This window comes from Streptomyces sp. NPDC026538, from assembly GCF_055567535.1.
This window is the reverse complement of sequence record NZ_JBVHQG010000006.1, coordinates 452,401-567,143: the sequence shown is the minus strand read 5'-3', so window position 1 is coordinate 567,143 and position 114,743 is coordinate 452,401. Positions and strand designations below refer to the sequence as shown.

Below are 114,743 nucleotides of genomic sequence, written 5' to 3'. Positions count from 1 at the left end.
GGCCTGTCGGACCGTTCCTGTCTGCCTCGCGACGCCATGCACGCTCCCCCCACTGCCTTAAAGGGCGCGGGAGGTGCCCCCACTCGCCGCACCGGGCGCAGACCCGAGTACGTCCGGTACGAGGGCCTACGCCCGGCACTCCCCCAGCCTCCGGCCGGGGGGGACCCCCAGAGCACGCACCTGACGCCGTGAGGCCGCCCTCCGGGCGACGACGGAAATGGTCAGACAGGCCCCCCTAGGGACGGACGTACGGCCGGGTCATGATCTCCATGTTGTGGCCGTCCGGGTCCTCGAAGTAGGCGCCCCGGCCGCCGAACAGGCCGTTCACGCCTCCGGGCCGGGTGTGGTGGGGGTCGGCGTAGTAGGTGACGCCGTCCGCCTCCAGCCGGGCGATCATGCCGTCGAACCGCTCCTCGGGCACGAGGAAGGCGTAGTGCTGGGACTGGATCGGCTCGTCCCGCTTCTCGTAGTAGTCGAGCGTCACGCCGTTGCCGAGGTCGACGGGCAGGAACGGCCCCAGCGGGGCGCCGACCCGCAGTCCCAGGACGGTGGCGAGGAACTCGGCGGACCGGTGGCGGTCGCTTGCGTATACGGCGGTGTGGTTCAGCTGGACGGCGCCCGCCGGCGGTTCGGGTGCGTGAGGGTGCGTCTGGTCGTGCGGGCGCGGCTGTTCAGAGGTCAAGGAAGTCTCCGGTCTCGGGATCTGCTCGGACTGGGCGCCGCATACGGGGGGTACGGGCGCCGGGAGCGAAGACGCGGAGAGGACGGGCGGGCCCCTGGCCCGCCTCGGGCTCACGCCGAGGCCGGGAACCTCACTCGTGCATGGCCCAAGGCCGACCCGGCAGTCACCCGGCCGACCCTAGCGACCGTGACCGGCCGCGGCAACGGAGATGTACGGTTTCGGACAGCCCCGGCCGCACGGTCAGGCCGTACCCGCTCCGCCGTCGGCGCCGCGCGCTCCGCGTCGCCGGTCAGCGAAACGCCTTGTGGAGGAAGCATGCCCACCGCGGACGAGCTGATCAGTCCCGACAGCATCCGTCGCCTGGCTGTCATCCTCCAGGAGACCGCCCCCCCTACGTCAGGCTGGAAAGCCGTCGCGGACAGCCCGGCACTGCTCGGACCGCTCGGCCTCAGTGAGCGGGCCCGGACGGTGGCCGACGCGCTCCTGGCCGACTGCGGCCGTGACTACGAGGAGCTGGCCCGGGCGGTGCGAGGGACCCTCGCCCGTGCCGATCTGACGGGCTGGATGATCTGGCCGGTCACCGAAGCCGTGGCCGCCGCGGCCACCACCTCCGGCGCCGACCGGCACTTCGACGACGGGCTGGACCTGCTGGCGCGGCTCACGCCCCGCCTGACCAGCGAGTTCGCACTCCGCACCTTCCTCAACGCGGACCTGGAGCGTACTCTCGCCACGGCCCTGACCTGGACCGACTCCCCGGACCCGGCCGTGCGCCGGCTGGCGAGCGAGGGCAGCCGCCCCAAACTCCCCTGGGCCCGGCAGGTGCCGGCCCTCAACCGCGACCCCGGAGTCACGGTGCCCCTGCTGGACAGGCTGTACGCCGACGCCTCGCAGGACGTGCGCCGTTCGGTGGCGAACCACCTCAACGACATCTCCCGACTCGACCCCGGACTGGCCGCCGAGGCCGCCGCCCGCTGGCTGCGGAAGCCGGAGCCCACTACTTCCGCCCTGGTCCGGCACGCGATGCGCACCCTCGTCAAGAAGGGCGACCCGGCCGCCCTGGAGCTGGTCGGGTTCCACGGCGGCGGCGAGGACCTGAAGGTGGTGGGTCCGCTGCTGGACGAGACCGAGGTCCCCCTGGGCGGAAATCTGGTCTTCACCGCGCGCATCACCAATGTCTCGGGCAAGGCGGTGTCCCTCGCCGTCGACTATGTCGTCCACCACCTGAAGGCGAACGGGAAGCCGGCGCCGAAGGTGTTCAAGCTCGCCAAGCGCGAGCTGGCCCCCGGGGAGTCGGCCGACGTGACGCGAAGCCACTCGTTCCGCCCCATCACCACGCGCGTCTACTATCCGGGCGCCCACGCAGTGCAGCTCCAGGTCAACGGGCACCGCTTCGACCTGGCGGAATTCCGGCTCCTGAAGGCCGATGGGCCGGTGTCACAGGGCTCCGAGGAATGATCTCGGGCCCGCCGGTGGTTTCGATGGCGGTCGTACTATGACGTGACCGTCCCGAAGCCATCCCGAGGAGCCACCGTGGCCCGCCCCCGTACCGCCGCACGCACAGTGGAGCACCCCGAGCTGTCGGAGGTCTCGCTCCAGCAGGTGCTGGAGGCGCTGGTGGATCCGGTACGGCGCCTGGTGGTGGCGCAGCTCGCCCGCGCCGGCGAGGACCTGAGCTGCGGGACGTTCGAGGCGCCGGTGTCGCTCTCGACGCTGACCCACCACTTCAACGTGCTGCGCGAGGCCGGCGTGATCCGGCAGTACTACGTCGGGACGGCGAAGTTGAACACGCTCCGCGCCGACGAGATGGAGCGGCGTTTTCCCGGCCTGCTGACGGCCGTGCTGGCCGCCGCTGCCGCGGAGGACGGGGCGAGCGCGGCCTGAGGCGGGCGGTGGACACGGTTTTCGACGGAGGCGCCTCGCAGCCGCGCCCGCCGGCGGGGATCAGCGGTGCCCCACCTGCGACTCCATGGCCTCCACCAGCCGGTGCAGTGCCCTGGTCACCTGCTCGCGGTCCTCTCCCAGACCCGCCAACAGGCCGATCTCGATGGCTAGTTGCCGGGGAAAGAGGTCGTCGACGGCCTTGGCGCCGGCCTCGGTGATGGTGACCAGGGCGGCACGCCGGTCGGCGGGGTTGGGGGTACGGGCGATGAAGCCGCGCTTCTCCAGTTTGCCGAGGGTCTTGCTGACGCCCGCCCGGGACAGCCCCAGCCGCTCGGCCAGGCTGCGGGCGATGAACGGCGCGGTCGCGTGCCGGAGGGGGATCAGCATGTCGACCTCGGGTGCGGTGAGGGCGGCGCCCGCGTAGAGGGGTTCCACGGCGCGGTTGAGCACGCCGGTGGCGTGTTTGAGCAGGCCGACCAGTTCCATGGGGGAGGTGTCCAGGTCGGGGTTGTGGGCGGACCACTGGGCACCGACGTCGGCGGCGGAAGGGCTGGACGAGGGCGCGGTCGAGGGGGCGGGGGAGGCGGGATCGGGCATGCGGTTCGTCTTCTCACTCTGGATATTTGTTAGCTAGTGAACTATCGGTTACCTTTATTTCCATGGTAGCTCCGTCATCCTCGCGCAACGGCTCCGACGCCGTCCCCGACACCACCGGACCTGCGCCTTCGACTCGTACGGCCACCGCCCTGATCGCCGTGCTGGGCGCGCTGACCGCCGTCGCCCCGCTCGCGACCGACATGTACGTCCCCGGCTTTCCCGCGCTGGGGGAGGCGCTCGGGGCGAGCAGCTCTGCCGTGCAGCTCACGATGACCGCGTTCCTCGCCGGACTCGTCGTCGGCCAGCTGGTCATCGGCCCGCTCAGCGACGGGCTCGGCCGGCGCCGGCTGCTGACGGCCGGGACGGCCGGGTTCGTCCTGTTCTCCGTCGCCTGCGCCGTCGCCCCGGACATCGCCCTCCTGACCGGCGCCCGCTTCCTCCAGGGCGTGGCCGGCGCCGCGGGCATGGTGCTGGCCAGGGCCGTCCTCACCGACCGCTTCCACGGACCTGAACTGCCGCGCTACTTCGCGGTGTTGTCGCAGGTGATCGGCGTGGCACCGGTCACCGCGCCGGTACTCGGCGGGGCCGTCCTGGCCGTCTCCACCTGGCGGACCGTCTTCGCCGTGCTGGCCGTCCTCGGGGTGCTGCTCCTGCTCGCCGTGGTGCGGGCGGTGCCCGAGTCGCTGCCGCCCGAACGACGCCACAACGGCGGACTCGCCGGCACCTTCCGGGCCATGGGCGCGCTGCTCGCCGGCCGGACGTTCATGGGCTACGTCCTGGTCGTCGCCCTCGTCTCGGCAGCGCTGTTCAGCTATGTCAGCGGCTCCAGCTTCGTCTTCGAGGACCTGCACGGGGTCTCCTCGACGACGTACTCCCTCATCTTCGCCACCAACGCCGTCGCCATGCTGGCCGGCGGGGCGGCCTTCGCTCGCCTGGCCGGGCATGGCATACGCCTGAACACCATGCTTTCGGCGGGGGTCGGCATCGCCCTGCTGGGCGCACTCGCCCAGGTCCTGCTCCTGGTGACCGCGGGCGAGACCCTCGCGGGTACCTGGGTCACGCTCTTCGTGACCGCGGGCGGCATCGGCCTGGTCTTCCCGAGCGGCATGAGCATCGGCCAGGCGGTCGGCCGTACGGCACCCGGTGCCGCATCCGCACTCCTCGGCGGCCTCCAGTTCCTCTTCGGAGCCCTGGCCGCACCGCTGGTGGGGATCTTCGGGGAGGACGGTTCCCGGCCGATGGCCCTCATCATGCTGACCTCACTCACTGTGGCAGCGCTGGCACTGCTGGTCCTGGCCAGGCCGTGGGAGGGGCGGGGGGAGCCGGTACGGGTGAACTAGGAACCGGGGGAAGACCTCCTGACGGACGCCGACCGGGCCGCGAACAGGCGGACCGCCGCGTACCGGGATGGCACGGGCCGCTACCGGAACCTCGGCCCGAACAGCCGTCACGTCCTCTTGGCCGTCGCGTGGTCACATTCCGATGAAGTTCACTGTTTCTGTCATGTCCGCCCGTCCGGTGCGCAGTTGTGGTGCGCCTTCCTCCTCGAAGCCCACCGAGACACCGCAGAACAGTACGAGTCCGTCATCGGCCCCGACTGCCTGGGCGACGGTCCTGCGATACATCGTCCACATCACCTGAGGGCAGCTGTGCAGTCCTTCCGCTCTCAGCAGGAGCATGACCGTCTGCAGGTACATCCCCGCATCCCCCCACTGGCCGGGCCCCATCGTCCGGTCGAGGTAGCAGAACAGGACGACCGGAGCCCCGAACGCCGCCGAGTTGAGGGCGGCGATCTTCATGGGCCTGCCGGGGTCCGCGCGCTCGATTCCCAGTGCCTCGTACCGCTGGGCGGCCGCGGCGGAGAAACGGTCCAGGTACGGCGAGACCAGTTCGGCCGGGTACATCGGGTACTCCCGCTCGTCACCCGGGTCCCCCGCCAGCGCCCTTGACGTCGCACGTCTCTTCAGTTCGGCCAAGGGGGCGCCGGTCACGACGTATACGTGCCACGGCTGCAGGTTCCCGCTCGACGGAGCTCGGGTCGCCGTGGTCAGAACCCGTTCCAGTACCTCTTTGGGTACCGGCTCAGGGCTGAACGCCCGTACGGCCCGGCGGCTGTTCACGGCCTCGTACACGTCCACGTCGTCGCGTCCTCTCGTCCAACGGCAGCCACTTTCCTATCGCATTGCTCCGTACTGGAATCGCCTGGGCTCCGGAGCGAAGGTGCCGCGTCCGTACGGTCGCCCAGGGGGAAGCCGGCGCGGAGCGCGGAACCCGGTTCCAGCAGCCGCCGTTGGACCTGTGGCCCTCTGCTGGGGGAGGAGGCCACGATGGTGAGGTGGCCCTCGGGCAGCCCCGCCACGGCATAGGTGCCCTGGTCGTTCGTCGCGGTGCGCACCAACTGCCGGCCTCTGCCGTCCATGACGGTCACCGCCGCGTGGGGGAGCGGCTGCCGCGCGCTGTCGCCGACGGTACCCGTCAGCGTCGGCAGCGGCTCGCCGAAGTGATGGTGGGCCGGCATCGCCGTGGGGATCAAGGTCTCCACGGACGGGTCGTCCACCGGTGGCTCCGCGTCCTTGTCCCGCCGGTCCCTGCCGCTGTGCCGGGCGACCGCGCCGCGGTGGCGCCAGGCGTCCGAGCCCATGAGCCCGGCACCCGCGGCGATCCGGGGGATGAAGCGGGGGGACCTTCCGTCCGACCTCGACACCGAACTGGTGCAGGACCTGTGGGCCGGCGCCATCCTCTACCGCCGACTCATGATCGGGTCGTCACTCGACGACGGCCGGTTCGTGCGTGACGGTCCGTCAGGGGTTTCCGCGGGTTCGCCGCCGTCGGCTGCGACCTCGTTGTCCGCACTCGGCGGACAGCAGCCCCCTCTGCGTGCGCCGACCGGCCCCGCGGTCTGGACCAGCGTTTCCGGCCGTGTCGGGTGGGGACTCGGCCGGGGTGAAGGGCACGGGGGAGATGACGGAGAGTGGCTACCGACCGGACCGGAACGGGCCGGGGCAGAGAGAAGATGAGAAGCCGTGACCATGGAAGCCATGAAGACGGGCAGCGAGCGCGTGTCCGAAACGGGTTGGGCGAAGGCGCGTCGCCTGCGCGGGAAGGGCATACGCACCTGGGTGCGTGCCACGATCGACGGCGACTCGGGTCGGCCTCGGCGGGGGGACGACTGGAACGTCGTACGGGGTGAGGACTGAGCCGCTGTCACCGCCGCGCGGGAAGGGATGCGCGCGGGTTCCATCCGTCGCATCCCGTCGCCCGCCCCGCGCGGCCCTGTCATCCGGACGGGCTGCCCTCCCCGGCGCGGAGCGCGCTGACGGCGGCGGCCAGGTGGGTCTGCAGGCCGTCGGACAGTGAGTCGCCCTGCAGGGCTGCCAGGACCTCCTCGGCGATGTGGTGCAGCTTGGTGTTCGTGTTCTGGGAGACCGTGACCAGCACGGCCCACGCGTCCTCGGCGTTGAGGGAGAACGTCGCCATCAGAACGCCTCTGGCCTGGTCGATGGCCGGCCGCGTACGCATGGCCCGTCGTAGCTGAGCAACCTCGGCCAGAAGGTCGTCCTCACCCAGGGCGTCCTTGATCTCGTCGTCGCTCAGGGCGTCCTCCGTCTCCCCGCTCCGGGCGTCCTTCGCCGCCCGGGGACCCGTAAACAACGGCCACGTTCCTGTCTTGATCAACAGATCCTTCACAACCGGGTCCACCGCCCGCACGCTGAGGGTCTTGCCCTGCCCGGCGGCCTGTCGCCGCGCGGCCAGCAGCACATTCAGCCCGGAGCAGTCACAGAACTCGACTCCGCCCAGGTCCAGTTCCACGTGGTCGCGGCACCGGCTCACGGCGTCCTCGAGCGCACACTTCAGCACCTGCTCGCCGGCGATATCCAGCTCGCCGCGGATCACGACGGTCACGGTGCCGTCGTACGACCACGTGCGCACCTCGGGTTCGTACGGCATCGCGACCGCCAGGGTTCCGGCTGCCTTCACATCCACGGCGCCGGCAGGGTGCGGGATTCGCCGCTGCTGCATGGCTGCCTCCACACGACGGCACAAGCTCTCCACAAGACTCACCCACCGGCCGATTGCACGTCAAGAGATACCGGAAAAGAGTTTCAGTCTTTTGAATGCGTGAACAAAACGTCTAGCCTGGAGGCATGCGGCAAGTAGCTGAGGTCCCAGAGCCACACCCCGGTTGGACGTTTCTCACCAATCACGCCCGCGTGTTGGTCGCCATCGCGGAGGACCATTCCACCCGCATCCGCGACATCGCGGCGCGCTGCCGGCTCACCGAGCGGGCGGTCCAGAAGATCATCACCGATCTGGAGTCCGAGGGGTACCTGACCCACACCCGCGAGGGCCGGAGCAACAACTACCGCATCCAGCCGGACACCAGTCTCCGTCACCCGGCGGAAGGCGGCCTCCCCGTCGCCGAACTGCTCGCCTTCCTCCTCCAGCACGACCACGAGCGCGACGAGCGCCGAGCCTGAACCCACCCCGCGGCGCCCCGGTCGAGCGTTTCCGCCGTGCCGGCGGCACCACCGAGTCGGCTGAGGCGCGGACAGCGCGCTCGGCGGCGGGATGTCGCACGACCATGATCTCCTCGGCTCCCGGGACAGGGAGCGGGCCGGCCACCGGGTGCTCCGGCAGCGCACGAAGGAGCGGGATCCCGGAAACGGGATCCCGCTCGGCGTCGGACTTGTCAGTGCTTGAAGATGTCCTTCGTCTTCTCCTTGGCCTGACGCGCCGCACCCTTCGATTTCTTGGCCTGGCCTTCGGCCGCCATCCGCTCGTTGCCCACGGCCCGGCCGACCGTCTCCTTGGCCTTTCCGCCGGCCTCTTCCATCTTGCCCTTGGCCTTCTGCTCTCCGGACATCATCGTTCACCGTCCTAGTCCCCATGGGAAACCGTGCACCATCCCGAGTACCCCCTCTCGGGCGGTGAAACGGAATGGCATCCACCGGAAGCAGCCGATCACGTCCGCGGCTCACTCGATGAGGCCTCGATGAGGCTCCGCGCCTGGTCGTGAGCGATGCGTCCGGTGCTGCCGGCGGTGTGGCGTGCGGGAGCCTCGGTCTGGCTCCATGCTGGAGACGAGGGGCGGGCACGAGGGGGGTGCGGTAACGGAGGAAGTGGTGGGATGCAGACCGTTGTGGACCTCACACGCTGCCAGGGCTATGCGCAGTGCGTCTTCCTCGCACCGCGGGTGTTCGAGCTGCACGGGGACGAGGGGCTGCTGTATGCCACGGCCGTCCCCGACGACCAGGTGGAGCGGGTGCGCCAGGCCGCGGCCGCGTGCCCGGTGCAGGCGATCCTCCTCGGGGAAGAGGTGAGCGGCGGTGCCCGGTGACCTCAAGGACGGCCGTGCAGTCATCGTCGGCGCGTCACTGGCGGGGCTGAGAGCCGCGGAGGGGTTGCGCGACGAGGGCTTCACCGGCTCGGTGACCGTGGTCGGCGACGAACCCCACCCGCCCTACGACCGGCCGCCGCTGTCCAAACAGGTACTGCTCGGGCAGGCGACGGCGGACACCACCGGCCTGCCGATGCGCCGCGATCCGGACGCCGACTGGCGGCTCGGGGTACGCGCGTCCGGCGTGGACCTGCTCACGAAACAGGTGCGGCTGGAGGACGGCGAGTCGCTCCCGTACGACCGGCTGCTGATCGCCACCGGCACCCGCGCACGCCCGTGGCCCAACGCCGAGGAAGCCGCCCTGGACGGGGTGTTCACCCTGCGCACCCGCGAGGACGGCGAGGGACTGGCCGAGCGGCTGGCCGCCGGGCCGGAACGGGTGCTGGTCATCGGCGCCGGTTTCACCGGCTCGGAGATCGCCTCCGCCTGCCGGGAACGCGGACTGGAGGTCACCGTCGCCGAACGCGGCCCCGCGCCGCTGGTGGGCGCCCTCGGCGGCACCCTGTCGAAGCTCGCGGCCGTCATGCACCGCAACCACGGCGTCGACCTGCGCACCGGGGTGACGGTCACCGCCCTGCACGGGGACGGCAACGGCGCGTTCACCGGCGCGCAGTTGTCCGACGGCAGCCGCGTCGACGCCGACGTCTGCGTCGTGGCGCTGGGCGCGGTCCGCAACGTCGAGTGGCTGGCCGATTCCGGGCTGGCGGCGGGCCCGCGCGGGATCGCCTGCGACGCCGGCTGCCGCGCCTTCACCATGTACGGGATCGTCACCGACGACGTCTTCGTGGCCGGGGACGTCTCCCGCTTCCCCCACCCGCTGTTCGGCTACCAGATGCTCTCCCTGGAACACTGGGGCAACGCGGTCGAACAGGCCGCGGTGGCGGCCCACAACATGGTCAACCCGGGGCCGCTGCAACGCCCCCACCTGGCCATCCCGGCGTTCTGGTCGAACCAGTTCGGGCTGAACATCAAGTCGGTGGGCGTGCCGACCTACTCCGACCACGTGGTCATCGCCCAGGGTTCGCTGGAGGCGCGCCGCCTGGCCATGGTCTACGGCTACAAGGGGCGGGTCACCGCCGCGGTCACCGTCGACATGGCCAAGTCGCTCGACTACTACCGGCACATGATCGAGACGGCCGCCCCGTTCCCGCCCCCGCCCGGCGCGGCGGACCGGGCGCTCGCGGCCGACGTTCCGGTCCCGTCCGACGTACCGGATCCCTCCGTGCTCTCCCACGGCCCCACCGTGGCGCTCACCGGATATCTGCCCGACCGCCGACTGACCGTGGTGCAGCCGACGCGCTGACCCGTGTCCGTCCACGACTCCCACCACGAGGAGCCACCATGGACTCCGAGACCCTGCTGACACGGATCACCGACTACGCCAGCCGTCCCGACCCCTACCCGCTGTACGCGGAGCTCCGGGAGTCCGGTCCCGCGGTGCGGCAGACGGACGGCGGCTTCCTGGTCGGCGGCTACCGCGACATCGCCGCCCTGCTCCACGACCCGCGGATGAGCGTCGATCCCCGCACCCGCGGCCAAGTGACGCACAAGCCGCCGTTCCTGCGGCTCGACGACCCGGAACACCACAGGCTGCGCACGCTGGCCATGCGGCCCTTCGGACCACCCCACAGCCCGGGCCACGTCGACGCCATGCGCGACGAGATCGACCGGATCACCCGGGAACTGCTGGAGCCCTTCGAGGCGGGCCGGCAGATCGACCTCGTCGACGACTTCGCCTACCCGCTGCCCGTCACGGTGATCTGCCGCCTGCTCGGCGTGCCGCGCGAGGACGAGCCGCTCTTCCGGGCCTGGTCCGACGTGCTGGTGGAGGCGGCCGACCTCAAGCCGGAGGAGGACGGCTCCGCGGGGAAGCGCGAGGCGGGCGACCAGGCGCGGATCGAGCTGGGCGGGTATCTCGTGAACCTCGCCGAACGGCGCCGCGGCGCCCCGGGCGACGACCTGCTCTCCGCCTTCGTCAACGAGCCGGACCCGGCGTTGCGGCTCACCCAGGAGGAACTCGCGGAAACCGCCGTGCTGTTGCTCATCGCCGGACACGAGACGACGGTCAACCTCATCGCCAACGGGGTGCTCACCTTCCTGCGCCGGCCCGAGCACCTGGACCACCTGCGCCGCGACCCCGGCCTGCTGCCGCGAGCGGTCGAGGAACTCCTGCGCTACGAACCCCCGGTCCACATGCGCGAGCGCGTCCCGCTCACCGACATCACCCTCGGCGACACCACGCTCGCCCGGGGCACCTCCGTCATCCTGGTGCTGGCCTCGGGCAACCGCGACCCCCGGCGATTCGACGATCCCGACCGGTTCGACCCCACCCGGCCGGACAACGAGCACCTCGGCTTCGGCAACGGCATCCACCTGTGTTACGGCGCACCGCTCGCCCGCATCGAAGCCCAGACCGCGCTCGGCGCGCTGCTCCCCCTGCTGGGCACGGCAAGCCTGGTCCAAGACCCACCTCCCTACCGCCAGAACGCCATGCTGCGCGGCCCCCGCCATCTGCCGATCCAACTGTGACTACCCGCTCGGGATCCGCAGGTCCGTCTCCCGGCCGCCGCCGGTCGTGGCGAAGCGGCTGCGGTAGTGGGTCGGGGTGGTGCCCAGATGGCGGGCGAAGGCGCGGCGGAGGGTCTCGTCGGTGCCCAGGCCGCTGTGGAGCGCGGCCGAGGTGACGCTGTGGCCTTCCAGGAGCAGTTGCTGGGCACGGTCCAGACGGACCCGCTCGACCCAGCGCGCGGGTGTGGTGCCCAGCTCGGCGCGGAACAGCCGGGTGAGATGGCGGGCGCTGACGGCGGCCGACGCGGCCAGGGCGGGCAGGCTGTGGTCGGCGGTCGGGTCGGCGAGCACGGACGCGACCAGCGTGCGCAGGAGGTCGCCGCGGGCCGGCGGGGTGGTGATGGCCGTGGAGAACTGGGACTGCCCGCCCGGGCGTTGCATGAAGACGACCAGTTCGCGGGCGATGTCCCGGGCCACGCCGGCGCCGTGGTCTTCCTCCACCAGGGCGAGGGCGAGGTCGATGCCCGCGCTGATGCCCGCCGACGTGACGTACCGTCCGTCGCGGACGTGGATGGCGTCCGGCTCGACCCGCACCCGAGGGTATCGGCGGGCGAACGTGGCCGCGTGCCGCCAGTGGGTCGTCGCACGGCGGCCGTCGAGCAGGCCCAGCTCGCCCAGCACGAACGCGCCGGTGCACACCGAGGCGACCCGGTGCGCCCGCCCGATCAGTTCGCGGGCCGTGGCCAGCAGTTCCTCCTCGATCGGCCGCTCGGCCAGCCGGTCGCCGCCCGCGACCAGGAGCGTGTCGAGGGGGCCGGCGTCGGCCGCCGGGACCGTGCCGGTGAGCGCCGGCCCGGCGGACGTGGTGACCGTCCCGCCCTCCGGTGAGACCAGCACCAGCTCATAGGGGTCGGCGAGGCGGCCCGCCTGGTGGAGCACCTCCGACGGACCGCTGACGTCGAGCATGGTCACCCCGTCGAAGACCACAAAGCCCACCCGATGCGTCATGTCCGAATCCGTGGTTTTCCTGGCAGCAGAGACATGGCCCAGGGTACGCCGCCCGGAGAACCCTGGAGGCACACCACCGATCCGACACGGAGGCTGAGAACGATGAGCGAAGAGATCGCAGGCGTACGTATCCCGGACACCGCCCTGGTGCGGGAGGCCACCGAGATGGTGCGCGACGTCGCCACACCGCTGGTGTTCGACCACTCCCGGCGGGTCTTCCTGTGGGGCTCGCTGCGCGGCCGGGCCCTGGGACTCTCCTTCGACCCCGAGTTGCTGTACGTGGGGGCGATGTTCCACGACCTCGGGCTGACCAAGAGCCTGCGCCGCACCGACCAGCGGTTCGAGATCGACGGCGCCGACGAGGCCCGCACGTTCCTGCACGCCCACGGCATCACCGGCGAGCCCGCCGACCGGGTCTGGACGAGCATCGCCCTGCACACCACCCCGGAGATCCCGCTGCACATGGCACCTGAGATCGCCCTGGTCACCCGCGGAGTCGAGCTGGACGTCCTGGGGATCGGCTATCACGAGGTAAGCGACGAGCAGCGGGCGGCGGTCGTCGCGGCGCACCCGCGCCCGGACTTCAAGAACCAGATCCTCGCCGCCTTCACCGAGGGCATCCAGGACCGCCCCGACACCACCTTCGGCAACGTCAAGGCCGACGTACTGGCCCACTACGTCCCCGGCTTCCGGCGCGGCGACTTCGTCGAGGTCATCAAGGGCTCCGCCTGGCCCGAGTGACCGGGCCGCGGCGGGAGGTCAGTTCGGCGGGTTGCCGAACAGGGCTGCCACGATGTCGCGGAGCGGGCCCACGAGGTCGTCGGGGGTCGCTTCGGCCAGTGGCCGCAGGCCGACGGCCGAGCGTACGACCGCGACGCCCACCCCCAGTGCGACCAGCAGCTCCGCCCGCAGCAGGGCGTCGGGTGCCGATGCGGCACCCGACGCTTCGAGCACCTGCCGGCCGAACTCCTCCAGCGCCCGCCGGCGCAGCTCCGCCACCTGCTCGTCACCGGAGTCCCGCAACAGCATCAGCACCGGATGTTCGCCGAACTCCGCCCACGCCCCGGCCGCCAGCTGACGGCTGAGCGCCTCGGCCAGGGCGTCCCGGCCGTGCGGGAACTCCTCCTGGCCGCCCAGGAACCGGGGCGTCGACGCCAGCGCCGCCTTGAACAGGCCCTCCTTGGAGCCGAAGTACCGCTTGACGAGCGCCAGGTTGACCCCCGCGTCCGCCGCGACGTCCCGCAGCGTCGTACGGTCGTACCCGAGCCGGGTGAACCGGGCGCGGGCGGCCAGGAGGAGCGCCCGGCGCGTCGCCGCCGCGTCCCTGCGCCGCCGTCCGCCGGCCGGATCGGCCGGATCGGGCTGCGAGGGTGCCTCGTCCGCTGACACGTCGGCTCCTCTCATGGACGTCCCGTGGCCCAGGAGGGGCCCACCGGTAAGTAATCGTGCGTTGACTTGGTCCTGGGGTGGGGCTAGGTTACCAAGTAATCGCTTGATGACTAACGGGGCCGTGGGAAAGGAACATCGACGGTGCCTAAGCAAGCTCTGCTCGTCATGGACGTCCAGCAGGTCGTCACCGACCGGTTCGACGCCGAGGACTACCTGCCGCGTCTCGCCGAGGCGATCGACGCCGCCCGCGCCGGCGGGGTCCCGGTGATCTACGTGGTCGTCGGCTTCCGCCCCGGATACCCGGAGATCAGCTCCCGCAACAAGACGTTCGGCGCCCTGGCGAGCCGCGCGGCCGGCCTGGCCGGTGACGGCCCGGCCACCCAGGTGCACCCCGACGTGGCGCCCGCACCCGGCGAGACCGTCGTCACCAAGCGACGCGTCAGCGCCTTCGCCGGCAGCGACCTCGACCTGGTGCTGCGGGCCGGCGAGATCGATCACCTCGTCCTCACCGGCATCGCCACCAGCGGTGTCGTGCTGTCCACCCTTCGCCAGGCCGCCGACCTCGACTTCGAACTCACCGTCCTGTCCGACGGCTGCCTCGACTCCGACCCGGAGGTGCACCGGGTGCTCACCGAGAAGGTGTTCCCCAAGCAGGCGGACGTCACGACCGTGGACGGCTGGGCGGCGACGCTCTGACGCCTGCCGGGCCAGGGGCCGGCGCCGTCAGTGTGCGGCCGGATGGGGCAGGTCGTGGGCTTCCAGGCTGATCAGCTCCTCCGAGGTCGGTGCGGTCAGCTCGGCCACCCGCTGGGCCTGGCGTTCGGTCATCTCCTGGAAGATCTGCCGGGCCGAGCGGCCGTTGCCGAAGCCCTCGCCCCGGGGCATGGCCTCGAAGAGGGCGCGGAGTTCGGTGCGGGCCGTGGGCGTCAGCTCGTAGCGGTGCTGTCCGGCCTGGAACTCGACGATCGAGACCAGTTCGGCCGATTCGTAGTCCTCGAAGAGCAGAGTGCGGCCGAAACGGGAGGCGAGGCCCGGGTTGGAGCCGATGAAGCGGTGCATGTCACCGGGGTAGCCGGCGGCGATGACCACGACGTCGTCGCGGTGGTCCTCCATCAGCTTCACCAGGGTCGCCACGGCCTCGGTGCCGAAGTCGTTGCCGGCCAGCGCCGGGGCCAGCGAGTAGGCCTCGTCGATGAAGAGCACCCCGCCCAGCGCCCGGTTGAAGGCGGCGGTGGTCTTCGGACCGGTGTGGCCGACGTACTCGCCCACCAGCGCCGTACGGTCGACCTCGATCAGATGACCCCGGCGCAGCAGCCCGAGCGCCTTGAGGAGCCGGCCGTAGAGGCGGGCGACGGTGGTCTTGCCGGTGCCGGGGTTGCCGGCGAACACCAGGTGGCGGCTGAGCGGCGGGGCCGGCAGCCCGGCCTCCTCGCGGCGGCGGACCGTCTGCATGAGCTTGACCAGGGAGCCGACGTCCTGCTTGACGCGGTCCAGGCCGACCAGTTCGTGGAGTTCGCCGAGCAGGTCCTCCAGGTTCTCCTCCGCCGGCTCCTCCGTGTCGTCGGCGGCGGACTTCGCGGTCCTGGGGGAAGGCGCCGTCCCGGGAGTGCCGTGCGCCGGGGCCGCGGCCGGGGTGCCGAAGGTCAGCGGGGTGCCGTCGGCCGTGCAGTCCTCCAGGACCGGCTTGGCGCCCTCGTCGGTGCCCAGCGCCTCGGCGCAGTCACGGACCCGGCAGTGCCGGAACACCGGATCGGCCCCCGCGGCGACATGCAGCGCGGGGAAGCCGGCGCGGGTGACGTCGAGCCCGGTGAAGGTGCCGCCCGCGCCCTCCGCGAGGAACACCCCGTTCTTGCCCGGCCGGTCGATGTGCAGCCCGGTCATCTCCGGCCTGGCGCCGGTCCAGATGACGGCACCGGAGCCCGCGCAGTCCTCGACCCAGCCGCCGTTCACCGTCGCCTCGGCACCCTCGTCGACCACCAGCCCGGCCGCCCCGGCGCCGCTGATCCGGATCCCGGCGAGGGAGGCGGCGGCACCCTTGGCGACCTGGACGCCGATCTCCTTGGTGCCGGTCACCGTGGAGTCGGCGACCGTGCTGCCGGTGGGCGAGCCGATGCCGATGCCGGCGGCGGACCCGGCGACCCGGCAGCCGGTGAGCGTGGCCACCGCCCGCTCCAGGACGCTCACCCCGGTCATCGCGACGTCGATGATCCCGCAGTCGGTGAGCTCGATCCGGGCCTCACCCGTGGCGTGCACACCGTGCTCGGAGCCGCCGCGCACCCGGCAGTCGGCGAGCCGCCCCACGGCCGTACCGGCCAGGTGGACCGCGCTGAAGGCGCTGCGATCGATCCGGCAGTCCGCCAGGTCCGCCTCGCCCGCTCCCGTCACCAGCAGCCCGTTGGCGCCCGCGTCGGCCACCGAGCAGCCGGACGCGCTGAGCCGCGCGGTCTCCTGCACCACCAGCCCGCTGGCGGCCGCGCCGCGGATCTTGCAGTCGGTCAGCTCGGCACGCGCCGAACCGGTCAGATGCACCCCCGCCGCCCCGGGCGTCTCGATGCGTGACTCCCCGGCGGTGGCCTCGGTGGCGTCCTCGAGAAGCAGTCCGGCCCGGCCGCTGCCCGCCAGTACCGAGTCGGTCAGCCGCAGCCGGGACCGGCCGCGCAGCCGCACCCCGGACCCGGTCGTGCGCTCCAGCCGCAGCCGCACGGCGTCCAGGCTCGCGGTGCCGGACAGCACCACGCCGGTGCCGTCGACGCCGGTGACCGCCGTGTCCTCCACCCGCGCACGGACGCCCCCCGCCAGATGCAGGCCGGCCAGCCGGGCGCCCTCCAGACGGCAGCGGCGCAGCACGACCGCCGTGGTACCGCCCTCCTCGTCGTCCGGGCCCTTCGCCTGCACCCGGCCGCCCTCCACCGAGCACTCCTCCAGGACCAGCCCGGCCCCGGGTGACACGCTCACGGCGGGCCGGCCCGCGTCGGAGCCCCACACGGTGATGTTGTGCAGGGCGCAGTCCGGGCCGTCCACGGTCACCGCGGGCGCATCCCCGGGCGGCGCCGCGATCACGACGCTGCCCCGGCCGTGCTCCGCGGTGAGCACCACCGCGCGGTCCAGGACCAGGTTCTCGGTCCAGGTGCCGGGGGCGATCACCACCAGGTCGCCGGGCGAGGCGGCGCGTATCGCCTCGCCGATGGTCCGGTACGCGCCCCGGCCGCCCTGACCCTTGGGCGCCACGGTGTGACGGGTGGTCATCTACGTTCCTCAAGTCTCGGTGATCGCCGCTGTCCCGATCAGGGTGCCTGGTAATAGGTGGGATTGATGCTCGCACGATAGGCACTGGTCAGATAAAGCGACTGGATCGACTTCTCGAAGATCTTGAAGGGTAGCTGGATCCAGAAGTCGGCGAAGCCCTGGCGGTGGAAGAGCCGGCTGCCCGCGCTCATCACGAACACGTTCTTGACCAGTCCGGTGGTGGCGGCCGTGGTGACCGAGGCGGCCGCGTTGATCCCGCCCTCCCAGACCGCGTCCCCGCCATGCAGCTTCACGGTCTGGCCGTCGGCGTCGGTCACGCCCCACACGGCCGCGTTCATACTGCCGTTGACCCAGCCGGACAGCGCGCTGCTGAGAACGCCGAACGAGAAGTCGTAGGCACCGCCCCGCCAGCGGGTCGGCGTCTCGTTGCCCGCCCACTCGTTGACCCAGGTCTTGTCGTGGTTCAGCGGGCGCCGGGTCCACGGCTTGCCGCCGTCCACGTTGGCGACACCGGCCTTGAACTTGCCGAGATTCTCGAACCCGAGAGCCCGGTTCTCGTGCACCGCGGTGCTCAGACCGGTCTTGACGGTCGCTCCGACCGCCGCGTTGGCGAACGACTTGAGCGCGTCCTTGCCGGTGAACGGCTTGTTCTGGACGGCGGCCACGATCCCGTTGACGGCGAGGTTCGCACCGAACTCCAGGATGAACTCCTGGCCGAACTCCAGCGCCGCCTTCTTGGCCACGCTCTGCCAGTACGGCTCGTAACGCGCCTCGCGCAGCGCCGCGTTGCCGTCCGGCAGGACGGTGCCGGACCAGGGCATGCGCTGGGCCTCACGGGTGGTACGGCCCCAGCCGCGGATCTCGGTGAGCGGGCCGCGGAAGTCGTACTCGTTGCCGGTCAGCCGCCAGCGGTTGAAGGTGTCCCGCTCGAACACCAGGCCGTTGTCGGTGCGCTGGGCGACCAGATCGCCGTTCCGGTCGTAACGGTTCCACTGGCCGCGCCAGGCGTCGGTCTCCAGGAACCCGCCGTTCTCCGCCTTGCGCTCCCGGACCACGCCACCGTGGTCGAACTCCTTCCAGACCGAACCGGCCGGGGTGTTCTGGGTGACGGTGGTGCTGTACGCCCGCACCCGCAGCGGACCGCCGTTGTGCAGCGGGGTCTCGCGCAGGACGGTGGGTTCGCCCTGACCGGTGCCGGGCAGCGAGTCACGGAAGTGGCGGGCGCCGGGCGCCCACTGCTCCTGCCAGGTGCCGTCGTGCCACCAGCGGCGGACCTGGTTGGCCAGGGCCGGGTCGAGGGCCGTGCCGTCGCGCTTGAAGACGTTCGCGGTCCACCAGCCGTTGGTGTCGCGCCAGGCGTCCACGTGGTTGCCCGAGTCGAGCATCCGGCGCTCGCGGACCAGCTGCCCGTGGGCGTCGAAGTCCCGGTAGGAGTCGTCCCAGGGCAGCCGGGAGTCGGTGGAGCCGCGGAAGAACTCCCGCTCGCCGGTGCCGACCTGGGCGCCGTTCGCGTCCAGCTCGCGCCAGGTCCAGCGGCCGGAGTCGGCACGGCCGGAGCCCTGGATCACATGGTCCGGCTGGTTCGGCTTGGCGTGACTCTGGCCGACGAGGTTGCCGTGCGGGTCCCGCTCGACCCACAAGCGGTTCCCCGGCAGCCCGGTGTACTCCCGGACGACCCCGCCGGGCAGCCCCTCGCGGGCGATCCGGGTGGTGCCGTCGGCGTCCTGGTACACGTCCTGCCAGAGCCTGCCCGCCGGGTCGTTCGCGAGCGGTTCGCGGAAGCCCCTGACGTTGCCGGCCTGCCAGGGCTGGTCGGTGGGGTTCGTCGGGGCATGGCCGGGACGCCCGGCGTGGTCGCCGACCTTCAGGGAGGTGCCGTCGTGCAGTTTGCCGCTGAACCGGGCGAAACTCCCGTCGGCGGCCAGGTCCAGGGCACTGCCGTCCATGCCGACGTAGCGCACACCGGAGGCGGTGACGGTGCCGTCGTTCGCCTCCCTGCTCCAGGTGAACAGCTGGTAGGTGTTGTCGCCCCGGACATGGGCGTACGGCGGCCGGGTGTGCTCGGCGCCGGCCAGCCAGCGGGTGCGGACCCAGGTCGGCGGGCGCTGCTCGCGCCAGCGGTCGGTGGTCAGGAAGCCGTCGCCGAACGCCTCGTGCCTGCCGACCTCCTTGCCGTGCGGGGAGTGCCGCTCCCAGGTACCGCGCAGGGTGCCGTCCGGGTTCATGGCGTGCTCCTGGTACTGGCCGGCCCGCTCGGGCCACTCGGCCATGCCCCACTGCCGCTGCGCGATGTCACCGCCGGCGGTGCGGTCGGTCCAGCCGCCGCCGAGGTGCTCACGGGTCCGCGGGCCGGAGGCGATCTCCTTGCCCGCGCCGTCGTAACGGTGCCAGGTCCAGCCGCCGTCGCCGTCGTCGACGCCCAGGGTGTGCCCGGGCCGCCCGTCGAACTTCTGCAGCCCGTCCCGGTACTCGCGCACCGTGCGGCCCCGGCCGTCGGTGTCGCGCCAGCCGGTGCCCGCCGTGTCGTGGTGCCGGCTGCCGGTACCGGCCGGGGTGCCGCTCTCGTCCCAGCGCACCCAGTGGGTACGGGGGTTGGTGCGGGCGAAGGAGATCGTGTCGGTACGGCGGAAGGCGTCCACCACGTCGCCGGCGGCACCGGGCAGCACCCGCCGCTCGAAGACCGGCACCCGGGTCCTGGTCGAGCTGAGCAGCCGGATGTGGCCGCTCGCCGCGCCGGAGAGGTCGGCGGTGCCGTGGTGGAAGGAGCCTGCGGAGGTCGGTGCCCCGCTCCGGGTGGTCCGCTCCCAGGTGCCGTCGGTGTGGTCGACGACGTAGCGGAACTCCGTGCGCCGCCCGTTGTCGAGCACGTTGAAGCCCTGCCGGACCGGGGTCCCGTCGGCGGCCAGATGCAGGAACTCGCCGTGCCGCGGGCTGGTCCGGTCGTTGAACCCGACCCGGGTGGTGCCGTCGGGCCGCCGGACGGCGTCCCAGTGCGCGAGCCTGCCGCCCGCGCCGTCCTCCAGCCAGGCCCCGGGGTGGGCGGCGGTCGGCGGCTGCACGACGAGGAAACGCCCGCCGTGGCCCGCGGGCAGCGGGGTGCCCGTTGCCGTGACGGCGCCCTGGCCGTCGTACCGGGTGAACGAGGTGTCGGCCCGGGTGGTCTGGTGGCCGCCGCCGGGCAGCGGGACGGTCTCCTGGACGAACCGGCCGGTGGCCCGGTCGAAGACCTGGCGGCCGCCGCCCGGAAGGGTGATCTCGATGCGGCCGGCCGGATCGGCGGTGACCGCGCGCGCCGGGTCCGGGGCGAAGGCGTCGTCCAGCCAGCGCGGGGCCGCGCCGAGCGGCCGGTCCAGACGCCCGGCCGGCAGGCCGTCGCGTCCGGTCAGCCGCAGCCCGTCGCCCGTGAAGCCGCCGTTGACGTCGAAGGTGCGGTGCCCGGTGTCGTGGACGGTACGGAAACCGCCGCTGTTCGGGAGCGCGGTGACGGTGTCGGGCAGCCGGTTGCCGTCGGCATCGGTGAGACGGTGGCCACCGGCCCCGTCGGGCTCGGCGAACCGGCCGCCGCGCGGCCCGCCGGCCGGGTCGGCCAGCGCGGTCGAGGTGCTCACCGGGCGGCCCTGGGCGTTGTACAGCACCGACTCGCCGGTGATGTCGTCGATCGTGCGCGGCCGGTTGCCGCCGACCGCGACCACCCGCTGTGGCAGCGGCTGCCCCGCGGTGTCGGTGAGACGGTGACCGCCCGCGCCGTCCGGTACGACGATCCGGCCGCCGCGCGTGTTCGTGGCGGGGTCGAACAGGGCGAGGCCGGTGTCCTGGTAACGGCCGTCGGCCGTGAACCTGCTGGTCGCGCCGCTCGTCTCGTCGGTCACGCGGAAGCCGGCGGAGCCGGGAAGTGCGGTGACCGTCTGGGCCTGCCGGGTACCGGACGTGTCGGTCAGGGTGAAGCGGCCGGTGCCGTCGTCGGCCAGGAAACGCTGCCCGCGCGTGCCCTGCGGGTCGGTCAGCGAGACACCGGTCTCCTGGAGGCGGCCCTGGCCGTCGTGGCGTACGGACACCCCGGTCGTATCGTCGGTGACCCTGATGCCGTTCCCGTCACCCAGGTCCTGCACCCGCAGGTCCAGACGGTCGCCCGCGAGATCGGTGACACGGACGTCGGCGCCGTCGGTGACCCACACCCGGTCGGTCCCGGCGGGGACGCCGTCCCGGCCGGTGAGCTGGACGCCCTCGTCGAGCCGGAGACCCAGGGCGTCCACGCGCTGGGTGACGCCGGTGTCCAGATGGGTGATCCGCGCCGCGTCGCCGGGCAGCGGGAAGGCGGTCAGCCGGTCCGCGCCGGGGCCGCCCACCGTCATGGTCTGCCGCAGGCCGTGGGCGTTGAGATCCGTGTGCAGACGCAGCCCCGTAGGCCGGCCGTCGGCCCCGTACAGCGGCATGTCGTCGGCGATCCGGTCGCCGTTCGCGGTGTACGTGGTGACGGTGTCCGACGGAGTGTGCCGCACGTCGAAACCGCCGTCCGGCCGGGCGACGACCGTGCGCAGCGGGTCCGGGTGCAGCTGCTGGTCGACCACCCGCAGCGTCACCGTGTTGTCCTGGGCCACGCTCCGCTCGACGGTCAGCCCGTTCGGCCCGCTCACGCCCGAGTTGTTCAGAGCGAGGTGGTTGACCGCGGGCGGGGCGGTGTCGGGCAGCGTGTCGAGCTTGCCCGCGCCGAGCGTGGCGCCGCGGTGGGTGGCCGCCACCTGGATCTCGTGGACCCGGGCCTCGATCTCGGTCGGATGGACGCCGAGGTCCTCCAGGTTCCGGTAGGCGGTGCGGAACCGGTCCTGAGCGGCGACCAGTTCGTGGTTGAGCTGGACGTCGAAGGTGCTGACCGTCCGTGATGTGCTGGGTCCGCCCGGGCCGCCGCGCAGCTCCTCGACCCGGTTCAGTTCGATCCGGGCGGACGACAGCTCGACCCAGGCCTCGCGGAACGGCCGGCCGTCGCCGCCGAGGAGTTCGTCGAACCGCGCCGAATCCTCCGCCCACGGCGTCTCCCCGGGCTGCCGGGAGGGCGCGGCCGGAGCCTTGCCCCGGTCCGGCCGGTCCGGGGCCACGGGGGTGGTGTCGCCGTCCAGCCGGGCGGGTGCGGCGAGAGTGGTGTCGCCGTCGAGAAGGGCGGCTGCCGCGGTCGTGTCGCCGTCCAGCCGGGCCGGTGCGGCGAGCGTGGTGTCACCGGCGTTCCGGAGCGGCGGGGTGCCGTCCAGCAGGCTCAGGGCGTCGTTCTGCCGCTGGGCCCGCGCGGACATTTCCATGCCGTCGAGCGTCGTCTGGAGCCTGGTCTGCGTGTGCGGCGTCGTGCCGCCGGCGTCGAGGGCGGTACGGATGCGGCCGGCCAGCCCGTCCGCGCCGCCGCCGAGCCGCCGGAAGTCGTCGAGCAGCCGGTAGGCGTCCGCCTCGGCCCGCACCTGGTGCAGCAGCTGTTCCACTCCGGCCCGGCGGACCGAGTCCGGGCGGTCCCGCAGGAAGCGCCCGGCGGCGTCGGCCAGGTCGTCGAGGGCCTGGGCCCGGCGCGCCAACTGGTCGGCGGGGACGCGGTGGAAGGCGTCCAGGGCCCGGTCGACGTACCGGATCTGCGAGCGGGCGCGGATGCCGTTCTCCCGGTACGTGCTGCGGCGGAAGGCGGCCTGGTCGAGGAGGTCGGACGCGGCCGGGTGAGCGGTACCGGGCGCCGTCGTGCCGGTGGTGTCACCGGTCCGCCGGGGCGGCCCGAGCATGTCGTCCAGCACGGCGTCACCGAGCGGGCGCGCGGGCCGGCCGTCCCCGAGCCGTGTCCCGTCCCTCGGGGGCATCGAGGCGAAGTCGCCGTTGCCGCCCCGGTGGGGAGCGGTCGAGTGGATGTCGTCGAGGTGCGGTGCGGCCGTGTCGGATTCGGTGGGATGGGGCGGGGTGCTGTCGGTGTCCGCGAGGTGGGGTGTGCGCGTCCCGGCGTCGGGGAGGTGCGGTGTGGTGGTGTCGGTCCCGGTGAGACGGGACGGAGGCGTGCCGGTGTCGAGCGGGTGCGGCCGGAAGGTCTCCGTCTCGGTCTCGGTGAGGCGGTGCGGTGTGGTGGTGTCGGAGAGGTGCTGCGGCGGGGTCTCCGCTTCGAGGGGGTGCGAGACGGTGGTGTCGCCCTCCTTGGGCAGTGGCGGGGCCATCTCGGAGTCGGTGCCATGCGGTGCCTGGGACATGGTGTCCGTGTCGGCGTGGTGGGGTGCCGGCGAGTTGGTGTCGAGGTCGTGGGGTGCCGGTGCGTTGGTGTCCAGGCTGTGGGACGGGAGGCCATCGCCGGTGAGCGCGGGGGCCTTGGTGTCGGGACCCGACTGGGTGTGGAGGTGCTGGGGTTGGGCGTGGGCCGGTGTCGTGTGGACGTCGGCCGCGCCGGACCCGGACGGCGCCGCCGTCCTGGTGTCGGCGCCCGGCGGCAGGAACAGCCGGCGGCCCTGGTCCGTGAAGTGGAGGCCGGCGGTGTCACCGTGGACCAGCCCCGCCCTGGACAGGTGCTTGAACGCCTTGTCGAAGGCGGTCCTGCCCAGGCCGACGGCCGCCGTGGTCTGCTTGCCGTCCGTGGAGTTCGGCAGGGACCGGAAGCCGTCCGAGTTGGCGAGTGCCCGGACCATCTTCTTCATCTGGTCGGTGACGCCCGATACATCCTTGAGCGCGTCCTCGGCCAGTTGCGGAAGGTCGCTCAGGTTGGGGCCGTTCGCCCCGGCGGCCGACGAGGAGGTCCCGGCGCCCTGGTTCTTGCCCGGCCTGGGCTGTGTCTTCGCGCCCTCGGGCCTGGCCTGCGGCTTCAGGGCGTCGAGGCGGGTGTTGATGTCCTTGAGGAGCTGCTCGCGCTGGTCGAGCAGGGTCTTCGCCATGTCCTTGCGTTCGCCGACGGCGGCCGCGTGGAACTCCTGGGTCAGCTTGACCGACTGCTCGGCGTGCGGCTGCGCCTTGTTGAGGTTGTAGCGCAGCGCCTTGTTGTTGCCGCTCTTGACGGCGTTGTCCGCCTGCCGCACCCGGTCCGACGCCTCGTCGAAGGCCTTGCCGGCGGCCCGTGCTGCCGGGTCGACCGTGCCGTCGGCGAGATAGCGTCCGTCGCCGTCCGCGTCATGGACCGCGAGCGGCGACGGCCACTCGCTCGTGGCATGGCTCCCCAGCGGGTTGATGGGCAGCCCCGAGCCGAACTTCGCCTCGGGCCGGTACAGCTTGGAGATGACCGACCCCAGGTCCTCCGGACTGCCGGTGCCGGCGGCGAGCAGCTTGAAGACGTCGTCCTTGAAGGCGCCGCCGATGAGACGGACCTCGCGCACCACCGACAGGGCGAGCGCCTCCTGCACATGCGCGCCGTGGAAGACCTCCTGTTCGAAGGAGACCTGACGAGTGCTGTGGTCGGGGTATTCGTACGTCCAGCGGCCCCGCTTGCCCACCTCGTCGAAGCCGTCGTCGTACTTCGCGCTGCGCACGACGTCGTCGCCGACCTTCAGCTGGTTCATGGTGTCGCGGTCCAGCGGGTGCAGCTGGTCGTGGAGCGAGACCCAGCCGCCCTTCTCCTCCAGGACCTTGGCGTCGAAGACGAGCGTGGTCGGCCCGTACCGGGTCGCCATCGGCTTGTCGCCGACCTCCATACGGAAGAACACGAAGTCGTCGTTGCCCAGGTTGGAGGTGTTCTTCGCCGAACTCTTGCCGGACGCGAGGAACTTGACGCCCCGGCGGGTCAGGTCGCCCTGGGAGGACATCACACCGCTGTTGGCGATGGCGTGGTAGGCCGGAGTGGCGTGCTTGATCCGGTAGGGCAGGTTCTCGAGCTTGTCCTTCAGCTGCTGGAACTTCAGCCGGTCCGCCTCCGGCAGGTCCTTCAGCAGGCCGTCCACGTCGGCACGCAGGTCCGCGATGTTCTGCTCGGACAGCTTGCGCACGAAGTCGTGCTGCTGCGACCTGGACAGTTTGTCGAAGCCGTCGAAGTCCTCGAACACCTTCCGCCACTGGGCCTCGGTCCCGGGCAGTACCGCCTTCCACTGCTCTCCGCTGTGCACCTCGCCGAACGCCTGGTTCTCGCGGTAGCGCCGCAGGAGGTCCGGGATGCCGCGCCGGACCCGTTCCACCGAGGCGTCGGTGCCGAGGAAGCCCTTGAGTACGAGGTTGTCGCCCGGCTTCGCCGCCTTGACGGCGTCGTCGACCAGCTCGGCGAGATGGTGGGCCACGGCGGCGACGGGCGTGTGCTGGTTGCGCAGCGTGTAGGTGCCCCCGAAGCGGGCGGCGTCCGTGACATGGCCCTGGAGGGCCGCGTCCAGGTCCTTGGCGGCGTTCTCGAGCCCCTCGGCCAGGCCCTTGAGCTCGGCGGGGGGAGTCACGCCCGCCTTCACCAGGCTTTCGAGCTCGTTGGCGAGCCGCTGGACGGTGACCGACTGGGACTGGATCTCCTCGCCCGTCCGGATGAACTGGTCCGAGCGGACGGGGCCGTCGCCCGCGCCACGTGATCTGACGTCCAGATCCCGTGCGTGGGTCTGCAGTGCCCGGGCCCGGTCGATGTCGCCGGCGCCCGCGAACTGGTCGACGAGCATGTTCAGTTCACGCTGCGAGAGCAGGCGGTTGTCGAGTTCGTGCTGGAGCGCCTCGTCGAGTTCGCGGGTGGCGTCCTTGAACTTCGTGTCCGCCTCGGTCAGGTCCGCGTTGGCTTTCGCGATCTTGTCGGCGTCCTTGCCCGGCTGCGTCTGCGCGATCTCCGCCTGCTGCAGGTCCTTGTGGGCCTTGGTCTGGTCGGCCAGGATCTCGTTCAGCGGCCTCGGCGGTGTCACGGAGGCCGCGCCGGTCTCGCCGTGGGCGGCCACCGCGGGCGGGGGAGTCGCGTCGTTCGCCGTGGTGACCGTGCCGCCGAGCAGCCGGGGCCGTTCCTTGAGGCTGAGCCGGCGCAGAGCGCCGAGGTCGGCCTCCATCCGCACCGGGTCGACGCCGAGTTCGGTCAGGCGGTGGTGGGTGGCGTCGTACCGCCGCTGGGCGGTGTCGACGTTCTCGCGGGCGCGGATCTCGTCCGGCGTGGGGCCGCGGGAGCTGCCCGCGTGCCCGCTGTTCGGCAGCAGATCCTCGGCCCGGCCCAGGTCGTACCGTGCCTGTACATGGTCCCGCCAGGCCTCGCGGCGCGCCCCGCGCAGCGGGTCGTCGAGGTGGCCGAAGAGCGCGTCGACCCGTTCGCCGTCCCGGAACCACGCCTGCTCGATCTCGGCCGGTGTGAGCCGGGGCCCGCGGCCGGGCAGTTCCTGACCACCGGAGTGCGGGGTGTCCGGGCGCGGCGTCGACGTCGTGTCGGGGGTGCTCCGGGCCGGGCTCGGGACGGGCGTGTCGGTGTGGGCCGTGGCGTTGGCCTGGCCGGGGAAGGCGGTGTCTGTGTGAGTCGTGGCGGCGGCCGGGCTCGGGACGGGCGTGTCCGTGTGGGTGCCGGTGTGGACCGGGCTCGGCAGCTCCCTGCCCCATGACGTGGGTGTCGGCAGGGAGCTGAGCAGCTCGTTGTTGTGGAGGACGTGGCCGCGCAGGTCCGCGGCGAGGTCGTTGAAGCCGGTCCCGCTCCACTCCCTGGTGAAGGTGCGCTCACCGCCGGAGATCGTGACGGAGACGGCGTTGTCGTCCACCTTGTGGGTGACGGTGACGGTCATCTCGTCGGCGAAGCCGGGTCGGCTCACCGTGAACGTCTTCACGTTCGGGCCGTCACCGCCCTCCCGTACGACCGCGTCGCCGAGCCCCTCCCAGCGGCGCATCGCGTCCTGCCCGAAGGCGCGGCCGAAGTCCTCGAACGCCTCGCCTGAGTGAAGCCCGGACCACTTCTCGTTGATGAGCTTCTCGAGCTGGCCCTCCGGGATCTGCTCGGCGCGCACCGGGACGACCGTGATGCCGTCCTCGACCCGGGCAGGCCCGGTCCGCACCAGCCGGGTCGGCGAGAGGGTGACCTCCCACTGGTCCTGGTTGAGCGCGAGGGCGTCGTCGGCGGCCTTCTGGTATCCGGGCGGGTAGGCCATGGCGAGCTTGCCGTGGTCGGCCGGTACGTCGATCTCGAAGACGACGCGGTTGCTGTTGACGCCGTTCTTCGCCCACTCCGCCTGGAAGGCGCGGTTGTTGGAGGTCGAGGCGGGCAGCCGCTCCACGAACACGTCGGCCTGGGCGGCCCGTGGGTCCATGGACACGCCCCGCCAGACGGTCATCCGCCGGTTGGGGCCCTCGAACATCAGGTCACCGGCGACCTTGTTGAACTGCTTGACCTTGCCGACCAGGCCCGGATTGGCCTCCAGGGCGCTGGGGTTGACGAAGCCGCCGTACCCCTTCTTCGAGGTGAAGGCGCCGCCGATGACGCCCTGCATGAACAGCTTGGTCTCGTTGTCGGTGGCGGCCCTGCCCATGTGGCCGCGGGCCGCGTGGGCGGCGGCGTCCCAGCTGTCCGCGGACGTGCCGGTGAGCCCGGCCGGGCGCGGGGGCAGCGTGACGTCCGGGGTGGACGACCGCAGCAGCTCACCGGTGGACCGGCTGTAGACGTGGCTGCCGGAGGTGGAGGCGACGACGATCTCGTGCTCGCCGCCCAGCTTCGCCGGCCAGGTGCCGGTGGCGTCGGTCAGGGAGTCCACGGACTTGCCCGCGATCTTGACGCTCACCCCGCCGAACGGGCCGTCGCCGAACCGCACGGTCTCCTCGGCGAGCCGGATGCCGCCCAGCCGCTTGAAGGTCCAGCTGTGCACCACGGTGCCGCCGACGGCGTCCAGCTGCCGTACGACGAAGCCCATGCCCTGCTTCTGCACGGTGTACAGGCCCGACTCGACCGCGCCGCCGTGGAGTTCGGGCGTGCCGCCGCGCGGTGCCTTGACCGCGAGCTGGTGGTCGCCCGGGACCTTGACGACGTCGGGGTCCTTGAGGAGATCGTCGAAGGCGCCGGTGGTGTCGGCGGTGTGGGCGGCCGGCGCGGGGGAGGAGTGGCCCGGCAGCGGGGTGTGGGTCCCGGGCGGGGTGGGGGCGGCGTGCGCCGGCAGGTCCTCGGGGACGTGCGGGGAGGTGCTGTTGGCAGAGCCGGCCAGGCCCTTGTCGGCGTCCGTGTGCGTGGGCGCGCCGGCGAAGGCGGGGCTGTCGGTGGTGCGGGCGCTGCGGCCGGTGTCGACGAGGTCGAGGGCGGCGCTGTTGCCGTGCCCGCCCGGGTGTCCGGAGCCGCCGGGGGAGGCGGGCGCCGGGTCGTGCGGGGCGCCGTTGCCGGTGAACCGGTCGGGGGTGCCGGCGTTCGCGGGGTTCGCCGTGAGCCGGTCCGGAGTCGTGACGGACGCCGGGTTCGTGGTGAGGTGTTCCGGGCTGACCGGGGGTGTCGTGGGCGAGTTGTGCAGCAGTTGCTGCGGCGTGCCGGGGTGCGGGGAGCCGGGGCTCTGGACCAGTTCGTCCAGGTGCAGCCGGGTCTGGTTGGCCGACAGGGCGCTGGTGGTGCGGTCGGCCAGGGCGTTGCCGGTGCCGGGGGCCACGGGGGTGTTGGGCGTGCTGTGGCGGGTGCCGGCCAGCAGGTCGAAGGCCGAGTTCCCGGCGTCGACGCTGCCCGGGCCGCCGTGCCCGATCCCGGTCGGGGACGGGTGGTTCACCGTGGTGGGGCCGGTGAGCAGGCTGTTCGGCGCGGTCACGTCGTGCGGGGCCCCGGGCGTCGGGGCCGAGTCGAGCGCGGTGTGCGCCACGTTCGTGCCGGGGGTGCCGGTCAGCGTCGTGTGGACGGTGCCGAGGCCGGGCGTGCCGGGCGCGTGCACGGCGCCGACGCCCGGGTTGCCGGTGAGGGCGGAGTGCAGGGTGCCCACGGCCGGGTTGCCGGTGGAGATGTCACCGAGGGCGCCGGCGGCCGGCGGCGGGGTGGCGTGGGTGCCGGTGAGGACGGTCGTACCGGGCACGTGGGTGGCGTTGTGCGCGCCGCCCGGCAGCAGCACGTCGGCGGTGGAGGTCAGGTTCGTCGGCGTCGGGTGCAGCCCGGTGAGCGTGGTGTGGGCGCCGCCGGTGACGCCGGTGACCGGCGTGTTGGTGAGGCCGTGGGTGGCGCCCGGGACGCCGGCCGACGCGGGCAGGTGGAGGCCGGAGGCGGTGGTGACGGTCGGCGTGGCGCCCACGCTCACCCCGACGTCCGAACGCCCGCCCAGCGCGCCGAAGTTCTCCACGTGGACGTTGCCGAGCTGCACATGGGGCATGTCGACCAGCGCGTCCACGGTGCGCGCCGCGTGCACGCCGAAGTTGCCGCGGTGGGCGATGGCGCCCACGTCACCGAGGTTCAGGGACGGCGGACGCAGGGTCGAGGTGACGTCCAGATGCGTGCTGGGCAGGTTGAGGTCGAGGTTCCGGATGCTGCTCTGACCCGAACCCGCCCCGAACCGCACCTCGTTCAGCTGGATGCGCGGCATGTCGACCAGGGCGTCGACGGTGCGCGGGTCGACCGGGACCGAGCTGATCGTACGGCCGATGCTGCTGGTGATCGGGGCGCCGAAGACGTGCTGCCCGAGCACACCGCGGTCGAAGAGGCTGATCCGCAGGGCGCGCGCGAAGCCGTACTCGCCGATCTCGGCCGCGTCCACCGGCAGGAAGATCCGCAGCCACTTGGTGCCGCCGAACTCTTGGCCCACCCAGGTCTTGGTCGCCTGCCAGCCCCGGGAGAACGTCTCGGGCAGACCGCGCACGAACCCGGGGATCCCCTTGATGCCCTGCACGATCGTCAGGCCGGCCGTGTTGACCCCGCGGCCGATGATGCCGGGCAGGTTGTGGATGCCGTCCAGCACCCACAGGCCGCCCTTGTAGACCCAGGTGCTGCCCAGTCGGACCAGGTCCTTGAGGCCGAGCAGCAGGGTGGTCGGGCGGAAGCCGTTGGTGAACAGGTTGCGCAGGGCCTGGAAGGTGCCCCGGGCGATGTTGGCGAAGCCCTTGGCGAAGGCCGTCGTGGTGACGCCCTTGATGATCTGGAAGATCGGCAGTGCCTTGGTGGTGGGCGCCAGGATGCCCAGCCCGGCGAGGAAGAGGTCCAGGAAACTGGCGTCACCGTTGGCGAAGTCGACGATCGTCTTGATGAACAGGGTGAGGTTGACGCCGAGGGCCAGCAGCGCGATCGGGCCGCCGAAGATCAGCGCGGGCACGATCAGGATGATCGCCAGCCACTGGAACGCCTCCCAGAACAGCTGGCACTTGGAGATCGGCAACTGGATGTTGGAGACACCAGAGATGCTGCCCGCCGCCGTCGAGGCACCCTCGCCGTGCTCGGTGCCGGCCTGCCGGGCCGTCGAGGCGTAGGTCTCCCGGTCCGGGTCGTCCTCGGACAGCCCGCGCCCCGAGTTGAGCGCGCCGTCGGCCCGCGACTGGAGGTCGACGAGCTTGTCCGCCCAGGTGTTCAGCGCGGTCGCCGCCGTCTCGAAGGACTGCGCCACGTCCTCGATGTGCCCGCGCAGCCGGTCGTTGACCTTGTCGCGCAGGGCGTTGGCCGCCTCACCGACGAAGACACTGTCCCCGGCGGTGTTCATGACCGCGTCGATGGCCGTGCTGATGCGCCGGGCCTCGGAGCCCAGGTGGTTCAGTTCGGTGGACAGGGTCCGGATCTGGTCGGGGTCGCCCGGCGTGGGATCGCTGTCGAGCCCGATCGCGTTCCAGTCGGTCGGGCGTGGCATACGGGTTCCTCCCGGAAGCTGTGGGGCTCGGGGCGGTCACTCCCCAACTGACCACGCCACAGCGCCCGCTGCGGTTCACGTGATGTGGGTTACACCCGCCGTTCCCGGTGAACCGGCGGGACGCCTGCGGCGTGGTCCAACTGACCGGAGTCTCGACTGGGAGGCCCACTCATGGCCGACAGCCTGAAAATCGAATACAACGTTCTCAACGACGCCAAACGGGACCTGGAGAGCCTGGCCGGAGACATCGGCCCGCTGCTCGACAACAGTCTCTTCTCCCAGGTGGGGCAGCGGGACTACGACGGGTACACCTCGAGCGACGCCTTCACCATCCTGGGGGACCAGACCCTCGCGGACGCCGTCGCGGGCTTCTACGACAACGCCAGCAGCACCATGAGCCACGCGGACAAGGGCCTCAAGGAGCTGGCCGGCGCCTTCGGTTCGGTGGGCGAGGCGTTCCTGTCCTTCGACTCGGAACTGGCCCAGGGCATGGGCATCACGGGCAGCAACCTGGGCCTGCAGAACTACTTCCGGGACAAGGACCTGTGGGACTACAAGCAGTCCCACCTCGACCAGTGCGTGCCCGGCCCGGACGGCACGATGCCGGACTTCTGCTCCGCCACCGACCCGGGCGACCCGCCGCTGGACCAGACGATCAACACCGAGCGGGGCAGCGTGCACACGCACCTCACGCTCGACGACCAGCGCCATGTGATCAAGGAGGAGTCCACCGTCACCTACGACGGCAAGACGTACACCTCGGTCACCAACTACTCCAGCGACGGCAATCACTACACCACGGACACCTCCTACCCGGACGGCAGCACCGTCCACTCGGAGACCAACCTCAACTCCGACGGCAGCGGCACGATGGTCACCACCGGCAGCGACGGTGACCGCACCGAGTACACCCGTGGCCCCAAGGACGCCAACGGCAACCAGCCGGACTGGCAGCAGACGGGCGGCAACACAGATGACGACGACGGTGGGGGCAACGACTACAACAGCACCCCCGCCGCCTGGTGACGACCCGACCACCGCAACGAGACCGACAGGAACGGACAGGAACCCCATGGCCAGCTACAACGGCATCAACCTCGACTACCACAAGATCGAGGAGGTCGTGAGCCTGCTGCACGACGCCCACGAGAACCTGCTGCCGGTGCTCAGCAACCTGCGCAACCGGGTCAACACCCTCGTCGACGACGGCATGGTGTTCCAGCAGTCCAGTGAGGTCATCCGCACGACCTACAACAACTTCGACACCAGCCTGCTGGCCGCCGTGAAGGGCATCAACGACTTCTCGGAGATGTTCAACGGCATCAAGGAGAACGCGATCCAGTTCGACCAGGGCATCAGCAGCAGTCTGCAGAACAACTCGTAACTCCCGTACGACGACGAGGGCCTCCCCGGAGTTTCCGGAGAGGCCCTCTCGCTGTCCGCTGTGCCGGTCAGGCGCGCAGTGGCGTGAGCGGCACCTGGACGGCGAGCAGGGTGCCGCCGGGACCGCCCGTCCAGGCCCGGCCCGGATGCGTCGCCGCCCGCACCACGCTGGGCAGCAGGCGCAGGCCGACCAGGTCGCCCTCGGACAGGTTCTTCGGCGCGAGCAGCAGACCGCTCCGGGCCCGCCGGGCGGCGAGCGTCCAGCCGCTCATGCCGCTCTGGAAGCCCTCCGCCGAGGCCGCGTAGACCAGGCCGAGACCCTGGTCGCGGCCGGAGACGGCGAGCTCCTTGAGGACCTTGTCCGCCGCCGAGTTGGTGAGCAGATCGGCGTCGTCGATCATCACCACCCGTGGTCCGGGCAGCGCGTCCAGCGCCGCCCGCACGGTGTCGCCCGAGGGGTCGCTCTCGGTGAGCACGGTGGCGGTGGCGTGCCGGTCCAGGGCGCGCAGCGGCGACTCACGCGGGGTGAGCACCACCAGCGAGGTGCCGCCGGCCAGCAGCGACACGGCGATCGAGGCGAGGGTGTTGCTGCGTCCCGACCCGGCCGGGCCGAACACCCCGAACGCCGAGGCGGTACCGGCCAGGTCCGTGCCGACGGGGCCGCCGTCGTCGCCGCCGACACCGAGCAGACCCCACAGCGGCCGCCGCTGGGCCGCCTGGACCTTCGCGTAGGCCTCGGCGAACTCCACCGAGCGCGGCAGCACGGCCACCTGGAACGGCAGCCGGGCCTTCGGCACCTGGGCGTCCCGCTTGCGGGCGCTCTCGCCGATCGAACGCAGCGCCTCCGCCTGCTCGGTACCGTCGCCGGTGGCGAGCAGCGCCACCTGGGTCTCGGTGCCGCTGAGCACGTGCCAGCCTCGGCCGGGCGGGATGTCGGCCGGGATCTTGTTCGGCATCATGCCGACGGCCTGGTAGTCGCTGCGGTCGCCCTGGCGGAGCAGCAGCTTGTGGTCGTTGTGCGCGGCCATCCGGCCGCCCAGCAGGGAGCGTTCCGAGGTGGCGACGACATGGATGCCGGCGGCGGCACCCTCGCGCATCAGCCGGATGACTTCCTGCAGCAGCTGGCCGTGGTCGTGTTCGTCGAGGATGACCTGCAACGAGTCCCAGCCGTCGATCAGCAGCATGATGTGCGCCGGCCGTTCGGCCTTCGGCAGCAGCTTGCGCAGCTCCGCGATACCGGTGGCGCTGTGCGTCTGGGCCAGGTCCTGCCGTTCGGTCAGTTCCTGGTTCAGCCGGCGCAGCATCCGCCCGAGTCGCTCCAGGTCGTGCCGGGAGACCACCCCTCCGCAGTGCGGAAGCGCCCCGACGGCGGTGAGGCCGCCGCCGCCCGCGTCGATCCCGTACAGGTGCACGTCGGCGGTGCTCGCCACCCGGGCCGCCGAACCGGCGATGGTCCGCAGCACCTGGGTACGTCCGGAGCGCGGCGCGCCGATGATGTACAGATGCCCGAAGGTGGTGAGGTCGGCGACGGCGACCCGGCGCTGCTGGAGCTGCGGGACGTCCTCCAGGGCGTAGGGGATGACCAGGCGGCCGTCGCGGGTGGCGCCGAGCTCGTCCAGGTCGTCCAGGACCAGCCGGCGCTGGAGCGGCGGCAGCCAGGGGCTGGGCTGCTGGGTGAAGTCGTCGAGCAGGTCGGCGGCGGAGCGGATCTCCTCGACGAGGACCTGGAGGTCGGTCGGTGCCGGGCCCTGCGGGGCCGAGGCCGTCACCGTCCGGGTCTCCGCGGGGAGTTCGGCGGGGCGGCCGAGCGCGTCCCAGCCGACGTCCACGGAACGCACGGGCTTGCGGGGACCGGCCTCCGGCTCGGTCGTGGCGGCCGGGTTCTCCCGGGGGCGTTCGGCACCCACCCAGGCGGTCTGGAACGGATCCGCCTGCCGCGGCCCGCGCCGTACCAGGGCCCGGCCGGGCGTCGCCGAGGAGATGTCGACGGCGTCCTTGACGTCGATGATGTCCTGGCTCTCGGTCTGGTCGGTGACCCGCAGCGCGATCCGCAGGTTGGTGTTGGCGCGGATGTCACCGGTGACCACACCGGCCGGCCGCTGCGTGGCCAGGATCAGATGGATGCCGAGCGAGCGGCCCCGCTGGGCGATGCTGATCAGCCCGGGGACGAAGTCGGGGACCTCGCGGACCAGGGTGGCGAACTCGTCGATGACCAGCAGCAGCCGGGGCAGCGGCGCCAGCGAGGGATCGGCGGCCCGCTTGGCCCGGTACTCCGGGTGGTCCTTGGCGTCGGCGGCGGCCAGCACCTGCTCCCGGCGCCTCAGTTCGGCGGCCAGCGACTCCAGCGCCCGCTCCACGAGGTGGGCGTCGAGGTCGGTGACCATGCCGAGGGTGTGCGGCAGGTGGGCGCACTCCTTGAAGGCGCTGCCGCCCTTGTAGTCGACCAGCACGAAGGTGAGTTCGTCGGGCCGGTTGGCGGCTGCCAGGGAGGCCACGAACGTCTGCAGCAGCTCCGACTTGCCGGAACCCGTCGTACCGGCGACCAGGCCGTGCGGTCCGTCCTGCACCAGGTCCAGGGAGAGCGGCCCGTCGAAGCCGCTACCGATGAGGAAGGAGGTGCTGGCGGGATCACGCTGCCAGCGCTCCAACAAGCCCTGGGCGTTGGGCGGTTCCTGGTCCAGCAGGTCCAGGAGGCGGACCCGCTGGGGGAGTCCGGCGTCGTGCTCGGGGCTGACGTCCCGGATCGGGGCCAGCGCCCGGGCCAGCTGCTCGCACCACTCCGGGGAGACCCGGTCGGCACGGACGGCGGGCAGGTCGGGCGCGCCGGGGCGCCGCACGGTCAGCCGGCCGTCGGCCGCGAGGACCACTCCGGTGCTCTCCTCGGGCAGCAACCGCTCCTGCTCGTCCAGACAGACGCTGAAGATCCGCACCCGCGGGCCCTCGGTGAGCACCTGGACCATGCCGGGCACGTCCCGCAGCCGCCGGGCGCCGTCCGCGATCACCAGCACGTCGGGTTCGGTGAAGACCACGTCCCGGTCGTTGCCGGCCTGCCGGCGGCGCGCCTGCACCTGAGAGACCAGTTCGCTCATCCGGGCGGCGGTGGACTCGGGGTCGTTGCCGATCAGCACCATCGGTCCGCCGGCCGTGCCGGGCTTGAGATGCGGCAGCCAGCGCGTCCACGCCCAGTCCGTCACCCGGTCCGGCTCGGTCAGGATGACGACCCTGAGGTCGCGCGGGCTGTGCAGCACGCCCGCCTGCGCCACCAGCCAGCGCGCCAGCGGCTGCACCTCGGCGGCCGGACCGGCGATGCCGACGACGCCGTGCGCGGTGATGTCGACGCCGATCGGCGTGTCGGGGATGTTCCAGCGGATCGAGCGGTGGTTCTCGTCCCGCGCCGGGTCCTCCAGCTCCCGGACCGACGGCTGGTCGACCGTGCCGAGGCGCAGCACCAGGTGATCCGGGTCCCGGCGGCGCCGCTCCCAGAGCCGGCCGCCCGGGCCGGTCGCGATCAGGGCGACGGCCGCCGGGTCCGGGCCGGTCTTGTCGCGGACCCGCCGCTCGCCGACGACCGCGTCCCGGACCTGCTTCTCGAGGACGTCACGGCGCTGTTCGTAGGCCCGCTCGGACTCCAGGAACTGCTTGCGGGCCGCACGCCGGCCGGTCGCCCAGTTCGACAGCATCATCATCGGGCTGAGGAACAGGAACACCAGGAAGTAGTACGACTTGAAGATGCTGACCATGAACAGGCCGAGGACGATCGGGGAGATCATCATCACGGTCGGGAACGGCCGCTTCTGCGGCGGCGACGGCGGCTGCGGCAGCCGGACCCGCTCGGCGTCCAGGTGCGGGGCGATCCGCGGTGGCCGGTTGTAGTCCACGCCGTAACCGTCGGCGGACGGGGTCACGGCCGCGTCCGCCTCGACCGGTGCGCTCATCCGCAGCAGTACCGGACCCACTGTCAGATCCTCACCGGCCGGCCAGGGCACCGGGCCCGGCCCCGCCGGGCGCTCCCGCGGCGGCTGAGGGCGCGGCCTGCGCAGCTGGGTGATGGCGTCGTCGGGCGGCGGTGAGGCGAGCCGGGCCCGGACGGCCGCCTCGGGCTCGTCCTCGGTGCGGTGCCAGGCCGCGGAGCCGTCCGCGCCGACCGTCACCCACAGCCCGGACTCGGGCACCCCGGCGCCCGCGTCGAGCCGCAGCGCGCACAGCGGGTCGGTACCGATCTCGTGGCTGCCGGGGCCGAGCCGCCAGGTGCGCCCGGCGCCGGGCCCGGAGACGATGTGCACCTCGGCGAGGACACCGTCCTGGTCGCTGTCGTCATGGGCCCGGACCAGGTCCGCCGGGCGGGCCGGGCCGCCGAGCCCGAGCAGGCCGCCGTCGCGGATGCCGCTGCCGGAGACCCGGGTCCCGGGGTCGAGCCGGTGGCCGTCGGCGTAGAGGCTGCGTGCCTGCGGGGCGCCGGCCGTGGCCCAGTCGGCGCCGCCGGCGGCGGCCTCGTCCTGGGTCAGGGCGGCGGCGAGATCGCCGACGGTGGCGTTCGAGGGCAGCCGGACCTGGTGGTCGCGGCGCTGTCCGTCCGTGGCGTCCACGGTGGTGATGGTGAGGTTCACGGCTCCCAGCCGGGCGGTCGTTCGTGCGGAATCAGGGGACGGGTACGGCGGTTACGGCGCCGGCGGCGAGCTCGCGGAGACACCGGCCGCACCGGAGGTGCTCGGTTCCGCGAAGTCGTCGTCGCTCTCGGCCGCTGGAGCCGGAGCGGGTACCGGCGCGACGGCCGGCTCGGGCTCGGGGGCCGGCCGGGTGGCCGAGACGCCGGTCGGCTCGGCGACCGGCGCCGCGCCGGCGTCGAGGTCCGGCTCGTCCGGCAGCAGATCGGGATCGGCGGCGGAGGTGACGTCCTGCGGACGCGCGGCCTCGTCGTCCGGGCGGTCCGGGCACGGCGGCAGGGCGGACAGGGTCCGGGCCACCGCCCGCGACAGCGGCAGGACGTCGACCCGGGTGGCGGCGGGTGCGCCGTGCGCCGTGAGCGTCGAGTCCGGCGCGATCTCCAGCAGCCGGGTGCGGCCCCGGGCCACCCCGAGGCTCAGCAGCCGCACACCTGACGGCAGCGGCCGCTCCAGCGGGTCGGCGCACACGGCGACCTCGATACCGGGCTGCCCGACGGTGGCGGTGGCCGTCGCCCCCGGATGCCGGGGGTGCACCCCGGAGGCGATGGCGACCCGGCCCTCGGGCAGCCGGGCGTCCACCTGCGCGGCGAGCGCCTGGAGCACGGCGCGGGCGGTACGGGCGGCGCGCGGCGGCCCGTACACGGACAGCGCGGGCGGGCCGGAGCGCACGTCGAGCAGCACGGCGTGCCCCATGTCGTGACCCACGCACACCAGCAGCGGTGCGGCCGGGCCCTCGGTGCCGTCCGTGAGATCCCCGCGGTCGATCCACCACAGCCGTGGATCGGTCTCGTCGGCCGCCCAGGGCTCCGGCGGCTCGCGCAGCGCGTCGCCGTCCGCCGCAACCAGCACGGCCATCCAGTCGGGCCCGGCCAGCACGCCGTAGGGCCGGACCCCGGGGCGGACGGACGCGGCCAGGGCCGTGGCCCGCTCGGCGTCGGACCACACGGCCGGGTCCCGCAGCAGCCGGACCAGCAGCCGCAGGCCGCGCCGGTAGCGCAGCTCGGTGCGGACCGGACCGGTGAACGCCCGCACGGTGAGGGTGATCTCACGCCCGAGCCGGCGCCACAGGGCCTTCCAGCCGCCGCCCCGCCGAACCAGCCAGCTGGTGACGGCGAGGACCAGGACCAGCACGCCGACCAGGCCGAGCAGGGTGGTGATGGTGTCGGAGGTCATCGCGTCTCTCCCCGGAGTCTCTCTGCTCCGGCCGGGTGGCAGCCGTGGGATTCGAGGGTGGTGCGCAGCGCGCGGATGCCGTGATGGGTACGGGACTTGACGGTGCCCGGGGGGAGCCCGAGCTGGCGGGCCACGTCGTCGCCGGCCTGCCCCAGCAGATGGACCCGGGCGACGGCCTCGCGGTGGGCGGGAGCCAGGGTGCGCAGCGCGGAGACCAGCACCCGGCGGTCACCGACCTGTTCGGCGTGGTCGGGCACGGGTGCCGGCAGGGCACCGCCGAAGTCCGCAGCGTTGATCCCCACCGGGATGGTCCGGTCCCGGCGCAGGCTGTCGACCACGAGGTTGCGGGCGACCCGGAACAGCCACATGCGGATGGGCCGGTCGCGCCAGTCCAGCCGGCCGGCCGACTGCCAGGCCCGCAACAGGGTTTCCTGGACGACGTCCTCCGCGCCATGGGGGTCACGCCCCATCATGGCGGTCACGAAGCGGCGCAGGCTGTCGCGCTCCGCGAGCAGGAGGCCGAGCGTCCGGTCCGCGCCGTCGGCGCGGTCATGGTCGATGAGGCTCAATGCCTCCGCCTTCCGGTGTCGGGTGGTGCTGTTGTGCTGTCGTGCGGTGTTGCTCTGTGTCACTGTGAAACGCTTCCGGCACGAACGCTAGCGCGAAAAACGGAACTTCCCGAAGTCACCATTGCAGCGGACTTCAACAAGTTCGTCACAGGCAACTCCGCATAGGTGGACGGAAGGTGACGTTCGGCGGGATCTTCGTGGACAGGCGTCCTGAGCTGCGCCCCGCCTTGGTTACTGTTCCTGTGTCCCGCTCGTTCCGGGCGTTCCGAGAACTTCACGAGACCTTCAGGAGACGACGTGCCGCCCCTTCGTAAACCCCGGCCCTCGGCGGAACGGTCCGGCAGTCCGGCGGGACGTTTCAGTGACACCTTCGCCCACCGTCCCGCCACGCCCCGCCGCGGGCTGGTGCCGGGCGTACGCGTGTGGGCGACCGTGGCCGCGGCGGCCGGACTGACCGTCGTCGTCGCCCTGGCCGTACCGGTACTGAGCCACGTCGACCTCTTCCCGGACCCGGACACCACACCGGCCGCGGCGGTGGCCCCGGGGGAGCCGACCACGCTGTCCAGCACGTCGGAGTCGCTCTCCACGTCCTCGTCACCGACGCCGTCCCACACCCCCTCCCACAAGCCTGCCAAGACCGGTTCCGGCGGCTCCGGGTCCGGCGGCGGCACGGGCGCCGGCTCGGCCGGGCAGCAGTCCGGCGGCGGATCAGTCAGCTCCGGTTCGAACTCGCAGTCCGGCACGAACTCGGGCTCCACCTCGTCCGGTTCGAAGTCGAGCGGGACCAAGTCGTCGTCCTCGGGCGGGAAGTCCTCCGCCGGGGGCTCCTCGTCGAGCGGGGGCACCAAGACCACCACCGTCCCCGGCGTGGCGTTGATCGGGAACCCGTCCGGCCGCTGCGTGGACGTCACCAACGCGGGCGGGGACGGCACCCGGCTGGAGATCCTGGACTGCTCGGGCGCGGCCAAGCAGAAGTGGGTCTTCCAGTCGGACGGCACCATCCGCTCGCTCGGCCTGTGCATGGACCTGGCCTGGGGCAACACCGCCAACGGCACCGCGATCCAGGTCGCCAGGTGCAGTGGCAACCGCGCCCAGCTGTTCTACCTCAGCTCGGCCGGCGACCTGGTCAGCTCCCTGGCCGACAAGTGTGTGGACGTCACCGACAACGGCACCGGCAACGGCACCAAGCTCCAGCTGTGGACCTGCGCCGGCACCCCCAACCAGAAGTGGCACAAGGGCTGATCTGCCTGTCTGGGGCCCCTCTTCGTCGGCCGCGACCCGGAGAACGGGTCGCGGCCGACGGCGTCGAACCCGGCCACTGCCACCCTCCGAGATGACCGACGCGCGCATTCGGCTGCGCCGGAACAAGTCAATTCATCGGAGGAGTCAAGAACCTGAGCCGGGGTTGTCGATGTGAACGTAGAGCTCACCGCCCCGAGCGGGGAACAGGCTTGACCTGTTGAGGCGGTTGACAGGTTCAGGTGCGCTGCTAGGTTCCGCGATACACCCGATGTATCAAGGATCCATCAGGTCTGGAGGACGACGATGACCTCGCACCCGGAGCAACGTTCACCCGTGCCCCGCAGAGCCGTACTCGGCACCGCCCTCGGCGGCGCGGCGGCCGCGGCCCTGCCCGGAACCGCCCACGCCGAACAGCAGCCCACAGCGGCGCCGGCCGGCCACGGACACCCCTGGAAACTCCGCGACACCATGACCACCGACGGCGCCTGGGACCGGTTCCTGCGCGGACAGGACCTGGTGTGGAGCAGACTGCCCGCCCTCTGGTACGAGGCGCCGTTCCTCGGCGACGGGCTGCTCGGCAGCATGATCTACCAGGAGCCGGGCGCCAACCGGATCCGCTTCACCGTGCAGCACGGCCGGGTCCAGGACCACCGGCCCGAGTTCGGCAGCGGCTGGGGCACCGCCCGCCTCCCGGTCGGCCACCTCACGCTCGAACCGGCCGGCACCGTCACCGCCGTCGACTGGCGGCTGAGCCTGTGGAACGCCGAACTCACCGGCACCGTCACCACCACCGCCGGCACCCTCACCCTCGCCGCCCTCATCCACGACGAGGTCCTCGCCGTCCGCGCCACGGCCCACGACGGCGAACAGGTCACCTGGACCTTCCATCCCGAGGAGGCCGTCAGCCCCCGGAAGATCCAGGAGTCACCGCCCGCCGGGTACACCGCCAACCCGCCCTGGACCGAACGGACGTCGGCCGACGGCACCGAACAGGTCCTCCAACCTCTCACCGGCGGCGGCCAGACGGCCACCTCCTACCGCCGTACCGGCGACGAGCTCCTGCTGAGCGTCGGCCACAGCTTCCCCTCGGACACCGCGGCCGAGGCCGACTCCCGCCGCAACCTGCGCCGCGCGACGTCCTACGGCACCCTCCGACGACGGCACACCCGCTGGTGGCACGCCTTCTACCGGAAGAGCTTCGTGTCCTTCCCCGACCAGCGGCTGCAGAGCTTCCACTGGATCCAGCTCTACAAGGTGGCCTGCGCCAGCCGCGCGGACGGACCGGTCATGGCCACCCCGGGCCCCTGGCTGGAGCCCACACCCTGGCCGGCGGTCTGGTGGAACCTCAACGTCCAGCTCGAATACTGGCTGATCCACGCCTTCAACCACCCGGAACTGGACGCCCTCGCCACCACCCTGCGCCAGAACCAGGAACAGCTCACCGCCAACGTGCCCGCCGCCTACCGCTCGGACAGCTCCGGCATCGGCCGCAGCTCCGACATGTTCGCCGTCCGCGAGGTGGGCCGGCCCGGCACGGGCGCCGAGACCGGCGACCTCACCTGGGCCCTGCACAACGTCTGGCTGTCCTACCGGCACTCCATGGACAAGTCCCTGCTCCGGGACACCATCTACCCGGTGCTGCGCCGCGCCGTCAACTACTACCTGCACTTCCTCACCCCGGGCAGCGACGGCAGGCTGCACCTCCCCAGCACGCTCTCACCCGAGTACCCGATCGTCCCGCCGCAGGACACCAACTACGACCTGGCACTGATCCGCTGGGGCTGCCAGACCCTCCTCGACTCCGCCGAACTGCTCGGCATCGACGACGAGTCGAAGCCCCGCTGGCAGGAGGTGCTGGCCCGGCTCACCCCGTACCCGGTCGACGACAACGGCTTCATGATCGGCGCCGACACCCCGTACGACCAGTCCCACCGCCACTACTCGCACCTGCTCATGGTGTACCCGCTGTACCTGGTCAACTGGGACCAGCCGGAGAACCGCGACCTGATCACGAAGTCCGTGGTCCGCTGGCACGCGCTGACCGGCGCCCACCGCGGCTACAGCTACACCGGTGCCGCCTCCATGTACGCGATGACCGGCGACGGCGACACCGCCATCGGCTACCTGCGGAAGTTCTTCGACCCCACGACCCGCTACCCCTGCCGGGCCAACACCCACTACACCGAGGCCGGTCCGGTCATCGAGACCCCGCTGTCCGCCTCGCAGTCCCTGCACGACATGTTCTGCCAGAGCTGGGGCGGGATCGTCCGCGTTTTTCCCGCCGTACCGACCGCCTGGGCCGACCTCACCCTGCACAACTTCCGCACCCAGGGCGCCTTCCTGGTCAGCGCCGTCCGCAAGGCGGGACAGACCCGCTTCATCCGGATCCGCAGCCTGGCAGGCGAGCCCCTCAGACTCCGGCACGGCCTGACCGGCCCGCTCACCGTCCTGCTCGACGACGGCACCCCGGCCCGCACCCACGACCTCGGCGACGGCACCCTCGCCATCGACCTGCCCCGCGGCCGCGAGGTGCTCGTGCACTCCGGCTCCCGCCCGGACCTCGTCATCGCACCGGTCGCCGTCAGCGAACCGGGCGCGGCGTGGGGACTGCCGTAACCACCGACCGGAAGACAGGGTTTCCATGGCTGTTCCGCTCCCCAGAACCGTGGTCGCCGCGCTCTGCGCCGGACTCGCGGCCACCCTCCTGACCACCACGCCCGCCCGGGCCGAACAGCGGTCGCGCACCTGGACCGTGTCCGAGGCGGCCCCCGCACCCCGGGCCCGTATCGACCTCGACACCACCACCGGCACCCTCAGCCTCGCGGTCTCCCGTGCCGGCCGAACCGTGATCGAGCCGTCGCCCGTCGGCGTCGTCACCCAACAGGCCGACCTGTCACAGGGGTTGCGGTTCCTGCACCGCAAGGACCGTACCGTCGAGGAGCACTACCGGGCGAAGTCCGGGAAACGGCTGGACCGCAGGGTGCGCATGAACGAGACCCGGCTGTCCTTCGGCACCGCCTCCGGCGCCCGCCTCGACCTGGTCGTCCGCGCCTCCGCCGACGGCATCGCCTACCGATACGTCCTGCCCGCCGGATCCGGCGACGTGCTCGGCGAGACCTCCGCGTTCGACCTGCCGGCGGACGCGGGCGCCTGGCTCAGCACCTACCGGGTCGACAACGAGGGCCAGTTCAACCAGTACACCGCCGCGACCGCCCCCAGCGGCGAGTACTCGGACCAGGCTCTCTTCGCCACCCCCGGCGGCTACACCCTGCTCGCCGAGTCCGACCTCACCGGCACCTACTCCGGCGCCCGGCTCGCGCACACCCAGGGCACCGGCACCTACCGCGTCAGGCTCGCCGACACCCAGGTCCACACCGACGGGCCGCTCGCCACCCCCTGGCGGGCCATGATCACCGGCGACCTCGCCACCGTCACCCGGTCCACCTTCACCGACGACCTCGCTCCCGCGTCCGAGGTCGCCGACCCGTCCTGGATCCACCCGGGCACCGTGCTGTGGACCTGGCTCGCCGGCGGCCGCACGGCAGGCCAGAGCCTCGCCGCGCAGAAGGCGTACGTCGACTACGCGGCCGCCCGGCACTGGCCCTACGAGGCCGTCGACGCCGGCTGGTACTTCAAGACCGACGCGTGGGACACCACCGACCCGAACTGGGGGACCGACAGCTGGCTGCCCGAACTCGTCGACTACGCGCGCGCCAAGGGCGTCGGTATCGTGGTCTGGATCCACCAGCGCGACCTCGACACGCCCGAGGAACGCGCCCAGTGGCTGCCGACCCTGGAACGCTGGGGCGTCAAGGGCGTGAAGATCGACTTCATGAACTCCGAGGCGCAGTCGATGCTCCAGTGGTACGACGCCATCCTCCCGGCGACCGCCGCCCACCACCTCCTGGTCGACTTCCACGGCGCCACCCTCCCCAAGGGCATCCAGCGCACCTGGCCCCAGGTGATGAGCATGGAGGCCGTCGGCGGCGAGGAGAAGCGCACCAACACCGCCGCCCACCTCACCACCCTCCCCTTCACCCGCAACGTCATCGGCTCCATGGACTTCACCCCCGGCGGCTTCCAGCGCGTCGGCCAGCGCCCGGACTCCGACGCGGCCGAGACCGGACTCACCGTCGCCTACGAGTCCGGCCTCCAGATGCTGGCGGGCACCCCCGAGTCGTACGACGCCCGGCCGCTCGCCCGGGACTTCCTCGACCAGCTGCCCGCGGCCTGGGACGACACCCGCCTGCTGACCGGCAGCCCAGGCCGGGAAGCCGTCCTCGCCCGCCGCGGCGGGAACCGCTGGTTCCTGGGCGGGGTATACGCCGGCGCCGCCCACACCGCCACGGTCCCCCTGAGCATCGGCCGTGGACGGTGGCTGGTGCAGACGATCCGGGACGGCGCCGAAGGCCTGGTCCAGGAGAGTCAGGTCCTGCGCGGTGGTGACGTCCTGAGCGTCGAGGTCGTCGCCGACGGCGGCTTCGCCGGGATCGCCTGTCCCTGGCACCCGGGCGTCACCAGCTGCTACCGCTGAGCACGCACCGCCCCGCGGCGGGCACCGAGCACCAGCTTGAGGGTGCCCGCCGTGGACGGCGACGCCGAGCCGCGCAACACGTCCGTGCCGGGCGCGAGCACGGCCTCGGCGGTGAGCAGTTCGATCTCGATCAGAGTGCCCACCAGCGGGCGGTGGGCGGCCGGGATCAGGTCGAGCAGCTCCCGGGCCGACCGCAGGTCCGCCCGGGCGGTCTCGACCTCGTGTGCCACGAGTGAACGCAGACCGGGCGAGGCCTGCCCCGCCGCGAGGTCCTCCGCCGTGACCGAGAAACGCTTCAGGGTCTGCCTCGGGATGCCCGGCCGGCCCTCCCGCAGGTCCTCGGCGAGGTCGTTGACGAAGTCCAGCCGCTGGCTGCCGTCGATGAGCCTGCGGCAGCCGGCCAGGAACCGTCCGCCGGGATCGGTCTCGGGGCCCAGCAGCGCGCCTATCAGCAGGAAGGCCGGCATCGAGTAGGCGTCGAGGTAGTCCTGGTAGTCGGCCTCGGTCTCGAAGCCGGTGAACTCCAACTCGGCGGTGGCGGTGCCCAGATAGGCCTCCACGACCGCCCGGTGCCGGGGATGCGCGGCGACCGTGTGCAGAAGAGTGCGGACCAGGGGATCGGCACTGGTCCCCGTCTCCAGCCCCGCACGAACCCGCCGCTCCCAGTCGGCCCACGCCTGCGCACGCCCCGCCTCGGGACCGCTGTCCAGCAGGTCGTCCCCGTGGTGCATCACGGCCGTCGCGGCCACCACATGGGGCTGCACCGCGGGTGGCAGCAGCATCCGGCAGGCCAGATAGGCGCTCCGGCGATACCGCCGGACCGTACGCCGTTGGGTGCCGTAGTCCCGTCGCAGCTCCGCATCCCGGATGCCGGCCGCGGTCAGGCTCTTGTTCCACGCGCTCACGAGAAGATCGTAGAGGCAGGCGCGGACCGCGGAGCCCGACCGCGGAGGAGCGCTCAGGAAAGGGACTCGAGGAACTCGACCAGTGCCGCGTTCACCTCGTCCGGACGCTCCTGCTGGGTCCAGTGGCCGCAGCCGGCCAGCTTGAGGGGCTTGCGCACCAGATTGGGCATCAGCACGGGAAGCCGCTCGATGAGTTCGGGCGTACCGGGGAACGCCGGGACCACGTCACGGTCGCCGTAGACGTACAGCGCCGGCGGGGTGACGCGGGCACCCTGCCAGGGAGCGGTCAGTTCCCAGTTGCGATCGAGGTTGCGGTACCAGTTCAGCGCCCCGGTGAAGCCCTGGGAGAAGCTCTCGGTGAGGGCGTCCAGGTCCTCCTCGGTGAACCACGACGGCAGCCGCTCGGGATCCGGCATGTCGGCGAGCCAGCCGCGCTCGGGGTCCACCAGGGGCTGCCCGACCGAACCGCTTTCGCCGGAGGCCGAGAAGAAGAACTTCCGCAGCGTGGTGCGCGGGTCGCGGCCGAACTCGGCGTCGGCGACACCCGGCCGGTCGAAGTAGTTCCAGTAGAAGCGGCCACCGAACATCTCGTCCATGGCCTGCAGCGGCGGCGTCGTCCCCCGGAACGGCGGCGGCACGCTCAGCCCGGCCACCCCGCGCACCAGGTCCGGGCGGAACAGCGCGGTGTGCCAGGCCACCGGCGCACCCCAGTCGTGCCCGACGACGAACGCCTTCTCCTCGCCCAACTCCCGGATCAGCCCGACGACATCGCCGACCAGGTGGAAGATGGTGTACGCGTCGACGTCCTCGGGGCGGTCGCTGCTGCCGTAGCCCCGCTGGTCGGGGGCGACCACATGGAAGCCGGCCGCGGCCAGCGGGCCGAACTGGTGCTGCCACGAGTGCCATGATTCGGGGAAGCCGTGCAGCAGCACGACCAGCGGGCCGGAACCCTCCTCGGCGATGTGCAGCCGGATTCCGTTCACGTCGATCAATCGATGCTGAACCATGTGCTCGAGCGTACGCGCAACGATCTTCGACCACCGTGTCCGGTGCTGCCGCCGGCGCGCGTTCACGTCGCCGTGTCCCGCACCGTGGCGCGGCGTCGATGCCGGCATCGGCCTGGCGTATGAATTGACCTCGATCGATCGGTGGGGGAGATTGATGTCCATGGAGCTGCGCCATCTCAGGTACTTCCTGGCGGTCGCCGAGACCCACAACTTCACCCAGGCCGCCGCGCGTTGTTATGTGGCGCAGTCGGCGCTGAGCCAGCAGATCGCCCGGCTGGAGAAGGACGTCGGTGCCCCGCTTTTCAGCCGCACGAGCCGCTCGGTACGGCTGACCGCAGCCGGTGAGCTGCTGGAGCCGCGGGCCCGGCGCATCCTCGCCGACGTCGACAACGCCCAGGCCGCCCTCGACGCGCTGGCGGGTCTGCGCCGGGGCCGGCTCCGGCTGGGCCTGGTGCAGACGATGGCCGTGCCCTTCGACATGGTGGAGGTGCTGGCCGACTACCGCGCCCGCTATCCCGGCGTCGACCTGCGCGTCTCCAACGATCCCAGCTCCCGGACGGCCGCCGCGGTCCTCGCCGGCACCCTCGATGTCGGGGTGATCGGACTCGCCGCCCGGCAGGTGCCGGAGGGGCTGGATTACCGGACGCTGGGCAGCGCCCCGCTGGTCGCCGTCGTACCGCGCGAGCACGCTCTCGCGAACCGGAAGGCCATCGACCTGGCCGAGCTGCCGGACAGCCACCCGCTGATCCAGTTCACGCGGGGCAGCGGCCTGCGCCGCCAGGTCGAGGCGGCCTTCGCCCGCGCGGGAGCGGAGGCGGGGCAGCACTTCGAGGTGGGTCAGATCCACGACATGATCCGGCTGGCCGCACGCGGGGTGGGCGTCACCGTCGTACCCCGGTCCACCGTCGTCGGCCCCGGTTCCGTGCTCGGCCTCGACGCCGCCGACGAGCTGCCCCGGGGCGCGCGGATGCTGCGTCTGACGGACGACGAGGCCGTGCACCACATCTGCGTGGTGTACGACGGCACCCGACTGGCTCCGGCCGCCGAGGCGTTTCTCGAAGTCCTCGAACAGCACGTCCGCGAACGATCGGCATGACCGATCGCTGCACCCGGATCCATATGTTGGACAGGGGGACCGGGGTGGCCGGAGGCTGGAGAGGACGCACCCCGCGAGGTGCGGTTTCGCTCCAGTCCCGAAGGGACCGTCATGTCGATCAAGGATGCAGTCCAGCCCGTACTCCGTGAGGCACGGGCGACCGTGCTGCCCGACCCGGCGGACCGCCATGGCCCCCTGCCCCCGCTGATGCTCGCCCTCACCGTGGTGACCGGCCTCGTGGACGCCTTCAGCTACCTGGTGCTCGGCCACGTCTTCGTCGCCAACATGACCGGCAACGTGGTCTTCTCCGGCTTCGCGATCGCGGGCGCCGCAGGGTTCTCCCTCGCCGCCTCGCTGGCCGCGCTGGCCGCCTTCGGCGCGGGCGCCCTGGTGGGCGGCCGGATCGCGCACCGGGCCCGCGCGCACCGCGGCCGCGTGCTGCGCCTGGCGCTCGTCGTGGAGACGGTCCTGTTCCTGGCGGCCTACGCCGTCGCCCGGTACGGCGCCCCCCTGGACACCGCCGGGACCCGGTACTCGCTGATCGCACTCCTCGGCCTCGCCATGGGCGTCCAGAACGCGACCGCCCGCGCGCTCGCCGTACCCGACCTCACCACGACCGTCCTGACCCTGACCATCACCGGCATGGCCTCCGACAGCAGGGCCGCCGGGGGCGGCGGAGGCAGGACCGGCCGGCGTGCCCTCTCGGTGCTGGCGATGTGCGCCGGGGCCCTGATCGGCGCCTTCGCCGTCCGCGACGGCGCCCCCACCCTGCCGCTGCTGCTCGCCACCGTGCTCCTCGCGGGCAGCACGCTCCGCGCGTTCGCCCTGACCCGCTCGGACGGCCGCTGGACCGACCCGCTGTGAGCCTCGGCGTGGGCCCCCGTCGGTGGCTGCCGCCCCTGCCCCCTGTTGCCCGAGGAGCCGGCGGCATCCGCCGGCTCCTCGGGCAACAGGCCGGGGTCCTTCATCGCCGCCCCGCTGCACGGTGGTGCGGCAGGAACTCCTGCATCTTGGCCTTGAAGCCCTGGCGGACCATCGCCGCCCGGTCGCTGTCGCCCTTGAGGACGGCGGAGGCCGCGGCCTCGATCTGGTCGAGGGTGGCGTGCGGCGGGATCGGCGGTACGGCCGGGTCGGTCACGAAGTCGAGGACGCACGGCCGGTCGGCGGCGAGCGCGGCCTCCCAGGCGCCCGTCACCCCGTCGGGCTGCTCGATCCGGATGCCGTCCAGGCCGAGGGAGCGGGCGAAGTCGGCGTACGCGACGTCCGGAAGGGACTGCGAGGGCAGGAACTGCGGGGCGCCCTCCATCGCGCGCATCTCCCAGGTCACCTGGTTCAGGTCCCGGTTGTTGAAGACGGCCACGATCAGCCGCGGATCCGCCCAGTCCCGCCAGTACTTGGCCACGGTGATGAGCTCTGCCATGCCGTTCATCTGCATCGCCCCGTCGCCGACCAGGGCGATCGCAGGCCGGTCCCCGTGCGCGAACTTGGCGCCGATGGCGTACGGCACCCCCGGCCCCATGGTGGCCAGCGTCCCCGACAGCGAACCGCGCATCCCGCCCCGCAGTTTCAGATGCCGGGCGTACCAGTTGGCGGCCGAACCCGAGTCGGCGGAGAGGATCACGTCGTCCGGGAGCAGCCCGTTCAGGGCGTGGGTGACGTACTCCGGGTTGATCGGATCGGCGTCGACGGCGGCCCGCCGCTCCATCACGTCCCACCAGTCCTTGACGTTGTTCTCCATCTTCTGCCGCCAGGAGGGGTCCTCCATCTGCTCCAGCAGTGGCAGCAGCCGGCGCAGCGTCCGGGCGGCGTCGCCGACCAGGTTGACCTCGAAGGGGTAGCGCAGCCCGACCATGTGCGGATCGATGTCGATCTGCACGGCGCGCGCCTTGCCGAACTCCGGCAGGAACTGGGTGTAGGGGAAGGACGAGCCGATGACGAGCAGTGTGTCGCACTCCCGCATCAGCTCGTACGACGGCCGCGTGCCGAGCAGCCCGATCGCCCCGGTGACGTACGGCAGGTCGTCGTCGAGGGCGTCCTTGCCCAGCAGCGCCTTGGCGACGCCGGCGCCCATCCGGTCGGCGACCTCCTGCACCTCCGCCCGGGCACCCCGCGCACCCTGCCCGATCAGAATCGCCGCCTTGCCGCCGGAGTTGAGGACGTCGGCGGCTCGCTGGAGGTCGTCGTCGTCCGGCACCGGGGCGTAGTGCGGCATGCCGAGGCTGGAGGGCACCATCTTGAAGGCGTGCCCGGGCGGCGCGTAGTCCAGCTCCTGGACGTCGGCCGGGATGATCACGGCGGTCACCGACCGGCGTGCCACGGCGGTGCGCATCGCCCGGTCGAGCACGTTCGGGAGCTGCTCGGGGACGGTGACCATCTCGCAGAAGTCGGAGGCGACGTCCTTGTACAGGCTCAGCAGGTCGACCTCCTGCTGGTAGGAGCCGCCCATGGCGCTGCGGTTGGTCTGCCCGACGATCGCGACCACCGGTACATGGTCGAGCTTGGCGTCGTACAGGCCGTTGAGGAGATGAATGGCGCCGGGTCCGGAGGTCGCGGCGCAGACCCCGACCCGGCCGGAGAACTTGGCGTAGCCGACGGCCTCGAACGCGGACATCTCCTCGTGGCGGGACTGGATGAACGTGGGCTTGTTGTCGGCCCGTCCCCAGGCCGCGAGCAGACCGTTGATGCCGTCACCCGGGTAGGCGAAGACATGCTCCACGTCCCACTCGCGCAGCCGCTGGAGGATGTAGTCGGAGACCTTCGTCGACATGGCGGAAAACCTTTCCTGAGGTGATGGGCGAGCTACGGACGGCGCGGATGCCGTACGGCCCGGCGCCCGGCGAGGCTCGTACGGGCAGCGGCGACTCGATGTCCTCGTGGTCGCAGACGATCACGGCGACGACGGGCGCTGCCGTCGGTCCCTCCTGGCCTGGGCACGGCGTCCACCACCTTGAGCGGTCCGACTGAAGTCCGCTGCCGAGTACCCCCTGTCCGCCGGGTTGTGCACGGTGTGTCGCCCGAATGAGGAGGGGGCGGGGGAGGCAGGGTCTTCGACAGACCGACCCCGCGCGGGTCCCGGACGCTCCTGTGCCGGCCGCTTCCGGCCGCTTCCGTGGGCGACCCGCGAATGCCGTCCCGGCCGCCGCGCCGCCTCTGGGGTGTCCACCGTGCCGCGGGGGGTACCCGGAGCGGATGTACAGGACTCATGAACAACTGGCCGCCGCCGGCTCGGCGGTGGGGATGATCGTGATCGTCGTCTGCGGTCTGCTCGTCGTGGCCGCGCTGGTGGGAGCCGTCCGCCTCGGCATCGGGGTACGGCGGCGGGAGTCCGCGCCGCCCCGGCGCTCGGAACACCCCACTCCGCCCCGCACGGGACCGGTGCGCGAGGAGCGTGAGATGCGCGAGCCGAACGAGGTGCCGCGGGCCGGGAGCGACGGTGACCGTCTCACCCCGCACCAGCTGGGCAACGCCCCCACCAGGTCCAGCGAGGACCAGACCCGCCCCCGCTGGTAGCCCGGCTGCGGCGGCTCCTCGCACAGCGCGGCAGCGGCGTGAAGTGACGGCTCCGGCTGCTGGCCCACGTGGGCCAGCAGCCGGAGCCGTACGACGCTCTCGGGGTTCCCCGGAGCCTTCGGGGGGGTCGGTCAGTAGGCCGAGCCGGGATTGCCGGGGCGGATGCGACCGCGCCAGGCGCCCGTCTCGCCTCCGTGCTGCTCGATGTAGTCCTTGAAGCGGTTGAGGTCGCCGTTGACGCGGCGGTCGATCAGGCCGAGTGCGTCGGCACCCTTCTCGGCCATGCCGCTGGGCTCGATGTCCATCGTGAGCTCGACCCGGGTGTGCGTCTCGTCCAGCGGTTCGAACCGGACGGATCCACGCTGCCGGATGTCACCCTCGATCGCCCGCCAGGTGATCCGGTCGTCCGGCAGCTGGTCGACGATCTCGGTGTCGAACTCGCGCCGCACCCCGCCGATCTTCGTGGTCCAGTGGTTGTGCCGGTCGTCGAGCTGCCTGACCTCCTCGACGCCCTCCATGAAGTTCGGGAAGTCCTCGAACTGGGTCCACTGGTTGTAGGCCGTGTGGACCGGGACCGCGACGTCCACGGCTTTCTTGACCGTGCTCATCTGTTCCTCCTCGTCGGAAACGGCTCGTCACCGGGGGCGGTCGGTGTCCGACTCGCTCTCCCGTGGCCGCCGGGTACCCGGTCCCACCGCGCGCACCCTTCTCCGCGACGCCCGAAGGTCACGGGGTCGAGGGGCGCGTCTCCGTCCAGTCGACCATCAGACGGCGCTCGGCGAACAGCCACTCGCCGTCCTGCCTGGTGAACTCGTCGAGATAGCGAATCGACGCGATCATCAGCGTGCGCCCGCCGTCGTCCCCGACCGAGAGATGGTGGGCCAGGCAGTAGCTCTCGCCGGTGGCGCGGTCGCCGTCGAGGGAGACGGTGCTCTGCCCGTTGAAGTGGGTCGTCGTCCGATACGAGTTGAGGTTGTCGAACACCGGGGCGAGGGAGGTGCGGCCGTGCAGCTCCTGCGTCGGCTCCGCCGCCGTGGCGTCCATGAACACCAGGAAACGCGTGTCCTCGGTGAACAGGCTCATCTGGCCCTTGGCGTCCCGCCGGTCCGCGCAGTGGGCGTAGGCGTCGATCAGCTCACGGATGGCAAGCCGGTCGGCGGCTTCCCCTGGTGAGACGGAGGTGTGGGCGGCCATGAGGGGCTCCTCCAGTACCTTCTTGCGGCTATCTGTTTGACAGATGTATAAAATCATCGCGGATGTGACCGCGCAACGGCCGTGGACAGGGGGCGGCGCCCTCGGCGACCGGACCGGCATCGCCCCCGGCCGGTGGAGGTCCGGTACGGTGCCGGACACCGCCTTCCAGTGATGGAGACCCTTGTGAACGTCGTCGTCTTCGGCGCGTCCGGCATGGTCGGACAGGGCGTCCTGCGCGCCTGCCTCCTCGACCCCGAGGTCGGCAGCGTCCTCGTGGTGGGTCGCCGCCCGCTCGGCGTCACGCACCCCAAGCTGACCGAAGTCATCCACGACGACTTCACCGACCTGTCCGCCATCAACGACCGGCTGACCGGCCTGGACGCCTGCTTCTACTGTCTCGGTGTCTCCTCCGCGGGCCTGAGCGAGGCCGAGTACACCCGCGTCACCCACGACTTCACCCTCGCGGCCGCCCGTGCGCTGGTCGCCGCCGGCCCCGGACCGACCTTCACCTATGTCTCCGGCGAGGGCACCGACAGCACCGAACAGGGCCGCACCATGTGGGCGCGGGTGAAGGGGCGCACCGAGAACGCGCTCCTGGCGATGCCGATGAACGCGTACATGCTCCGCCCCGGCTATATCCAGCCCCGCCACGGAGCGGTCTCCCGGACCCGCTCCTACCGTGTCATGTACGCCCTCACGTCCTGGCTCTACCCGCTGCTGCACCGGCTTCTGCCCGCCCACACGACGACCACGGAACACCTCGCCCGCGCCATGCTGGCGCTGACCCGCCCCGGCGTGACCGAGAACCGGCTGCTGTACAGCAAGGACATCAACCGCCTGGGCGCCTGACCGTTCCCCTGACGGACTCGGACGCAGACGTTGGCGCTCGCGGCCAGGGCCACTCCATGGGCCGCGTCGGTCACCCGGTGATCATGCCGGGGACGGGACCCGATGTCACCCATGAACCGACCCCCACCGGCGATGGCGGCCTCGTCCATGGACAAGGATCCAGGGCGCTGGACGAACCGACGCGCGGACGTCGTCGTACGGGCCGTAAATCCGTTGGACGCGCCGGGCTCGGGTGCGTAGCGTCCGGGGAGCCGTGATGTCGTGCGAGGAGGTGAGACCCGTGAACGCTGTAGCAGAGTGGGTGCTCCCTCTCCCGTCACGGTCGGGCGATTGACGTAGGTGTCGCCGGGAGCGCCTGTAGGAGAAGGCCATCCCGAAAGGCAACAACTCATGCAGTCCCTGCGTTTCACCGCCCGGACGACGTCGGACGGTGTCGTCGAACGCGACTTCACCCTGGGCGAGATCCCCGGCGTGCTCTGGTCGCCCGAGTCCGGCCCTGAGTCCGGTCCCGATCGCGCGCCCCTGGTGCTGATGGGCCACGGCGGCGGCACCCACAAGAAGTGGCCGGCGATGACGGGCCGGGCCCGCCTCCTGGTGACCGGCTGCGGCTTCCACGTCGCCTGCATCGACTCGCCCGGTCACGGTGACCGGCCCCGCACCGCGCACGACGAACGGGAGATCGCCGAGCTGTACCGGGCGAGGGAGGCGGGCGAGCCCGAAGGCCCCGTCGTCGTCCGCTACAACGCCCACCTGGCGGCCCGCGCCGTACCGGAGTGGCAGGCGACCCTCGACGCCCTCCAGGAGCTTCCGGAGATCGGCACCGGGGGACCGGTCGGCTACTACGGCCTGAACATGGGCACCGCGATCGGGGTGCCGTTGACGGCCGTCGAGCCCAGGATCACCGCCGCGGTGTTCGGCCTGCACTGGCCCGATGCCCTCGCCGAGCCGGCCCGGCGGATCACCGTGCCCGTCGAGTTCGCGCTCCAGTGGGACGACGAGCACATTCCGCGTGCGGCCGGACTCGCACTGTTCGACGCCTTCGCCTCGAAGGAGAAGACGTTGCACGCCAACACCGGCCTCCACAAGGAACTGCCCAGGTTCGAGGCCGACAGCGCGGTCCGCTTCTTCGCCCGGCATCTGGTCCGGCCCGGCACGTCACCGGCCCTGAGCTGACGGGCCGTCGGCGCCCGGCCGTACCCGTCACACCGGCCGGGCGCCGGCACCCCCCACCGCGAAACCCTTTCTTCACGCCTTGACTTAACATCGGGGACATTGCTTGGATCTCAAGTCGGCGTTCCCAGTGAGCCGTTGGTGGCGCAGCGGTCAGGCGCCTCCGGTTCGGCACGGCAACACCCCCGACCCACCAGAGCCCAGGAGCAGCTGTGAGACGTACGCTCACCACGATCGCGGCCGTGGCTGCAATGACACTGCCACTCATCGGCGCGGGCCCGACCGCGCAGGCCGACCGGCCCGCGAGCGCGCGCACCGGGCACGGCCAGGTCGTGACCGGCACCTACTCCACCGGCGGCGCCCAGACCTGGCGCCCCCTGCCGATCGTCAGGACGGGCACGGACACCCACGGCCCCGTCGACGCCACCGTGGTCGCCGACCCCAGCGCCCTCCGGCAGCAGTACACCGGCATCGGCTTCTCCCTGGACGAGACGAGCGTGTCCAACCTGTGGAAGCTCACCCCCGGCGAACGTGCCGAAGCCATCCGGCTCCTTGTCGACCCCGAGCACGGCGCGGGACTCGACCGGTTCCGGCTGACGATCGGTAGCCCCGATCTCATCGAACACCTGCCGTTCTGGTCGGAGGACGACCTGCCCGCCGGACTCGCCGAGGACTTCGGCCTGAAGCACTTCTCCATCCAGCGGGACCTCGACCTGCACATCGTCGACACCATCAAACTCATCCAGCGCTACAACCCCCGCGCCACGTTCTTCGCGTCGGCGTGGAGCGCGCCGGCCTGGATGAAGACGAACAACCGGTTCCTCGGCGAGGTCGCCCTCAAGCCCGGGAGCAGCACGGACTACTACCAGGTCGGCAAGTTGCGGGACGACTGCATCGAGGTGTTCGCCCGGTACTACGTCAAGTACGTCCAGGCGTACGCCCGGCAGGGCATCCGCGTGGACGCGCTGACCCTGCTGAACGAGCCGGGCATGGACGTCGTCTACCCGGCCATGGACATCAGCGTCGCGCAGCAGCAGAAGCTGGCGCTGGCGATCAAGCGTGAGGTCCGTGCCGCCCACCTGGGCACCCAGCTGTATGTACATGACTTCAACTTCTGGGACTGGCACGACCCCAACAGCACGGCGACGAAGAACTACTACCGCATCTTCGAGGACGCCCCGGACGGCTCGGTGACCGGCGCCCAGGTCCGCAAGGCGGCGGACGCCATCGCCTTCCACCCCTACTGGGGCGACCCGACCGTCATGCGCGACGCCTACGAGCAGACCGGGAAGCCGGTCCAGCTCACGGAGACCAGCGACCTGTCGCCCTCGACCGTCCTCGACGACTTCCGCCTCGACGCCGGTTCCTACATCCTGTGGGCCCAGACCACCGACCAGGACGGCGGCACCCTGCACTGGACGCCGTCGCGGGACAACAACATCGACTGGGACCAGGTCGCCGCCACCACCAAGTGGCCCGACCGGCTGGTCACGGTGAACACCGGCACCAAGGAGTTCACGGTCCGCGACGAGCTCTACCAGCTGGGGCAGTTCGCGAAGTACCTGTCGCCCGGTGACGTACGCCTGGAGTCCAGCGCCGCCGCGGACGGCGTCAGCAACGTCGTCTACCGGACCCGCGACGGCGGCTACGTGGCCGTCCTCGGCAACGGCGCCGCATCCGACCGCAGGGTCCGGGTGGTCGTCGGCGACCAGACGTTCGTCGTGACGGTACCGGCGGGCTCCTTCGCCACCTACCGGTGGCACGGCAAGGCCGCCACGGGCTCCCGCAACCACGCCCCGGTCCTCGCACCGGCCGCCGACGTCGTCGCCGACCAGTACGGCACCACGCAGGTGCGGTTGAAGGCCACCGACCGGGACGGCGACCGGCTCTCCTACTACGCCACCGAACTGCCCGACGGCGTCACCCTCGACCCGGCGACCGGCCTGGTCACCATCCGTCCGACGGCCACCGGCGAGCAGGACCTGACCTTCTACGCCACCGACGGCCGGGCCCACGACCAGGTGACCCTCCACCTGACCGTCCGCCCGCACGCGGCACCCGTGGGGGAGAGGATCGAGGCCGAGGGGTACACGGACCAGCACGGCTGGGCCGCCGACGGCAGCAACTTCATCGAGAGCAACCCGGCCGCCAGCGGCGGCAGGAACGTGGGCTGGACCGCCGCAGGCAACTGGCTGACCTACCGCGTCGACGTGCCGGAGACCGGCACGTACGATCTCGAACTGCGCGTCGCCAACGGCACGGCCGCCACCGCGGCGAACGCCGTGTCCCTGCGGGACGACAGCGGCACGACCCTGGCGACCGCGTCCGTGCCGGCCACGGGCGGCTGGGCGAGCTACCAGTCGGTGCACGTACCCGTAGCCCTCCGGGCAGGGGAACAGACGGTCACCGTCTACTGCGAGACCGGCGGCTTCAACCTCGACTACCTGCGCCTCACCGCTTCCTGACCGCCTTCCTGACACCGCCGTCCCGGCGCCGGACCGGCCATGCGCCCCCGGCCCGGGGTACGGCCAGCCCCCGGGTGCGGCGACCGGTAGGCCGGATGGTCCCGGCCGGTCCGGTCCACAAAGCTGAGAGGAGTCACCGAACACCCGCAGCCAAGGAGGCCGTCCGTGCTCAGTCGCCGCGCCGCTGTCCTGTCGGCCGTCGCCGCCACCACCCTGTCCGCCGTCACCACGGGCACGGCGTCGGCGGCGACGCCACGCAAGGCCGTGCCGGTACGGCTGAAACTGCCCGCGCCCAGCGGACCGCACCCGGTGGGCACGGTCTCCCTGCGCCTCGTCGACACCTCACGTGCCGATCCCTGGATGACGGACCAGCCGTACCGGGAGCTGATGATCGGTGTCCGCTACCCGGCGCGGGCCGTCGGCGGACATCCCAGGGCGCCGCAGATGCTGCCGGGGGAGGCCGCCGGCTTCGCCGCCGTCAACAACCTCACCCATGTGCCCGGCGACAAGGTCGACTGGGCGGCCACCCGCACCCACGCGTACCGGGGCGCCCCGGCCGACCGGGACCGGGGGCCGTACCCGGTCGTCTGCTACTCGCCCGGCGCCGGCGACCCGCGCTCCCTCGGCACCACCCTCTGCGACGACCTCGCCTCCCGGGGCTATGTCGTGGCGACACTCGACCACACCTACGACGCCTCGGCCGTCCAGTTCCCCGGCGGCCGGGTCGAACGCACCGTGCTGCCCGCCGAGTTCGACAAGGCGTACCCGGACCCGGCGCGCATCAGGGCGCTGCTCAGGAAGACGATGGCCGTACGGGTGGCCGACACCCGCTTCCTCCTCGACGCCCTGCCCGGTGCGCTGCCCGGGGAACTGCGCGGCCTCGCGGACTGGGACCGTCTCGGCATGTTCGGCCACTCGGCCGGGGGCTTCACCGCGTTGCAGGCGATGCACGACGACCGGCGTATCGCCGCGGCGGCCGACTTCGACGGCGTCCTCGCGTACGTCCAGGAGGACAGCGACTCCGGCTACCTCTCGGCTGTCGCCGCCGAAGGCCTCGACCGCCCGTTCCTGCTGGTCGGCAAGGACGGCAACGACCTGAGCACGGTGCCCTCCTGGAACGCCCTGTGGCGGCACAGCCGGGGTTGGGGCGAAGGCCTGACCCTGCGCGGCGCCGAACACGCGACGTACACCGACGCGGAGGCGATGATCCCGCAGATCGCCCGTCAGCTCGGCCTGCCCCGCGAGACGGTCGTCCAGAACATCGGCACCATCGCCCCGGCCCGCGCGATCACCGCCGAACGGGCCTGCCTCGCCGACTTCTTCGACCGCCGACTGCGCGGCCGTACCGGCGAAGCCCTGCCGGACCGCTTCCCGGAGGTGCGCCGCTTCTCCCGCCGGAACCACTCAGTACCGCACGGGTAGGCCGAGCAGGCCGCGGGTGCGCATCGAGGGGCGCCAGCGCAACGCGTCGGAGGGGACGTCGAGTTCGAGCCCGGGGAGGCGTTCCAGCAGCGCGGTCAGGGCGACCTCGGTCTCCAGGCGGGCGAGCGGTGCGCCGAGGCAGTAGTGGATGCCGTGACCGAGGGCGAGATGGCCGGTGGCGTCGCGGCCGATGTCGAGCCGGTCCGGCTCGGGGAAGCGGCGCGGGTCGCGATGGGCCGCCGCCAGGGACAGCAGCACGGTCTCGCCCGCCGGGACCGTGACCCCGCCGATGGTGACGTCCTCGGTGGGGAAGCGGCGGATGGCGAGCGGGGCGGGTCCGTCGTAGCGGGCCAGCTCCTCGACGGCCGCGCCGATCCGGGCCGGATCCTCGCGCAGGGCGGCCAGTTGGGAGGGGTGGAGGAGCAGGGCGAGGGTGGCGTTGCCGATGAGGTGGACGGTGTTCTCGTACCCGGCGAACAGGACGAGGAAGGTCAGGGACATCAACTCGTCCTCGCTGAGCCGGTCTTCCTCGTCCCGTACGGCGATCATCGCGGAGAGCAGGTCGTCGGCGGGCTCGGCACGCTTGCGGGCGAGGAGCCGGGCGAAGAAGGCGAGGAGCGCCTGCACCGCCTCCCTCGCCCGCTCGGGCCGCGTGGGGTCCGGGACGACGAGCGCGTCGGTCCAGGACCGGAAGTCCGGCCGGTCCTCCTCGGCCACGCCCAGCAGTTCGCAGATCACGGCGATGGGCAGCGGCGCGGCGTAGCCGGCGATCAGGTCGGTACGGCCGAGCGGTTCGACGGCGTCGAGCAGCTCGTCGGCGGTCCGCCGGACGGGTTCGCGCAGCAAGGCGATGCGGCGCGGGGTGAAGGCCTGGGACACCAGGCGCCGTACCCGGGTGTGGTCCGGCGGGTCCATGTTCAGCAGGTTGGCGTCGAGCGCGGGCGGCAGCACGAGCCCCCGGTAGCCGCCGGGTTTCGCGTGGACCTTGTCGAGCGAGAGCCGCGGGTCGGCGAGGGCCTGCCGCACGTCCTCGTACCGTGTCACCAGCCAGGCCGGCAGCCCGTCGGTTCCGGCAAAGCGGTGCACGGGACCGGCCTCCCGGAGCCGGGCGTACACCGCGTACGGGTCGGCGAGCAGCTCCGCCGGGTCAACGGCGGCCGGAGCAAGGGGTGTTGTCCTGGCGTCCATGGCTCCCACCCTAGACACCGGGAGCCGGCACAGGCGTCCTCGGTGACCCCGGGCCGGCCCGGGGTGAACGGCGGCACGGCCGGGGCGTCCGGCGGCCCGCCGCCGACGATCGGGTGGTGGTCCGATGTCGTCAGGGATCTCTCCTCGTGGTGGTCCTGCGCGGTCAGCGGGGCAGCCAGGCGCGGATCGCCGCGGCCGTGCCGTCGGCCTCCTGGTGGAGTACCGAGAAGTGGTCGCCGGGGACGTCCACGCCCAGCGCCGCAAGGACGTGGGCGGTCAGCTCGGGCAGCGTGGGGTACTCCAGTACGACGGTCGGGGACAGCCGCACCTGCGTGAACACGCCGAGCCCGTTGCGGATCTGCGTCCGGACATGGTGGTGATGTCGAGGACGGCGCGCCGGGCGGGGCGGATCAACGGGCGAGCCGGTCGGGCGGTGGCGGGGCGCGGAGGGCGGGGACCCGCGGTGCCGTCTTGCTCACCGCGCCGCTCCGGGTCAGGGGCGGCGGGGCGCAGGATCGCGGTGGCGCGCGGTGGCGTGCGGGCGGCGGCCGAGGGCCGCGGCGCGGCCCCCGTGACCGAGGCGGTGGAGCCGCCGTGGCGGCGCGTCCGGCCGCCGGGGTCCGGGGGTTCGGGCAGGCGATTTTTCCAGGGAGTTGCAGCGCCCGCGTGAGCGGCGTTTTCTGGAAGTATCCGATGGTGAAACACGAGCGCCTAGGGTTGCGGCATGGACCGGGGGCTCTGTCTCGACATGTTTCTCCTGGCCAGAGCCTCGGTCTGTGCGGTCCGTCGTCGTGTCCCGGCGTTCCACGCGGAGGTGAACCCAGGTGAAAGCCGTTGTGTATGAGAAGCCCTTCAGCGTCGCGGTCAGGGACGTCGACGATCCGCGCATCCAGCACCCGAACGACGTGCTGGTACGCGTCACGTCGACCGCCATCTGCGGATCCGACCTGCACATGTACGAGGGCCGTACGGCCGCCGAGTCGGGCATCGTCTTCGGACACGAGAACCTCGGCATAGTCGAGGAGACCGGCGCCGGCGTGACCTCGTTGTCCAAGGGCGACCGCGTGGTCATGCCGTTCAACGTCGCCTGCGGATTCTGCAAGAACTGCCTGGCGGGCAAGACCGGCTTCTGCCTCACGGTCAATCCGGGCTTCGCCGGCGGAGCCTACGGCTACGTGGCCATGGGCCCCTACGAGGGCGGGCAGGCGGAGCTGCTGCGGGTGCCGTTCGCCGACTTCAACTGTCTGAAGCTGCCGCCGGGCGAGGAGTTCGAGACCGACTTCGTGCTGCTCGCCGACATCTTCCCGACCGGCTACCACGGCTGTGAGCTGGCCCGGGTGACCCCTGGCGAGAGCGTCGCGGTCTTCGGAGCCGGCCCGGTCGGGCTGATGGCGGCGTACTCCGCGCTGCTGCGGGGCGCGTCCAAGGTGTTCTCGGTCGACCGCGTGCCCGAGCGGCTCGCCAAGGCCGAGCAGATCGGAGCGATACCGATCGACTTCACCAAGGGCGACCCGGCCGAACAGATCAAGGAACAGACCGGGGGCGAGGGCACGGACAAGGGCGTCGACGCCGTCGGCTACCAGGCCCAGGCACACGACGCGAGCCACGAGGAACCCGCCATCGTCCTGAACGCCCTCGTCGACACGGTACGGCCGACCGGCATGCTCGGCGTACCGGGCCTGTACGTCCCGTCCGACCCGGGCGGACCCGACGAGCACGCCAAGCACGGCCTGCTGCTGGTCTCCATCGGCCGGATGTTCGAGAAGGGGCAGCAGATGGGCACCGGTCAGTGCAACGTCAAGCAGTACAACCGGCAGTTGCGCGACCTGATCATCGCCGGGCGGGCCAAGCCCAGCTTCGTGGTCTCCCACGAACTGCCGCTCGAGGACGCACCGAGCGCCTACGAGAAGTTCGACCAGCGGATCGAGGGCTACACCAAGGTCGTCCTGCATCCAGGCCACGCCCTTGCGGCGTAGGACCCGCGCACGGCGATCACGGGCGGCGTAGGACCCGCCCGCACGGCACGGCGGTCCGGCTCCCGCGGCCGGGCCGCCGCGCGCCGTGCCCTCACCGGCTCGGCGGCATCTCCCGCAGGCGGTTACGGCTGCCCGGCCCCGCCCGTTCCCGTGTCCGCAGGGGCCACGGCGAGGGCGGCGATCCACTCGGCGGGCCAGGGCGCGCTCACCCGTTCCTCCCTCTGCGGCACGTGTACGACCGTGTAGCGCCCGGACGCGGCGAGCCGGCGCGGCCGGCCGTCGGTCTCCTCGCCCCACACCTCGAACCGGAACGTCAGGGAGGAGGTGCCGACGCGTTCCACGTCGAGGACCGTCGTCACCTCCTGCTGGAACCAGAGGGGGGCGGCGAAGTCGACCTCGTAGCGCACGCGGGGCGCGGCACCGAAATAGCCGACGAGGCCGCGCTCGCGCACCAGCGTCGCCTCGGCGGCCTCCACGAACCGCACGACAGCGGAGTTGTGGTAGTGCCCGGAGGCGTCGGTGTCCGGCCACTCCACGCGGCATCGGTGGACGGTGCGGGCCGCTTCAGGAGTCATGGCCGGCCTTCCGAGGGGAGGGGGAAGTGGTATCTCGTATTTTTCACGGCCGTCATTTAAAGTCAATGCGTCGACTCGCGATCCGCGGGCGGTCGTGGGGTGCCCGAACCCCGGCAGAGCGAAAGGGGCGACGTGAAACTTGCATCCCTCGCCGTCGACGGCGTGCGACGGTCCGGCGTCGTGGACGAGTCCGAGCGGACGGTCACGGTGCTGCCGGCGGAGATCGGCACCGTCGACGACGTCGTCCGCGGCGGCCCGGAGGCCCTCGAGGCGGTCCGCACCGCGGCACCCGGCGAGACCGTGCCGTTGTCCGGGATCCGTCTGGAAGCCCCGCTGCACCGCTTCAACCGCGACGTCCTGTGCACCGGCTGGAACTACTGGGACCACTTCGAGGAGTCGAAGGGCAAGCGGGACGGGCAGGACCCGGACGGGCGGCCCGAGCACCCCACCTTCTTCACCAAGGGCCCCGACACGGTCATCGGCCCGGCCGACGACATCGCCTACGACCCCGGCCTCTCCGCCAAATGGGACTACGAGGCCGAGATCGCGCTGGTCATCGGCCGCGACGGACGCTCGATCCCGGAAGAGAAGGCCCTGGACCACGTCTTCGGCCTGCTCGTCGCCAACGACGTCTCCCAGCGCGATCTCCAGCGGGCGCACGGCGGCCAGTGGCTCAAGGGCAAGAGCATCGACGCGACCATGCCGCTCGGGCCCTGGCTGACGACCGTCGACGAGATCGACGACCTCACCGGTCTGCGGGTGCGGTGCGAGGTCAACGGCCGGTTGCTGCAGGACGCGACCAGCGGCCAGATGGCCTTCTCCGTCCCCCGGATCATCGCCGAGCTGAGCCGCGGCATGACCCTGCGCGCCGGGGACGTGGTCCTCACCGGCACCCCGAGCGGCATCGGCAACGCCCGTGACCCGCAGATCTTCCTCGCCGACGGCGATGTGGTCGTGACCCGCGTCAGCGGCCTGGGCGAACTCCGCAACACGGTGCGCCGCACCCGCCTCACCTGAGCCGACTCCCGGAATGGGCAAGGGGCCCGCCGGACCACACGGCCCGGCGGACCCCCGCTGTCCCGAGGCCGCTGGCCGCGACCCGCTGTCCCGACGCCGCTAGCCGCGACGCCCCGCGGCCTGGTACTCGTCGTCCTCGACGGGCGAGGAGCCGGCGTCCGCTGCCGGCTGCGCCCGGTCGGCGTGGCCCGGCCACCAGGCGGCGTGACCGATCAGCGCGGTGAGGCTCGGCGTGAAGAACATCGCCATGACGAACGCGGCGACCGCGATGCCGAAGGAGACCGCGAAGCCCATCTCCGTGAGCAGCGCGTTGCCCGCCAGCATCATCGTGGCGAAGGTCGCCGCCAGGATGAAGCCCGCCGCGGCCACCGTCGGCCCGGCGTGCCGCAGCGCCATCCCGGCCGCCTCGCGCGGCTCGCGTCCCTCTCGGGCCTCCTCGCGGAGCCGGGCGATCATGAGGATGTTGTAGTCCGTTCCGATGGCGACCACGAAGAGATACATGATCACCGGGAGCATGAACATCAGTCCGGGCTTGTTCTGCGCCTCCTGGAAGATCCAGACCGTGGCACCGAGCGTGGCACCGAAGCCCAGCCCCACCGAGGCGATCAGGTACCAGGGAGCCACGATGCTGCGCAGCAGCAGTCCCAGGATCACCATGATCAGCAGCGCGGCGACGGGGAACACCGTCCGGTAGTCGTGGTTGACCGCGGAGTCGATGTCCTTGTAGATCGAGGACATGCCGCCCACGACGGCCTCGGTGCCCTCGGGAGCGTCGGCGTGCGCGACGTCCCGCACCCGGCCCACGGCGTCGATCGCCTTGTCCGTGGACGCCTCGTACTTGAGCGTGACGGTGAAGTCCGCGGTCGTACCGGCCTTGTTCACCTGGGACATCCGGGCGCTCGCGACACCGTCCACGGCCCCGAGCTTCGAGGCGTAGGCGTCGAACGCGGACCTGTCCAGCGGCTTGCCGTCGCTGCTGGAGAGATAGACGTCGGTGGGCGCGGCGGCACCCGCCGAGTACGCCGTCTGCATCTCGTCCTGGACGACCATGGACTCCTTGGTCTTCGGCATGGAACCCGACGCCAGGTCGAACGTGGCCTTGTAGCCGAGCGTGCCGAGCGACAGCACGACCAGGATCAGGCCGGAGACCGCGGCGGTCAGCGCCGGGCGGCGCTGCACACCGCGGCCCAGGGCCGCGAAGCGCGCGTTGGCCGGCTCCTGCTGCCAGGACTTCGAGGGCCAGAACACCTTCGGGCCGATGAGCGAGACCACGGCCGGGATCAGGGTCAGCCCCGCGATCAGGGTGACCGAGACCGAGATGGCCAGCGCCGGGCCCATCTGCTTGAGGAAGCCCAGCGTGGACAGCACCAGCGCGAGGAAGGCGATGATCACCGCGCCGGCCGCCGAGGCGATGGCCTCCCCGACCCGGTCGACCGCGTTGATCATGGCCTGCTTGGGTTCGTCACCCGCGCGCAGGCGTTCGCGGTAGCGGAACATCAGGAACAGGAAGTAGTCCGTGCCCACGCCGAAGAGCACGACGATCAGGATCGACGAGACGGAACTGTTGGCCTGAAGTCCGAACAGCTTGGTGGCGTACGCGATCAGCCCATTGGCGATCGCCGACACCACGCCGATCAGCAGGAGGGGCAGGAACGCCAGGATCGGCGCCCGGAAGATGATCAGCAGGGTCACCAGGATGATCACGAAGGTGCCGATGCCGATCAGCGCCTCACCGCGCTTGGACGAGTCCTGCTGGTCCAGGGCCTGTGCGGCCGAACCGCCGAGCTTGACCTCCAGGTCCGTGCCCTTGGCCAGTTGCTTGACGTCGTCGCGCAACACCTTGGCGGCGTCCGCCTGGACGGGCTGACCCGCCTTCTTGCTGTCCATCTGCACCAGGGTCAGGGTGTACCTGCCGTCCTTGGACGGCGGGCCGGGGACGACCTTCTGTACCTGATCGATGTGTTTGTCGCCCAGCTCGGTGGTGATCCGGGTGACGTCCTTGAGATCGGCCTGACTGAGCTTGCCGCCGTCGGTGCGCTGGTACAGCGCGATCGCGGACGGCGTGAAGGCGCTGGGGAACGCCTTCTGCTGGAGATCGGCCGCTTTGATCGACTCGTAACTCTTGGGCAGGAAACTGCTTTCGTCGCTGTTCGAGGGCAGGCTCGGGGCGGTGGCGACGATCGCCACCGCCGCGATCAGCCATGCCACGATCGTCCAGACAGGATGCCGGACGACGGCAGTGCCAATACGTCGGAACATGCGGAAGGTCCTCCTGGGTAGGAAGATCACCGCAGCCCGGGGAGCGGACCCTGGCATCGGCGACCCCGACCGGCCCGCATCCAACGGGCCGGTCGCATAGATGTCTTGCCGTCATATCGTAGGGATCACAGGCGGAGATCGGTCCAGTGGGTTTTCGACAGCGCCACGACCGTCTCGCGCGCGGCCCTGTCATCTGTACGGCAGGGGGCCGGTCGGCGACCATCGAAGACATGATCGCCGTCCCGTCGTCCGCCCGGAAGGCCGAACCATGTCAACGATCAGTCAATGGCGGCTGCGGACCGCGTTCGCGGAACGGCTGTCGGAGATGTACGGCCGGGAGGTGCCCGCCTACACGACGCTGGTGGACGTCTCGCGCCAGGTCAACGAGGACGTGCTGCGGGACCGGGGAGCCGACGCCGAACGGCTCGGATCCATCGGCCGGGTGACCGCCGAGCGGCACGGCGCCATCCGCGTCGGCACCCCGCGGGAACTGCGCCAGGTCGCCCGGGTCTTCGGCGCTCTCGGCATGCACCCGGTCGGCTTCTACGACCTGCGGGAGGCCGCCGCCAGCGCCGTCCCCGTCGTCTCCACCGCCTTCCGGCCGGTCGACGGCGCGGAACTCGCCCGCAACCCCTTCCGTGTGTTCACCTCCATGCTCACCGTCGCCGACCCGCGCTTCTTCGACGCCGATCTGCGCGCGCGCCTGGAGACCTTCCTGGCCGGCCGCGAGCTCTTTCCCCCGGAGCTGCTCACCCTGGCCGACCGCGCCGCGGCCGAGCGCGAACTGCCGGCGGACGACGCCGAACGCTTCCTCCGACTGACCGTGCGGGTCTTCGAGTTGTCGAGGGAACCGGTGGACCGGGCCTGGTACCGGACCCTGGAGCGGGTCTCCGCCGTCGCCGCCGACATCGGCGGGGTCCGCGGCACCCACATCAACCACCTCACCCCGCGTGTGCTGGACATCGACGAGCTGTACCGCCGTATGACCGACCGTGGTATCGAGATGATCGACACCATCCAGGGCCCGCCGGCCTGGAAGGGCCCAGACGTCCTGCTGCGCCAGACCTCCTTCCGGGCGCTGGCCGAGTCCCGACCGATGCGCGCCGAGGACGGCAGCGTGGTCAACGGCTCCCTTCGGGTGCGCTTCGGCGAGGTCGAGGCCCGCGGCATCGCCCTCACCCGTGCCGGACGGGCCCACTACGACGAGCTCCTCGGCCGCGTCGACGAGCAGGCGTCCCGGCACCCCACGGCGGCGCGCGGTGACCTGGCCCGTACCGTCTGGGAGCGGCACATGCCCGGCAGCGAGGAGGAACTCGCGGCGCGGGGCCTGGCGTACTTCACCTACCGGCTCGCCGACGGGCGGCCGCACGAAGGCGGCAGCCCGCCCACCGACGTCGGTGAACTGGTCCGGCAGGGCTGGGTGCTGGCCGAGCCCGTCGTCTACGAGGACTTCCTGCCCCGCTCCGCCGCCGGCATCTTCCAGTCCAACCTCACCGGCGAGGGCACCCGCGACAACGACCAGCAGGGCACCGCCTACGACGCCGAATGGCTCTCCGGCGCCATCGACCGCGAGGTCCTCGACCCCTACGCCCTCTACGAGCAGCAGCAGAACGGCTCCCTCGCCCAGGTCGCCCGCGCCCTGGGCCTCAACGGCACGCTCCGCTGACCCCTCACCCCCTGGAGGTCCCACGATGACCAGCACCGCGCTGCCCACCACGGACGACCTGCGCACCCGCGCCCGGGCCTGCCTGCGGACCATCGGCGCCCAGGTCGCGGAGGGCGACGACTTCCCGGCCCGCACCCCCATCACCGGCGAGCACCTCTTCGGGCTGAAGTCCGCCACCGGCGACGACATCGAACAGGCACTCGCGGCCGCCCGTACCGCCTTCCTCGGCTGGCGCACCACCCCCGCCCCGCGCCGCGGCGAACTCGTACGCAGGCTGGGGGAGTTGCTGCGTGAGCACAAGAGCGACCTGGCCGATCTCGTCACCCTCGAGGCCGGCAAGATCCGCTCCGAGGCGCTCGGCGAGGTCCAGGAGATGATCGACATCTGCGACTTCGCCGTGGGCCTGTCCCGGCAGCTGTACGGCCGTACGATCGCCTCCGAACGCCCCGGCCACCGCCTGGCCGAGACCTGGCACCCGCTCGGCGTGGTCGGCGTCATCTCGGCCTTCAACTTCCCCGTCGCCGTCTGGTCCTGGAACACCGCCGTCGCCCTGGTCTGCGGCGACACGGTGGTATGGAAGCCCTCGGAGCTCACCCCGCTGACCGCCCTGGCCTGCCACCACCTGCTCGCCCGGGCCGCCGACGAGACCGGCGCACCCCGCGACGTACACCGCCTGCTGCTCGGCGACCGCACGGTCGGCGAGCGGCTCGTCGACGACCCCCGGGTGGCCCTCGTCAGCGCCACCGGCTCCACCCGCATGGGCCGTGCGGTCGGCCCGCGCGTCGCCGCCCGGTTCGGCCGCAGCCTGCTGGAGCTCGGCGGCAACAACGCCGCGATCGTCGCCGCCTCGGCCGACCTGGACCTCGCCGTCCAGAGCATCGTCTTCGCCGCGGCCGGCACGGCGGGCCAGCGCTGCACCACCCTGCGCCGCCTCATCGTCCACCGCGACCTCGCCGAGACCCTCGTCGAGCGCCTGACAGCCGTCTACGGCAGGCTGCCCGTCGGCAGCCCGTTCGACGACACGACGCTGGTCGGCCCGCTCATCTCCACCGCCGCCCTGGACGCCATGCACGACGCCCTCACCCGGGTCCAGGCGCAGGGCGGCAAGATCCTGGCCGGCGGAAACCGGCGGCTGGCGGAGGCGGCACCGGCGGCCGCCTACACCGAGCCCGTCCTGGTGCGCGTCGACGAACAGACCGACGTGGTACGGGAGGAGACCTTCGCGCCGATCCTCTACGTCCTCAGCTACGACACCCTCGACGAGGCGATCGCCCTGCACAACGACGTCCCGCAGGGCCTGTCGTCCAGCATCTTCACCCGGGACCAGCGGGAGGCCGAGATCTTCCTGTCCGCCGCCGGATCCGACTGCGGCATCGCCAACGTCAACATCGGCACCTCGGGAGCGGAGATCGGCGGTGCCTTCGGCGGCGAGAAGGACACCGGCGGCGGCCGCGAGTCCGGCTCCGACGCCTGGAAGGCGTACATGCGCGCGGCGACCAACACGGTCAACTACTCCGGCGAACTCACCCTGGCCCAGGGCGTCAGCTTCCTCTGACGAGGATCTGGCCGGCGGCGGCCCGTCTCGGCTCCCCGGGAGCCGCTTCCCGATGTTCCCCGCGACGGCCGCCGCGAGTCGGCGAAGCCGCGGTCCCGGTTGTCCGCCTCGACCCCGGGCACGCGGGCGAGGTCGGCCGCGCCGAGCAGGGCGCAGGCGTCGAGGCGGGCCAGGGAGTCCGCGGCGGGCCGGGCCGTCCGGCGGGGCACCGGGCCGTCCGGCGGGGCACCGGGCCGTCCGGCGGGGCACCGGGCCGTCGTCCAGCACGCCGACGACGTGGTCGGTGGCGGCGGCACCGCCCCGCCCCTTGCCACACGTCACCCGCTCGGTGGTGACTCACGGTGGCGGAGTGCAGTCACCCGTGACCTGCCCCACAGGGGCCGCCGGGGACCGGCCCAGGCCCTCCCCACACGCGTCACGGCGGGGGGTCCACGAGCTCTTCGGTGCCGGGGGTGTCGTTTCCGCCGTCCGGCACCCCGGTCGCCCCCGCGGGCAGCAGGAACGCGGTGAGCGCGGCCGTGTCGTCCTGCAACTGGTCGCCGCTGTAGGTCTGCAGATCCTGATGGAGCCGCTCCAGCAGCTCCGGGGGCGGCATCGGTCCCCACGAGCGCAGCCGCTGGAGCAGCGGGTAGAAGGAACCGTCCGGGTCACGGGTCTCGGAGACACCGTCCGTGTAGAGCAGCAGTTGGTCGCCGGGGCCGAAGGCGTAGGTGTCGACGTGATACGGGTCCCCGACCAGCATGCCGAGGTTCAGCGGCGGCCCCGACCGCCCCCGGTCCAGTTCGCTCACCTCGCCGGGGCGGATGAGCAGCGGTGGCGGATGGCCGCAGTTGAGGACGCGGACGACCCTCTCGTCGTAGGGGATCTCGGCGAAGACGGCGGTGACGAACCGCTCGCCCGTCTCGCTGCCGCCCAGTTGGTGGGCCCGGCGCGTCATGCTGATGTCCACCCGCTCCACCAGGGCGTTGAGGTCGGGTTCGTCGTGCGCGGCCTCCCGGAACGCGCCCAGCATCGCCGCCGCGGTCTCCACCGCGAGCAGGCCCTTGCCCCGCACGTCGCCGATGAGCAGCCGGGCCCCGTGCGCGGTCGGCACGGCCTCGTAGAGGTCGCCGCCGATCCGTGCCTCCGCGGCGGCGGACAGGTAGAAGCTCTCCAGCAGCAGGTTCCCGATCCGGTGCGGGACGGGTCTGAGCAGGACACGCTGCGCGATCTCGGCCACGAACCGGACGTCGGCCAGGGTGCGTTCCCGGCGGATCCGGTGCGCGGCCAGGATCGTGCCCAGGGCGCCGACCAGGGCCGTACACGCGTAGGCGGCGACATAGTGCCGTTCCCAGAGGTAGCCGACGTCGCGTCCCGCGCAGCACGGGGTTCCGGCCAGTAAAAGTTCGAAGCCGATGCCGAAGACGGTGGCGCAGGCGACGACGACGGGCGGGTGCGCGAAGGCGGTCACCAGCGGGAGGGCGATCAGAGCGAAGCTGACCGGCCACTGCACGGGGGTGACCGGTTCGATCAGCAGCACACCGACGACGTACAGGAGCGGAAGCCAGCGCATCCACGCCGGGGGCGCGGGCAGTGCTGAATTGCGACCGTCGTGCCTCACCCGGGACTCCTGGCCTACGAATCTCGACAAGACGCCCAGCCTGGCGGGAGGCCCCCCGCCGCGCCGGTGATTGCTCCACTCAGCGGCATGTTCCGGTGCTGTCGGCAGCATTCGCCTCGGATACCGAAACATTCGACGATTCGAGGTTCGGTGATTTGATCTTTATTTGGCCGATTGTCGACAGAGTCGATCGTAGATTCGCTTGACGCGTCTATGAAGTGCGGAAATGGCCGAGCAGGTGGAGCGAAGGTTTCGAAATAATTACCGAAACTGTTGACAGGTGACATGGGCAGACCAACACTCCCCACCAAGCCACACCCGCACTGGCCATACGAGGAGGCACCGCATGAACCCGCTCGACCACGCACTGAGCCGCCGGAACGCCGGCGCCCTGCTGCTGGGCGCCGCCGCCGGGCTGGCCCTGCCCGGCACCGCCCGCGCCGCCACCGTCGTCACCACGAACCAGACCGGCACCAACAACGGCTACTACTACTCGTTCTGGACCGACGCGCAGGGCACCGTCTCCATGACCCTGGGCTCCGGCGGCAACTACAGCTCCAGCTGGCGCAACACCGGCAACTTCGTCTGCGGCAAGGGCTGGAGCACCGGCGCCCGCCGCAACGTGACCTACTCGGGCAGCTTCAGCCCCTCCGGCAACGGCTACCTGTCCCTCTACGGCTGGACGTCCAACCCGCTCGTCGAGTACTACATCGTCGACAACTGGGGCACCTACCGGCCCACCGGCACGTACAAGGGCAGCGTCACCAGCGACGGCGGCACCTACGACATCTACCTGACGACGCGGTACAACGCCCCGTCCGTCGAAGGCACCAAGACCTTCAACCAGTACTGGAGCGTCCGCCAGTCGAAGCGCACCGGCGGCACCATCACCACCGGCAATCACTTCGACGCCTGGGCCAGGGCCGGCATGTCCCTCGGCAGCTTCAGCTACTACCAGATCCTCGCGACCGAGGGCTACCAGAGCAGCGGCAGCTCCACCATCACGGTGGCGTGATGAGTGCCGTATCGGAGCGCTCGTCACACCTCTGGCCTGCGACCGTCATCGCCCTGGCGCTGGCCGCCGCGGGCACGCTCACCGTCGGCGCCGCCCCGGCCCACTCCGCCGGCTGCGCCGGCTACGTCGGTCTCACCTTCGACGACGGGCCGTCCACCGCCCACACACCGGGGCTGCTCAACGCCCTCAAGGCGAACGGGCTGCGGGCCACCCTGTTCAACGAGGGCCAGTACGCGGCCGCCTACCCGGCCCAGGTCCGGGCCGAGGTGAGCGCGGGTATGTGGGTCGGCAACCACAGCTACACCCACCCGCATCTGACCCAGGAGACCCAGGCGCAGATCGACTCGGAGATCTCCCGAACCCAGTCCGCCATAGCCGGCGCCGGTGGCGGCACTCCGGTGCTGTTCCGGCCGCCGTACGGCGAGACCAACACGACCGTGCGCACGGTCGAGGCCAAGTACGGGCTCACCGAGATCATCTGGGACGTCGACTCGCAGGACTGGAACGGCGCGAGCACCGACGCGATCGTGCAGGCCGTCTCCCGGCTCACCAACGGCCAGATCATCCTCATGCACGAATGGCCGGCCAACACGCTCACCGCGATCCCGCGCATCGCGCAGACCCTGGCTGCCAAGGGCCTGTGCTCCGGACGCATCTCCCCGGGGACCGGCCGCGCGGTGGCGCCCTGAGAACAGCGGCACGAGTGGCGCGGCGGCCCGTCAACCGCCGCGCCATCCTCATGAGTTCGGATGAACACGAATCCTCGGCGCGCATTCCGCCACTAGTTTCGTGGGCGTGGACTACTACGACCTGGGCAGTCACAGCCGGCGCGTGACAACGACGTCCCCCGAGGCACAGAGGTGGTTCGACCGGGGGCTGATCTGGACCTACGCCTTCAACCACGAGGAAGCCGTCCGCTGTTTCGAGGCGGCCGGCGCGGCGGACCCGGAATGCGCCATGGCCGACTGGGGCGTGGCCTACGCCCTCGGCCCCAACTACAACAAACCCTGGGAGTTCTTCGACCAGGAGGACCTGGCCCACACGGTGGAGCGCACGCACGCCGCTGTGGAACGCGCCCACGCCAAGGCCGCCCGCGTGACCCCTGTGGAGCGCGCCCTGGTCGAGGCACTGCGCGCCCGCTACCCGCAGGCCGCGGCCCCGGACGCGGAGGCCTGTTCGGTGTGGAGCACGGCCTACGCCGACAGCATGCGCGGGGTGTACGAACGGGCACCCGACGACCTCGATGTCGCCACCCTGTACGCCGACGCCCTGATGAACCTCACCCCCTGGCAGCTCTGGGACATCCGCAGCGGCCGGCCGGCCGAGGGCGCCCGGACGCCGGAAGCCAGGGCCGTGCTGGAGCGGGCCCTCGGCGCCGAGGCGGGCAGCCGCCACCCCGGCCTGCTGCACCTCTACATCCACCTGATGGAGATGTCGCCCACGCCCGAGACTGCCCTGCCCGTCGCCGACCTGCTGCGCGACCTCGTCCCCGACGCCGGGCACCTCCAGCACATGCCCTCGCACCTGGAAGTCCTCTGCGGCGACTACCGGCGCGTGGTCTCCGACAACGCCGCGGCCGTCGCCGCCGACGAGAAGTACCACGCCCGCGCCGGCGCGATGAACTTCTACACCCTCTACCGCTGCCACAACCTCCACTTCCGGATCTACGGCGCGATGTTCCTGGGCCGTCTCCAGGACGCCCTCGCCACGGCCGAACGGCTCGAAGCCGCCGTACCGGAGGCACTCCTGCGCGTGACGAGCCCGCCGATGGCCGACTGGCTGGAGGGCTTCCTGGCGATGCGGGTGCACGTCCTGATCCGGTTCGGCCGCTGGGACGACATCCTGCGCCTGCCGCTGCCCGCCGACCCCGGCCTGTACTGCGTGACCACCGCGATGCTGCACTACGCGCGCGGTGTCGCCCACTCCGCCACCGGCCGGACCGCCGAGGCCGAGGCGGACCGCGCCCGCTTCCGGGAGGCGGCCGCCGCCGTACCCGGGACCCGCATGCTGTTCAACAACACCTGCGCCGACATCCTGGCCATCGCCGCCGCCATGCTCGACGGCGAACTCGCCTACCGCAAAGGCGACTTCGACACGGCCTTCGCCGAACTGCGGCGGTCGATCGACCTGGACGACAACCTTCCCTACGACGAACCCTGGGGCTGGATGCAGCCCACCCGGCACGCCTACGGCGCCCTGCTCCTGGAACGCGGCCGGGTCGAGGAGGCCGAGGCGGTCTACCGGGCCGACCTCGGCCTGGACGACACCCTGCCCCGGCCGTTGCAGCACCCCGGCAACGTCTGGTCCCTGCACGGCTTCCACGAATGCCTCCGGCGGCTCGGCAGGGACGGCGAGGCACGGATCGTGGCCCAGCAGCTGAAGCTCGCGGCGGCGACGGCGGACGTACCGATCAGCGCGTCCTGCTTCTGCCGTACCGACTGCTGCCGTACGCCGTAGAGAGCCGGTTCACAGCGTCCGCGCGACCAGCAGTGCCACGTCGTCGTGGTCGTCCGGATGGCGCAGGCCGTGCAGCAGCAGGTCGCAGGTCTCCTCCAGCGGCCGGTCCGACTCGTCCAGGAAGCCGAGCAGGACGCCGAGACGGTCGTCGATGGGATGGCGGCGGGTCTCGACGAGGCCGTCGGTGTACAGGACCAGGAGGTCACCGGCGGCGAGGTCGACGGTGCTGGTCTCGAAGGGGATGCCGCCGACGCCGAGCGGGGCGGCCGACGGCAGTTCCAGCAGGGCCGGCGCCCCTCCGGAGTGCACCAGCGCGGGCGGCATATGGCCCGCGTTGGCGATCTCGCAGCGCCGGGTGTGCGGGTCGTACACCACGTAGAGACAGGTGACGATGTAGTGCTCCAGGTCGCAGGTGATCTTGTCCAGGTGCTGGAGCACCGCGGCCGGGGGCAGCTCCAGTTCCGCGTAGGCGCAGGTGGCGGTGCGCAGCCGGCCCATGGTGGCGGCCGCGTCGATGCCGTTGCCCATCACGTCGCCGACGACCAGCGCGGTCCGGTCCTCCGACAGCGGGATCACGTCGTACCAGTCGCCGCCGACCTCACTGGTCGCCTGGGCGGGCTGGTAGCGGGAGGCCAGCTCGAGGCCCGTGTGGTGCGGCGGGTGGTCGGGGAGCAGGCTGCGCTGGAGGGTGAGGGCGGTGTTGCGGACGCTCTGGAACCAGCGGGCGTTGTCGATGGCCACGGCGGCCCGCCCGGCCAGCTCGGTGGCGAGCACCACGTCGTCCTCGTCGAAGGGCAGCGGATTGCTGGTGCGCTTGAGGTCGAGGGCGCCCAGCACCTCTCCGTGGGCGATCAGCGGCACGGCGAGGTACGAGTGCACACCGGCCTGCGCCAGCAGTTCGCCCGCCTCGGAGTTGCGGGCGATGCGCGGCAGATCGTGGGGGCCGACATGCGGGACCAGGACCGGCCGCGCGGTGTGCACACACAGCGTGACCAGCCGGTCGCCGTCGTAGGCCGCGAGGTCGCCGGGCGGGTCGGCGGCCCGCAGCGCGACCGTCGGATGGGCCGCCTCGAGGGCGAGGGCACGAAACAGCTCGGGGCCGTTCTCCGGTCTGCGGGAGCGGCGCAGGGCCAGCGCCGAGTCCAGCACGTCCACCGCGACCACGTCCGCGAGGACCGGGGTGGCGATCTCGGCCAGCTCGTGCGCCGTGCGCTCCACCTCCAGCGAGGTGCCCACTCGGGCCGAGGCGTCCGCGATCAGGGCCAGCCGGCGCCGGGCCCGGTCGGCCTCGGCGGCCGCGCGGTGCCGCTCGGTGACGTCGACCACCGAGGTCGCGGCCCCCAGGACGCGGCCGCCGGGATCCTCCAGCCGGTAGAACGACAGCGACCAGGCGTGCTCGTGCTCGGGATCGGTCGGCGGACGGCCCACGTGGTACTGGTCGAGGAGCGGGGTGCCGGTGGTGAGCACCTGGCGCAACGCCGATTCGACGCTGTCGATGTCGGGCAGCGGAAGGGTCTCCCGCAGATGGCGGCCGATGTGCTCCTCGGCGGGGACGCCGTCGATCCGCTCCAGCGCCGGGTTCACCAGCAGATAGCGCAGGTCAGGGTCGAGGAGGGCCAGGCCGATCGGTGACTGGTTGATCAGCCGCTCGCACAGCGCCAGGTCGGTCTCCACCCGCTGGAGCATGGCGTGGTCGGCCACGATGCCGAGCGCGTACACATCGCCGAGATCGTCCAGCAGCCGCATGGTACGGAACTCCATCAGCCGGCTGCCGCCGTCCTTGCGCCGGACCGGAAAGGCACCGGCCCAGCTGCGGCCGGTCTCCATCACCTCCATGAACATGTTCACCGCGGCCTTCAGATGCTCCGGGTGAATGAGCAGTCGCGCCGCGTTCTTCCTCAGGGCCTCCTCGGCCGTGTAGCCGAAGAGTTCCTCGGCCTGTGGGGTCCAGAACACGATCCGGCCCTGCGAGTCCAGCGCCACCGCGGCCACGCTCAGCACGTCCAGCAGCCCGGTCGGGCGTGTTCCGCCGAGGCCGTACCCGTCACCGCCGGAGCCACCGGCCCGCAGGAATCCCACAGCCATGCCACCACCACCTCCACCGGCCGGCGGGCCGACACCGTCGCCACGGCACTTCCATGCTGCCCCCGGCCGCCCGACCGCGCCGACCCCGGCCGAGTACCCCGATCCGCGCGGAGCTCCCGCCCGTGCCCGCCGGCCCCCGCCCGCGGCGCCCCCGGGGGGCGATGCGTATCAGGTGGACAAGCAGGAACATTGGTGTACGTAGAGGATGTAGCCAATGGATTTTCCGCGAGAAGAATTCGACGTGCCGCCCACCGTGGGTCCGCGCGACCTCTTCGACGCCTCCAGCGACGCGGCGGCGGTGCTGTCGGCCGGGGGCGTCGTGATCGGCTGGACCCGGGGCGCCGAGGCCCTGCTCGGCCGCCCGGCCGCCGAGGTGGTCGGCCGGCCCGCGGTCGAGCTGCTCGCCGTGCGCGCCGACCCGGCCCGGGCCGCCGGCGTCGCCGAGCGCTGCCGCTCCGGCATGGGATGGAGCGGGCTCGTCCCGGTACGGCACCGCGACGGCCACACCCTCGAGGTGGACCTGCGGGTCTCCGCCGCCTTCCACATCGACGGCGACGAGTGCTTCCTCCTGTCCGCCCGTGAGCGGCGGCCGCAGTGGACGGTGGGCCAGTCCGTCCTCGACGGGTTCCTGACCCGCTCGCCGATCGGCCTGGCCCTGATGAACCCGGAGCTGCGCTATGTGTGGCTGAACGACACCCTGGAGCGCTTCGGCGGAGTGCCCCGGGAGCAGCGCCTGGGCCGCCGACTGAGCGAGCTGCTGCCCGGGCTGCAGGCGACCACCATCGAAGGCCTGATGCGCAAGGTGCTCACCACCCGGGAGCCGGTCAAGGACTACGAGTACCTCGGCTGGAGCTGGGCCGATCCGCACCGCCAACGCGCCTACTCCACCTCGTTCTTTCCGCTCGTCGACGCCGACGACTCGGTGACCGGCGTCTGCTATATGGTCTCCGACGTCACCGAGCGCTGGAACGCCCGCCAGCGGCTGTCGATGGTCAACGAGGCCGGCACCAGGATCGGCACCACCCTCGACGTGCTGCGCACCGCCCAGGAACTCGCCGACTTCGCCGTGCCCCGCTTCGCCGACTTCGTCATCGTCGACCTCCTGGAGCCCGTTCTCAGCGCCGAGGACCACGGCTCCTGGCTGAGCGACGCCGGCCCGGCGCCCACCGGGCCGGCGATGCGGCGTGCCGCCCTGAAGACCGTCCGGGACGGCAACCCCGAGGCCGTGGCGCACATCGGTGACCCGGTGGACTTCCTGCCCCCGACGTACGGCATCGACCTGCTCGTCAACGGCGAGCCGATCCTCATCCCCGAGCTCGACCCGGAGGACCCGCTGTGGCTCGCCGAGCAGCCCGAGCGGACCGCGCGCATGAGGGAGTACGGACTGCACTCCCTCATCTCGGTCCCGATGCGGGCGCGCAACACCGCCCTGGGCCTCACCACGTTCGCCCGCTCGCTCAACCCGGTCTCCTTCCAGCCCGACGACGTCCTGCTCGCCCAGGAACTGGTCGCGCGCGCCGCCGTCTGCGTCGACAACGCCCGCCGCTACACCAGGGAGCACACGGCGGCCGTCACCCTGCAGCGCAGCCTGCTGCCCCAGGCCCTGTCGGGCGGTACCGCCCTGGACGTGGCGTCCTCCTACCTGCCGGCGGACGCGACGGACGGCGTCGGCGGTGACTGGTTCGACGTCATCCCGCTGTCCGGCGCCCGGGTCGGCCTGGTCGTCGGCGACGTCGTCGGCCACGGCCTCGCCGCGGCGGCGAGCATGGGCCGGCTGCGCACCGCCGTCCAGACGCTCGCCGACATGGAGCTGCCCCCCGACGAACTCCTCGCCCACCTCGACGACCTGGTGCTGCGGCTGGGGGAGGAGGAGAACGGGACCCCGGTCTCCCAGCGCAGCACGGCCACGTTCGTCGGAGCGACCTGCCTGTACGCGGTCTACGACCCGGTGACCCGGCGGTGCTCCATGGCCCGGGCCGGACACCCGCCACCGGTCGTCGTGGCACCCGACGGGCGGACCTGGTTCGTCGAGATGCCCGCAGGACCGCCGCTCGGGCTCGGCGGCATGGCCTTCGAGGCGATCGAGATCGAACTCGCCGAGAACAGCCTCCTCGGGCTCTACACCGACGGCCTCATCGAAGGCGCCGACCAGGACGTCGAACGCGGCATGGCCCGCCTCCGCGCCGCGCTGGCCGACCCCGGCGCCGACCTCGCCACGCTGTGCACGGCTGCCGTGCAGCAGCTGGTCCCCGTGCCCCAGCCCGACGACATCGCCCTGCTCCTGGCCCGCACCCACGCCCTGGGCCCCGACCACGTCGCCTCCTGGGAGGTGCCCGTGGACCCGGCCGCCGTCGCCGACGTGCGGGCCCGGGCGGTCCGCCAGGTGGTGGCGTGGGGCTACGACGAGCTGGCGGTGACCACCGAACTCATCGTCAGCGAACTGGTCACCAACGCCATCCGCTACGCCGACCCGCCCATCCGCCTGAAGCTGTTGCGGGACTCCCGGCTGACCTGCGAGGTCGCCGACGCCAGCAGCACGGCACCCCGCCTGCGGCACGCCCGCAGCATGGACGAGGGCGGCCGCGGCCTCTTCCTGGTGGCCCAGCTCGCCCACCGCTGGGGCGCCCGGTACACCGGGGAGGGCAAGATCATCTGGGCCGAGCAGGAGATCCCGCCGGACTAGGCTGCCCCGCCTCCCGCCGGACTGGGCTGCCCCGCCTCCCGCCGGGTGGGACCACCGGGCGGGCGGGGAGCGGCACGGATGTCCGAGGCTCTGTCGAATTCGCACGGTTGGCCGTACGCTGTCAATTCGGAAGGATTCGGCAGCAATTGGGGGAGCCGCCATGTCCGGGGATGCGTACGGTCCACATCAAGGGCCTCCGAATCAGGAGCCTCCGAACCAAGGGCCTCCGAATCAGGGACCTCCGTATCAAGGGCCTCCGGACCAGGAGTCTTCCTACCAAGGGTCTCCCTATCAAGGACCTCAGAGCCAAGAGCCTCCCTATCAAGAGCCCCCGTATCAAGGACATCCCCAGCCGGGACCCTCCGGCCACGGGTTCCCGGAGCAGGGTTTCGCCGGGCAGGGCTCCCTGGGGCAGGGATTCTCGGGTCAGGGGTTCTCGCGGCAGGGATTCCCGACCCCGGGTTCTCTCGTCCCGCCGATGCCGTCGAGTCCGCCGCCCGCCCCGCCGGACGGCCTGCGCGCCGCCGCCGTGGCCCTGCTCAACCTGACCGGGCTCGGCCTCGGCTATCTGCTCGTCCGAAGATGGCTCCCGCTGGCCGTGTGCCTGGCGGCGACCGCCGTCCTGCTGCTCGTCGCGCTGCCCGCGGACGCCGACGGCGTGCCCGGAGCCGCGCTCGTCGGCTATGCCGTGTTCCTGCTGCTCGCGGCCCTCCACGGCGCGTTCGTCGGCCTGCGCACCCGGCTGGTGTGGCCGGGACAGCGGCCCGTCGCGCTCGTGCTGGGCGTGGTCCTGCTCGCCGTCCCGGTGGGCGGCGCGCTCTGGTACGACAGCGCCCAGAAGGAAGCCGTCGAACGCGCGCTCCTCGACCGTCTCGACGGCGCCGACGAACGGGTCGACGCGGCCCGGCAGAAGGACTTCGCCACCGCCAAGTCCGAGTACCAGGACGCCCTGGCCGTCTACCGCGACCTCGCGGTCCACCACTCCGGCTCCCGGGCCGCCGCCCAGGTCCCCGACCGTATGAAGACATACTACACGACGGTCGCGGCGGCCTACGACCACCAGGACTACTGCACGGCGGTCGAACCGCTGAAATACCTGCGGACGGTGCCCGACTCCATGCCCAGGGACCAGCTCGGCACGCTCACGCACTGGCCCGACGACCGGCTGGCCACCTCGCTCTACGAGTGCGGAGCGGGCGGCCTGGCCGACGGCGGGGGCGACTGGGTCCCCCAGTTCGGCGAACTCCTGAGCACCTTCCCCGACTCCGGCCAGGCCGCCAAGGTCGTCCCCGCCGTGGACGCGGCCGAGAAGAAGGCGGCGAAGGCCGTCGCCGGGAAGGATCCCTGTGGCGCCGTCAAGCAGCTGCACACGCTGAACACCCAGATCGGCCAGCTGTCGAACGGGACCGGCGCCGAGGCCGACGGCCTGGTCAAGGTCGCCGACCGGGCCGACCGCAGCGGTGCCTCGGGGGAGTACGCGTGCGGCGTCAAGCAGTACCGGGACGGCGACTTCGCGCAGGCGCAGCAGACCATGCAACAGTTCGTCACCGACAGCCCGCACGACAGGAACCGCGACCGCGCCCGCAAGATCGCCATCGGTGCCGAGGTCGCCCAGACGCTCCCGGCCGCCGGCAAGAAGCTGCCCACCATGGCGTCCGGCGGCGGCATCTCGGTGACCGTCAGGAACGACAGCCCCGACGAGATCACCGTCCTCTACACCGGCCCGGTCACCGGCAGTTTCACCCTCGGGCCGTGCGGCAGCTGCGAGGCGTACTCGTTCGCCTCCTCGCTGCTTCCCGGCTGGGAGCCGTGCGGCGACAGCGGCAAGCACTATCCGCAGCACACGATCAGCCTCCCGCCCGGCACCACGTACTTCGTGCACAAACCGAAGAACGACAGCACGGCCACCCCGGGCTCCGACACCGCGAAACTGCGCTACGGCTACCTCTACACGGAGTGCGCGTACACGACGCAGACACTGGGGTCGACCTACTAGGGCCTGTCTGACAATTCCCGTCTGCCTCGCGACGCCATGCACGCACTCTCGCCGCACCGGGCGCAGACCCAAGTACGTCCAGTACGAGGGTCCACGCCCGGCACGCCGAGAGCACGCACCTGACCCCGCGAGGCCGCCCTCCGGGCGACGACGGGAATTGTCAGACAGGCCCTAGGCGGGCTGCCCAGCAGAGGTGGTGCCGGTACTGCTGCTCGGCGCTCGCGGTGAGCTGCCCGAGCTGGTCACCGAGGTCGGGACGGGCGCGGGACCGCCGGCCGGGTGCCGCGGTGCGGCGCCCTTCTCCGGGGTGCGGTGGGGCAGGCTTCGGCGGCGTTCACCTTAGGTTGCAGGTCCAAGGGCATCTCCGCAGACCACGCCTCGGTATACGGTCCGTAGCGCTCGCCCCGACAGAACTGGCCCACGTCGACGAAGATTCCGGCCGAACCCACCGCGCAGGCGCCGCGCGGCCCGCCGACGGGATCGACATGACCGGGTCCGCGCTGTCGGACCGGCGGTAGAGCCGCGGTGCGCCAGTCGATCGGGAGTCGACAGGCCGCCGATCACCGCCCCAGCACGTCGCCCTGTCACTCCACTGCTTCGAGGTGCCCTGTGGCCATGCCTTCTCCTGCCGCGTCCCCGTCCGCGCCGCCCGACACGGGCACCCGGCACATCACGGTCACCGTCGTGCTGGCCTGCCTGGGCGTGTTCGTCTCCTACCTGCCGGTCGTCGGTGTCTCCGTCGCGCTGCCGGTCATGCAACAGGCACTCGACGCCTCCACCGTCGGGCTCCAGTGGATCACCGACGCCTTCATCCTGCCGACCGCGGCACTGCTGCTGACCTGCGGCATGGTGGGGGACCTGTACGGCCGTAAGAAGACGTATCTGGCCGGGCTGGCGCTGTTCTGCCTCGGCTGCCTGGTGTGCCTGACCGCCGGCGGCGTCGTCCAGGTCTGTGTGGGCCAGGCGCTCACCGGCGTCGGCACGGCCGCGCTGCTGCCGTCCACGCTCGCCCTGATCGGCCATGTCATCCCGGACCCCCGCAAGCGCGCCCGGGCGATAGCCCTGTGGACGGCCGCCCTCGGCCTCGGACTCACCCTCGGCCCGGTGGTCAACGGCGTCATCGTGGAGCACGCGAGCTGGCGGTGGATCTTCCTGCCCTCGCTCGTGCTCGCGGTGGTCACGGCGTTGATCGGCGCCGTCGTACTGACCGACTCCCGTGCCGAGCGCGAACGCCACCTGGACATCCCCGGGCAGCTGCTGGCCGTCGTCGCCATCACCGGACTCGTCTACGGCGTCATCGAGGGCGGCAGCGACGGCTGGTCGTCCGCCCGGGCAGTGATCGCCTTCGTGGCCGCCGCGGTCGGCGCGGTCGGCTTCGTCCTCGTGGAACTCCGGTCGTCATGCCCGATGCTGGACATGCGCCTGTTCAAGTCGGCGGCGTTCTCGGGAGCGGCCCTCGTCATGGCCGTCACCCTGTTCGCCCAGGTCGGCCTGGTCTTCGCGCTGAGCGAGTACTTCGGGCTCGTGCACCACGCCTCGACGTTGGACATCGGCATCCGCCTCATCGCCATCAACGGCTTCACGGTGGTGCTCGGCCCGCTGGTCGGGCGGCTGATGAACCGGGCCACGCCCGGCCTGCTACTGGTCACCGGCCTGGTGATCGGCGGGATCGGCGCCCTCGTCATGAACGTCTTCCAGGCCGACACCGGCACCGGCGAGGCCGCCCTGGTCATCGGCGTGCTCGGCATCGGCATCGCGCTCGCCATGGCGCCGATCACCACCATCGCCATGGACGCCCTGCCGCACCGGCTCGGGGGCACCGCCGCCGCGGCCAACAGCGCGCTCCGCCAGATCGGCAGCGCCCTCGGCCCGGCCGTCTTCGGCGTCATCCTCACCCACCGCACCCTGGCCACCCTGCCCGGACACCTCGCCTCGTCCGGGCTGAGCCCCGCCGACCAGGGGCAGGTCGGCGGACTGGTGTCCGGCGTGGGTATCCAGGCGGGAGCCTTCCTGCACCTGAACACCCCCGAGAGCACCGGACAGGCCCAGGCCGCCTACGGCGCGAGCTTCACCGATGCCCTGCACACCTGCGCCCTCGTCGGCGGGATCGGCATGCTGGTGGCCGCGGTCATCGCTCTGGCACTGATCGGCATCCGCCCGGCACGGGTCCCGCAGGCCACGGCGGAAGCGACGGCACACCCCGCCGGGGCCGCGAGCTGACGCGCAGCGCGAAGCGGCCGGCCGTCCGACGACGGCCGGCCGCTGCGCCGGGCCCGCTAGCGGGCGAGCAGTTCGAGGGTGTCGATCACCCGGTTCGAGAAGCCCCACTCGTTGTCGTACCAGGCGACCACCTTGACGTGGCGGCCGTCGACGCGGGTGAGGGCCGAGTCGAAGATCGCCGACGCCGGGTTGCCGGTGATGTCCGAGGAGACCAGCGCGTCGTCCGAGTATTCGAGGACGCCCGCGAGCGGCCCCTCCGCGGCGGCACGGTACGCCGCCAGCACGTCGTCGCGCGTCACGTCACGGGCGACCGTCGTGTTGAGCTCGACGATCGAGCCCACCGGGACCGGCACCCGGATCGAGTCGCCGGACAGCCTGCCGTCGAGGTTCGGCAGCACCAGGCCGATCGCCTTGGCGGCGCCGGTCGTGGTCGGCACGATGTTGACACCGGCGGCGCGGGCGCGACGGGGGTCGCGGTGCGGGCCGTCCTGCAGGTTCTGCTCCTGCGTGTAGGCGTGCACCGTGGTCATGAACCCGTGCTCGATACCGGCGAGTTCGTCGAGGACGGCGGCGAGCGGCGCGAGCGCGTTGGTCGTGCACGAGGCGTTGGAGACGACCGTGTGCGTGTCCGGGTCGTAGGCACCGGTGTTCACGCCGTACGCGAGCGTGACGTCGGCACCGTCCGACGGCGCGCTGACCAGGACCTTCCTGGCGCCGGCGTCGAGGTGGGCGCGGGCAGCCTTGGCCGACGTGAAGCGGCCGGTCGACTCCAGCACGATGTCCACGCCGAGCGCGGCCCACGGCAGCTGCGCCGGTTCCCGCTCGGCGAGCACCTTGATACGGCGGCCGTCCACGACGAGGACGTCCCCGTCCACGGTCACCGGGCGCCCGAGACGGCCCGCCGTGGAGTCGAAGGCGAGCAGCCGTGCCAGCGCGGTGGGCTCCGTGAGGTCGTTGACGGCAACGATCTCCAGGTCGCTGTCCCGCTCCAGCAGGGCGCGCAGCACATTGCGTCCGATGCGGCCGAATCCGTTGATGGCGATACGCGTCATAAGTGGTGTCCCTTCGCTACGCCACCAGGTTCGCGGGCGGAGCCCGGACACGACAGCGGCGAGATCGCCACGGTTCAAAAGGATCCCGCCAACCGCCGTGAGACCGGGGGAAGCGCCGGGATCACCGTCGGCCGGGCCCTCTTCCAGGGGTCTCGCGGCTCGAGCCGTGGTCAGGCGGCGGCGTACACGTCGGCCCAGTGGATCGCGTGGCCCCGTTCCTGACGGTCGCCGTGTGCGGTGGTGAGGAAGTCGATGATCTCCAGGCCGCGGCCGTGCTCTTCGGGGGTGCAACTGGCCGCCCAGTCACCGTCCGTGGCCGCCGGGCCCCCGTCGGAGACCTCGATGTGCACCCGGTGGCTGGACAGGTCATGGCTCAGCCTGAGGTTCAGCGGCGGCTCGGCGTGCTCCACGGCGTTGGTGACCAGTTCGGAGACGGTCAGCAGCACCGAGTCGGCCGGGGCGTCGGCCACCCGCCATCGGGCGAGCACGTCCTTGGTGATCCGGCGGGCCTCGCCGGCGGCTTCCGGGCGGTGGGCCAGGGGCCAGGCGAGGGATGGGGTGCAGGCGCAGGTCACGGTCATCACCTTCTCCGTCCGGCGCCCCTCAGGGCTCGCCACTATCTATAGCACTGCCTATATAGTTTGTCTATATATATCCTGTAATGCCCCAGTTGCGGAGGGTCGTCATGCCGGTCGCCGCTCCTCCTTGTCCTGGCTGGGCCGTCGATAGATATGGACATTTACTACTCAATCTATATAGACGTTATATATAGACCATGTTATGAATATGGGTATGGATGAGACATCCGAAGAAGAAGCCCAGAAGGTAGCGGCCGCACTGCACGAGCTGACCACCGGTCTGGTCCGGTACCTCATGTCCACCTGGCAGGGCATGAGCCTGACCACCGCCGCCACGCTCGGCAGGCTCGGCCGGGAAGGCCCGGTCCGGCTGACCACGCTGGCCGCGGCGGAGAGGGTGACCCAGCCGTCGATGACCGTGCTGGTGCAGCGGCTGGAAGCCCAGGGTCTGGCATCGCGGATCAGCGATCCCGAGGACGGGCGGGTCCGCCTCGTCACCATCACGGACGCCGGGCGTGAACTCCTCGCCGACCACCGCCGGGCGGGGGACGCCCGGGTCGCCGAACTGCTGGCCGGGTTGCCCGAGCATGACGTGCAGGTGCTGGGAGTGGCCGTGCACACGGTCATGCCCATCATCCGGCGCATGCTCGGGACCGATCCGCGGTCCGCCACCAAGGACGGTGGCGGACCGCCGACCGCCTGAACCTCGGGGCCCGCTCCTCGATGTCCCCTCCCGCAGGCAGGACCTGCCTCCCGAACCACCTTTCCGGAGAGGGCGGAGAACCCATGAGCACCAACTACTCGGCACCTGACACCGACGTATCGCCGACCAAGGTGCCGGACTACCCGATGAGCCGGGCGGCCGGCTGTCCGTTCGACCCGCCGCCGGCCCTGCGCGCCCTGCAAAACCTGGCCCCGATCAGCAGGGTCCGGCTGTGGGACGGCACCACCCCGTGGCTGGTCACGCGCTACGAGAACGTACGGGCGCTGCTGGCCGATCCCCGGATCAGCTCCGACGGCACCCTCCCGCACTTCCCCTATCAGAGCCCGGCCCTGAAGGAGCGCCGGCAGCGCCCCCGGCGTCCGGGCCGCGGTCGCGTATCCGGACCGGCGCCGGGGAACGTCGGCGCGGCCGAGCGTGAACCCGTGCTCGACCGGCGTCGTCCTGGGGTAGCTACTCGCCCTTGGTGAAAGTGCGCCGGTAGTCGCTCGGCGTCGTACCGAGAATCCGCTGGAAGTGCAGCCGCAGATTCGCCCCCGTGCCGAGACCGACGTCGTCGGCGATCTGCTCGACGCTCCGCTCCGACCGCTCCAGCAGCTCCCGGGCCAGGTCGATCCGGGCACGCATCACCCACTGCATCGGCGTGTACCCGGTGTCCTCGACGAACCGCCGCGAGAACGTACGGGCCGACACCCCCGCGTGCCGGGCGAGTGCGTCGAGGGTGAGCGGCTCGCCGAGCCGGTGCAGCGCCCACTCGCGGGTCACCGCGAACCGCTCACCCAGCGGCTCGGGCACACTGCGCGGCACGTACTGCGCCTGGCCGCCGCTGCGGTAGGGGGCCGCGACCAGCCGCCGGGCCGCGTGGTTCGACGCGGCCACCCCGAGGTCACCGCGCAGGATGTGCAGGCACAGGTCGATGCCCGAGGCGGCGCCGGCCGACGTCAGCACGCTGCCCTCGTCGACGAACAGCACGTTCTCGTCGACCTTGACCAGCGGATGTTTCTCGGCGAGCGCGCGCGTGTAGTGCCAGTGCGTGGTGGCGCGCCGGCCGTCGAGCAGTCCCGTCGCGGCGAGCGCGAAGGCCCCCGTCGAGATGGCCGCCAGCCGCGCGCCCCGCTCGTGAGCGGCGAGCAGCGCGTCGACGACCGCCACCGGCGGGTCCTCCCGGTCCGGGAACCGGTAGCCGGGCACGAACACGATCTCCGCCCACTCCAGCGCGTCGAGGCCGTGAGCGACGTGGTACGACAGCCCGTCGCCGCCGGTCACCAGTCCGGGCGCCGCACCGCACACCCGTACCTCGTACGGCATGCTCGCCCGGGTCGTGAACACCTGTGCCGGGATACCCACGTCGAGGGGCTTCGCCCCCTCCAGCACGAGGACGGCGACATGATGCAGGCAGGTGGGAGGCACGTCGAACAGGGTACGAGGACACGACCGACGCCTGGTACGGCCCGCTCACCGGGCTCGGCGGGGTCAGAGCTCCTCCTCCATCCGGATCACCTTGCGCAGCTCCGCCGCCGCTTCCTCCGGGGTGTCGCCCTCCCGCTGATCGAGCAGTGCGGCGGCGATGCTGTCGAGCTTGCGCTGGATGGCGTGTTCCGCGCGGCGCTCGGAGTTCTTGAGCAGGGCGAGCAGCAGCAGGTTCAGGGAGGTCATGACATCACCGACGAGGAGCTGCCAGCTCAGGTCGAGGCCCGCGGCATGGACGGCGACGAAGGCCGCGATCAGGGTGAGGCAGAAACACATGAACAGCAGGGAGCTGGTGACGTTCGAGGCCGTCTCCGCCAGCCGCTCGAACCAGCCCCGGCCGTTGCGGGTGCGCTCGGCGGGATGCGTCGTGGACATGGGAGCTTGGACGCCTGACCTTCCCGTCCGTGCGGTGCCGGTCACCGCGTTCGGCGGCCGGGTACCCCGCACCGCGTACCTCACCCGCCCCTCGGCCGCCGCGCCGCGAACACGAACTCCCGCCCCGGCGGGTCGGGCGCACCTCGACCCCCGTGACGCGGACCCGTTCGGGTGTACGCCCCCGGGGGACTGCGGCCCAGGGGGCCCGGGCCGGACGGGTTCGGTGCCATGGCCGACGCCCCGCGAGCACGTCGGCCGGTGCCGCCTGAGCCGGCCGGGGCGCCGCTGAGACGGCGGGTCAGCCGCTCCCCGGTGAACTGCGCGGCGGCGCGGTGCTGTCCCTGACCACCAGACGGGCCGGGACGAGATCGGTGCCGGGACGGGAGTCGTCCCGGGTGCGGATCTGGCGCAGGACGCCCTCGACGCAGCGGCGGCCGACCTCGGCGAAGTCCTGGTGGACGGTGGTGAGGGGCGGGATGAAGAAGGCCGCGTCGGGGGTGTCGTCGAACCCCACGACACTCACGTCGGCGGGCACGGACCGGCCCTGTTCGTGGAAGGCGCGCAGCAGACCCAGGGCCATCTGGTCGTTGGACGCGAACACCGCGGTGCAGTCGGGCTCCCGGGCCAGCGCGAGCCCGGCCGCGTAACCGGACTCGGCCGACCAGTCGCCGTGCAGCGGCGCCGGAACCGGGCGTCCGGCCTCCTCCAGCTCGGCCCGCCAGGCCTGGGTGCGGCGCTGCCCCGCGTACGACGTCCCGGGACCGGTCACATGCCACACGGTCCGGTGGCCCAGCTCCAGCAGATGCCGTACGGCCTTCCGGGCGCCGTCGGCCTGGTCGGTGTCGACCACGCTGTAGCGGTCCCCGGCGTCCGAGTCCACGACCACCACATGGACGCCGGGCGGCAGTTGGACCGTGCTGGTGTCGAGCAGATGGATCTCCATGATGACGATCACGGCGTCCACCGCCAGCTCGCCCATCCGCGTGAAGGCCCCCAGCACGTTGTCCTGCGTGGCCACGTCGATGGGGATGAGGGTGATCGCGTACCCCTCGGCCGCGGCATGGGTGGCGATCGCCTCCACGGTACGGCTGCTGCCTGTCGAGGAGAGGCTGAACAGGATCACACCGATGGTGTTGAACCGGCCGTAACGCAGGGCGCGAGCCGCGCTGTTGGGGCGGTAGCCGAGCTCCCGCATCGCGGCCAGCACCTGTTCCCGGGTGGAACTGATGACCCCGGCATGGCCGTTGGAGACCCGGGAGACCGTCTGTGAGGAGACACCGGCGAGCTCGGCGACGTCCGCCATCGAGACCCGCTGCTTCCGGCGCCCGCCCGGCACCCCCGAACCGCCCCGCAGCGCACCGCCCGTGGCCGACGGGACCGGTGCCCCCGGCTCGTTCAGCTCCATCGGCTCACCCCTCAAGTCTCCTTCACGTACCGGATGTCGCGGAGCGCGAAACCTTGACGGCCGCAGGAGCGGGTGCCACGATTCCGACGCTTTCGAGTTTACGTAAACATCGCGGTGTGACCAGCCCGGAGGGAGATCTCCGTGCCGCGTCGTGCAGCGGATGTTCACGTAAACACACCCGGTCGATGTTTACGTGAACATGCGACCGGGGCAACGAGCCGCCGCGCCGAGCCGCCTTCTCCTGAAAGGGCACGTTGATGCGCAAGACCCCCGCCGGAACCCGGATCACCCCTCGCAAGCGCGCCGCCCTGGCGGCGGTCGCGATCGCCGCGGTCGGCGCCACGACCCTCACCGGCAGCCCAGCCGCCGCCTCCGCCGCGGTACCGGGCCACGGCACCAGCCAGTTCAAGGGCGTCAACTGGGCCGACCCGCGCGACAACTACGCCGACGACCCGGTGGTCCTCTCCGGCCTGTCGCTCTCCGACAGCTACGCGCAGACCTACGCCAAGGCGACCCGGGTGATCGCGGCGTTCCGCGCCAACCTCGGGGCCAACACCGTTCGGCTGCCCATCAACCCCTACACGGTGAACGGCTCCTACTGGAAGTCCTACCGCGGAGTCATCGACGCGGCCTCGGCGCAGGGTTTCAAGGTGATCGTCTCCTACTGGGAGGGCACCGGCGCGAACAAGGACGGCTACATCGACGACGAGGCCACCTACTGGCCGATGTGGAACACCGTCGTGAAGGCCTACCGGCACGACCCGCACGTCTACTTCGAGCCGATGAACGAGCCGCACGGCTACACCGACGCCGAGTGGGCCGACCTCGCCGCCCAGTGGCTGGCGACGTATCCGTCCGTCCCGCACGACCGCGTCTTCGTCAGCGGCGCCGGCTACAACGACCACGTCACCACCGTCTGCGCCGACCCGCGTCTGAAGGGGACCTACCTCTCCCTGCACCACTACGGCTTCTGGAAGAGCTACGCCACCTACGACCAGTGGGCGGCCGACCTGAAGGAGCGGCTCGGCGACTGCGCGGGCCGGACCGTCGCCGACGAGTTCGGCGCCCCGATGACCACGGGCCTCGACTACAACGTGCCGACGCCCGACGACAACTCCGTCAACTTCATCCAGGCCGACACGGACCTGTTCCGCAAGCTCGGCATGGGCTCGGTGTACTGGCCCGGCCTGCGCACCGACGACACCTACTCGATCCAGAAGCTGATCGGCGACACCTCCCGCCCCTGGCTGGCCACCACCAACCAGTCCGGCGCCGACCGCCTCGCCTGGGCGTGGGGCCGCGGCAGGCCGGTGAGCGGCTGACCGGCTCCGGGAGGGCCGCGGTGCCGCGGCGCGCCACGAGCACCGCGGCCCTCCCGGCGGCGCGTCCTATCGGACTCGGCGGCCTGCTGCCGAGGCGAACCCCAGCCAGGTGTGCCGGTTACCGGCCCAGCACCAGCCCACCTTGGGCGCGTTGCGGCGCTCACGGCCGTCCCGTCCGGTGCCGTTGCTGATCCAGATCGCCGGAGTGCGCGCGTCCAGGGCGCCGTTGGCCTTGCGCAGCCGCGAACCGATGGTCATGAAGCAGTGGTTGCGTTCCAGGGCGGCGGGCTGTTGCAGCACCCAGTGGAGGCCCTCGCTGAGCAGCAGCGGGGTGCGGTCCTGCGCGGTGAGCGCGGGCAGCGCCTCGTCCGGGCTCCAGTTCGCCATCCGGTCGCCCCGGTCGAGACCGGTGAGGACGTAGAGCGGGGCGTCGGGCAGCGCGATCGTGTCGAGCGGGGCGAAGAGATCGGCGTCGGTCATGTCGGTGACGACGAACCCCGGCCTGCCGTCGTGCCGGAGCAGCGGCGCGAGCACGGAGGCGGGGGCGTGCTCCGGATGGACGGCGAGCAGGGCACCCGGCCCGGCAGGAGTTGCGGCGGCGGCGCGGACCTCGGCCGCGGACAGTCCGGCGATCTCGTGCACTCCCGACGCGATGAGCCGGTCGGCCTGCGTGCGGAGGGACGGGAGTGCGGGGAGGACGGTGGCGGTGACGGACGCGGATACGGGCACGATGCTCCCTGGGTCGGGGACGGGATCGGCCCTGAGGCAACGAGGCGGTCCGCCCGGATGTTCCCGTGAATCCCCTACAGACGGCGCAGATACGTCAGACCGGGGTGGCCGGAGAGCCGCGTCTCGCCGGTGACGGTGAAGCCGGCCCGGGCCAGGACGGCCCGGGACGCCGTGTTGTCGAGGGTGGTCGCGGCCCGCAGGAAGGTCAGTCCGTATCCGGTGGCGGCGAGGCCGCAGATCTCCCGCGCGGCCCAGGTCGCCAGCCCCCGCCCCGCGGCGCGCTCCGCGATCCGGTAGCCGAGGTCGGCGCCGCCGTCCGCCACGTCGAACAGGTTGACCCGCCCCAGCACTTCGCCCGCATCGTCGGCCACCACGTGGAAGTAGCAGATCCCGGCGGCCTGTTCGGCGAGCAGCGCGCGGTGCCGCTCCTCGAACCGGGCGAAGTAGTCGTCACCGCGGTCGGGGATGGACGCCGCGAAGTAGGCGCGGTTCTCCTGCTCGAAGGCGAGGATCGCCGGGGCGTGGTCCGGGCGGAGCAGCTGCAACTCGGGCATGCGCAGGACAGTAGGCACCCCGGCCGTCCGCCCGCCAGCGTATTAGCCCTTGCGCAGGTCCTTGACCCGGCGGAGTTTGCCGAGCGAACGCTCCAGGGTCTCCGGGTCGACGATGTCGACCGCCACGGTGACGCCGACGCCGTCCTTGATGCCCTGGGCGATCGTCCTCGCGGCGGCCTCACGGTCGGCGGGACCGGCGTCGGGCCTGGCCTCCACGCGGACCGTCATGTGGTCCATCCGGCCCCGCTGAGTGATCTGGATCTGGAAGTGCGGGGCAACGCCGGGCGTGCGCAGCACGATCTCCTCCACCTGGCTGGGGAAGACGTTCACCCCGCGCAGGATGATCATGTCGTCGCAGCGGCCGGTGATCTTCTCGATCCGGCGCAGTCCGGGACGCGCGGTGCCGGGCAGCAGCCGCGTCAGGTCCCGGGTGCGGTAGCGGATGATGGGCAGCGCCTCCTTGGTGAGCGAGGTGAAGACCAGCTCACCGCTCTCGCCCTCGGCCAGCACCTCGTCGGTCAGCGGGTCCACCACCTCGGGGAGGAAGTGGTCCTCCCAGACGTGCAGTCCGTCCTTGGTCTCCACGCACTCCTGGGCGACACCCGGGCCGATGACCTCGGACAGCCCGTAGATGTCGACCGCGTGGATGTCCAGGCGCTCCTCGATCTCACGGCGCATCTCCTCCGTCCAGGGTTCGGCACCGAAGATGCCGACCTCCAGGGAGGTGGAGCGGGGATCGATGCCCTGACGTTCGAACTCGTCGAGCAGGGTCAGCATGTAGGAGGGCGTGACCATGATGATCTCGGGACGGAAGTCCTGGATGATCTGCACCTGACGCGCGGTCATGCCGCCGGAGGCGGGGATCACGGTGCACCCGGCGCGTTCCGCGCCGTAGTGGGCGCCCAGACCGCCGGTGAACAGGCCGTAGCCGTAGGAGATGTGCACCTTGTGCCCGGGCCGGCCGCCGGCCGCCCGGATGGAGCGGGCGACGACGTCCGCCCACATGGACAGGTCGTTGTCGGTGTAGCCGACCACGGTGGGGCGGCCGGTGGTGCCGCTGGAGGCGTGCACGCGCCGCACCTCGGACATCGGGACGGCGAACATGCCGAAGGGGTAGGTGTCCCGCAGGTCCGCCTTGGTCGTGAAGGGGAAGCGGGCGAGGTCCGCGAGGGTCCGGCAGTCCTCGGGCCGCACACCGGCCGCGTCGAACTTCTCGCGGTACAGCTCCACGTTGTCGTACGCGTGCCGCAGCGTCGCGCGCAGCCGGGTGAGCTGGAGCGACGCCAGCTCCTCGCGGGACATCCGCTCGGCGTCGTCCAGGAGCGCCTCGGGGAGCGGCTCCCCCCGGCGGGTGGCCCTCGGCTCGGGCGCGATCACTTCGCTGCTCATCACGGCTCCCATATCCGCGCGCGGAGGGTGCGACTGCGGCCGCGGAACTCCGCGATCACTTCCTCTCCGCGCACAACGCTCACGTCGTAGACACCGCTGCGGCCGAACCGAACGCGCTCCCGCGCCGTGGCCACCAGCACATCGCCTTCGTACGCGGGCGCGATGAAGTCGATGTCGGCGCCGGCGGCGACGGTCACGGGACCGTGGCTGTTGCAGGCACAGGCGAACGCGGTGTCGGCGAGGAGGAAGAGATAGCCGCCGTGGGCGATCCGGTGCCCGTTGACCTGCGAGGGCGCCACGGTCATCCGCAGTACGGCAGTTCCCTCGCCGTGCTCGAGCAGCTCGATGCCGAGCCCCTGTGACGCCTCGTCCGCGGCGAACATCGTCTCGACGGGGCCAGGCGTCGTATCCGGTACCCGGGTCGTCATTTCCACCACCTTGTGGACCGACCGAACATTCGGTTAGCGTGCGGTGTGGTCAAGGTAATCCAGCGAGACCCCCGCATGTCAAGAGGTGTGCCGCATGCCGCAGAAGACCCCTGAGAGGCCCGACTGCCTCGCCCGTCACCGCACGCCGATCGAGCGTGCGGCGGACGCCGTCGCGAGCCGCGATCACCGGTCCCCGTACCCGGAGTCACCGAGCAGATCCGTCTACGGCGAGTACGCCGCGAGGGGCAGGGAGGCCGCCTGATGCCGGACGTCTACCTGATCGACGGGGCCCGCACCCCGCAGGGCCGCTACGGCGGTGCCCTGGCCGCCGTCCGCCCCGACGACCTCGCCGCCCTCGTCGTCGCCGAGGCCGTGCGGCGCGCCGGAGTGCCCGGCGAGGCCGTGGACGAGGTCGTTCTCGGAGCCGCCAACCAGGCGGGGGAGGACAACCGGGACGTGGCCCGGATGGCGGTGCTGCTCGCCGGCCTGCCGCACACCGTGCCCGGCTACACCGTCAACCGCCTGTGCGCGTCCGGCCTGACCGCGGTGGCCTCGGCGGCCCAGACGATCCGCGCCGGGGAGGCCGGCCTGGTGGTCGCCGGGGGAGTGGAGTCCATGACCCGGGCGCCCTGGGTGATGGAGAAGCCCGGCACTCCGTGGGCCAAGCCGGGTCAGGTGCACGACACCGCGCTGGGCTGGCGGTTCACCAACCCGCGCTTCACCGCCGCCGACCGTGCCGTCCCCGGGGACGCCGGACCGGAGGCGGTCAAGGTCACGCTGTCCATGGGCGAGACCGCGGAGGAGGTCGCGGCCCTGGACGGCATCACCCGCGCCGAGTCCGACGCCTTCGCCCTGCGCAGCCACCAGCGGGCCGTGGCCGCCCAGGATGCGGGCCGCTTCGACCGCGAGATCGTCCCCGTCCCCGTGCGTGACGGCGAGGTGACCCGGGACGAGGGCCCCCGCCCCGGCACCACCCTGGAGAAGCTGGGCTCCCTGCGGACCGTCTTCCGCGAGAACGGCATCGTCACCGCGGGCTCGTCCTCCCCGCTGTCCGACGGCGCGGCGGCCCTGACGGTCGCCAGTGCCGAGGCGGTGGAGCGCTACGGCCTCACCCCCCGGGCCCGGATCGTCGCCTCGGCCTCCGCCGGGGTACAGCCCAACCTCATGGGGCTGGGACCGGTCCCCGCCACCGAGAAGGCGCTGGCCCGGGCCGGCTGGCAGACCGGCGACCTGGACGCCGTGGAACTCAACGAGGCGTTCGCCGTACAGGCCCTGGCCGTCATCCGCCGTCTCAAGCTCGACGAGGACAAGGTCAACGCCGACGGTGGCGCCATCGCCCTCGGGCATCCGCTGGGCTGCTCCGGCGCCCGCATCCTGCTCACCCTCCTGGGCCGCCTGGAACGCGAGAACGGCCGCCGCGGCCTGGCCACGCTCTGCGTGGGCGTGGGTCAGGGCGTCGCACTGCTGGTGGAGCGGGTGTGACCACGTCTTCGTCGTACGACACGCTGCTGGTGGAGGAGCGGGCCGACCGGGTCGTCGTCACCCTCCACCGTCCCGAGGCCCGCAACGCCATCAGCGGCCGCATGATCAGCGAACTGCACCAGGTGTGCGAGCGGTTGGAGCGCGAGCCCAGGCTGCTCCTCCTGACCGGCCACGGCGGGGTCTTCGCGGGCGGCGCCGACATCGCCGAGCTGCTGGAGCGCGGCCGCGACGAGGCGCTCCAGGGCATCAACAGCCGACTGTTCGAACGCGTCCGGCGGCTGCCCATGCCCACCCTGGCCGCTGTCGAGGGCTGGGCGCTGGGCGGCGGGGCCGAGCTGGCCTACGCCTGCGACCTGCGGATCGCCGGCCCCGGTGCCGTCTTCGGCAACCCCGAGCCGGGTCTCGGCATCCTCGCGGCGGCCGGCGCCTGCTGGCGGCTGCCCGAACTGGTCGGGGAGTCGGTCGCCAAGCAGATCCTGCTCGCCGGCCGCAACCTCGACGCCCCGGCGGCGCTCGCCGCGGGTCTGGTCATGGAGGTCGTTCCCGCCGAGGAACTGCTGGAGAGCGCCCACGCGCTGCTCGACCGCATGGCGCGGTCCTCGGCCACGGCCCTGCGGCTGACCAAGCTCGTCGTCGACTCGCCCGGGGCCCACCCGGTCGCCGACGACCTGGCGCAGGCCGTGCTGTTCGAGGGCGCGGACAAGAAGGACCGCATGACACGTTTTCTCGAGAAGAGGAGTCGCGCATGACCTCGGCACCCGACACCGTCGCCGTCATCGGCGGCGGCCGGATGGGCGCGGGGATCGCCCAGTCCTTCGCCACCGCCGGCTCCGCCGTGACGGTGGTGGAGAGCGGGGCGGAGGCCGCCGCCGCGGCGCTGGAGCGGATCGGCGGCAGCCTCCGGCGGGCCGGGGAGCGCGGCCACCTGAGCGAGCCCGCGGAGCGGGTGGCCGCCCGGGTGACCGTCGTGCCCACGGTGGACGCCCTGTCACCGGGGACCGAACTGGTCGTGGAAGCGGTACCGGAGGACGCGGCGCTCAAGGCCCGCCTGCTGAAGGCCGCCGAGGAGGCGGTGGGCGACACGACCGTCCTGGCCACCAACACCAGCTCCTTGTCGGTCACCGACCTCGCCGCCGTGCTCAGGCGACCGGAACGGTTTCTCGGGATGCACTTCTTCAACCCGGTGCCCGCCTCCGCACTCGTCGAGATCGTCGTCGCCCCCGACACCGCCGAGCACACCGTGCGGGCCGCTCTGGAGTGGACCAGGGCGCTGGGCAAGCAGGACGTGGTGGTCAAGGACTCGCCCGGCTTCGCCAGCAGCCGGCTCGGCCTGGTCCTGGGGCTGGAGGCGATCCGCATGGTCGAGGAGGGCGTCGCCGCGCCCGAGGCGATCGACGACGCGATGCGGCTCGGCTACAAGCACCCCATGGGGCCGCTGCGCCTGACCGACCTGGTCGGGCTCGACGTCCGGCTCGCCATCGCCGAACACCTGCACGCCACCCTCGGTGACCGCTTCGCACCGCCGCGGCTGCTGCGCGAGAAGGTGGCCCGCGGCGAACTCGGACAGAAGACGGGCCGGGGCTTCTACACCTGGTGACCGGCGTGGGCCGGCCCGGCACCGTGCGCACCGTCCCCGGTGGACGCCGGCCCGCGCGGACGGTCGTCTTTTGCCGGGCACCGATCCGGTGCGGCCCTTGCCAGATCAGGGAGTGCATACCTTATGATGAACCGAACGAATGGTCGGTAGGGAGTGGGTGGAGATGACTGAAGCGGCCGGAAGGGACGCCGAGCACGACCTGGAGTCCCTTTTCGAGACGACGATCTCGCGCGACCAGCGGATCGAACCTCGCGACTGGATGCCGGAGGGCTACCGCAGGACCCTGGTCCGGCAGATCGCCCAGCACGCGCACTCGGAGATCATCGGCATGCAGCCGGAGGGCGAGTGGATCACCCGGGCGCCCTCGCTGCGCCGCAAGGCCATCCTGTTCGCCAAGGTCCAGGACGAGGCCGGCCACGGCCTGTACCTGTACTCCGCCGCCGAGACCCTGGGCATCGACCGGGCGGAACTCACCCAGCGCCTCCTCGAAGGCCGCCAGAAGTACTCGTCGATCTTCAACTACCCCACGCCCAGCTTCGCGGACGTCGGGGTCATCGGCTGGTTCGTCGACGGCGCGGCCATCTGCAACCAGGTCCCCCTGTGCCGCAGCTCGTACGGGCCCTACGCCCGCGCGATGGTGCGGATCTGCAAGGAGGAGTCCTTCCACCAACGGCAGGGCTACGAACTGCTGATGACGATGATGCGCGGCACCGACGCCCAGCGGGAGATGGTGCAGGACGCGGTGGACCGCTGGTGGTGGCCGTCCCTGATGATGTTCGGTCCGCCCGACGACGACTCGCCCAACTCCGCGCAGTCGATGGCCTGGAAGATCAAGCGGCACAGCAACGACGAACTGCGCCAGCGCTTCGTCGACATGACCGTGCCCCAGGCGGCCAGGCTCGGCGTGACCCTGCCCGACCCCGAACTGCGCTGGAACGAGGAGCGCGGCCGGCACGACTTCGGCACCCCCGACTTCTCCGAACTCAAGGAAGTCATCAGCGGCAACGGCCCCTGCAACGCACAGCGGATGCAGCGCAGGCGCGAGGCCCACGAGGAGGGCGCCTGGGTGCGTGCGGCCGCCGGCGCGCACGCCGCCAAGCAGGCCGCCCGGGCACGTAAGGAGGCAGTCGCATGAGCGACTCGGAGAACTGGCCCCTGTACGAGGTGTTCATCCGCGGCAAGCGCGGCCTCAACCACGTGCACGTCGGCTCACTGCACGCCGCGGACGACGAGATGGCCCTCACCCACGCCCGCGACCTGTACACCCGGCGCAACGAAGGCGTCAGCATCTGGGCCGTGCGCTCGGACCGCATCGCCGCCTCCAGCCGGGACGAGAAGGACCCCTTCTTCGCCCCCAGCGCCGACAAGGTCTACCGGCACCCGACCTTCTACGACATCCCCGACGATGTCCCGCACATCTAGGAGCCGGTGATGAGCGACGACCACGTCTACCTGTCGCTGGCCGAGGGCCACGACGACGGCGACGCCCGCTGGGCCTTCGGCACCGGCTTCGAAGACCCGCTGTACGGCGTCGACACTGCCGTACCCGAGGGCGTCGACGCCCCCGCGCTGGCCGGCCACTGCCTGGCGCTCGGCGACGACGCCCTGGTCCTGGCCCAGCGGCTCGCCGAATGGGTCACCCGCGCCCCCGAGCTGGAGGAGGAGGTGGCGCTGGCCAACATCGGGCTCGACCTGCTCGGCCAGACACGCCTGCTGTACGCGCGCTGCGGCCAGGTGGACGGCACCGGCCGTACGGAGGACGCCTACGCCTACTTCCGCGACGCCGGCGACTTCCGTAACGTACGCCTCGCCGAACTCCCCAACGGCGACTTCGCCTTCTCCGTCCTGCGGCTGCTGGTGTTCGCCAGCTGGCGCCTCGCCCACTTCACCGAACTGGCCTCCGCGCCCGACCCGGTGCTCGCGGCGATCGCGGCCAAGGGCGTGAAGGAGCTGACCTACCACCGGCAGTACGCCGCCGAATGGGTCGTACGCCTGGGCGACGGCACCGACGAGTCCCGCGCGCGCATGCTGACCGCCCTGGAATCACAGGCTCCCTACTGGGAGGAACTGTTCGCCGCGCAGGACGTGCGCGAGGCGGTCCTCGCCGATCTCCAGCAGGTCCTCGACGCGGCCGGACTCCCCGTGCCGCACACCGCACCCCTGCCCGGCCACGGCCGGCACGGCGGACACACCGAACACCTCGCCCCGCTCCTGGCCGAGCTGCAGAGCGTGGCCCGCGCCCACCCGGAGGCGACATGGTGACCGTCCTGTCCGACGTCCGGCGGGCCCGGCACCTCGCCGAGCAGGTCCCCGACCCCGAACTTCCCATGCTCACCCTGGCCGACCTCGGGGTACTGCGGACCGTGACGATCGAGGCCGACGGCACGGTGGTCGCCGGTCTCACCCCCACCTACTCGGGCTGCCCCGCCATGGCCGAGATGCGGGCCGGCGTCGCCGCCCGCCTGCGGGACGCCGGGTTCGAGCGCGTCGAGATCCGTACGGTCCTCGACCCGCCCTGGACGAGCGACTGGATCACCCCCGAAGGGCGCCGCAAGCTCGCCGCACACGGCATCGCACCGCCCACGACGGCACCGCGGCAGCCCACCGGTCCCGTCCCGCTGAACCTGTCACCGACCCGGCGCACGGTCACCTGCCCGCGCTGCGGATCGGCCGACACCGAGGAGACCTCCCGCTTCGCGGCCACCTCCTGCAAGGCGCTGTGGCGGTGCCTGGCCTGCCGCGAGCCGTTCGAGTACGTCAAGGAGATCTGATGGCAGAGCTGATGGCACCGACCGCCGGTGCCCCCGCGACGACAGTCCGCCGGCGCCGCCCAGCCTTCCATCCCCTGCGCGTCGCCGCCGTCACGCGCCTGTGCGAGGACGCCGTGGCCGTCACCTTCGACATCCCCGCGGCCCTGGCGGAGGAGTTCGCCTTCGGCCCCGGTCAGTCGCTCACCCTGCGCCGTGAGATCGACGGGCGCGACGAGCGGCGCTCCTACTCGATCTGCTCCCCGGTCGGCGCACCGCCCCGCATCGGCGTCCGGGAGGTGCCCGGCGGGCTCTTCTCCTCCTGGCTGGTCCACGAGGTGCGGCCCGGCGACACCGTGCAGGTGATGGCCCCGACCGGAGCCTTCACCCCCGACCTCACGGTGCCCGGCCACCATGTGCTGATCGCCGCGGGCTCGGGCATCACCCCCATGATGTCCATCGCCGAGTCCGTCCTGGCGGCCGACGACCGCTCCAGGGTCACGCTGTTCTACGGCAACCGGCGCACCGACACCGTGATGTTCGCCGACGAACTGGCCGACCTGAAGGACGAGTACCGCACCCGTTTCCACCTCGCCCACGTCCTGTCGCGCGAGCCCCGCGAAGCCGAACTCCTCTCCGGCCGCCTCGACGGCGACCGCCTCGCCGCCCTCGTCGCGGGGCTGATCGACGTACCCTCCGCCGACCACTGGTGGCTGTGCGGACCGCACGGCATGGTGCTCGACGCCCAGCAGGTCCTGGCCGGACTGGGCGTCCCCGGCGGACGGATCCACCAGGAGCTCTTCTTCGCCGACGAGCCGATCGAACCCGTCCGCCACGAGGAGGCGGCGGCGACGGGCCCGGCCAGCGAGGTCACCGTCACCCTCGACGGCCGCTCCACCACCGCCCGGCTGCCGCGCGGCACGGCACTCCTCGACTCCGCCGCCCGCATCCGCCCGGACCTCCCCTTCGCCTGCAAGGGCGGCGTCTGCGGCACCTGCCGGGCACGGATCACGGACGGTGAAGCCGACATGCGCCGCAACTACGCCCTCGAGCCCGCCGAGGTGGAGGCGGGCTACGTGCTGACCTGCCAGACGTACCCGGTCTCCGAGAAGCTGACGGTCGACTACGACAGCTGACCGTTCAGCGGCCGTGGGCCGCCCGCTCCGAAATCCGTCGGCGCCCCGTGCCGACGGGTCGCCGGTCTCCGGGCTTCTCGCAGCACCCGTCCGGCTCCGACCCCGGCGATCCGTTCATCGACGTGCTGTGGGAGACCAACCTCGAACTCGTCCACCACATGGCCGAGATCGCACTCCTGCGCGACCTGTGGAATGCCCCGGTCGGCGGCGCAGCGTAGCCCGCGAAGAAAGCTGGACGGCCGCCGCCGGGACCGGTTCCGTCAATTGACGTAGTTCGTGGAGCGGACCGCGCCGGCCGTCCTTCGGGCGCGCGGGGGAGACGCCCAGGACACCGCTGCGCCGGTGCCCTTGCGGCTTCCCGCGGATGTTGCCACGCTGGTCGTTCACGTTGTCTGTTCCAGCTCTCTGCGCGGCGTTCGTGAGTTCGCCGGCCCGACCAGTCCCGGCCCGACCGTTCGTGCGCGCTGCTCTCCTCCCCGGCGCTGACGCGCGTACCCCGCGCCCACACCCAGTGACCGGCCGGACAGCCGCCGCCTCACCTGGGGAGCACACCATGGACACGAACGAGGAGGCCGCCCGCGGCCTGACCGACATCCAGGACTTCCTCTACCAGCAGGCCCATCTGCGGGCGGCACGCCGGCGGGTCGCGGACTTCACCGCGCAGGAGCCGGGACTGACGCAGGACCAGCGGACGGACATCGAACGCTGGTACCTCGCCGAACAGACCTATGTGGCCCGCATGGTGACGGAGCACATCGCCGTGACCATTGACGTGGTCGAACAGCGGCATCGCGCCCGTTTCGGACACTGGCTGCGCGGGACGCTGACCGCGATGATCCTGATCACCGTGGTGATGGCCCTGTGCGTCACCGTGGTGCTGGTCGGCGCGTCGTGAGCCGCGGTGCGTAGGGCCCGCACGCAGCGCCGTGGCATCCGCGGGGTTCTCGAGTGTGCTCGGTGGCCGGGTGGCGGTCCCCGTCTCCCTTCCCACGGGGGCCACCACCCGTCGGCGCCTACCGCTGCCGCGCGAGCCAGTCGGTGAACCTGACCTCGCCGAGGCTCGCGTCCGGAGCGGGCAGCAGCGTGTTCTCCCGCAGCTCGGCTCCCCAGTACCGCGCCTGCGGGTCCGTGACGACCTTGCGGGGGTCGTTCGCCGCGTCCAGCGCGATCCGGATGAACTCCTCGAGCTGGAACGCCTCGGGGCCGCCGACCTCCACCACGCCGTTGACCGGCGCGCCCACCGTGGCGCGGGCCACGGCCGCGGCCACGTCGTCGGAGACGAGGGGCTGGATCTTGGCGTCCGGCAGGCGCACGGTGTCGCCCTCGGTCATCCCGTCGGCCAGCCCCTTCGCGAACTCGAAGAACTGGGTGGCGTGGACGAGGGAGTACGGGATGCCGGACGCCTTGATCAGATCCTCCTGGGCCTTCTTGGCCCGGAAGTAGCCGCTCTCCTGGAGCCGGTCGGTGCCCACCACCGACAGCGCCACATGGTGCCGCACGCCGGCGTCCGCCTCGGCCTGCAGGAGGTTGGCCGTGGAGGTGCGGAAGAAGTCCAGGACGGCCCGGTCCTCGAACGAAGGGGAGTTGGACACGTCGACCAGCACCGAGGCGCCCTCGAGGACCTCGGCCAGCCCCTCCCCGGTGAGCGTGTTGACGCCGGTGCTGGGCGCGGCCGCGACCGCCTCGTGCCCGTCCTCGCCCAGCCTGGTGACGAGCTTCGAACCGATGAGCCCGGTGCCACCGATCACGACGACCTTCATGACGGAGTTCCTCTCGGAGTGCTTCTGGTGTCTGCACCAGAAGAGACCGGACAGCCCTTCCGCCTGTGACAGCCCGTCCGGGGAGCCCGGGAAAATCATCCTCTGCCGCCCGTGCGTGCGGCCTGTTGGACGAGGGGGCTCAGCCGTCCAGCGACGACACGTAGGGGGCCAGCTTGGCCGGGTTCATCACCCACATGATGCGTTCGATGCCGCGTGCCGACACATCGACCGACAGCAGCGCCACCGGGTTCCCGCCGGCCGAGATCAGGACCGCCGGCCTGCCGTTGGCCTCGACCCAGCGGACGTCCGTCTGGGACCAGAAACGCGGTGCGAAGGCCACGAGGTACCGGGAGACATGCGGGAGCCCGATGACCGGAATCCTGGACGCCCCACGCATTCCGCCGCCGTCGGCGTAGCTGACCACGTCCTCGGTGAGCACCTCTTCGAGTACCGAGAGACGGCCGTTCTGCGCGGCGGCGAGAAACACCTCCAGGAATCGCCGGTGCTCGGCGGAGTCCACCGGTTCCCGGCGCTCCGCCGTCAGCCGCCTGCGGGCACGGCTCACCAGCTGGCGCGCGTTGGCCTCGCTGGTCTCCACGATGTCCGCGATCCGCCCGTACGTGTAGTCGAACGCTTCCCGCAGCACGTAGGCGGCCCGCTCCACGGGGTTCAGCTTCTCCAGGACGAGGAGAACCGCCAGGTCGAGTGCCTCCGCGCGTTCCGCGCCCAGCTGTGGGTCCGTGCTCGTGTCGACGGGCTCGGGAAGCCAGGGGCCGACGTACGACTCCCGGCGTACCTTGGCGGACTGGGTGAAGTTGATCGCCAGCCGGGTGGTGACCGTGGCCAGGAACGCGGCCGGCTCACGGATGCCCGCACGGTCGGTGTTCTGCCACCGCAGCCAGGCCTCCTGGACGATGTCCTCCGCCTCCACGGCGCTGCCGACCACGCGATACGCGATACCGAAGAGCTGTGGACGCGCGGCAAGGAATTCCTTCGTCGCCTGGTCGAGGGAGCCCGAGCCCCCGTTCTCACCGCCGCGCATGGATGTCCTCCAGACTTGGATCATCATGCTACAAGCTGGCACCTCACAGAACGGCACGGAGGGGTATGAACCGTTCCGCCGTGTCACAGATCCAGTGTGCTCGGTCATCCGTTGCTGAGGCCGGTACCGAGGGACGACGAATCCATGGAGGTGCCCGACCATGTCGGACAAGGACGCAGCGCACGGGCCCGGCGGGCAGCCGCGCCCGGAGGGGTGGAAGACGGCGTTGACGGTGTTGCAGGACGCCGCGCCGATCACCGTCCCCGAGGGGGCCTCGGCGATGACCATCTACGTCGAGTGGGAGCCCGGAGACCCGGGGACCCCGCCGCACCGCCACTCCGGACCCGCGTTCGGGTACGTCGTCGAGGGCGCCGTGCGCTTCGAGCTGGAGGGCGAGCCCGAGCGGGTGGTCGACGCCGGCGGGACGTTCTGGGAGCCGGGCGGTGACGTGATCCACTACCAGGACGGCAACGCCCTCACGGATGGGCGGACCCGGTTCGTGGTGACCATGATGTGCGCGCCGGGCAAGCCGATGCTCGAGCTGGTCGACGAGGGCGAACTGGCCGAGCGGGCCCATCTGCGCGCCCCGCGCCCCACCACGGACTGACGGACGACGGACCGGCTGCGCCTTCCCCCCTCCACGGAGTGGGAAGGCGCAGCCGGCCCCGCCTGCCGGCGTCGGTCACCCGAACTGGCCGGGCTGGTAGTCCCCGGCGGGCTGCTGGTTGATGACGTTGATGCGGTTGTAGGCGTTGATGACGGCGAGCAGGGAGATCAGGGCGACGAGCTGTTCCTCGTCGAAGTGCTTGGCGGCGTTGGCCCACACCTCGTCGGAGACGCCCCCGGCCGCGTCGGCGATCCGGGTGCCCTGTTCCGCCACCTCCAGCGCGGCACGCTCCGCCTCGGTGAACACCTTCGCCTCACGCCAGGCCGCGACCAGGTTGAGGCGCTGCGCGGTCTCCCCGGCCACCGCGGCGTCCTTGGTGTGCATGTCGGTGCAGAAGCCGCAGCCGTTGATCTGGCTGGCGCGGATCTTCACCAGCTCCTGGATCGTGGCCGGCAGCGTCGAGTCCGAGACGGCCTTGCCGGCCGAGTTGATGTGCCTCAGCACCTTCCCGGCGAGCGGGTGGCCGAAGTAGTCGAGTCGCGATTCCACGATGATCTCCTCGCTGTGTGGCGGTTGCACCTGATTGACCGGAGCGGACCGCGATGTGTGACAGGAAGTCGTGTGTGACGCGGGTCTCACCTCGTAGGCCCCGGGGAGTGGGGTCGGTCAAGACCGGGGCGGCTGACGGTAAAGGCGAGGGCATGGGTCGGTCTTGGCGGCCCGATGCCTGACGTGTGGTGGCCGTGTGGTCATGTGGTGTTCATGTGGGGGCAGTTGGGCTGGGTCAGGGTGCGGTCGTTGTCAGCTCAGCTGTTCGTCGGGAGGGCGTCATGACCACACAGGCAGACTCAACAGAGGGCAGATCGGCGGAAGGTTCGGAGGGGTTCAGCCGTCGTCACGCGCTGGGCCTGCTGGGGACCGCGGGGGCGGGTGCCGCCGCCACCGGGCTGCTCGGCGCGGGTACGGCACAGGCCGCGCCGTACGCCGCTCCGGCCTTCCACCTCACCGCGGACTCCTCGGGCGCGCCCCCCGTCCAGGGCCTGCACCTGACCTTCGGGGCCGACCCGCGTACCCAGATGACGGTGTCGTGGATCACGGACCGGCCGGTGACCAAGCCCGTCGTGCGCTACGGCACCCTGGAGCACGGCTTCGGCTCCAGCAAGAAGGCCGAGACCGTCACCTACGTCGACGGCACCTCGGACCGCACCGTCTACGTCCACCACGCCCTGCTCAAGGGGCTCGCCCCGGACACGGACTACCTCTACCTCGCCACGCACGAGGGGGCGACCCCCGACAGCGGTACGTTCCGCACGGCCCCGCAGGGACGCCGGCCGGTCACCTTCACCAGCTTCGGCGACCAGTCCGCCCCGCAGGTGACCTGGTCGGCCGACGGCACCGTCGCCCTGGACGCCAACTCCACGCCCGCGACGAAGGACATCGTCACCGGTATCGAGCAGGTCGCCCCGCTGTTCCACCTCCTCAACGGCGACCTCTGCTACGCCAACCTGGACGTCGACCGGGTGCGGACCTGGAACAACTTCTTCACCAACAACACCCGTTCGGCGCGCTTCCGTCCCTGGATGCCGGCGGCCGGCAACCACGAGATCGAGAAGGCCAACGGCCCGATCGGTCTCGGCGCCTACCAGACTTACTTCTCCCTCCCCTCCACCGAGACGGACGCCGAACTCGCGGGCCTGTGGTACGCGTTCACGGCCGGCTCGGTGCGGGTGATCGTGCTGCAGAACGACGACAACTGCCTGCAGGACGGCGGTGACGTCTACATCAGCGGCTACTCCGGCGGCCGCCAGCTCGCCTTCCTGGAGCGGGAGCTGAAGGCGGCGCGCTCCTCGCGCGACATCGACTGGGTGGTCGTGGCCATGCACCAGGTCATGATCAGCTCCTCCGACGCGAACGGTGCGGACCTGGGCCTGCGCGAGAAGTACGGCCCGCTGTTCGACCGGTACGACGTCGACCTGGTGCTCTGCGGTCACGAGCACAACTACGAGCGTTCGCTGGCCGTGCGCGGTGTGGTGACCGGCAGTGAGACCCTCACCCCCAACCCGGTCTCCCGGGCCACCGACGACATCGACGCCGGCCTCGGCACCGTGCACATGATCCTCGGCGGCGGAGGCGTCTCGGGAACCACCAACCAGAGCTTCTTCAAGGACGGCACGGCCAAGGTGATCACCGCCGTGTCGGCGACCCCCGGCTCCAACGGCAAGCGCACCTCCACCTATGTCAAGGAGCAGGCGGTGTGGACGGGCGTCCGGGACACCGAACACCCCTACGGCTTCGCCGCGTTCACCGTCGACCCCGGCCGGCACCCCGGTGACACCACCCGGATGCACGTCACGTACTACAACGTGAACAAGCCGCACGGCGAACTGACCGTCTTCGAGAACTTCACCCTGCACCGCAAGCGTTCCGACGGCCACGGCCGCTGACCCCGAGCCCGGCGGGCCGGGCGGCATCCGCCCGGCCCGCTGAGGGCCTACCGCAGCGAGTCCACACTGGCCGAAAACCGACGAACTCCCGTCAGATCGGCAGGGATTGTACCGAAGCGCGCACTGGAAATACTTGGTTAAGCAAGTATATGCTCGCCAACGGGGGCGGACGGGGGACAGGGCCGCATGCCGACTTGGGAACTGCCGCGCCGTAGCGCGTGATCGGTGTCCCGGTTCAACAACTGACAAGCTTGTGGAAGGAAGTGCCGTGGCACCGGTGCTGGTCGGACTCGAAGGTCTGCTGGCGGGGGAGCGCATCCCGGTCCTGGACACCCGCGTCACCTTCGGACGCAACTCGGAGAACACCGTCGTCATCTCCAGCCTCAGCGTCTCCCGCTTCCATGCGGAGATCGTCTTCGACGAGGACAAGGGTTACGTACTGCGTGACCTGGAGAGCAGCAACGGCACCCTGGTCAACGGGGAGGAAGTGGAGTCCCGGCTGCTGCAGCCCGGTGACGAGATCTCCCTGGGCGACCAGGAGTTCCGCTTCGAGGTGGCGGACGCCATGGAGACGCTGATGGCGCTCTCCCTGCCGCGATCCGTGACGCACGGCGCGGAGGAAGGCGAACGCGGACCCGTCCTGCGGGTCACCGTCGCCGGCGGCGGCCCGGTCGGCCTGTCGTTCGCCCTGCTCCTCGAGCACTTCCTCGGCCCCCAGGTGCAGATCACCGTCTACGACGGCAGGTGGCGCAAGCAGGGCCGAACCGTCGTCTGGAAGAGCCCGGCGGAGGGCAACGTACGGCGTCTGCAGGTGGTGACCGTGCAGAGCCGCCAGTACCTCGCCTGGCCGGAGGAGGTCCGGGAGCGCCTCTTCGACCCGGAGCACTTCACCGAGATGTGGCCCTCCGGTCCGGACTCGGTCGGCGACAACCACCCGCGCAACATGCGCATCGCCTATATCGAGGACCGGCTGCTGGAGCTGGCGAACGAGAAGCGGGACCGGATCCGGCTCATACCCGCCCGGTTCGACGCGGAGGAGCAGCAGGAGGCGCTCGCCACCCAGCATGTGCTCGCGATCTGCGACGGCGGCCGCTCGCGCACCCGGGACCGCTTCGCCGCCCGCTTCGGCAAGGCCGACGAATCGATCTACTCCCTCGACGGGCGCCACCTCCAGGACGTCGTCCTCGGGCTGCGGGTGAAGTCCGGCCTGACCGACCCCATGGCGGTGCTGCTGACCGTCGCCCAGAACCGCTTCCTGCTCAACTCGCTGCGCGGCGAGGGCTTCCTCAACATGCGGCTGACCGATGCCGAGGCCGCGGAGGTCATCGGCCTCGACCCGGTCCGCCGGGTCTTCGAGGAGTGCATCGCCTCCCGGCCGTGCCTGATGGACCGCGACGAGTACGGCGACTTCCAGTGCGCGACCCACGGCACGCTGTTCCTCCCCGCCCTGGTCAAGGGCTCCCCGCTGTGGCGCCGGGTGCGCGAGGGCCTGCTGCTGTTCGGGGTCGAGGCCGACGACCTGTCGGCGGTCACCAGCTTCCGGCTCGACATGGTGCAACGACCGCGTTTCTCGGCCGAGTTGCTGCCGCCCACCGCCAACTCCCCAGGCACCTACGGCTTCCTCCTCGGTGACGCCGCCAACGCCATCCACTTCTGGCCCGGCCGTGGCCTCAACAGCGGTCTGGCTTCAGCGATCTCGCTGGCCCGGTCCCTCAACGGGGCGTGGAGCGGGCGGCCGTTCCGGGACGCGGACTTCCTGCGGCACGAGGCGGCCATGTCGATGCTCCAGTACCGGCACAAGAGCCGGGCCTGGAAGGCGATGGTCACCACCGACGACAAGGGCGTCACCTGGGCCATCAAGGACATCATCGGCCACGGCATCGACGGGATCCCCGACGAGCCCGACCGCGAGGCGGACACCAAGACGCTGCTGGAGCGTATGCAGGCCATCCGTGCGCGTCTGGCCCTGCGGCTGGAGGGAATGCCGGACGACGAGGCGATCCTGGAGCGCCTGCGCACCCTGCAGCCCGCCACACTGCGCATGCTGGTCCTCAGCGGCGCCTGGGACACGCTGACCATGGGCGGCGAAGAGGTCGACATCGACATCTTCTACGGCGAGGACTCGTCCGCGGCCGCCGCGGCGGTGGGCGCACTGGAGCCGGCCGCCAAGCCGTAGGACGGACTCCGTTCGGCGTGCGCCGCCGAACGGACGGCCGTTCGCGTGACAACCTGCCGCCGAGCGGACGGCCATTCGCCTGACAGCCCGCCGCCGGACGGCCGTTCTGCTGACAACGCGGCGCCGGACGGACGGCCGTTCTCCTGACACCCCGCCGCCGCCGACCGCGGCGGCGGGGTGCGGTGGCGGTCAGGTGTGGGGGCGGTGGCCCTTCTCCTGGTGGGGGTAGCTCTGGTCGGCCTGCGGGAGCGTGGGCTTGGGGAGGGTGGCGACCTCCTCCTTCGCCTTCTCCAGCTGCTCGGCGGTGTTGCGGGGGAGGCGGGGCGGTCGCGGACGGGCCTCGCGGAACCGGAAGGCGGAGGTCAGGTCGCCGAAGGTCGCACGACGCCAGTCGCTGACGTTCGGCTCCTCGACACCGGTGAACCGCTCCAGGAACTGCAGGGCGGAGGTGTGGTCGAAGGCCTCGGTGGCGACCCAGCCGCCCACCGTCCAGGGCGAGACGATGATCGCCGGGACCCGGAAGCCGCCGCCGATCGGCAGGCCCTGGATGAACTCGTCCTTGGTGCCCGCGGGCGGGGTCGGCGGCGCCACGTGGTCGAACAGGCCGTCGTTCTCGTCGTAGTTGAGGATGAACGCGGTCTTGCGCCACACCTCGGGGTTCGAGGCGATGGCCTCGATCTTGGAGGCCACGTAGTCGGCGCCCGCGGCCGGGAGGTAGTCCGGGTGCTCCGACTGGTAGCTGGTGGGGCAGATCCACGACACCGTCGGGAGCCGGTCGTTGCGGGCGTCGTCCTCGAAGGTGCCGTGCGGCTGCGGGCGCACGCCCCGCTCGTACAGGTCGGAGCCGGGCTGCGCGTTCTTGAACGTCGCGAACTGCTCCAGCATGTTCGTGCCGTAGTCGTCCTCCTCCTGGTACACCTTCCAGCTGACGCCGGCCGCCTGGAGGCGCTCGGCATAGGTGGTCCAGCGGTACGGAGTGGGCGCGACGTTGCTGATGATCGGGCCGCCCAGGGTGCCGCCCGGGTCGATACTCCCGGTCATCCACATCAGCCGGTTGGGCCAGGTGGGGCCGAAGACGGAGCAGAAGTAGTTGTCGCAGATGGTGAAGGTCTCCGCGAGGGCGAACTGGAAGGGGATGTCCTTGCGGGTGTAGTAGCCCATCACGTACGGGCCGTTGACGCCGTCGGCCTTGCGGTGGGCCGGCAGCCACTGGTCCATCTTGCCGTTGTTCCAGGCCTGGTGCTGCACCGACCAGGCATGGCTGGTGGACGGGATGGCCTGGGCACTCGACGTGTGCGTGTCGAGGTGGAAGGGCAGCAGGTAGCCCTTGGGGTTGACGGTGTCGGGCTGGTAGAAGACGGACCGCCCGTTGTCCAGTTTCAGCGCGTGCGGGTCGGCGAAGCCGCGGACGCCGGAGAGAGTGCCGAAGTAGTGGTCGAAGGACCGGTTCTCCTGCATCAGCATGACGACGTGTTCGATGTCGCGCAGCGAGCTGTTCTTCGGCGGTCCGGCGGCGACGGCCTGCTGGACGCTGGGCGGCAGGAGTGAGAGGGCCGCGGCGCCGCCGAGCGCGCCGGCGGCGGAGCCCAGGAGTCTGCGACGGGTCAACTCGGCCATGGATGCTCCATTCTCAAGTTCTCCGGGGGGCGGGAACCTTTGCGGGAGTGGCGGCAGGCCCGGCCGTGAGGACGGGCCGCCGTTCACTGTGGGCCCCGGGAGATGGGGTGCATCAGGCGCGGCTGATGAACTCCGGGCCAACGCACGGAAGGAGTTGGTCAGGGGTTTACCTTCAACGTCCCCTCGTCGCACGGGCGTTGCCGAGCGTTGAAGAACGTCGGCCGCTACATGGGTTCTGTCACTGGCCCGGCGCGAGGATGTAGGTGTTGAGGGTGCCCACGGTCGTGAGCGGGGTGGGCGATCCGGTGTCGTAACGGTCCACGGCGAGGTAGTTGGGCTTCTTGCGGGCCGCGGGGGTGCAGAAGTTCTGGGCGCGGTTGAGGAGTTTGCCGTTGTCGGTGGCGGCCGTGGAGCTGATCGGGTAGTCCCGGAACTGGTTCATGACGAAGAGCGGGTGGAAGGCCGCCGAGTCGGTGGTGAGGGGTCTGTCGGTGCCCCAGCGGCTGTAGCAGGACCAGTCGGAGTCGCCTATGCCGCCGCCCATGGACCAGTAGTTCTCCACGGTCCATTCGCGCTGGTACATGACGCCGAAGGTGTCACGGGTGGCCCAGCCGTTGGCGGTGTCGCTCGCCCGGGTCCGGTCGCTGAAGATCAGCAACTGCTTGCCGCGGGCGGCGAGGTCGGCCATCGTGGGCCAGCCCCTGGTGGCGGCGCCCTCCTGGTCCGGCCGGTACAGCACGTCGGAGAGGCCGTTGACCGAGGCCAGGGAGGACTTCAGCACGTCGGAGGAGGCGTAGTCCTCCAGGAAGACCGTGGCGAACTGGCCGGGATTGGCCTTGAGGAAGTCGACCATGCGCCGGAGGTCGGTGGCGAGCGGGACGGGGTTGCTCACGCCGTCGCAGCTGTTGTGGCAGAGCACGGCCTGGCCGGAGACCGTGTAGTCGTCGAGCATGAAACCGCGGACCCCGTCGGACAGCTGCCGGCTGATCCCGTGGTTCTGGTTGGGGAACAGACTGACCGGGAACGAGGCGAAGTTCCCGTCGGAGCCGTTGGCGAAGGCGTTGTGTGCGGTCAGGAAGGTGACCTGGTCCAGGGTGCGGGTGTCGGCGGAGGGCATCGTCGTGGTCGCGTAGGAGACCGGGGTGAGGTACCAGCGCGCGAGGTCGCCCGCCGAGCCGAGCTGTACGGCGCCGGATGTGGAGCCGGTGAGGTACTGCGAGGTGCCGGGGGCGGTGACGGTGTAGGTGCTGTCGGCGCCGGCCGTGATGCTCCAGGTGGTGCCGTCCGCGCCGCAGGCGGCGGTCACCGCGGCGGTGCCGCTGCGTCCCAGGCAGGTGCCGGACTCGTCGGCGTTCTGCAGCTGGTAGCCGCCGCCGATCGCGACGGCCGTCCACTGCTGGTGGTCTTCGTTGCCCTTGGGGTTGTGGGCCACCACCGTGCCACCGCTGTCGGCCGCGTCGAGGCCGGTGACGAAGTTCTGCAGATAGACCGAGGAGACGGGGACGGCCGCCGAGGCGGTGCCCGGCAGCAGGACGGGCGCCGACAGGGCGAGGACGGCGGAACAGCACAGGACGCGCAGGGGGCGCAGTCGCACGGGATTTCCCTTCACTCCGACACGAGATACCAACGCTGTCAGAGGCATGAGATATCCGGTGGGACGTGTGCCGCGCCAGTGGTCCTGCCTGAATTCCTTTTCCCATAAAAGGATATGACGATACGTCAGCTCTGTGAACGGAGGCTAGCCTCTCGTCCGGGGAGGTGCGATCAGGGCAGGAAGGGCGAGATCCGGCCGGCGAACGGGCGGCCGGAGCGGTCGCCGCGTCTCAGCGGTCCCCGGCGACGGCCATGGAGACGGCCCAGCCGAGACCGTTGACGCCGAAATGGCGCCGTGTCTCACCCCCGAGAAGGACCTGGGTTTCGCCGTCGACGAGGCCGAGATCGCCTGGTGGGGGCTGTGCGCGGAGTGCCGGAGAGCCACCGGCGCCTGAACCGGCCGATGGCCGCGCGCGCCGTCCGCCCGGACCGCGACTGACGTCGACGGGTGTGCGGGCAGGCCCTGTTCAGGGTGTGCCCGCGGGCCCCTCCGGCCGTACGCCGGGCAGCTGTGCCACATGGTGGCGCAGGACCGCGCGGACCGTGTCCGGGTCCAGGCGGTCCGGGTGGAGCGCCGCGTTGAGGGCGAGGCCGTCGAGGAGGGCGGCGAGGTGTTCCGTGGCCACCGGGTCGTCCACGCCCAGGCGGCGCAGCAGCCGGTGGCTGATCTCCCGCAGCCCGTCGTGGAGTTCGGCGGCGACCGAGCCGAGGGTGTGGTGCGTGCGCGCGGCCACCGAGAACTCCAGCCAGACCGCCGTCTCGTCGGCGCGTGCCGCATCGAGCGGCAGGAACTCGCCGGCGATCTCCTCCACGAAACGTCGGGGATCCCGGTCGGGGCGCCGCTCTTCCAGCCGTGCCAGCACCCGTGCCTCCACGCGGTGCACCATCTGGCGGGCCGCGGCGGCGAGCAGTTCGGCGTGGCTGTCGAAGTAGTGCCGCACGGAGCCGACGGCGAGCCCGGCCTCGGCGGCCACGTTCTGGAGGGTGGCCGCCTGGATACCGCGGCGGGCCACGACCCGGAAGACGGCCTCCATCACCTCGCGGCGACGCTGCTCGGGGTCCACTACCTTCGGCACCCGTCTTTTATAGCACGGCCATGCTACGGTTTCGTTCGGCACGTCCAAGCTAAAAAAATCGCCGACCAGGACCCGGACCGCATCCGGAGAAGCCATGCGACCGTCCCGCACCGGACGCCTGGCGCGTCTGTCCCGACTCGCCCTCGACCTCGGTATCGCCTCCTTCGCCCCCGAAGCGGTGGCCGACGCCCCGGAGGTCCCGGCCGTTCCGCCCCTGCGGGACCGCCGGTAGCGGCCCCGGCCGTAGTGGCCGTGAGCACCGGCCGTGGCGGCCGTGACGCACCCGCCTCAGTGGTCGTGACGCAGGTCACCCTGCTGTTTCGGCCAATCGTGGAATGCGGACCCGGCCCCATGTCGCTACACCCTTCTTGGGGGTGTGCTGGGCAAGGGCGCTCGGCGTGACGGGCCCCGGAGGCCGAAAACGCCTCCCGGTCCGTCCCGCTCCCCGTCCCCGGACCGCCGTCCCCGAAAGGTTCGCTCACCCACCATGCCTTTGGCCCTGCTTGCCCTTGCCGTCGTCACGTTCGGTATCGGCACCACCGAGTTCGCCACCATGGGCCTGCTGCCCCAGATCGCGGACGGGCTCGGCGTCTCGGTGCCGCACGCCGGCAACCTCGTCTCCGCCTACGCCCTCGGCGTCGTCGTCGGCGCCCCCGTGCTGACGGGCATCGGCGCCCGGGTGTCCCACAAGCGACTGCTGCTCCTGCTGACCGGGCTGTTCGTGGTGGGCAACACGGCGTCCGCGCTCGCCCCGGACTTCGGCCTGCTCTTCGCCGCCCGCTTCCTGGCCGGACTGCCGCACGGCGCCCTCTTCGGCGTGGGCGCAGTCGTCGCCTCCCGGCTGGTGGCCCCGGAGCGTGCGGCACGCGCCGTCTCCAGCGTGTTCCTCGGCCTCACCGTCGCGAACATCGTCGGCGTCCCCGCCGGTACCGCCCTCGGCCAGCATCTGGGCTGGCGGTACGCCTACTGCGCGGTCGCCGTCATCGGCCTGGTGGCGCTCGCCGCGCTGGCCCTCCTCGTGCCCCACCAGCCGCGCGGCCCGCAGGCGGGCATCCGGCGGGAACTGCGGGCGATGGGCAACCGGCAGGTCTTCATCGGCCTCGGCACCGCCGTCGTCGGGTTCGGCGGCTTCTTCGCCGTCTACAGCTACCTCGTCCCCATGCTGACGCACCTGACCGGCATCTCCGACTCCTCGACCACCGCGGTCCTCGCCCTCTACGGCGTCGGCATGACCCTGGGCACCCTGGCCGCGGGGCCCCTCACCGACCGGGCCCTGCGCCCGACGCTGTACGCCGGGATCATCCTGCTGGCGGCCGCGCTGGTGACGTTCTACTTCACCGTCCACAGCACGGTGCCGGCCCTGGTGACCGTCACCTTCATCGGCGCGATGGGCGCGCTCATCACCACGCCCGTCCAGATGCTGCTGATGATGAACGCGAAGGACGCCCCGACGATGGCCGCGGCCTCCAACCACTCCGCCTTCAACATGGCCAACGCGGCCGGCGCCTGGCTCGGCGGCCTGGTGATCTCGGCTGGCTGGGGCTGGGCGGCCCCCAACCTGGTCGGCGCGGCCCTCGCGATGGCCGGTCTGGCGCTGGCCGTCACCGGCGGCGTCCTGGACCGCGGCAACCGCCCCTCGAAGGTGGTCACCTCGCAGGAGGGCCGGGCCTCGGTGGCCGTGGGTGAGGGCGTCGGGGACCGCGCCGTCGAGGACCACCGCCCCGCCGGCTGAGCGCCGCCGGCCGACCGGACCGCGGGATCAGGCCGGGGTGTCGCCGCGGAGTTCCACGAGGGTGGACGCCGTCAGGCGCAGGGGCGCGTCGGCCGGGTCGACGAGGACGACCGTGCAGGTCGCCGCATGGGCGAGGGCGGTGGTGAGGCTGCCGTCGGCGAACTGGGCGAGCGGGCCGCGCGGCGAACGTCCGACGGCGACGGCACGGGCGTGGACCTCGGCGGCGTGCCGGGCCAGCACCCGGCCCGCGGCGGCGTGATCGCCGACACTGTCCAGCACCTGGCCGGTGGCGGCGAACCCCTGGGCGGCGAGCCGGTCCAGGTGGGCGGTCACGGCGGCCCGCGCCTGCTCGGCGGTCTCGGTGTCCGCGGCCTGCTCCTCGACCACGGCGGTCCGCTGGACGTGCACCACCTCCAGCGGGCTGCCGGTGTCCCGCGCGAGCCGGGCGGCGGCGTCGACGATGGCGGCGGCCTGCCCGTGGTCGCCGACGGCGACGACGACCGGGCCGGTGTCGGCCGTGACCCGCCGCCCCACGGGGGTGAGCGTCGGGGCGACCGGCTCCCCGCCACCGAGGCGGGACTCCGCCTCGCGCAGCAGCCCATGCCCGCTGGCCAGGACCGGGATCGCCAGCAGGAAGGTGCCCGCGCCCAGGTAGAACGGCACGCTCAGATCGGTGGCGTCGGCGAGCTTTCCGGCGACGTACGGGGCCAGGCCACCGCCGATGAACCGCAGGAAGCCGTACGCGGAGGAGGCCACCGGTCGTTCCACCGGCGAGACCACCATCACCGCCTGCGTGGTCAAGGTGTTGTTGACGCCGATGAAGATCCCGCTGACGATGACGGCGACGATCACGACCGTCGGGGTGTCGACCCCGGCGGCGATGACGGCCATCACCGCGCCGAGGCCGACGAGGTTGGCGTACAGCACGGGCGCGGTGCCGAAGCGGGCCTGCAGACGCGGCGCGAAGAAGACGCTGAACGCGGCGACCAGCAGACCCCAGCCGGTGAAGACGAGCCCCAGCTGATGGGCGTCCAGCTCCATCGGGTAGGGCGCGTAGCCGAGCATCGTGAAAAAGCCCCAGTTGTACAGCAGGGCCATGATGCCCATGGTCAGCAGACCGCGGTGGCGCAGCGCCGTGATCGGGGCCAGCGGGGAGGTACGGCGTTCCGGCTTGGGCAGCGCCGGCACGAAGGCCAGCGTCGCGACGAGCGCGATCGCCATCAGTACGGCCACACCGAAGAAGGGACCCCGCCAGCTGATGGCCCCCAACTCGCCGCCCAGCAGGGGGCCGACGGCTATGCCGAGGCCCAGGGCGGTCTCGTAGAGGATGATCGCGCCGGCGAAACCACCGCTCGCCGAGGCGACGATGACGGCCAGCGAGGTGGCGATGAACAGGGCGTTGCCGAGCCCCCACCCGGCGCGGAAGCCGACGATGCCGTTGATCGAGCCGGAGGTGCCGGCGAGCGCGGCGAACACCACGATGATCGCCAGCCCGGTGACCAGGGTGCGCTTGGCGCCGATCCTGCTGGACACCCAGCCGACGATCAGCATCGCGACCGCGGTCACGATCAGATAGCTGCTGAACAGCAGCGAGACCTGGCTGGGGGAGGCGTGCAGACTCGTGGCCAGGGCGGGCAGGATCGGGTCCACGAGGCCGATGCCCATGAACGAGATGACACAGGCGAACGCCACGGCCCACACGGCCTTCGGCTGCCTGAACGGGCTTGCGGTCCTCGGGTGCGGAGCACTCATCGACGGTCCTCTCTCCGGATGCGGACGGACGGGACGGCTGTGGGGGGAGGGAGTGAAGGGGTCAGTCGTGGGCCCGGCGTCCCTCGATCGCACGGGCCAGGGCGGGCAGGGCGAGCCGGACGGCCCGCTGCT

91 protein-coding genes and 2 pseudogenes (1 of these 93 running past the window's edge) are annotated in these 114,743 nt (G+C 71.8%); 52 read left to right on the top strand and 41 right to left on the bottom strand.

Annotated elements, in window-relative coordinates:
* Window positions 1-235 precede the first annotated feature (235 nt).
* Window positions 236-682, bottom strand: a complete 447-nt coding sequence (locus tag ACZ4N4_RS26185) for a VOC family protein (protein WP_453578199.1) — start codon at window positions 680-682, stop codon at window positions 236-238.
* Between the two features lie 315 nt (window positions 683-997).
* Here ACZ4N4_RS26185 and ACZ4N4_RS26180 point away from each other — a divergent pair, with 315 nt between their 5' ends.
* Together ACZ4N4_RS26180 and ACZ4N4_RS26175 are read left to right on the top strand one after the other, a co-directional pair.
* Window positions 998-2,137, top strand: a complete 1,140-nt coding sequence (locus ACZ4N4_RS26180; RefSeq protein ID WP_467592642.1) for a DNA alkylation repair protein — start codon at window positions 998-1,000, stop codon at window positions 2,135-2,137.
* 75 nt (window positions 2,138-2,212) lie between these two features.
* Window positions 2,213-2,563, top strand: a complete 351-nt coding sequence (locus ACZ4N4_RS26175) for an ArsR/SmtB family transcription factor (RefSeq protein ID WP_453578204.1) — start codon at window positions 2,213-2,215, stop codon at window positions 2,561-2,563.
* Window positions 2,564-2,623: 60 nt separating this feature from the next.
* Here ACZ4N4_RS26175 and ACZ4N4_RS26170 read toward each other — a convergent pair whose 3' ends face one another.
* Complete coding sequence (locus ACZ4N4_RS26170) at window positions 2,624-3,160, bottom strand: MarR family winged helix-turn-helix transcriptional regulator (RefSeq protein WP_467592639.1); 537 nt, start codon at window positions 3,158-3,160, stop codon at window positions 2,624-2,626.
* A 62-nt stretch (window positions 3,161-3,222) separates the two neighbouring features.
* Here ACZ4N4_RS26170 and ACZ4N4_RS26165 point away from each other — a divergent pair, with 62 nt between their 5' ends.
* The gene (locus ACZ4N4_RS26165; protein ID WP_467592637.1) at window positions 3,223-4,500 is read left to right on the top strand and encodes a multidrug effflux MFS transporter; all 1,278 of its coding nucleotides are present in this window, start codon (window positions 3,223-3,225) and stop codon (window positions 4,498-4,500) included.
* A 132-nt stretch (window positions 4,501-4,632) separates the two neighbouring features.
* Here ACZ4N4_RS26165 and ACZ4N4_RS26160 read toward each other — a convergent pair whose 3' ends face one another.
* A complete protein-coding gene (locus tag ACZ4N4_RS26160) occupies window positions 4,633-5,298 on the bottom strand; it encodes a nitroreductase (RefSeq protein ID WP_467592633.1) in 666 nt (221 codons plus the stop codon).
* On the bottom strand, window positions 5,277-5,801 hold the full coding sequence (locus tag ACZ4N4_RS26155) for a carboxypeptidase-like regulatory domain-containing protein (RefSeq protein ID WP_467592631.1): 525 nt from the start codon (window positions 5,799-5,801) through the stop codon (window positions 5,277-5,279). Before ACZ4N4_RS26155 ends, ACZ4N4_RS26160 begins: the two co-directional genes overlap by 22 nt.
* Window positions 5,802-6,183: 382 nt before the next feature.
* Here ACZ4N4_RS26155 and ACZ4N4_RS26150 point away from each other — a divergent pair, with 382 nt between their 5' ends.
* The gene (locus tag ACZ4N4_RS26150) at window positions 6,184-6,357 is read left to right on the top strand and encodes a hypothetical protein (RefSeq protein WP_453578283.1); all 174 of its coding nucleotides are present in this window, start codon (window positions 6,184-6,186) and stop codon (window positions 6,355-6,357) included.
* 79 nt (window positions 6,358-6,436) lie between these two features.
* Here the strand turns inward: ACZ4N4_RS26150 and ACZ4N4_RS26145 are convergent, their stop codons facing one another.
* Complete coding sequence (locus ACZ4N4_RS26145; protein ID WP_467592629.1) at window positions 6,437-7,180, bottom strand: ANTAR domain-containing protein; 744 nt, start codon at window positions 7,178-7,180, stop codon at window positions 6,437-6,439.
* 125 nt (window positions 7,181-7,305) lie between these two features.
* Here ACZ4N4_RS26145 and ACZ4N4_RS26140 point away from each other — a divergent pair, with 125 nt between their 5' ends.
* Window positions 7,306-7,638 (top strand): helix-turn-helix transcriptional regulator, encoded by a 333-nt coding sequence (locus ACZ4N4_RS26140; protein WP_467592627.1) that lies wholly within the window; start codon window positions 7,306-7,308, stop codon window positions 7,636-7,638.
* Between the two features lie 212 nt (window positions 7,639-7,850).
* On the opposite strand, the gene ACZ4N4_RS26135 is transcribed toward ACZ4N4_RS26140, so the two are convergent.
* A complete protein-coding gene (locus ACZ4N4_RS26135) occupies window positions 7,851-8,024 on the bottom strand; it encodes a CsbD family protein (RefSeq protein WP_467592625.1) in 174 nt (57 codons plus the stop codon).
* Window positions 8,025-8,288: 264 nt separating this feature from the next.
* Here ACZ4N4_RS26135 and ACZ4N4_RS26130 point away from each other — a divergent pair, with 264 nt between their 5' ends.
* Genes ACZ4N4_RS26130 through ACZ4N4_RS26120 form a run of 3 tightly spaced genes read left to right on the top strand, consistent with a single transcriptional unit; the run spans window position 8,289 to window position 11,087 of the window.
* Window positions 8,289-8,498 (top strand): ferredoxin, encoded by a 210-nt coding sequence (locus ACZ4N4_RS26130; protein ID WP_450757136.1) that lies wholly within the window; start codon window positions 8,289-8,291, stop codon window positions 8,496-8,498.
* Complete coding sequence (locus tag ACZ4N4_RS26125) at window positions 8,488-9,861, top strand: NAD(P)/FAD-dependent oxidoreductase (RefSeq protein ID WP_467592623.1); 1,374 nt, start codon at window positions 8,488-8,490, stop codon at window positions 9,859-9,861. The genes ACZ4N4_RS26130 and ACZ4N4_RS26125 overlap by 11 nt, the downstream gene beginning before the upstream one ends.
* Window positions 9,862-9,899: 38 nt before the next feature.
* On the top strand, window positions 9,900-11,087 hold the full coding sequence (locus tag ACZ4N4_RS26120) for a cytochrome P450 (RefSeq protein ID WP_467592621.1): 1,188 nt from the start codon (window positions 9,900-9,902) through the stop codon (window positions 11,085-11,087).
* Here ACZ4N4_RS26120 and ACZ4N4_RS26115 read toward each other — a convergent pair whose 3' ends face one another.
* Window positions 11,088-12,074 (bottom strand): GlxA family transcriptional regulator, encoded by a 987-nt coding sequence (locus tag ACZ4N4_RS26115; protein WP_467592619.1) that lies wholly within the window; start codon window positions 12,072-12,074, stop codon window positions 11,088-11,090.
* Between the two features lie 102 nt (window positions 12,075-12,176).
* On the opposite strand from ACZ4N4_RS26115, the gene ACZ4N4_RS26110 reads away from it, so the two are divergent.
* Complete coding sequence (locus tag ACZ4N4_RS26110) at window positions 12,177-12,815, top strand: HD domain-containing protein (protein WP_453578232.1); 639 nt, start codon at window positions 12,177-12,179, stop codon at window positions 12,813-12,815.
* Between the two features lie 18 nt (window positions 12,816-12,833).
* Here the strand turns inward: ACZ4N4_RS26110 and ACZ4N4_RS26105 are convergent, their stop codons facing one another.
* Window positions 12,834-13,463, bottom strand: a complete 630-nt coding sequence (locus tag ACZ4N4_RS26105) for a TetR/AcrR family transcriptional regulator (RefSeq protein ID WP_467592617.1) — start codon at window positions 13,461-13,463, stop codon at window positions 12,834-12,836.
* 141 nt (window positions 13,464-13,604) lie between these two features.
* Between ACZ4N4_RS26105 and ACZ4N4_RS26100 the strand changes: the two genes are divergently transcribed.
* Window positions 13,605-14,159 (top strand): cysteine hydrolase family protein, encoded by a 555-nt coding sequence (locus ACZ4N4_RS26100; RefSeq protein ID WP_467592615.1) that lies wholly within the window; start codon window positions 13,605-13,607, stop codon window positions 14,157-14,159.
* 27 nt (window positions 14,160-14,186) lie between these two features.
* Here the strand turns inward: ACZ4N4_RS26100 and ACZ4N4_RS26095 are convergent, their stop codons facing one another.
* Together ACZ4N4_RS26095 and ACZ4N4_RS26090 are read right to left on the bottom strand one after the other, a co-directional pair.
* Window positions 14,187-16,709 carry a right-handed parallel beta-helix repeat-containing protein gene (locus ACZ4N4_RS26095; RefSeq protein ID WP_467592613.1) on the bottom strand — a complete coding sequence of 841 codons (2,523 nt, stop codon included), beginning with the start codon at window positions 16,707-16,709 and terminating at the stop codon, window positions 14,187-14,189.
* Window positions 16,710-16,747: 38 nt separating this feature from the next.
* The gene (locus ACZ4N4_RS26090; RefSeq protein ID WP_467592611.1) at window positions 16,748-30,352 is read right to left on the bottom strand and encodes a hypothetical protein; all 13,605 of its coding nucleotides are present in this window, start codon (window positions 30,350-30,352) and stop codon (window positions 16,748-16,750) included.
* A 171-nt stretch (window positions 30,353-30,523) separates the two neighbouring features.
* Here ACZ4N4_RS26090 and ACZ4N4_RS26085 point away from each other — a divergent pair, with 171 nt between their 5' ends.
* Both ACZ4N4_RS26085 and ACZ4N4_RS26080 read left to right on the top strand, forming a co-directional pair.
* Window positions 30,524-31,378, top strand: a complete 855-nt coding sequence (locus ACZ4N4_RS26085) for a hypothetical protein (protein ID WP_453578247.1) — start codon at window positions 30,524-30,526, stop codon at window positions 31,376-31,378.
* A gap of 46 nt (window positions 31,379-31,424) precedes the next feature.
* Window positions 31,425-31,736, top strand: a complete 312-nt coding sequence (locus ACZ4N4_RS26080) for a hypothetical protein (protein WP_046730425.1) — start codon at window positions 31,425-31,427, stop codon at window positions 31,734-31,736.
* 67 nt (window positions 31,737-31,803) lie between these two features.
* Here ACZ4N4_RS26080 and ACZ4N4_RS26075 read toward each other — a convergent pair whose 3' ends face one another.
* Genes ACZ4N4_RS26075 through ACZ4N4_RS26065 form a run of 3 tightly spaced genes read right to left on the bottom strand, consistent with a single transcriptional unit; the run spans window position 31,804 to window position 38,204 of the window.
* Window positions 31,804-36,342 carry an FtsK/SpoIIIE domain-containing protein gene (locus ACZ4N4_RS26075; protein WP_467592607.1) on the bottom strand — a complete coding sequence of 1,513 codons (4,539 nt, stop codon included), beginning with the start codon at window positions 36,340-36,342 and terminating at the stop codon, window positions 31,804-31,806.
* A 51-nt stretch (window positions 36,343-36,393) separates the two neighbouring features.
* Window positions 36,394-37,572: a hypothetical protein gene (locus ACZ4N4_RS26070; RefSeq protein ID WP_467592604.1), complete on the bottom strand. Its 1,179-nt coding sequence runs from the start codon at window positions 37,570-37,572 to the stop codon at window positions 36,394-36,396.
* Window positions 37,569-38,204, bottom strand: coding sequence for a sigma-70 family RNA polymerase sigma factor (locus ACZ4N4_RS26065; protein ID WP_467592601.1), 636 nt, complete (start codon window positions 38,202-38,204; stop codon window positions 37,569-37,571). Before ACZ4N4_RS26065 ends, ACZ4N4_RS26070 begins: the two co-directional genes overlap by 4 nt.
* Window positions 38,205-38,438: 234 nt before the next feature.
* Here ACZ4N4_RS26065 and ACZ4N4_RS26060 point away from each other — a divergent pair, with 234 nt between their 5' ends.
* The 3 genes from ACZ4N4_RS26060 (at window position 38,439) to ACZ4N4_RS26050 (ending at window position 43,917) form a co-directional block, all read left to right on the top strand.
* Window positions 38,439-39,383, top strand: a complete 945-nt coding sequence (locus ACZ4N4_RS26060) for a ricin-type beta-trefoil lectin domain protein (protein WP_467592598.1) — start codon at window positions 38,439-38,441, stop codon at window positions 39,381-39,383.
* Between the two features lie 303 nt (window positions 39,384-39,686).
* Window positions 39,687-41,999: a glycosyl hydrolase family 95 catalytic domain-containing protein gene (locus ACZ4N4_RS26055; RefSeq protein WP_467592596.1), complete on the top strand. Its 2,313-nt coding sequence runs from the start codon at window positions 39,687-39,689 to the stop codon at window positions 41,997-41,999.
* A 25-nt stretch (window positions 42,000-42,024) separates the two neighbouring features.
* A complete protein-coding gene (locus ACZ4N4_RS26050; RefSeq protein WP_467592594.1) occupies window positions 42,025-43,917 on the top strand; it encodes a glycoside hydrolase family 97 protein in 1,893 nt (630 codons plus the stop codon).
* Here ACZ4N4_RS26050 and ACZ4N4_RS26045 read toward each other — a convergent pair.
* Together ACZ4N4_RS26045 and ACZ4N4_RS26040 are read right to left on the bottom strand one after the other, a co-directional pair.
* Window positions 43,908-44,822 (bottom strand): phytoene/squalene synthase family protein, encoded by a 915-nt coding sequence (locus tag ACZ4N4_RS26045; protein ID WP_467592592.1) that lies wholly within the window; start codon window positions 44,820-44,822, stop codon window positions 43,908-43,910. The genes ACZ4N4_RS26050 and ACZ4N4_RS26045 overlap by 10 nt on opposite strands.
* 53 nt (window positions 44,823-44,875) lie before the next feature.
* Window positions 44,876-45,829, bottom strand: a complete 954-nt coding sequence (locus ACZ4N4_RS26040) for an alpha/beta fold hydrolase (protein WP_467592590.1) — start codon at window positions 45,827-45,829, stop codon at window positions 44,876-44,878.
* Window positions 45,830-45,989: 160 nt separating this feature from the next.
* Between ACZ4N4_RS26040 and ACZ4N4_RS26035 the strand changes: the two genes are divergently transcribed.
* Both ACZ4N4_RS26035 and ACZ4N4_RS26030 read left to right on the top strand, forming a co-directional pair.
* Window positions 45,990-46,925 carry a LysR family transcriptional regulator gene (locus ACZ4N4_RS26035; protein ID WP_467592588.1) on the top strand — a complete coding sequence of 312 codons (936 nt, stop codon included), beginning with the start codon at window positions 45,990-45,992 and terminating at the stop codon, window positions 46,923-46,925.
* A 111-nt stretch (window positions 46,926-47,036) separates the two neighbouring features.
* A complete protein-coding gene (locus tag ACZ4N4_RS26030; protein ID WP_467592586.1) occupies window positions 47,037-47,789 on the top strand; it encodes a YoaK family protein in 753 nt (250 codons plus the stop codon).
* A gap of 100 nt (window positions 47,790-47,889) precedes the next feature.
* Here the strand turns inward: ACZ4N4_RS26030 and ACZ4N4_RS26025 are convergent, their stop codons facing one another.
* A complete protein-coding gene (locus tag ACZ4N4_RS26025) occupies window positions 47,890-49,692 on the bottom strand; it encodes a thiamine pyrophosphate-requiring protein (RefSeq protein ID WP_467592584.1) in 1,803 nt (600 codons plus the stop codon).
* Window positions 49,693-49,715: 23 nt separating this feature from the next.
* On the opposite strand from ACZ4N4_RS26025, the gene ACZ4N4_RS26020 reads away from it, so the two are divergent.
* Both ACZ4N4_RS26020 and ACZ4N4_RS26015 read left to right on the top strand, forming a co-directional pair.
* Window positions 49,716-49,889, top strand: a complete 174-nt coding sequence (locus ACZ4N4_RS26020) for a hypothetical protein (RefSeq protein ID WP_467592582.1) — start codon at window positions 49,716-49,718, stop codon at window positions 49,887-49,889.
* A 225-nt stretch (window positions 49,890-50,114) separates the two neighbouring features.
* Complete coding sequence (locus ACZ4N4_RS26015; protein WP_467592580.1) at window positions 50,115-50,435, top strand: DUF6479 family protein; 321 nt, start codon at window positions 50,115-50,117, stop codon at window positions 50,433-50,435.
* Window positions 50,436-50,566: 131 nt separating this feature from the next.
* Here the strand turns inward: ACZ4N4_RS26015 and ACZ4N4_RS26010 are convergent, their stop codons facing one another.
* Together ACZ4N4_RS26010 and ACZ4N4_RS26005 are read right to left on the bottom strand one after the other, a co-directional pair.
* Entirely contained in the window at window positions 50,567-51,043 is a 477-nt protein-coding gene (locus ACZ4N4_RS26010) for an SRPBCC family protein (protein WP_453576226.1), read from the bottom strand.
* 118 nt (window positions 51,044-51,161) lie between these two features.
* Window positions 51,162-51,629, bottom strand: a complete 468-nt coding sequence (locus ACZ4N4_RS26005) for a nuclear transport factor 2 family protein (protein ID WP_467592578.1) — start codon at window positions 51,627-51,629, stop codon at window positions 51,162-51,164.
* A gap of 171 nt (window positions 51,630-51,800) precedes the next feature.
* Between ACZ4N4_RS26005 and ACZ4N4_RS26000 the strand changes: the two genes are divergently transcribed.
* From ACZ4N4_RS26000 to ACZ4N4_RS25985, 4 genes are all read left to right on the top strand, one after another.
* Window positions 51,801-52,478: a Rossmann-fold NAD(P)-binding domain-containing protein gene (locus ACZ4N4_RS26000; protein ID WP_467592576.1), complete on the top strand. Its 678-nt coding sequence runs from the start codon at window positions 51,801-51,803 to the stop codon at window positions 52,476-52,478.
* 390 nt (window positions 52,479-52,868) lie between these two features.
* Entirely contained in the window at window positions 52,869-53,651 is a 783-nt protein-coding gene (locus ACZ4N4_RS25995) for an alpha/beta fold hydrolase (RefSeq protein WP_467592574.1), read from the top strand.
* Window positions 53,652-53,860: 209 nt separating this feature from the next.
* Entirely contained in the window at window positions 53,861-56,113 is a 2,253-nt protein-coding gene (locus ACZ4N4_RS25990) for a carbohydrate-binding protein (protein WP_467592572.1), read from the top strand.
* 165 nt (window positions 56,114-56,278) lie between these two features.
* A complete protein-coding gene (locus tag ACZ4N4_RS25985) occupies window positions 56,279-57,535 on the top strand; it encodes an alpha/beta hydrolase family protein (RefSeq protein WP_467592570.1) in 1,257 nt (418 codons plus the stop codon).
* Here the strand turns inward: ACZ4N4_RS25985 and ACZ4N4_RS25980 are convergent.
* Both ACZ4N4_RS25980 and ACZ4N4_RS25975 read right to left on the bottom strand, forming a co-directional pair.
* Window positions 57,518-58,723, bottom strand: a complete 1,206-nt coding sequence (locus ACZ4N4_RS25980) for a cytochrome P450 family protein (RefSeq protein WP_467592568.1) — start codon at window positions 58,721-58,723, stop codon at window positions 57,518-57,520. The two genes, ACZ4N4_RS25985 and ACZ4N4_RS25980, sit on opposite strands and share 18 nt — an antisense overlap.
* Before the next feature lie 163 nt (window positions 58,724-58,886).
* Entirely contained in the window at window positions 58,887-59,063 is a 177-nt protein-coding gene (locus ACZ4N4_RS25975) for a hypothetical protein (RefSeq protein ID WP_467592566.1), read from the bottom strand.
* 484 nt (window positions 59,064-59,547) lie between these two features.
* Here ACZ4N4_RS25975 and ACZ4N4_RS25970 point away from each other — a divergent pair, with 484 nt between their 5' ends.
* Entirely contained in the window at window positions 59,548-60,699 is a 1,152-nt protein-coding gene (locus ACZ4N4_RS25970) for a glutathione-independent formaldehyde dehydrogenase (protein ID WP_467592564.1), read from the top strand.
* Window positions 60,700-60,821: 122 nt separating this feature from the next.
* Here the strand turns inward: ACZ4N4_RS25970 and ACZ4N4_RS25965 are convergent, their stop codons facing one another.
* Window positions 60,822-61,274 carry an acyl-CoA thioesterase gene (locus tag ACZ4N4_RS25965; protein ID WP_453576246.1) on the bottom strand — a complete coding sequence of 151 codons (453 nt, stop codon included), beginning with the start codon at window positions 61,272-61,274 and terminating at the stop codon, window positions 60,822-60,824.
* A 132-nt stretch (window positions 61,275-61,406) separates the two neighbouring features.
* Between ACZ4N4_RS25965 and ACZ4N4_RS25960 the strand changes: the two genes are divergently transcribed.
* Complete coding sequence (locus tag ACZ4N4_RS25960; RefSeq protein ID WP_467592561.1) at window positions 61,407-62,291, top strand: fumarylacetoacetate hydrolase family protein; 885 nt, start codon at window positions 61,407-61,409, stop codon at window positions 62,289-62,291.
* Window positions 62,292-62,390: 99 nt separating this feature from the next.
* On the opposite strand, the gene ACZ4N4_RS25955 is transcribed toward ACZ4N4_RS25960, so the two are convergent.
* Window positions 62,391-64,550: an MMPL family transporter gene (locus tag ACZ4N4_RS25955; protein WP_467592559.1), complete on the bottom strand. Its 2,160-nt coding sequence runs from the start codon at window positions 64,548-64,550 to the stop codon at window positions 62,391-62,393.
* A gap of 268 nt (window positions 64,551-64,818) precedes the next feature.
* Between ACZ4N4_RS25955 and hglS the strand changes: the two genes are divergently transcribed.
* Both hglS and amaB read left to right on the top strand, forming a co-directional pair.
* Window positions 64,819-66,216, top strand: coding sequence for a 2-oxoadipate dioxygenase/decarboxylase (gene hglS / locus ACZ4N4_RS25950; protein WP_467592556.1), 1,398 nt, complete (start codon window positions 64,819-64,821; stop codon window positions 66,214-66,216).
* A 25-nt stretch (window positions 66,217-66,241) separates the two neighbouring features.
* Window positions 66,242-67,771 (top strand): L-piperidine-6-carboxylate dehydrogenase, encoded by a 1,530-nt coding sequence (gene amaB / locus ACZ4N4_RS25945; protein WP_467592554.1) that lies wholly within the window; start codon window positions 66,242-66,244, stop codon window positions 67,769-67,771.
* A 415-nt stretch (window positions 67,772-68,186) separates the two neighbouring features.
* Here amaB and ACZ4N4_RS25940 read toward each other — a convergent pair whose 3' ends face one another.
* Window positions 68,187-69,371, bottom strand: coding sequence for a PP2C family protein-serine/threonine phosphatase (locus ACZ4N4_RS25940; RefSeq protein ID WP_467592552.1), 1,185 nt, complete (start codon window positions 69,369-69,371; stop codon window positions 68,187-68,189).
* 346 nt (window positions 69,372-69,717) lie between these two features.
* On the opposite strand from ACZ4N4_RS25940, the gene ACZ4N4_RS25935 reads away from it, so the two are divergent.
* From ACZ4N4_RS25935 to ACZ4N4_RS25925, 3 genes and pseudogenes are all read left to right on the top strand, one after another.
* Window positions 69,718-70,386: a glycoside hydrolase family 11 protein gene (locus tag ACZ4N4_RS25935; RefSeq protein ID WP_467592550.1), complete on the top strand. Its 669-nt coding sequence runs from the start codon at window positions 69,718-69,720 to the stop codon at window positions 70,384-70,386.
* Window positions 70,386-71,072, top strand: a pseudogene (locus ACZ4N4_RS25930) (polysaccharide deacetylase family protein); the annotation flags it as partial. The gene ACZ4N4_RS25935 and the pseudogene ACZ4N4_RS25930, both read left to right, overlap by 1 nt.
* Before the next feature lie 109 nt (window positions 71,073-71,181).
* Window positions 71,182-72,843: a hypothetical protein gene (locus ACZ4N4_RS25925; RefSeq protein WP_467592548.1), complete on the top strand. Its 1,662-nt coding sequence runs from the start codon at window positions 71,182-71,184 to the stop codon at window positions 72,841-72,843.
* A 9-nt stretch (window positions 72,844-72,852) separates the two neighbouring features.
* On the opposite strand, the gene ACZ4N4_RS25920 is transcribed toward ACZ4N4_RS25925, so the two are convergent.
* On the bottom strand, window positions 72,853-74,928 hold the full coding sequence (locus ACZ4N4_RS25920; RefSeq protein WP_467592546.1) for a SpoIIE family protein phosphatase: 2,076 nt from the start codon (window positions 74,926-74,928) through the stop codon (window positions 72,853-72,855).
* A 214-nt stretch (window positions 74,929-75,142) separates the two neighbouring features.
* On the opposite strand from ACZ4N4_RS25920, the gene ACZ4N4_RS25915 reads away from it, so the two are divergent.
* From ACZ4N4_RS25915 to ACZ4N4_RS25905, 3 genes are all read left to right on the top strand, one after another.
* Complete coding sequence (locus tag ACZ4N4_RS25915; protein ID WP_467592544.1) at window positions 75,143-77,611, top strand: SpoIIE family protein phosphatase; 2,469 nt, start codon at window positions 75,143-75,145, stop codon at window positions 77,609-77,611.
* Window positions 77,612-78,089: 478 nt separating this feature from the next.
* Window positions 78,090-79,607: a hypothetical protein gene (locus tag ACZ4N4_RS25910; RefSeq protein ID WP_453576273.1), complete on the top strand. Its 1,518-nt coding sequence runs from the start codon at window positions 78,090-78,092 to the stop codon at window positions 79,605-79,607.
* Window positions 79,608-80,222: 615 nt separating this feature from the next.
* Window positions 80,223-81,827: an MFS transporter gene (locus ACZ4N4_RS25905; protein ID WP_467592542.1), complete on the top strand. Its 1,605-nt coding sequence runs from the start codon at window positions 80,223-80,225 to the stop codon at window positions 81,825-81,827.
* Between the two features lie 56 nt (window positions 81,828-81,883).
* On the opposite strand, the gene gap is transcribed toward ACZ4N4_RS25905, so the two are convergent.
* Window positions 81,884-82,879 (bottom strand): type I glyceraldehyde-3-phosphate dehydrogenase, encoded by a 996-nt coding sequence (gene gap / locus ACZ4N4_RS25900; RefSeq protein ID WP_453576280.1) that lies wholly within the window; start codon window positions 82,877-82,879, stop codon window positions 81,884-81,886.
* A gap of 170 nt (window positions 82,880-83,049) precedes the next feature.
* The gene (locus tag ACZ4N4_RS25895; protein WP_467592539.1) at window positions 83,050-83,460 is read right to left on the bottom strand and encodes an ATP-binding protein; all 411 of its coding nucleotides are present in this window, start codon (window positions 83,458-83,460) and stop codon (window positions 83,050-83,052) included.
* A 211-nt stretch (window positions 83,461-83,671) separates the two neighbouring features.
* On the opposite strand from ACZ4N4_RS25895, the gene ACZ4N4_RS25890 reads away from it, so the two are divergent.
* Together ACZ4N4_RS25890 and ACZ4N4_RS25885 are read left to right on the top strand one after the other, a co-directional pair.
* Window positions 83,672-84,160: a MarR family winged helix-turn-helix transcriptional regulator gene (locus ACZ4N4_RS25890; RefSeq protein ID WP_467592537.1), complete on the top strand. Its 489-nt coding sequence runs from the start codon at window positions 83,672-83,674 to the stop codon at window positions 84,158-84,160.
* Between the two features lie 83 nt (window positions 84,161-84,243).
* Window positions 84,244-84,648 (top strand): hypothetical protein, encoded by a 405-nt coding sequence (locus ACZ4N4_RS25885; RefSeq protein WP_467592535.1) that lies wholly within the window; start codon window positions 84,244-84,246, stop codon window positions 84,646-84,648.
* Here ACZ4N4_RS25885 and ACZ4N4_RS25880 read toward each other — a convergent pair.
* From ACZ4N4_RS25880 to ACZ4N4_RS25870, 3 genes are all read right to left on the bottom strand, one after another.
* A complete protein-coding gene (locus ACZ4N4_RS25880) occupies window positions 84,632-85,588 on the bottom strand; it encodes a GlxA family transcriptional regulator (RefSeq protein ID WP_453576293.1) in 957 nt (318 codons plus the stop codon). The genes ACZ4N4_RS25885 and ACZ4N4_RS25880 overlap by 17 nt on opposite strands.
* Window positions 85,589-85,651: 63 nt before the next feature.
* Window positions 85,652-86,023 (bottom strand): low affinity iron permease family protein, encoded by a 372-nt coding sequence (locus ACZ4N4_RS25875; protein ID WP_453576296.1) that lies wholly within the window; start codon window positions 86,021-86,023, stop codon window positions 85,652-85,654.
* A gap of 298 nt (window positions 86,024-86,321) precedes the next feature.
* On the bottom strand, window positions 86,322-87,428 hold the full coding sequence (locus tag ACZ4N4_RS25870) for a LacI family DNA-binding transcriptional regulator (RefSeq protein ID WP_453576299.1): 1,107 nt from the start codon (window positions 87,426-87,428) through the stop codon (window positions 86,322-86,324).
* 257 nt (window positions 87,429-87,685) lie between these two features.
* Here ACZ4N4_RS25870 and ACZ4N4_RS25865 point away from each other — a divergent pair, with 257 nt between their 5' ends.
* Window positions 87,686-88,750 carry a glycoside hydrolase family 5 protein gene (locus ACZ4N4_RS25865; RefSeq protein WP_467592533.1) on the top strand — a complete coding sequence of 355 codons (1,065 nt, stop codon included), beginning with the start codon at window positions 87,686-87,688 and terminating at the stop codon, window positions 88,748-88,750.
* A 66-nt stretch (window positions 88,751-88,816) separates the two neighbouring features.
* Here the strand turns inward: ACZ4N4_RS25865 and ACZ4N4_RS25860 are convergent, their stop codons facing one another.
* The 4 genes from ACZ4N4_RS25860 to paaI form a co-directional block, all read right to left on the bottom strand.
* Entirely contained in the window at window positions 88,817-89,479 is a 663-nt protein-coding gene (locus ACZ4N4_RS25860; protein ID WP_453576304.1) for a DUF5701 family protein, read from the bottom strand.
* 74 nt (window positions 89,480-89,553) lie between these two features.
* Entirely contained in the window at window positions 89,554-90,033 is a 480-nt protein-coding gene (locus tag ACZ4N4_RS25855) for a GNAT family N-acetyltransferase (protein ID WP_453576307.1), read from the bottom strand.
* A 42-nt stretch (window positions 90,034-90,075) separates the two neighbouring features.
* Window positions 90,076-91,422: a phenylacetate--CoA ligase PaaK gene (gene paaK, locus ACZ4N4_RS25850; RefSeq protein WP_467592531.1), complete on the bottom strand. Its 1,347-nt coding sequence runs from the start codon at window positions 91,420-91,422 to the stop codon at window positions 90,076-90,078.
* Entirely contained in the window at window positions 91,422-91,850 is a 429-nt protein-coding gene (gene paaI, locus ACZ4N4_RS25845; RefSeq protein WP_467592529.1) for a hydroxyphenylacetyl-CoA thioesterase PaaI, read from the bottom strand. Before paaI ends, paaK begins: the two co-directional genes overlap by 1 nt.
* 94 nt (window positions 91,851-91,944) lie before the next feature.
* Between paaI and ACZ4N4_RS25840 the strand changes: the two genes are divergently transcribed.
* From ACZ4N4_RS25840 to ACZ4N4_RS25790, 11 genes and pseudogenes are all read left to right on the top strand, one after another.
* Complete coding sequence (locus ACZ4N4_RS25840; RefSeq protein WP_467592527.1) at window positions 91,945-92,112, top strand: hypothetical protein; 168 nt, start codon at window positions 91,945-91,947, stop codon at window positions 92,110-92,112.
* Window positions 92,112-93,332: a thiolase family protein gene (locus ACZ4N4_RS25835; RefSeq protein WP_467592525.1), complete on the top strand. Its 1,221-nt coding sequence runs from the start codon at window positions 92,112-92,114 to the stop codon at window positions 93,330-93,332. Before ACZ4N4_RS25840 ends, ACZ4N4_RS25835 begins: the two co-directional genes overlap by 1 nt.
* A complete protein-coding gene (locus ACZ4N4_RS25830; RefSeq protein WP_453576318.1) occupies window positions 93,329-94,081 on the top strand; it encodes an enoyl-CoA hydratase/isomerase family protein in 753 nt (250 codons plus the stop codon). Before ACZ4N4_RS25835 ends, ACZ4N4_RS25830 begins: the two co-directional genes overlap by 4 nt.
* Window positions 94,078-94,929, top strand: a complete 852-nt coding sequence (locus tag ACZ4N4_RS25825; protein ID WP_453576320.1) for a 3-hydroxyacyl-CoA dehydrogenase family protein — start codon at window positions 94,078-94,080, stop codon at window positions 94,927-94,929. The genes ACZ4N4_RS25830 and ACZ4N4_RS25825 overlap by 4 nt, the downstream gene beginning before the upstream one ends.
* A 163-nt stretch (window positions 94,930-95,092) precedes the next feature.
* Window positions 95,093-96,064 carry a 1,2-phenylacetyl-CoA epoxidase subunit PaaA gene (paaA, locus tag ACZ4N4_RS25820; protein WP_467592522.1) on the top strand — a complete coding sequence of 324 codons (972 nt, stop codon included), beginning with the start codon at window positions 95,093-95,095 and terminating at the stop codon, window positions 96,062-96,064.
* The gene (paaB, locus tag ACZ4N4_RS25815; protein ID WP_467592520.1) at window positions 96,061-96,351 is read left to right on the top strand and encodes a 1,2-phenylacetyl-CoA epoxidase subunit PaaB; all 291 of its coding nucleotides are present in this window, start codon (window positions 96,061-96,063) and stop codon (window positions 96,349-96,351) included. The genes paaA and paaB overlap by 4 nt, the downstream gene beginning before the upstream one ends.
* Window positions 96,352-96,360: 9 nt before the next feature.
* Window positions 96,361-97,191: a 1,2-phenylacetyl-CoA epoxidase subunit PaaC gene (gene paaC, locus ACZ4N4_RS25810; RefSeq protein ID WP_467592518.1), complete on the top strand. Its 831-nt coding sequence runs from the start codon at window positions 96,361-96,363 to the stop codon at window positions 97,189-97,191.
* Window positions 97,185-97,700: a 1,2-phenylacetyl-CoA epoxidase subunit PaaD gene (gene paaD, locus ACZ4N4_RS25805; RefSeq protein WP_467592516.1), complete on the top strand. Its 516-nt coding sequence runs from the start codon at window positions 97,185-97,187 to the stop codon at window positions 97,698-97,700. Before paaC ends, paaD begins: the two co-directional genes overlap by 7 nt.
* An 11-nt stretch (window positions 97,701-97,711) precedes the next feature.
* On the top strand, window positions 97,712-98,812 hold the full coding sequence (paaE, locus tag ACZ4N4_RS25800) for a 1,2-phenylacetyl-CoA epoxidase subunit PaaE (RefSeq protein WP_467592861.1): 1,101 nt from the start codon (window positions 97,712-97,714) through the stop codon (window positions 98,810-98,812).
* Between the two features lie 71 nt (window positions 98,813-98,883).
* Window positions 98,884-99,030, top strand: a pseudogene (locus ACZ4N4_RS25795) (DinB family protein); the annotation flags it as partial.
* Window positions 99,031-99,365: 335 nt separating this feature from the next.
* Window positions 99,366-99,707, top strand: a complete 342-nt coding sequence (locus ACZ4N4_RS25790; RefSeq protein WP_467592514.1) for a hypothetical protein — start codon at window positions 99,366-99,368, stop codon at window positions 99,705-99,707.
* A 118-nt stretch (window positions 99,708-99,825) separates the two neighbouring features.
* Here ACZ4N4_RS25790 and ACZ4N4_RS25785 read toward each other — a convergent pair whose 3' ends face one another.
* Both ACZ4N4_RS25785 and ACZ4N4_RS25780 read right to left on the bottom strand, forming a co-directional pair.
* Window positions 99,826-100,572, bottom strand: coding sequence for an SDR family oxidoreductase (locus tag ACZ4N4_RS25785; RefSeq protein WP_467592511.1), 747 nt, complete (start codon window positions 100,570-100,572; stop codon window positions 99,826-99,828).
* 139 nt (window positions 100,573-100,711) lie between these two features.
* Complete coding sequence (locus tag ACZ4N4_RS25780; protein WP_467592507.1) at window positions 100,712-101,614, bottom strand: RNA polymerase sigma-70 factor; 903 nt, start codon at window positions 101,612-101,614, stop codon at window positions 100,712-100,714.
* Between the two features lie 160 nt (window positions 101,615-101,774).
* On the opposite strand from ACZ4N4_RS25780, the gene ACZ4N4_RS25775 reads away from it, so the two are divergent.
* Window positions 101,775-102,221 carry a cupin domain-containing protein gene (locus tag ACZ4N4_RS25775; protein ID WP_453576341.1) on the top strand — a complete coding sequence of 149 codons (447 nt, stop codon included), beginning with the start codon at window positions 101,775-101,777 and terminating at the stop codon, window positions 102,219-102,221.
* Window positions 102,222-102,296: 75 nt separating this feature from the next.
* Here ACZ4N4_RS25775 and ACZ4N4_RS25770 read toward each other — a convergent pair whose 3' ends face one another.
* On the bottom strand, window positions 102,297-102,770 hold the full coding sequence (locus tag ACZ4N4_RS25770) for a carboxymuconolactone decarboxylase family protein (RefSeq protein ID WP_453576344.1): 474 nt from the start codon (window positions 102,768-102,770) through the stop codon (window positions 102,297-102,299).
* A gap of 281 nt (window positions 102,771-103,051) precedes the next feature.
* Here ACZ4N4_RS25770 and ACZ4N4_RS25765 point away from each other — a divergent pair, with 281 nt between their 5' ends.
* Together ACZ4N4_RS25765 and ACZ4N4_RS25760 are read left to right on the top strand one after the other, a co-directional pair.
* The gene (locus ACZ4N4_RS25765) at window positions 103,052-104,665 is read left to right on the top strand and encodes a purple acid phosphatase family protein (RefSeq protein ID WP_467592497.1); all 1,614 of its coding nucleotides are present in this window, start codon (window positions 103,052-103,054) and stop codon (window positions 104,663-104,665) included.
* Between the two features lie 268 nt (window positions 104,666-104,933).
* On the top strand, window positions 104,934-106,841 hold the full coding sequence (locus tag ACZ4N4_RS25760) for an FHA domain-containing protein (RefSeq protein WP_467592495.1): 1,908 nt from the start codon (window positions 104,934-104,936) through the stop codon (window positions 106,839-106,841).
* 189 nt (window positions 106,842-107,030) lie between these two features.
* Here the strand turns inward: ACZ4N4_RS25760 and ACZ4N4_RS25755 are convergent, their stop codons facing one another.
* The 3 genes from ACZ4N4_RS25755 to ACZ4N4_RS25745 form a co-directional block, all read right to left on the bottom strand.
* Window positions 107,031-108,458, bottom strand: coding sequence for an alkaline phosphatase family protein (locus ACZ4N4_RS25755; protein ID WP_467592493.1), 1,428 nt, complete (start codon window positions 108,456-108,458; stop codon window positions 107,031-107,033).
* Window positions 108,459-108,696: 238 nt separating this feature from the next.
* Window positions 108,697-110,046 (bottom strand): RICIN domain-containing protein, encoded by a 1,350-nt coding sequence (locus ACZ4N4_RS25750; RefSeq protein ID WP_467592858.1) that lies wholly within the window; start codon window positions 110,044-110,046, stop codon window positions 108,697-108,699.
* Between the two features lie 472 nt (window positions 110,047-110,518).
* On the bottom strand, window positions 110,519-111,127 hold the full coding sequence (locus tag ACZ4N4_RS25745) for a TetR/AcrR family transcriptional regulator (RefSeq protein WP_467592491.1): 609 nt from the start codon (window positions 111,125-111,127) through the stop codon (window positions 110,519-110,521).
* Window positions 111,128-111,221: 94 nt separating this feature from the next.
* On the opposite strand from ACZ4N4_RS25745, the gene ACZ4N4_RS25740 reads away from it, so the two are divergent.
* Together ACZ4N4_RS25740 and ACZ4N4_RS25735 are read left to right on the top strand one after the other, a co-directional pair.
* Window positions 111,222-111,359: a hypothetical protein gene (locus ACZ4N4_RS25740; protein WP_467592489.1), complete on the top strand. Its 138-nt coding sequence runs from the start codon at window positions 111,222-111,224 to the stop codon at window positions 111,357-111,359.
* A 255-nt stretch (window positions 111,360-111,614) separates the two neighbouring features.
* The gene (locus tag ACZ4N4_RS25735; protein WP_467592487.1) at window positions 111,615-112,859 is read left to right on the top strand and encodes an MFS transporter; all 1,245 of its coding nucleotides are present in this window, start codon (window positions 111,615-111,617) and stop codon (window positions 112,857-112,859) included.
* Window positions 112,860-112,886: 27 nt separating this feature from the next.
* Here the strand turns inward: ACZ4N4_RS25735 and ACZ4N4_RS25730 are convergent, their stop codons facing one another.
* Together ACZ4N4_RS25730 and ACZ4N4_RS25725 are read right to left on the bottom strand one after the other, a co-directional pair.
* Entirely contained in the window at window positions 112,887-114,611 is a 1,725-nt protein-coding gene (locus tag ACZ4N4_RS25730) for an MFS transporter (RefSeq protein WP_467592484.1), read from the bottom strand.
* 61 nt (window positions 114,612-114,672) lie between these two features.
* Window positions 114,673-114,743: the 3' portion of a MarR family winged helix-turn-helix transcriptional regulator gene (locus tag ACZ4N4_RS25725; protein WP_467592853.1), read on the bottom strand. Its footprint extends 334 nt past the window's final position; only the last 71 of its 405 coding nucleotides appear in the window; its start codon lies off the right edge, out of view; the stop codon is at window positions 114,673-114,675.

Excerpts from the sequence above, each read along its gene's own strand:
- ACZ4N4_RS26180 (WP_467592642.1), top strand. The coding sequence starts at position 998 with ATGCCCACCGCGGACGAGCTGATCAGTCCCGACAGCATCCGTCGCCTG.
- ACZ4N4_RS26170 (WP_467592639.1), bottom strand. The coding sequence starts at position 3,160 with ATGCCCGATCCCGCCTCCCCCGCCCCCTCGACCGCGCCCTCGTCCAGC.
- ACZ4N4_RS26165 (WP_467592637.1), top strand. The coding sequence starts at position 3,223 with ATGGTAGCTCCGTCATCCTCGCGCAACGGCTCCGACGCCGTCCCCGAC.
- ACZ4N4_RS26155 (WP_467592631.1), bottom strand. The coding sequence starts at position 5,801 with ATGGGCTCGGACGCCTGGCGCCACCGCGGCGCGGTCGCCCGGCACAGC.
- ACZ4N4_RS26145 (WP_467592629.1), bottom strand. The coding sequence starts at position 7,180 with ATGCAGCAGCGGCGAATCCCGCACCCTGCCGGCGCCGTGGATGTGAAG.
- ACZ4N4_RS26140 (WP_467592627.1), top strand. The coding sequence starts at position 7,306 with ATGCGGCAAGTAGCTGAGGTCCCAGAGCCACACCCCGGTTGGACGTTT.
- ACZ4N4_RS26135 (WP_467592625.1), bottom strand. The coding sequence starts at position 8,024 with ATGTCCGGAGAGCAGAAGGCCAAGGGCAAGATGGAAGAGGCCGGCGGA.
- ACZ4N4_RS26130 (WP_450757136.1), top strand. The coding sequence starts at position 8,289 with ATGCAGACCGTTGTGGACCTCACACGCTGCCAGGGCTATGCGCAGTGC.
- ACZ4N4_RS26120 (WP_467592621.1), top strand. The coding sequence starts at position 9,900 with ATGGACTCCGAGACCCTGCTGACACGGATCACCGACTACGCCAGCCGT.
- ACZ4N4_RS26115 (WP_467592619.1), bottom strand. The coding sequence starts at position 12,074 with ATGACGCATCGGGTGGGCTTTGTGGTCTTCGACGGGGTGACCATGCTC.
- ACZ4N4_RS26110 (WP_453578232.1), top strand. The coding sequence starts at position 12,177 with ATGAGCGAAGAGATCGCAGGCGTACGTATCCCGGACACCGCCCTGGTG.
- ACZ4N4_RS26095 (WP_467592613.1), bottom strand. The coding sequence starts at position 16,709 with ATGACCACCCGTCACACCGTGGCGCCCAAGGGTCAGGGCGGCCGGGGC.
- ACZ4N4_RS26090 (WP_467592611.1), bottom strand. The coding sequence starts at position 30,352 with ATGCCACGCCCGACCGACTGGAACGCGATCGGGCTCGACAGCGATCCC.
- ACZ4N4_RS26085 (WP_453578247.1), top strand. The coding sequence starts at position 30,524 with ATGGCCGACAGCCTGAAAATCGAATACAACGTTCTCAACGACGCCAAA.
- ACZ4N4_RS26080 (WP_046730425.1), top strand. The coding sequence starts at position 31,425 with ATGGCCAGCTACAACGGCATCAACCTCGACTACCACAAGATCGAGGAG.
- ACZ4N4_RS26070 (WP_467592604.1), bottom strand. The coding sequence starts at position 37,572 with ATGACCTCCGACACCATCACCACCCTGCTCGGCCTGGTCGGCGTGCTG.
- ACZ4N4_RS26055 (WP_467592596.1), top strand. The coding sequence starts at position 39,687 with ATGACCTCGCACCCGGAGCAACGTTCACCCGTGCCCCGCAGAGCCGTA.
- ACZ4N4_RS26050 (WP_467592594.1), top strand. The coding sequence starts at position 42,025 with ATGGCTGTTCCGCTCCCCAGAACCGTGGTCGCCGCGCTCTGCGCCGGA.
- ACZ4N4_RS26040 (WP_467592590.1), bottom strand. The coding sequence starts at position 45,829 with ATGGTTCAGCATCGATTGATCGACGTGAACGGAATCCGGCTGCACATC.
- ACZ4N4_RS26035 (WP_467592588.1), top strand. The coding sequence starts at position 45,990 with ATGGAGCTGCGCCATCTCAGGTACTTCCTGGCGGTCGCCGAGACCCAC.
- ACZ4N4_RS26030 (WP_467592586.1), top strand. The coding sequence starts at position 47,037 with ATGTCGATCAAGGATGCAGTCCAGCCCGTACTCCGTGAGGCACGGGCG.
- ACZ4N4_RS26025 (WP_467592584.1), bottom strand. The coding sequence starts at position 49,692 with ATGTCGACGAAGGTCTCCGACTACATCCTCCAGCGGCTGCGCGAGTGG.
- ACZ4N4_RS26020 (WP_467592582.1), top strand. The coding sequence starts at position 49,716 with ATGGGCGAGCTACGGACGGCGCGGATGCCGTACGGCCCGGCGCCCGGC.
- ACZ4N4_RS26015 (WP_467592580.1), top strand. The coding sequence starts at position 50,115 with ATGTACAGGACTCATGAACAACTGGCCGCCGCCGGCTCGGCGGTGGGG.
- ACZ4N4_RS26010 (WP_453576226.1), bottom strand. The coding sequence starts at position 51,043 with ATGAGCACGGTCAAGAAAGCCGTGGACGTCGCGGTCCCGGTCCACACG.
- ACZ4N4_RS26005 (WP_467592578.1), bottom strand. The coding sequence starts at position 51,629 with ATGGCCGCCCACACCTCCGTCTCACCAGGGGAAGCCGCCGACCGGCTT.
- ACZ4N4_RS26000 (WP_467592576.1), top strand. The coding sequence starts at position 51,801 with ATGGAGACCCTTGTGAACGTCGTCGTCTTCGGCGCGTCCGGCATGGTC.
- ACZ4N4_RS25995 (WP_467592574.1), top strand. The coding sequence starts at position 52,869 with ATGCAGTCCCTGCGTTTCACCGCCCGGACGACGTCGGACGGTGTCGTC.
- ACZ4N4_RS25980 (WP_467592568.1), bottom strand. The coding sequence starts at position 58,723 with ATGGACGCCAGGACAACACCCCTTGCTCCGGCCGCCGTTGACCCGGCG.
- ACZ4N4_RS25965 (WP_453576246.1), bottom strand. The coding sequence starts at position 61,274 with ATGACTCCTGAAGCGGCCCGCACCGTCCACCGATGCCGCGTGGAGTGG.
- ACZ4N4_RS25955 (WP_467592559.1), bottom strand. The coding sequence starts at position 64,550 with ATGTTCCGACGTATTGGCACTGCCGTCGTCCGGCATCCTGTCTGGACG.
- hglS (WP_467592556.1), top strand. The coding sequence starts at position 64,819 with ATGTCAACGATCAGTCAATGGCGGCTGCGGACCGCGTTCGCGGAACGG.
- amaB (WP_467592554.1), top strand. The coding sequence starts at position 66,242 with ATGACCAGCACCGCGCTGCCCACCACGGACGACCTGCGCACCCGCGCC.
- ACZ4N4_RS25935 (WP_467592550.1), top strand. The coding sequence starts at position 69,718 with ATGAACCCGCTCGACCACGCACTGAGCCGCCGGAACGCCGGCGCCCTG.
- ACZ4N4_RS25920 (WP_467592546.1), bottom strand. The coding sequence starts at position 74,928 with ATGGCTGTGGGATTCCTGCGGGCCGGTGGCTCCGGCGGTGACGGGTAC.
- ACZ4N4_RS25915 (WP_467592544.1), top strand. The coding sequence starts at position 75,143 with ATGGATTTTCCGCGAGAAGAATTCGACGTGCCGCCCACCGTGGGTCCG.
- ACZ4N4_RS25910 (WP_453576273.1), top strand. The coding sequence starts at position 78,090 with ATGCCGTCGAGTCCGCCGCCCGCCCCGCCGGACGGCCTGCGCGCCGCC.
- ACZ4N4_RS25905 (WP_467592542.1), top strand. The coding sequence starts at position 80,223 with ATGCCTTCTCCTGCCGCGTCCCCGTCCGCGCCGCCCGACACGGGCACC.
- gap (WP_453576280.1), bottom strand. The coding sequence starts at position 82,879 with ATGACGCGTATCGCCATCAACGGATTCGGCCGCATCGGACGCAATGTG.
- ACZ4N4_RS25895 (WP_467592539.1), bottom strand. The coding sequence starts at position 83,460 with ATGACCGTGACCTGCGCCTGCACCCCATCCCTCGCCTGGCCCCTGGCC.
- ACZ4N4_RS25890 (WP_467592537.1), top strand. The coding sequence starts at position 83,672 with ATGGATGAGACATCCGAAGAAGAAGCCCAGAAGGTAGCGGCCGCACTG.
- ACZ4N4_RS25885 (WP_467592535.1), top strand. The coding sequence starts at position 84,244 with ATGAGCACCAACTACTCGGCACCTGACACCGACGTATCGCCGACCAAG.
- ACZ4N4_RS25875 (WP_453576296.1), bottom strand. The coding sequence starts at position 86,023 with ATGTCCACGACGCATCCCGCCGAGCGCACCCGCAACGGCCGGGGCTGG.
- ACZ4N4_RS25870 (WP_453576299.1), bottom strand. The coding sequence starts at position 87,428 with ATGGAGCTGAACGAGCCGGGGGCACCGGTCCCGTCGGCCACGGGCGGT.
- ACZ4N4_RS25865 (WP_467592533.1), top strand. The coding sequence starts at position 87,686 with ATGCGCAAGACCCCCGCCGGAACCCGGATCACCCCTCGCAAGCGCGCC.
- ACZ4N4_RS25855 (WP_453576307.1), bottom strand. The coding sequence starts at position 90,033 with ATGCCCGAGTTGCAGCTGCTCCGCCCGGACCACGCCCCGGCGATCCTC.
- paaK (WP_467592531.1), bottom strand. The coding sequence starts at position 91,422 with ATGAGCAGCGAAGTGATCGCGCCCGAGCCGAGGGCCACCCGCCGGGGG.
- paaI (WP_467592529.1), bottom strand. The coding sequence starts at position 91,850 with ATGACGACCCGGGTACCGGATACGACGCCTGGCCCCGTCGAGACGATG.
- ACZ4N4_RS25840 (WP_467592527.1), top strand. The coding sequence starts at position 91,945 with ATGCCGCAGAAGACCCCTGAGAGGCCCGACTGCCTCGCCCGTCACCGC.
- ACZ4N4_RS25835 (WP_467592525.1), top strand. The coding sequence starts at position 92,112 with ATGCCGGACGTCTACCTGATCGACGGGGCCCGCACCCCGCAGGGCCGC.
- ACZ4N4_RS25825 (WP_453576320.1), top strand. The coding sequence starts at position 94,078 with ATGACCTCGGCACCCGACACCGTCGCCGTCATCGGCGGCGGCCGGATG.
- paaA (WP_467592522.1), top strand. The coding sequence starts at position 95,093 with ATGACTGAAGCGGCCGGAAGGGACGCCGAGCACGACCTGGAGTCCCTT.
- paaB (WP_467592520.1), top strand. The coding sequence starts at position 96,061 with ATGAGCGACTCGGAGAACTGGCCCCTGTACGAGGTGTTCATCCGCGGC.
- paaC (WP_467592518.1), top strand. The coding sequence starts at position 96,361 with ATGAGCGACGACCACGTCTACCTGTCGCTGGCCGAGGGCCACGACGAC.
- paaD (WP_467592516.1), top strand. The coding sequence starts at position 97,185 with ATGGTGACCGTCCTGTCCGACGTCCGGCGGGCCCGGCACCTCGCCGAG.
- paaE (WP_467592861.1), top strand. The coding sequence starts at position 97,712 with ATGGCACCGACCGCCGGTGCCCCCGCGACGACAGTCCGCCGGCGCCGC.
- ACZ4N4_RS25790 (WP_467592514.1), top strand. The coding sequence starts at position 99,366 with ATGGACACGAACGAGGAGGCCGCCCGCGGCCTGACCGACATCCAGGAC.
- ACZ4N4_RS25785 (WP_467592511.1), bottom strand. The coding sequence starts at position 100,572 with ATGAAGGTCGTCGTGATCGGTGGCACCGGGCTCATCGGTTCGAAGCTC.
- ACZ4N4_RS25780 (WP_467592507.1), bottom strand. The coding sequence starts at position 101,614 with ATGCGCGGCGGTGAGAACGGGGGCTCGGGCTCCCTCGACCAGGCGACG.
- ACZ4N4_RS25775 (WP_453576341.1), top strand. The coding sequence starts at position 101,775 with ATGTCGGACAAGGACGCAGCGCACGGGCCCGGCGGGCAGCCGCGCCCG.
- ACZ4N4_RS25765 (WP_467592497.1), top strand. The coding sequence starts at position 103,052 with ATGACCACACAGGCAGACTCAACAGAGGGCAGATCGGCGGAAGGTTCG.
- ACZ4N4_RS25755 (WP_467592493.1), bottom strand. The coding sequence starts at position 108,458 with ATGGCCGAGTTGACCCGTCGCAGACTCCTGGGCTCCGCCGCCGGCGCG.
- ACZ4N4_RS25740 (WP_467592489.1), top strand. The coding sequence starts at position 111,222 with ATGCGACCGTCCCGCACCGGACGCCTGGCGCGTCTGTCCCGACTCGCC.
- ACZ4N4_RS25735 (WP_467592487.1), top strand. The coding sequence starts at position 111,615 with ATGCCTTTGGCCCTGCTTGCCCTTGCCGTCGTCACGTTCGGTATCGGC.
- ACZ4N4_RS25730 (WP_467592484.1), bottom strand. The coding sequence starts at position 114,611 with ATGAGTGCTCCGCACCCGAGGACCGCAAGCCCGTTCAGGCAGCCGAAG.